Raw genomic sequence first — 115343 nt, 5'->3', positions numbered from 1 at the left:
AACTATACGCAGGATGGATTCACTTAGCTGCTGAATCTCCTGAGGGCGAGGAACTGACAGATATGTTACTTTTCTATAATCAATTGGTAGAATTGCTGAACCTCTGTTATGTATTTACCAAAAAAATCGAATTAAATAGCGCTATTATCAATCAAGAACCATAAATAGGATTTATTTGAATAATGCCTACAAATTGGCCGTCCCGCATTTGCGGCCTGCGGAACGGCTTCCGCTCTTGGCTGTTGCTGTTCCAGCTTTTGGCATATACGGAGAGGCCAGTAACAGAAAACTACCGATCAGCAGGAATACCTTGAATATATAAAACGCTTTCTACTGCTTATAGAGCCGATAATCGAGGATTTGGAGCGGAACAAATTCATTTAAAAAGTAATATATGTTAAGTCTTCTCAAGAATTGAGACACTTTGAGAAGACTAGTTTAGAACAAAAAAGTTAATAAATGTGCAAGAAAGTGGTTTGTATTATAGTTTATTCTTATTTAAATAAACCATTAAGGCTTCTCTATAGTTAGCGCCTACTGGAATTTCAACATTGTTGATGAATACACATTTCCCATTATAGTGACTAATTTTAGCTAAAGGAACGATATATGATTTGTGAATTCTCATAAATTCATAAGGGTTTAATAGAACTTCAATTGATTTCAGTGTTCTTAAAACCAGACCATAATTATTACCAGTCACTATCTTAGCATAGTCTTTTAAACCTTCAATATAATCTATGTCTTTCACTAAAATCTTAATAAATTCATCTCCCTCTTTAATAAAAAAAGAAGGTTCTAATTGTTTTTCCCTATGCTTTACAGTCAGATTTTCAAAACGATGAATGGCTTTTGCAAAACGTTGAAAAGATATAGGCTTTAAGAGGTAATCAATAACCTCAAGGTCGAAACTCGCCACTGCATACTCACTATAAGAAGTTGTCATCACAAACCTCACATTACCTTTTGAAAGATTAACCAATTCAATTCCAGATATTTCAGGCATGGCTATGTCTGTAAAAGCAATATCTATTTGATGTCCCTCCTTTAAATAATTAAAGGCCTCAATCGAATCTGTAAATGTTTTAACCACCTCAAAATTGGCGAACTTAGTTAAATGATGAGTAATCACATCAATAGCCAAATGCTCATCATCAATTATTATGGTTTTGTATAAGTTCATTTAGTTTAAGGTTATTTTAAGTTGTGCGTTATACCTGTTATCTGCATTATTTATTTCAAAGCTAAAATTTTTAGGGTATAACAATTCTAAGCGTTGCCTTAAGTTGCTAAGCCCTTTTCCTTTTCTACTGCTTTCTTGAAAATGTTGTTTTGCAAAAACACTGTTCTCTACACAAAACAAAAGTTCGTTTTTTTCCAATTCCAACTTTATCGTCACATATGCATTCTTGGCATTGGTGTAAAACCCATGTTTAAAAGCATTTTCAACAAGTGCCACTAAAAGGAACGGTGGAATTAACTTATCGCCATTTATATTCCCATTTGTGACTAGCTGAATGGATACATCTTTTCCAAATCTCATTTTTTCAATATCAATATATCCCTTGATAAAATCTAACTCTCTTGTCAAAGGTACTTTACTAAGATGAGTTTCGTCTGTTAAATAGCGCATCATGCTCGATAATTTTAGTACATACTCAGCAGCTTCAGCACTATTTTTTAGGCACAAGCTATACAGGGAATTAAATGCGTTAAACAAAAAATGAGGATGCATCTGGTTTCGCAGTAATTGCTCTTTAGCGTTGTTTAGTTCATGCTCTAATTTTTTGTATTGATTAATGACATCTAGTTTATTTACACCATACAGGAACAAATAAAATAATAATGTCTTTCCCAAGAAATTGGTAATATATTCAAACGTTTGATCAAAAGAATTAAAGTTGTGAATTCTAAAATCTTTTAATAATGCCAATCCTGCAAGCGCAAGGACAAAGAGCGTTATAAATACTACTCTTTGCCAAATGCTGCTCAATTTAGAAACATAATAATATAGTGTTAAACGCAATAGCCGAACCTAAGAAATTTTCTATTGCATCACTGGTTATAAAGAAAAACCAATGATGAGGTAAGGTATGAAGAGCTGTATAAATGAGCTGAATAATTAGGAAGGCTACAAAAACAGAACCCATAAGAAGTTGAATTCTTTTTATCGTACGATTAGAAAGCTGTGCCATATTCTCTAGTATTAAAAATCTGAAATGTAAATATAGAGAAATGAGATTTAGTTAAATCGAGTAAGAGGGAGTGATCATCTATTGTCAACTCATGTTTGTCGATAGCATTTTTAAGCGTGTGCAAATAGAGATAAGTTTGATAGAAAATCAATAAAAATATGAAAACTTACTTTGTTCTATTTGCTTTATGCTTCATTTCATTAGTTGGCTTTGGTCAAAAATTGCAACTTAAAAAAGCATCGCCTTTTACAGCAATAAAATGGGAAAACCAGCAGCCAATTGTACAATTTAATAATGAATGGTACACTTTAGAAAAACTAGATATATATAGTACCAAGGAGCTTTTAGATTTTTGCAAACAGAAATTTGGCGATAAATGGCAAAAGCGCTTTTCGGAAGATTTAATTGAAGTATTAAATGAAATGGGCTCCCCTCCTCAAGAAAATGTAAAGCTTCAACTTTCTAATGCCACACAACAAGAAAATGTAATCGGAACATATACATTGGAAAATAGACAGAAAATTTTAACTTATACTAAAGCCAGTTTAAAGTTGCAAAAAACACTATCTATTCAACAAGCGATTGAAGATATCTCGGAGTTTGAACAACTGCTTGAAGAACAGTCCTCTTATATATACTTAGCAAAGTACAACTATAAAAGGGCTATAAATTCACTTAAAGAGACAGTCGAAAAATCACCCAATGAAATAAATGTCGATTATCTAGTTTACGAATTAGCAAAAATAATGGCAGAAATTGGAGATCGGCATTCGAGCGTGAAGAACGAAGCATTTGAAAAAGACAGATATTCAACATATTCACTGCAATTACCTTTTTCAATAGCTGCATTAAATGGAAAAGCTGTAGCCCTTAAAAGCGTTGAAAAGAAAAGTGTTTATAGCTACTATCATCCCGATTTCCATTTTATAAAATCAATCAATGGTCTACCAGTTCATGTATTGATTGATTCATTAGTATATAAATCTAAAAAAGCACCAGAAGAAGCAAAGTTTAGCAATGGTATTGCTGCAATACAACAACTTGGAAAGCTTTATTTTATAAACAACCTACACCTACCAAGGCATATCGAAATCGTTTTCTCCAATGGCAAAACAGATAGAACTGAATATGTTCAGCTACAAAACCAGCAGTTTCTTTATCAATCGAAACTAGAGCGATATATGCTTTTGAAATCTACAAATATTAAAAAGGGAGACTTTAAAAGTATTCCGACCTTATTGAAAGGGAACATTGGTTTAATATCACTTCCAGAAATGTACAACTTTAACGAAGTATCTGGCTTAGAACAGTTTATAGAAACAACGCTTAATACTTTTCATCATACAAAGGCACTCATTATAGATTTAAGATTTAATCCAGGTGGAAGTAGAGATTTAATTCAAAAGTTTGCTTCATATATTGTTCAAAAATCAAATTCCCCTTGGGTTGCAAATGTTGCTTTTTTACGCACTGATGAGCGAAACGCCATGCATAATTCTATGTCCAAACGTCTTCTTTACCAGTATCTTTCTAGCAACTTCAATAATTTAGATAGAAAATCTATAGCAGCATTTTCTAAAAGTTTCGTAAAAGAAAAAGAATTTGATACAGCTATATTCAGTAATCCCTATTATATGGTTTTAGAAAGCGGGAATAAACAATATACAAAACCGATTTATATTCTGGTAAATGAGCATAGTTTTAGTGCTGCTACCGTTTTTACAAGTGCCTTTAAAGGGTTGCCAAATGTTAAGATAGTTGGCGTTACTACAGATGGTTCCAGCGGAAACTCAAAAACGATGAAATTAAACCACTCAAACATACAGCTTAGACTTTCTACTATGCTATCATTTCAAAGAAATGGAAAAACATTAGACGGGAATGGTACAAGGCCAGATATTTATATTTCAGAAGATGAAGAACAGATTTTAAAAGGAACCGATGTTCAATTGAAAAAATTGATCGAAATAATCAATAATAGATAAAAAACCACCTAGCTGGGAGAAATCTATATCAGTAAGCGAACTCAAATAATTAACTGTTCTAAACTAATCTCCTCTTGCCCCTTTACCAGACTGAGCTTTAAGCAGGAATACAACAATGCTGAAACACGTTAAAACACCTTTCCATACAAAAAACCGCACTTTAAATTGTTCAAAGTGCGGTTGTACAGTTCGTCGGGCTTGAACCCAATTCGTATCCTTTTCGGCCCTGACCGTTCCTGTTTCTCCAGCAGTTCTTATAGATAGCGGAAAACGATCTCCGTGTTTTTGTCCTGGTTATCCAGTTTCCCTTTAATCTTTTCAATTTCCAGCCTGATCTCTATATTGTCGGATAGCATATGGCGCATTATGGTAAAAATGCGGATGATCTGGATGTTTACCTCAATAGCCCTTGTACTGTTTAATACGCTGGAAAGCATCGCTACGCCCTGTTCGGTAAAGGCCGTGACGTTGTATTTCGAGTGGGCCCATGTCTTAAGGTGCCAAATTGGCTCCTTAAGATTTTCGTTCCTCCGTATTCAACTCAAACATGAAATCTTCGGGGAAACGTTCCACATTCCTTTTTACCTGCCGCTTTAGATGTTTGGTTTCCACTCCATATAGTTCAGACAGATCGGAATCCAGCATCACTTTATGTCCTCTTATTATATAAATCTGGTTCATAACCAGTTCATAAGAAATTTTGATCTTTGTTTCCATTATTTTATCGTGTATTTAAAAGCGGTCGGCACATGAGCTGCCGACCGAAATGATTAAATTGAGGCGAATATTTGTCTTAAAGGTGCCATGTCACTGCTTACCTTTTCATCCAGCATTTTTGCATAAAGTTGGGTGGTGCGGATATTAGTATGAACCATCATTTTTGATACGCTTTCAATAGGTACGCCGTTCAGCAGGGTAACTGTAGTGGCAAAAGTGCGCTTGGCGATCCGGTTACCCAGCTTTGCAGTCTAATCGTATCAATCGTTCAGTGATTGAACTTCCTGTAAGTCAGAAGCTTACATCGTTTTCAGTGAGTATACCAACCTGTAAAACTACTCACCGAATCACTCACTTTTTTTATGCGATTCATTGCATATTTTGGGGTTTTCCGGTAAAACAAAAAAGCTTGCAATCGTTTGATTTGCAAGCTTTTACGTAGTTTTGATACTATCTTCTGTGATCCCGCTGGGATTCGAACCCAGGACCACTACATTAAAAGTGTAATGCTCTACCAGCTGAGCTACGGAATCATTTTGTCCCTTTCGAGGCTGCGAAGTTAGGAATTTAATTCAATCTTGCAAAAGCTAAATGCAAAATATTTAATAGAAAGTTAACGCTAACATCATAAAAAGGGATTAAACATTTAGGAATCATCTAGTTAAAAGGGGATAGAAAATTATTTTATGGGGAGATTAATCATCAATTAATAAACCTAATGAAAGAAAATATCATCTATTAAACCAAAAACCTTTTGTAAGACCATAATCTATCTATAAAAACGGCTCGAAAGCGAAGCCATCTCTCCTATATATATATGCTGTATCTTTTTATAAATTTGTGATGGTTGGCAATTAATATTCCTATTAGATGTAAATAAATTCTGGATATTGTTATTTTCATACTTATTTTCACCTCTAAATACAAACTCGCTTTTCTCAAATGAATATTGAAAACATTTACGGTGACGATAAATGGGCTACACTTGGTGGTTTCTCACCAATTATTTCGGTCTTCAGGGCATACCATGCACTCACTCCGGAAATGGAAGACATTATTAACCGCGATACATTTCCTGTGCATTTTGCCAAAAACAAACATATTGCCTCTCCATTAACACGTAACCGTTACATTTTTCTGATTTTAAAAGGCGCAGTACATGGCTACCTTAAAATGGGAAACAAAAAAATTACCACCTGGATTGCCGCTGAAAACGAATTGGCGGGAACCATCAGGAATTTATGGGAGAATGAAGCCTCTGATGAATACATTGAAACAATAGATCAGGTATTTGCGATTGCCATTCCGCACGAGATGTCGAAAATGCTTTACGAAAATTTCCCCATAGCCAATTATATTGGTAGAAAGATGACCCAAATTTATTTCCAGGGGGCATCTGAAAGGGCTTTTATCTGCAGGCTTCCTACAGCCTTAAAACGCTATCAAAGGTTCATGGTTTCCTATCCGTACCTTATTAACCGTGTTCCATTGAAATACATCGCTTCTTTTGTAGGTATGAGGCTGGAAACATTGAGTAGAATCAGGAACAGGACTTAGTTATCTGAGCTAAAAAAGAATTTAATTGTCATTCTGAACGCAGTGAAGAATCTTTCATTTAGGAGTTCCTTCGTACTTACCATTGACAGAAATCCCCTGGGACAGTCGTCATTGCGAGAAGGAACGACGAAGCAATCTATACGGACAAGAATCATTGGTATGAAAGATTGTTTCGTCGGCTGAAAAAGCCTTCTCGCAATGACGACTCAACGAGAAGGAAATAAAGTTTAATCAAACCCATTTTATATAAATAATTAATCTTCAGGTTCACAACAAAAAAAAGCCATTACGCTATCATTTAACGTAATGGCTTTTGTAATTCTGAAATTAATATTATTTACTTTTCAACTCATTTAAAATAGGCTGATCCAGGCTGGTTAATGTATTTTGCTTTGGTTTAAGGAGTTCGAAAACCATCACTTCATTTTTCCCTTTTTTAAGCCATTCTGCTGGCAAATAGATGGTTTGTTGTGGACCAATAGCCCAGTACTTACCTAAATTATGTCCATTAACCCAAACCAGTCCTTTGCCCCATTGGCGCATATCTAAATACGTATCGGCAACTTTTGTTAAGTTAAAAAAACCCGATTTAAGTGCGGCGACAGATTGGCTGTTTACTTTAGCTGGTATTTTTTGGGTATCTATTTTATCAAATGGTAAAGGGTACATTTTCCACGATTTAATCTCCTTCCCATTAAAAGTTACATTTTTGGTAATTCCTTTGTTGTTTTTAAGCAGGTAAGGACCAAAATTAATCCTGCCCATGTTTTCAACCAAAATATCCAGTTGTACATTGCCGGCAGGGAGATTAACAACCAAACTATCCTGGTAAAGTCTCCTGTCTAAAACGCCAACCAGTTTTTTATTGATGTATACCAATCCATAATCGCGCAGCTCGTTAATTTTAATTACGCCTTTACCTCCACCTTTTAAAGTGCTGCTGTACAACACAAAACCATAGGGCTGGTTAAGGGCTTCGAAAGTTAATGGTCTTTCGCTTAATTTTGGCTTAGCGATCAGGCTAAAGATATCAGTAGATTTGGTAAGTGTGATGGCAGGCAAAGCCGCAGCAGGCTTAGCAGCAGGTACAGCAGGAAGTAGGTGATTTGCCGGTAAATTCCTTTCAATCACTTCGCGGAAAAGCATAAATTTCGGTGTCGCATTACCTGCTTCATCTAAAGGCGCATCGTAATCATAACTGCTGATCTGTGGTTCGTAAGCGGTAGAATCGTTGTAGTTTGCACCATTCATAAAACCCCGGGTTGTACCGCCATGAAACATATACATGTTGATGGAAATGCCACCCTTAAGTGCAGTATCTAATTTATTGGCGTATGTTTTTGGATCTACCTCATGGTGTTTTGTACCCCACCAATCGAACCAGGCCGGATACCATTCTGGCACAAAGTAAGGGCCTTTGCCGTTGTTATATTTATTGATCAGTGTTCTGATCTGAGTTGGATTATCGATTCCGTTAACGCCTGGAAGCAAACCCGCCAAATGCCCTCCTTCTAATGCAGGAACCGGATCGCAGGTAGAAAGTACACCATCAAAACCGGCATCTCTAAACATCTGTTCATTAATTTTCAGGTACTCTTTATCGTTTCCGTAAGAACCATATTCGTTTTCTACCTGTACCATTAAAATGTTGCCACCATGGTTAATTTGCAAGGGTGCTAAACGTTTACCAATCTCGGTAATGTATTCCTTATACTCTTTTAAATATTGTGTTTCTTTACTCCTTACCTGCAAACCTTTAATGTTCTGCAACCAATACGGATAACCACCAAATTCCCATTCAGCACATACATACGGACTAGGGCGAAGCAATACCCACAAACCTTCCTCTTTTGCAATGCGCACAAATTCGGTAATGTCATTATTACCAGAAAAATCGAACTGATCTTTCTGGGGCTCGTGCACATTCCAAAATACATAGGTACCAATGGTATTTAAACCCATCGCTTTTGCCATTTTCATTCTATCGCGCCAGGCTTCCCTAGGTATCCGGGGATAATGCATTTCTCCCGAAATGATCTGAAAAGGCTTGCCATCAAGCAGAAAAACAGAATCTGCCAGTTTGAAAGTATGTTTAACTTGTGCAGATGCACCAAAGCTTGCAAAACAAGTAATTAAAATTACTTTAATCCATAGCTGTTTTAAGGTAGGTTTCATTAAAGAGTATTATTATTTTAAAAATCAAAAGCATAGTTTTCCCATATCATCTTATAAAATGCTTTGCAGCACAAACCAAACGTGATTGGATTCAAAAATGAGTGATGTTATAATTTCAAATTAATCAGGTTTAATTGCTGATTACGGTTGTTACAGATTTAGCAGGAATACCTACCTGTTTGGTATCCCTATATTGTTTATAGGGTGATAAATTGTATTGATCTGAAGTAACATAGGTTTGTACAGCACGTTGTTTATTCCCCTTTACCTCTATATCCAGATCAAGATCATTTTCTGTAGGGTTAACCACTACCGTTACGAGCTTTTTGTTTTGCAGATAAGAGGATACATTAACCTGAGGTACATCTGCCCCTATTGTTTTAACCTGAAGGCGTTTACTGCCAGCGCTGATGAAACGGCTATAATTACCAAATGCCCACAACAGTTTACTATCATAAACCTGCCCGTCTGTTTTATTTTTATCGATATAAACCAAACCATCCTTATAATCGCCGGCTGACACGGCCAGCCACCACTGCCATGAAGTTGCGTTGGATATTACCAGGTCATGATGGATTAACCTCGCAATAAAAAGCGCTGTCACCATGCCCAGGTCGCGTTTTTCGCCTTTAAGCACCTCATCACCCAGCACACAATATTCAGACATCCAATATCTTAGACCTTTTATTTGTGCTACTGCTTCAGCCGTTTTTTTACGGACAGCAATAAACTTTTCTTCGGGGCTGGTGGTAAAATAACTATGTCCGGAAATAGATTGATCTATATGAGAAAGGTTGCCTACATAATTGGGCGATGCCGGGTTAAAGAACTGATCTACCTGGTTTCCCTTCTTAGCATTTCCATTATTGTACAAATAATCAAGCTGACCGGCCTCTCCTATCTGTATTTTGGTTTTAAGCTGGTTTTTAACCAAAGCAGTATTAACACCCCTGTACAATTGAGTAAGTTCGGTATTGTTGTACGGACAGCCTTCCTGGTTGTGTTCATTCCATTTCCACTGTGGCTCATTTGCCGGGCTAAGGTAATTTAGTTCAATTCCGGTTGTTTTTTTTATTCCTTTAATCGTCGTAGCCAGGTAATCGGCAAATTGAGGAAGTTTATCAAAATTCAGGTTACAATTTCCATCTGTAGAATAGGCTTTTCCGTTTTTAGTAAACAGTACATGCGGACTATTTACAAAGCCGACAAACTGTTTTACACCGCGGTTTTGTGCTGCTTTTAAAAACCAGATTTGTCCTGGCATTGCGTTCCAGTCATAGGTACCATCAAGCTGCAAAAAAGCGTATTGACGACGCCATTCGTCGCCAATATCGCTTGCCTTACCTTGTGCGGCACTACCGCCACCAATGCTAAAACGCCACATGTTAAGCCCAATACCCAGGGGTTGCCCGGCTTTTGTAGTTTGGGTACTAAAAAGCAAATCGGCCATCTTATCCTTTTTTTCTGCCGGCCATAAACCTGCAAACTGACAAGTCCATGCATCAGAAGCACCAAAACCTTCTATAGTTTGGAATGTAACGGCAGGATCTATTTCTATTTTTAAAATAGTTTCTTGTGCAAGTGTTGTTCCAGCATAAAAAAATGAGGCCAGACAGATCAAAAAATGGTTGAGATTTAGGGATGACTTTAACATGTAAACAATTAATTTCTATTTATTAATAACCCGGGTTTTGCTGCAATTTACCTCCTGATGCTAAAATTTCGGCTCTAGGTATAGGTAACCAATAGTGTTTGGTTTCGAACTTGCGTCCATCTAAAGCAACTTTAGGCGTATAGGTAAAACCAGTAGCGGTTTTGGTGATGATCATTCCGCCTGCAGGTTTGTTTTCGGTTACATCTGCAATTTTCCACCTTCTTACATCATAAAAACGATGTTCTTCGAAAGCAAGCTCTACCCTACGCTCATAACGAACCGCATCGCGCATCTGTGTCTGCGTAAGGCCGGCAGCCAATTCGGGCATATTAACACCTGGCCTTGCCCTTACCATATTGATGGCTTGTCTGGCCGACATTGTCGATCCTGAAGGGACAGCATCAGGTCCGTAAGCTTCGTTTGCCGCTTCAGCATAGTTAAGCAAAATTTCTGCATATCTAAAATAAATCCATGGTTGAAAACCTGCATTGCCCCATGGATTTTGCAATGGATAGGCATCATTCATATATTTTTTAAGGTAATATCCGGTTTTACTGGTATTCCAGTTATCAATTCCATCTTTACTGTCTTTTCCTCCCGGAACAAAAGTTTCTACATTGCGCTCACGGTATGCTGCACCATTATATAAAATAGTTGCTGCAAAACGCGGATCTCGGCCTTTGTAAGGTTGATTGCTATCATAACCAGAGGTAGGATCGGTAATCGATTTTCCGTTGGCCATTTCGTAATCATCTACCAGGTTCTGCATCGGTAAATTTCCGCCCCAGCCGCCATAACCGTTAGGTCCGTTTGCAATTTCCAAATGCGTGTGGTTAGCATTTTTGGTAAACAACCTTGCAAAAATAACTTCATTGGTCTGGTCAATTAAAAACAGGTTTGCATAGCCACCGGTGTATATTCCATATTTATTTAGAGAGATCACCGCCTGAGCTGCTGTAACAGCTGCCTGCCAGGTACCTGCATTATACAATGGACTTGCAGCATACAGGAGCAAGCGCGACTTAAGTGCCAATGCTGCCCCTTTTGTCGCCCTCCCCGCAAACCAGCTGCCGCTATTATCCAAAGGTAAATCTGCCGCGGCCTGATCTAGCTGAGCAGCTACATAATCTATAGATTCTTTTATCGAAGCGCGTTGAAACAATGCCGGATCCTGCAAATCATCTGTCAGGTTAGTTACCTTATCGCCCATTAACACGATACCGCCATAATTCCGGATCAAATCCTGATAGCGGAAAGCCCTGATAAACTTAAGCTCTGCAACCAATTGTTTTTTATGTGTTGCACTCATACTTATTTTACTAAGCACGCCCAAAGCATAATTACACTCTCTAATGCTTTTGTAACTCCTTCCCCAATATACACCGGCACTTCCTAAATTTTCAGGAGCCAGTTGCCCCCTCTGGATTAACCAGGTCGCATCATCATTATTATAAACAGATTCATCTGTAAAAGAGCTCCACATGCTATATTCGAAACCTCTGCCGAAACCCGGAGCAGATCCGTCAGCTTCTTTTTCCTGTAATCTGGTGCCAATATAGCGGTTGGTTACGTAGGCTTCAAGAACAGCCGTATCGGTTTCTATAGCGGTTGTGGAGATCCGGTCTGTTGGTTCTACATTTAAAAATTCTTTTTTACAGCCCGCTATAGTCCCTGAAATAAGGGATAGGCCTAAAAGTGTTATATATAGTGATTTGTTTTTCATGATGATTAAAATTTAATGTTGGCGCCCAGGTTAATAATGCGTTGTTGCGGGTAAAACTGACCGCTACCGCTGGTTCCTTCTGGATCGTAGTCTTTTACTTTAGAAATCGTAAATAAGTTAAAGGCACTGGCATAAACCCTCACTCCTGAAACATTAATGCGTTCTAAGAAACTGGCCTTAATGTTATAGGCAAGCTCTACATTTTTAAGCCTTAAAAATGAGGCATCATTTAACCAGAAGGTATTATTAAACTGTCCACCGCTAATGGCATTAGAAGCGCGGTCGGTAACCCTTGGGTAAGTCCCGTTCGGGTTTGCTGCACTAAACCTGTTATCGGCCCAACTGCTATAAAAGTTACCTACACTACCCGATTCTGGCAAAACATACTGGCTAACCTGGGTTTGCCCTGCTAATACCATCGATAAATCGAAGTTTTTGTAGGAAGCACCAAGTGTAAAGCCGTAAGTAATTTGCGGGATGTTGCTATATGGCGTTCTGGTCTGGTCATCGGCAGTAATTTTACCGTCATTATTGTAATCCAGGTATTTAAGATCACCAACTTTGGCGCCGCTAACATGTGGGTATGCATCTAATTCCTGTTGTGTTCTAAATATACCTATAGCATTATATAACAGGTTAGCATTTAATGGTCTTCCTGTTTGGCGCTGATAATCCAATGTTCCACTGGCTTCATCAATAAAAATTACTTTACTTTTAGCGTAAGTAATGTTGCCCGATGCATTCCATTTAAAGTTTTCGCCATTATGGTTATAACCTAAAGTAGCTTCGAAACCAGCGTTATTTACTTTACCGATATTTTCTGATGGTACCAGCGGATCAGATCCATATGGATTAACGATACCTGAAGAACCTGGCAGTGAGGCATTACGGGTGGTTAAAATATCAGATCTTTTTTGCTGGAAATAAATGGCTTCAATACTAAAGTTTTTAAACACCGTGGCATTAATACCAATATCAAGCTTTTTGGCTACCTCCCAGGTAATGTTTGGATTGGCCAGTTTAACCAGGTTTACACCGGGCTGTATGGTGAGTGCATTGCTTGCATCTCTGGCCACAAAACCGTTACCTACCAGTACATAATTATCAAAATACTGGAAACCGTTTACATTATCATTACCCAATGCACCGTATGAGGCACGGATTTTTAAGTTATCTACAAACTTAACGTTATCGCTGAACCATTTTTCTTTTGACATCACCCATCCCACAGATGCAGAAGGAAAATATCCATATTGTTTGCCCTGAGGAAAAATTGATGATCCATCAACACGCAACTGACCTTCAAAAAGATATTTATCATCATAACTATAAGCCAGGCGACTAATGATGCTTCGGCGGTTATAGTTTGTGCTGTAACCCGAGTTTAGAAAATCGGTAGCGGCAGTACCGCCCTGCGAAAGTTCGGGCAGCGAAGTAGAAAGGAAGTTAAAACGTTGCGCATCGAAGTATTCTAAGTGGTTTTCGCTTTGCTCATAACCCACAAATGCATTAATATCGTGCAGGTTAAAACGACGTGCGTAATTCAACTTGATATTTGATGTAAGCAACGACTCATTTCTATGGCTTTCGGTCAGCGTAGCTTTTTGGTTATTGCCACCTGTAATTACACTGTTATAAGTTTGAGATGTAGGATCGTATTGATATAACAGATAGGGTTTGTTAAAGCTTTTGGTAAATACATTGGATTTATCCGCCGAGAAGAAACCATCAACAGAAAGGCCTTCAACACCAGGAATAATAAAAGTAGCTCTTAAGATACCATTCAAAACCTGTGTTGGCGATTTACTGGTTCCACCTATATCGGTAACCTGCACCGCAGGATTGGAATTTTCTATCCCAGTTGTGGGTAAACCGTTTGGATAATATGCAGCTACAATTGGTTTTGCCCGGTAAATAGACCTGAAAATATCGCCAGCTCCTACCTGAGGGAACAAACGGTTTTCTTGTCTGCCCGATACTGACAAACCAACTTTAAGGTATTTAGAAACATTTGCATCTACATTAGTACGGAAATTGTACTGGTTATATTTAGTTACTCCATTTTTATACAAGCCGTTCTGAGAAACCGTTCCTAGCGACATGTAATACTTTACATCCTGACCACCACCATTGATAGAAAGGCTATGCTGACTCTGTAAAGCTGTTTTTTCTAACGTTTGATCAATCCAGTCGGTATTCGGATATAACAAGGGATCGGAACCGTTACGGAATTTTTCGATCTGATCTGCCGTGTAAGACTGATTAAGTCCGCCTGATGGGTTAGAATCGAAGTTGATTTCGTTCATGATCTGCGCATAGGTTGCGGCATCGGCCATTTTAGGCAATCTCGTCGGCGAGCTAAAACCCTGGTTAAAACTATAATTGATAGTGGGTTTACCTGTTTTACCTTTTTTAGTGGTTACTAAAATAACCCCGTTAGCCGCTCTGTTACCATAGATGGCTGCAGAGGCATCTTTTAATACCGAAACACTTTCAATATCATTGGGATCTAAACGTTCCAGTCCACCAATTTGTCCCGGAATTCCATCTACAACAATGAGCACATTATTACTTCCGGTAGTAGCCAAACCCCTGATCGTGATGTTGGATCCGTCATAACCTGGCTCACCGCTTCTATTGTTAATCACTACGCCAGAAAAACGGCCAGCTAATGAATTGGATAGATTAGGTTGCGGACTTTTCACCAAGTCGGCCCCTTTTACCTGTGATATTGATCCGGTAAGGGTTGCTTTCTTTTGGGTTCCGTAACCAACCACCACTAACTCGTTTAGTGTTTTGGTATCGGAGCCAAGCTGAACATTAATGGTTGTTCTATCGCCAACTATTTGCTCCTGACTGGTGTAGCCCACGTAAGAAAAAACAAGTACATCCGTTGCAGACGCTACACTAATGCTAAATTTACCTTTTGCATCGGTTTGAACCGCTTTTTCAGTTCCCTTAATTTTAACCGCTACTCCCGGAAACGTAGCCCCGGTTTCGTTGGTTACCGTACCCGTTACCACGATCTCACGCGCCAGTTTTATTTTTTCTGCCAATACAGAAAAGGAAGAGGCGGTTACCGGTAAACTAATTGATAAGATTAATAGAAAAGCCAATGCTTTAATTTTAAAGAATTTTAAAGGCGAAAATTCCTTCAGATTTTTTTTTCTCATTTTGGTTTGCACATTAATATTTGGTTAGCAGATCAGATCTATACGTTAGATAACAGGATTCTGTTATTAGATCTTATAGTGATAGAACCGCTTTGTAGGGGACTAAAGTAGTGCTAACAAAACATATAAAAAGGGTACAAACAATCCAAATTTAAGGGGTAAACAGACCGAAATATGGCTCAAATATGGTTTTATCGCATATTTTGAAGAAATGAAGAATAAGTCTCTTATAGTTTACCTTTCTTGCCTGTTGTGTTTAACTGGATGTGATTTGAAAAGGTCTTCCTGAATTTTTTAATATATTGAGATGGATTTATATTGAATAACTTATAAAACTGCTCTCTAAAATATTTTGGATCAGTAATGCCCACCAGGTACGAAGTTTCCTGAATGGTTTTATCGGTATTGATAAAAATTTCGGCCGCTTTCCTCAACCTGATGAAACGGATAAAGCCATTGGCAGACTGACCTGAAATGGATTTTATCTTACGGTATAAATTAGATCTCGACATCCCGAGTAAGGTTGATAAGGTATCAATAGTAAAATCGGGATCAGTAAGGTGTTCTTCTACAATGCGGATACAGTTATCTAAAAACTCTTTATATTCTGCAGAGATTTTGATGTGGTTTGAGTTGAGTGTAATTTCATTATAAAAGTACTTTTGCAGGACATTTTTACTCTTTAATATACTGGCTACCCTTGCTTTTAAAAAATCTTTATCAAAAGGTTTACTGATGTAATCGTCGGCCCCACCTTCTATACCTTTAAGCTTAACCTCTGGTGCTGAAATGGCGGTAAGTAAAATAATTGGAATATGAGAAATGGAAACATCTTCTTTTATTTTACTACAAAGTTCTATGCCCGTTATACCATCCATCATCACATCGCAGATCACGATATCAGGTAACAGCTCTTTGGTCATTTCATAACCTTGTTCTCCATTGGGGGCTTCATAAAGATGATAATCCATTTTAAAAACCTGTTTAAGGTATGCTCTGATCTCTACATTATCATCAATGATAAGCATGCTTTTTGAATCAATGGTGAGCTGGTTAGCGATTACCTGCCCCTCAGCAGCTTCTACAACTTTGTTGGCACTGATCTCATCTTCTATCAACTCTTTAAATAGGGAAGATTCGGTATCAACTAACGCTTCCTGTAAGATAACAGCGTCTTTAAAATGACTTAAGCCCCGTAGTAGAGTAATATTAAAGGTTGTTCCTTTATTTTCCGTACTGGTATAGTTTATATTGCCTCCGTGCATTTCAACAAAAGTTTTAGCCAGATACAAACCAATGCCAAAACCACCTTTGGCTGATTTATTGCCTGGATCCTGATAAAACTTTTCGTACAGTTTTTCTCCAGTCGCATCCATGATGCCGCAGCCTGAATCTTCAACACTAATGATTACATTTTCATGGCTATTATCAACAATCATCTTCACCGTCCCGCCTTCTGGCGTAAACTTTATTGCATTTGAAAGCAGGTTAAAAAACACGATCTCCATTTTTTCCCGATCGGCGTAAAAAGCAATCATCTCTTCGGTACAACTAAAGTCAAGCGTTATATTTTTTGACCTTGCCTGGTGAATGAAGCAAAGGAATACCTCTTTACATAGATTCACCAGATTTACCGGCGCCACCTTCAATTTTCCGCCATAAGTATCTGCTTTTCTAAACAACAATAGCTGATCTACCAAACTTAGCAGTCGCTTTGCATTGCGGTAAACGATATTTAAATCCGTTGTATCAACATTATTATCGTTTTTGCACAAAAGTTCTTTAACCGGATTGATAATCAGGGTAAGCGGTGTGCGGAATTCGTGCGATACATTAGTAAAAAAAGACAGTTTCTTCTCGCTTAGCTCCTTTTCTTTTTCGCTTTCTATATGCGCCAGTTTAATCTGAAATTTCAAGTTAGATTGGTACTCACGATATTTAAGATAAGCGTATACCATACCAAAGAAAGCTAAACCATACAAACAGAAAGCCCACCAGGTACGGTACCAGGGAGGCGTAATAATGAGCTGTAGCGAATTTCCGGTCATATTCCAAATGCCATCGTTATTTGATGCCCTGACCCTTAAAGTATACTTACCGGGATTTAAGTTGGTGTAGGTTATTTTGTGTTCGCTACCACTATAATTCCATTTTTTATCAAAACCCTCAAGAAAATAAGCATACTGGTTTTTCTCCGACAGTGTGTAGTTAAGGGCCACAAAACCGAATGAAAGCACACTCTGATCGTATGGCAGGGTAATACTTTTCGTCATGTAAACAGGCAATTTCAAAGGAGAGTCTTCACCTGGAAGTATCAGTTTATTAAAAATCGAAAAATCAGAAAAGTAAACGGCAGGAGCCTGCTTATTGGACTTAAGTTGTTGTGGATTAAAATATACGATGCCTTTATTGCCTGCCACAAAAATTTCGCCTTTTTCATTTTTACAAATGGCCTCATTGGCATAAACACCGTCCTTTTCATCGTAATTTCTAACTGTTTTAGATACCGGATCGAAAAAGGAAATACCTTGCTCAGTAGTTACCCATAACTTGCCATTGTTATCTTCCACCAGATCGGTAAAAACATTGCTTGCAAAACCATTTTGCTTTGAATATACTTCGAAAGTATTCGTTTTAGCGATGTATTTATTCAGTCCATCGCGGGTGCAGACCCAAATATTCTGACGCGAATCCCTATAAAGGCCAATTACAATGTTATTGCTAATCCCCCCCTTTTTTGAATTATCAATCCTATAATTAGTAAACTTTTTGGTTTTTGGGTTAAATCGGCTCAGACCACTTCCATAGGTGCCTATCCAGATATTGCCTTGTGCATCTTTTAAAAGGCAGTATAAATGGTTATTACTCAACGAGCCTAAGTTCTTCGGGTCATTATAGTAGTGCGTATAAGTTTTGGTTTTATCGTTATAGATTTTTAAGCCGGCGTCAGTAGCCAAATAATATTCGCCATCGTTTACTTCTATCAGATCTCTAAAAACATCTTCATTAAAAAAACTGCCCAATGCAGAACGATGATGGTGATGTATAAACTTCTTCTCCTTTTCGTTATACCGGTCAAATCCATTCTCGCTCATTACCCATAAATCGCCTTTTAAATCAACAGAAAGGTTGATAATATCGTTACTGGATAAACTATTCAAGTCATTACTGTGCGAAAGTCTCGCAAGGGAACGGTTATTTAAATTGTATTTATACAGCCCTTTGTTGGTACCCAACCAAAAATTACCCTCATCGCTAATGATTGATTTGATTTCAGCCTGTCCGAAAGGGATTGATATAAAATTAAATTTGTATTGGTTAAAATCTATCTTGCTAAGTCCATTTTTTCCGCAGATCCAGATCATTCCGGTTTTATCACGATACAAACTCCCATTGGCAAAAAATTCGAGATTATCAATTTTCTCCCATTTATTAAGCTTTGTATTTACCCAAAATACCCCGGCACTACCACCAACCAATAATTTACCGGCGCCTAAGCTTAGAACATTAAATATAGAAGCGTTACCTATTGTCCCACTGGCATAGCTACTGAACATTTCCTTTTTGGGATCAAAACGGAAAAGATCACCTTTCCAATAACACCCAATCCAGATCATGCCCTCACTGTCGATGCTAAGGGTCCAGATGTCGTTTGGATTTTTTTGATTGGCGATTTCCTTTTGCATGTAATTGGTAAACCGCTTCGTTTTTTGATCGAATTTATTAAGTCCATTGCTCCAATTGCCCAGCCATAAATTGCCAGATGAATCTTCAGCAATCGCATTAACCGACTTTCCTTTAATGGCATATGCATTTTTAGGATCGGGCTGATAAACTTTAAAAGTTTTTGATTGGTTGTTGTAAAGGTTAAACCCGTCATCGGTACCTACCCACAATTTATTTGTTTTATCGATCAGTAAAGACCATACTTTGTTATTGCTAAGCGATGTTTTATCGTTTTCTTTATGATAAAAGCGTTCAAATTTCTCGGTAATCGGGTCAAATCTGTTTAGGCCATTCATGGTAGCCACCCAAAAAATGCCATGGCTATCCTCTACCATCGCATTGATGTAGTTGTTGGTTAAAGAGGTGCTATCGCCTGCAATGTTTACATAAATTTTAAAAGAATAACCATCAAATTTACAGAGGCCGTTTTCTGTACCTATCCAAACAAAACCTCTTTTATCTTTTAACGCAAGTGTGGTATTTTTAGATGGAAGACCATCGTTAATACCATATGTTTTAAGCACATAATGTGCCGGAATAGCAGTTTGATTGGTTACCTGTGCATTAATGCCACTAAAAAACAGCATGCATTGCAAAGTAAAACCAAATGCTTTAATCAATTTCATCATTAAAAAAGGCAAACCGATAGGAAGCTGAAAAATCGGTTAGCGGCTGTAAAGATACGATTTGCCAAAGTATAGTTCAATTCCTGCGATGGTTACCCGGCCATCGTCATCATCCAATCCTCACCATGCAATCGTCATCCTGAACTTCCGCCCGGCCAGTCGGAAGGGTATTTCAGGATCTATCTGGCTTGCATTACTTTTTGTCACGCCTGCCCAACCATTCAGACGGGGAGGCACAGATTTGCACGGAGTTAAGAGAACTTATATTTCCAGCTAAGCCCATGCAATCATCACCATGAAACCGTCACCCTGACGACCGTGTTAAATTTTAATCCTTCTTTAAAAATCTGAGTAGTCTGTTGGGTACACAAATTTAGTATCGTTTTTAGAAACATTGTGCTGATACTCTGGCATGGCCGATAATTTTTTCCAATAATCATCAGCCGAGAAAGCCTTCCAATGCGCATCTCTATCGGTTTTATTTTCGAAAGTGGTTAAGTACATCAGGTTGGGCATACGGCTTCCGGCAATAACCTCTCCATAAAATACGGCATTAAAATTTAGTCTTTTAAATAAACCGATCTCATCACCTTTATTGAACATTTGAACTTTATTCTGAAAATATTTCTCTGTTGGAGCTTCGTAGCTTCTTAATTCATACACCCTTTCTTTCATCGGCGATTTTAGATTGGGTAGCATGAAGTGTGGTGCATCTTCAAAAGCTTTTAATATAATAGATTCCAGGCGCTCGAAAGGGGCATCGCTGTAAACTGCATCCAGATAGGTCTTACCATCAACAGCGTATTGTTTATCTTTTGCCAGCTTTTTATCCAATTCCAAAACTCCATTAAGAGATTTTAATGGAATAAATACATAAACCAGCCTTTCGGTAACTTCCGTCTGATTACTAACTATTGGCTTAAACACCCCAACTTTGGCAATTCCATTGCGATGTAATGCAGGTAAATATGCTTTTTGCAAATAATCGTCTACTGTCTTTTCCTGAGCATCGGTTTTCAGGTGGTAAATTTTGATCTGATAGAAATCTATTGAGGCATGAGCAGTAAATGCACAAAATAAAAGGATAAGCAAAAACAGATGAGGTATTTTGATTTTCGGCAACATATTAGGATTGATTGTTAAAATGGAAAATTAATAAAGTTTTCTGGTAAAACTGAAAATATCTTTTTTCAGCTGACCATTTTTATCCTTTTCTTCCAACACTACCCTTAATTTATTTTTAGCCATCAACTGATAACTTAACCGCACGGATTTATCTTTCATTTCAAAAACAGCGAGTTTTCCTTCTAAGTTTACCAATGGGAAGAGTAAGGGTTTCTCTTTGTCTTCCCAGGCTACATTTCCGCGATTAAAATGTCGCATCTTCATCACAGGCAAGCTTTCTTCCAATTCAATGACCACAAATTCGTAAAACAAGGCTTTCCCATCTTTAACACATCTAAAGCTACTCATCATGCTTTCGCCCTTTGGCTCGCTCCAAAATTCTTCCAGATCACCCCAGTCACTTTTTTGTACCCAGGTTCCAGATATAAATGCCAAATCTTTTACTGCAGCTTTCTTTACCTGTGCAAAAGCAGAGACAGAAGAACATAAGAAAGCCAAAATCAAAAAGTTATTTTTCATAGCATAGTTTGTTACAGCTAAAATAACTAATTATGTTCAATTTTCAGTATGTAGTTATTAGTTAACAGTTGGCAATTTGCAACTCGGTTTTCGATTACGAATGAACTAATGACTAATCAATCAATGACCGGTAAGCCAATGACCAATCAACCAAATGACCAGTAAACTGATGACTAATAAACCAACACTACTTTGAAATATTCGGATTTGGAGCCTCAGCATTTAGTAAATGTTTCACAAAGAAATCTCGTTTACGCCTACGTCCATAAACACCACCATCGCTGTGTCCCATGCCTGGAATACTTAAAATATCAAAATTTTTATTGGCTTTGATCAACGCATCAGCAAGTCGATAGGTCGATTCTGGTGGTACATTTTCATCGGCTTCGCCAACAATCAGAAATAAGTTGCCTTGTAATTTACCGGCATTGGTAATATTAGATTGTTCGCCATAATGTGGGCCTACCGGATAGCCCATCCATTGTTCGTTCCACCATTGTTTATCAATGCGATTATCATGACAGCCACAGGCCGAAACGGCAGCTTTATAAAATTCAGGATGAGATAACAATGCACCTGTTGAGCTTTGTCCACCAGCTGAAGTGCCATAAATCCCTACTTTCGAAATGTCCGCATTCGGGTATTTAACCGCCATGGCTTTCATCCATAATATCCGGTCGGGAAATCCCGAATCGGCTATATTTTTCCAACATACATCATGAAAAGCCTTGGAACGGTTGGCCGTGCCCATTCCATCAATCTGCACCACTATGAAACCGAGTTCGGCAATACTCTGCATTTCACTGGCAGGTAGGAAACTTTTAGGCACAAAACTGTCATGAGGACCTGCATAAATATTTTCGATAACCGGGTAAGTTTTGTTCGGATCCATTTTTGAAGGGAAGCAAACAATGCCCCAGATATCGGTTTTACCATCTCTACCTTTGGCCACAAATACTTCGGGCAGCTTAACCCCTGTAGCTAAATAGGCGTCTGTTTTTCCATGTTCTATTTCGCTTACCTTTTTTGTGCTCTCCGTAAGCCTTAATTCACTTACTGGTGGTACATTTACCTGAGAGTAGGTGTCGATGTAATATTTGCGGTCAGGAGAAAAGCTAAGATTATGATTACCTTTTTCGGGCGTCAGGTTTACCAGCCCTTTTCCATCAAAACCAATCCGGTAGTAATGGATAAAATAAGGATCTTCATCAGCATGCATACCATTTGCCCTGAACCATATCTGGCGTTTTACAATATCTACACTATCAATATCCCTAACCACATAATTCCCTTTTGTAATTAACTGCTGCTTGCCTGTTAAGGCGTTTACCAGATAAAGATGTTGCCAGCCATCTTGCTCACTTGTCCATAATATTTCATTTGTTTTAGGCAGGTATCTGGTATAAATGCGACTTTCATAAATGAAGGTTTTGGTTTTCTCGTCGATAATGTTTCTGGTTTTTCCTGTTAAAACGTCTACTTCAATTACCCTGAAACGCTGGTGACCGCGGTCTACCTTTTCATAAGTATAGTATCTGCTGTTATTTCCGCGCCAATGAAGTTCAGGTGCATCAAAGAAATCAATCGGCTCTGCATCTACTTTAATAGCCGTTTTTTTTGCTACGTTAAAAACATAGGGCTGATAAGCGGTAAAGTCATCGCCGGGCTGCGCATATTCTCTTGTTTTCAGTTCGCCACGTGTAGTACCCGGAACAGAACTCAATACATAATACACATTTTTAATTTCTTTCGGATCGATTTTATAGGCAACGATGTTTTTACCATCAGGCGCCCATTCAAAGGCTCCATAAGGTTTATTAGCATTACCATCGGTGCTTAACTGGGTTTCTGTCTTTGTGGCCAAATCGATTACAAATAGGTTGCCCCCGCGGATTAGGATTTCACTTTGGCCATCAGGCGATTTTTTGGATTCGCGAGATCCTTGCCAGCGCGATCTGCGTAGTTGTAAGGGTCGCTTGGCATTGTAACGAAAAATATTGCTATCGTTTGTATTGATTAAACTATAATCGTTCAGGTTTAACTGATACCATTTATCCGAAACTTTTAATTTTGCAGTATTACCCTGATCGGCAAAATACAGCGCCGCAAGATCAATTTTTAACGGATTCTGTTTTTTACCAGTAACTTTTTCTATATTTTGCGCAAGTTTATTGTGGTTAAATGCAATTTGACGTTTACCCGTTGCCGCGTCTACATAATAATATTCCCATGTTTTGTTAGGGAGATTCTTTTTATACCAAAATGCGCTGCCATCTTTTTTCCAGTAAGGAGTAATATCATTATTGGTTGGAATATTACGTAAGGTAGTATCCATTTTTAACGACAATTGGTAAGCGGCTGCTACTTCGGCAGCATCAGGTTTATACGGTTGTAACCTGGCTTGCTGTGCCAGCAGTTGAACAGAAACAAAACTGAGTAGAATAAAGGCTATTGATTTTTTAGCGGTTGCGCAAATGATCATTACAGATTTTTTGTAGTAAATATAGTACTCCTGCTTTGCAGGCATTTTTCAGATTTTAATGGATAACATTCATATTTTAACCGTTTACAATCGGATCTTTCGTTTTCAATTCCTGACGTGCTACACCAACTTTAATCAGATAATAAACCGGGATCCCAATTAAAGTGATGATTAACCCCGGCCAGGTAAATTTGGGTTTAAAAATGATCAGTAGTATGCAAAAGGCAAGTCCCATTAGGATATAGATGATTGGCAACACCGGGTAGCCAAAGGCTTTGTAAGGTCTATTGGCATCAGGGCGTTTTTTACGAAGGATAAAAATCCCGAAAATGGTAAGCATATAGAACATCACCACCACAAATGAGATCATATCCAGCAAGTCGCCATATTTTCCGCTAATGCACCACAAACAGGCAAAAATGCATTGTATCCATAATCCAAATCCAGGAACTGCGTTTTCATTGAGTGTACCCACTTTTTTAAAAAAAAGTCCATCTTTAGCCATGGAATAATATACCCTGGCACCAGCCATAATTAAACCATTATTGCAGCCGAAGGTTGAAACCATAATCATTAAAGCGATAATGAAAGTTCCAGCCGTACCAAAAATATGGTTGGCAGCAGAAACGGCCACACGGTCTTTATCTGCATGGGCAATATCTTGTAATGAAAGCACTCCGGTGTACATTACATTGGTTAGGAGATAGAGTATGGTTACGATAATGGTTCCTAAGGCCAAACTTAAACCAATATTACGTGCAGGGTTTTTAATTTCGCCGGCAATAAAGGTAACGTTGTGCCAGGAATCACTACTGAATATCGAACCTACCATTGCGGCAGCTATGGCACCGAAAGCTGCCAAAGTGGTGTAAGAACCAATACTTCTATCTGCAGATAATGGCCCTAAAGCCCACATATTTTCCCAGTTGGTTTTCCAGATTCCCTTATTCAGAAAGAACAATCCAAAAGCGATCAGACCAAACAAACTTAACAACTTGGCCACCGTAAAGGTAGTTTGAATAACTTTACCGCCATTTACCCCCCTATTGTTGATATAGGTAAGTAAAATAATTACGCCAATAGCCAGGAGCTGTGCCGGCGAGATGGTAAAAAAGCCTAAATCAATAGCAACTAAATCTTCACTTAATGCGGGTATGAGATAAGCGGTAAATTTGGCAAACGCGACACCTACTGCGGCAATAGTTGCCGTCTGAATGACTGTAAAAAAACTCCAGCCATATAGGAAACTGATTAAGGGGTTGTAGGCTTCCTTTAAATAAATATATTGTCCACCTGCTTTTGGGAACATAGCACTTAGTTCACCATAACTCAATGCAGCCGTTAGCGTCATAAAGCCTGTAATCAGCCAAACCACTAATAGCCAGCCCGAGCTTCCTACATTTCGGGTAATATCGGCGCTAACAATAAAAATACCCGATCCAATCATACTTCCGGCTACAAGCATGGTTGCATCCATCAGTTTAAGCGAGGGTTTAAATTGCGTGGTTTCTTTTTCAGTCATATTGTGTTTGCTTGGTGGTTAGAAGGTTGGTTTTGGTTTATCTATTTAGGTTGATCGTAAAAATGCCATGATGTTTTGAAATCGCGGGTTAAGGGCTGATTGATTAAGGTAGCCCTGATCATTTCTATGGGGATTAAATTTTGTTTAATTATGGCATCGTGAAAATCCTTAAAGCTCATTTTGCCACTATCTACCAGTTCTTTTTTGAGTGCAAAAAGCTGAAGACCGCCGGTAAGGTAAGCCACCTGGTATAAAGGGCTATAATCACCCTTGAAAGATCGGCGTACTTCACCTTCTGCATTGGCCCGTTCGTGCCCTACACGGTCGACCAGAAAGTCGACGCACTGCTGAGGGTTCCACCTGCCCAGATGAAAGTTCAGCGAAAACAAAATCCTGGCACAACGGTGCATCCGCCAGAAAAGCATGCCCATTTTTTCCTCTGGTGTTTTGGCAAAACCTTTATCGTAAAGCAAAAGTTCCCAATATAAGGGCCAGCCTTCTACACTAAAAGGAGTTTGAAAAGGATCGCGATAACTTTTATAACGGCTATTCATAAAATACTGATAATGGTGGCCCGGTAAAAGTTCATGCTGCACCGTTCCCCTTGAAAAATAGGGGTTGTTGCCCCGCATACTCATCAACTTATCATCTTCTTCCATCGTATTGGTTGGATAAGAAATGCTGATTTCACGTCCACCGGTAAAAAAAGGATTCACCAACTGCCTTTCGGCCGACATCATGACCATACCCCATGTTTCTTCGGCAAGTGCCGGGATATTGATTAAATCATTGGCTTTGATAAAATTGAGGGCATCATCCTGCAGTTTTACGATCAACTCTGGCTGTTTACCCAATGGCACATAGCTATTTTTGATTTTTTCCTGCGCTTTTTTCCAGTCGTTGCCAAAACCCATAGCAGCTGATGCCTTTAAAAGCTCTTCGTCGCAAAACTTGAATTCTTTTTCGGCAAGTTTGATCAGTTCTTCGGGTGTATAGGGAATAAGCTCGGCATTTAATTGCCTGATGAGTTCTTCTCTTCCAATCGGGTTTCCTTTAATTTCTGGTTTAATTGATTTTACAGTAAGAACAGCTTCCCCATCATCATTAAAAAGTTTAGCATAATTGGCCAAAGCAAGGTCCAACTTTTCGTAAGGTTTAGGCACCCACCAGGTGAAACCCGGCTCGTAATCCATATAAAATTGGTAAAAACCTTTTAAACGCTGTTTCAAACTCATGGAGATGGCTGCTGCCATTTTAAGCTGATCAGGTTTTAAGTTTCCTTTCTTGAAATTTAAACTTAAGGAATCAACTTGTTTCGCAATTGTTTCTATGCCGGAAGCCAACAAAGCACCATCTCTATAGGTGCCTCTCCTTCTTAAATTTTCAAACGCATAAATCGCATCAGCGAAAGGAAAATACTTTGATAGGGCATTATAATCTGACTCTTCTTTAGTTAAAAGCCACACTGATGATTCGATCTGTTTTTTAAGGAGAATATAATCTACCTTGCCATAAATGCTAAAGCTTTCAAATTGGGAAGTTTTTAACTTGCTTAAGTAATCATGATTAAGATCCTGCAGGCGTTTTCTTTGCGCTGGACTTTTAAACGTAGTCATCGGATAGGAATAAGTACTTCCAGCGGAATAAGGATAGTGGAAATCATTAATCGCATCAACATCTCGCTCGTAACCTACTATCATCGTACCCATTTCACTGGTTTGTTCGTATAAACTTTCTTTTGAAGTTTGGGCAGATGCAAAAGGGCCAGAGAACAGACCCAACATAAAAAAAAAGGCAAAAAAACTTAATTTATCAGGCATTTGGTTTGGTTAAAACAGGCAAATAGCATTTACTTCCATTTGAAAAAATGGTTAGCTAAATTATTAGAAAAAAATGTTTGTCTTTGATTAGGCGCCTATATAGCTTACCCTGCTTACATTATTATAAGTATCGATGTATGCTCGTGGTGATTGGCCTATGATACTTTTAAATACCCTGTTAAAATTGGTAATGCTATTAAAACCAGCTTTATAAGCTACACCTGAAATGCAATCGGCTTTTTCTCCTGATATCAGACTTTTGCAGGCATCGTTAATTCTCACCTCGTTTAAAAATGATACGAAGGTATGGCCGGTATGTTTTTTAAAATACCTGCAAAAAGCCTGTGGCGTCATAAACGCAGCATTGGCTACATCTTCTAATGAAATTTGACTATTGTAATTTTCTGTGATAAAATTAATGATCTTACTTAAACGCATACCTTCATTTTCGGTTACGTTAGAAGAATACATATCAGAGCATAACGGCTCGACATTTTCATTTAAATCCTGAAGACTGTTAACCATTTTTAGAAAGTTGAACAAGACATCAACCCCTGCGGCCTGATGCACATTGAGCATTTTGCCTACGATGTTTTTAGTAAATGCAGCCGGAACTTTGAAACCATGCTTGTTTTTAGCTAAAAAAGCACTAGCCAGCTTCATTTCGGGAAGATTAAATAGCGCAGCTAAAATACCGTTTGGATTAAAGTAAATAGAACATGCTTTAATGGTTTTATTGCTATCGATAGCAAAATATTCGGGATTACTTTTAAATAGATGGGGAAGTTTGGCCCCAATTAAAAAAACATCTCCCGGCCTAAAGGCATGCATGTCATTTCCTGCAATTAATGTCCCCTCGCCTTTTTCTATATACGTAATCTGCCATTCATCGTGGCGGTGCAGGTATTGATAAAAATAAGGAGATTCAATTTGTTCCGATATCACACTTTTGTCGTCGGGAACAAGCATGGTGAATGGTAATACTTTCATAATCCAGTTAGTTATGTTTGGTTGCTGATTATGAATTGAATATATAAATATTAACTCAAATAAACCAATAAAATCCAAACAAGGTTAAAATACTGCTATAATTTGATAAAATATGACGGATTTTAACAGCAATTTCGCTGTTAAGCGATTACTACAAACCTAGTTAACAGGAGTATAAGCCATACTTTACAGGAGAAGCGAAGAAGAAACAGGAATCTCAAATGGATATACTGATCGGGATTGCAAATCCCGACTAACATAAACTAGCTGAATGGCTGGTCTGGATTTATAATCTCGGCCTACGCTTTTTGGATTTGTAATCTATAGATAAGAATGAGTATAAGACGGGATTGTAAATCCCGACTAACATAAATTAAATGCTGGTCTGGATTGCAATCCGGACCTAAGTTAAAGTTGGTATAAAAATCCCAGCTAACGTAAATTTTTAATCCCCACAAACAGAAATCATTTAATTAAATTATCGAACCAATGCGTATGGTTCCATTTTTAGGTCAGTAGTTATGCCCGAAACAATCTGGCTAACCAACAAACCTGTTGCAGGTCCTAAACTTAAGCCCATCATTCCATGACCGGTAGCGATGATCAGATTTTCTCTTTTTTTGCATCGGCCAATGTATGGTAAACCATCAGGTGATGAAGGACGGAAACCGTACCAGATATCTTTTTCTAAAGGAACTGCAGGTTTTAAGTCAGGAAAATATGCAGGAACCGATTCAACAATCCCTTTAACCCTTTGCATATTAATACGGGTATTAATTTTATCTAATTCCATGGTACCACCGTATCTGATCTGACCGTTCATTGGGGTGATGGCCACTCTGGCTTCACACAACAATGCAGGGATCGTTACACGCTGCTGGGGTTCGGGCTCCATAAACGAATAGCCCTTTCCTGGCATTAAAGATATTTTAAGATCGGCCATTTTGGCCACTGCAGGCGACCAGGAACCAGCCGCTAAAATATATTCATCTGCTTCCCAGGCCGTATTACCTGTAAAAACTTTCGTAATGCGATTACCTGAAGTTTCAATTCTATCAACTTCTTTGTTACGCTGTATATTAACGCCATTATTTACGAGATATTTGAGCAAGGCATCCATCAATTTTGTTGGGTAAAGATGCGCATCGCAACGATAGTGTACCGCTCCCAAAACATCTAATTTTAAATCTGGCTGTAAAGAGCGACATTCATCGGCAGTAAGTACAGCCATATCCAAACCAAGGGCTATTGCCCTTTCAGCCAAATGTGCTTCCTCTTCCCCTGCTTTTTCCGTTTTATAAAATGCCAGAATACCATTTTTAGTTAACTCAAAATCAAAATCAGGCTCTTTCGCCAAGCCTTCATATAGTTTTTTGCTCAGCAGAGATAAATCGCGTAAGGGCACTGCCGCCTGGCTTACATGTTTTGCCGTGGCGTGTTTCATAAACTTTAAACCCCAACTAACGAGATTTGTATTTAACGAAGGGCGCACATAAAAAGGACTTTTGCTATCGAACATCCAACGGATACCCTGCTGTATCATCCCTGGCGCTGCCAAAGGAACGAAATGGCTTGGTACAATCATGCCTGCATTACCAAATGAGCAGTTGTCGGTGATATCTCCCTTATCCAAAATTGTTACTTCATAGCCCCTTTTTTGCAAATAATATGCTGAAGTTAGACCTACTATTCCACCACCTATAATTAATACTTTCGACATACTTTTAACTTATACTGCTGATATTCTTTTTTTACTCTTTAAATCACCTGAAACCCATATGCATATGGATCATCTTCGGGATCGATTTTAATGGTATTGTAGCCATAAACTTTTGCCCAGCCTTCAACACTCGGTATAATGGCCTTAATTCCGTTCAGGTCTACCACTTCTTCTACTTTACCAATAAACTTACTGCCAATAAAACTTTCATGGATAAAATCCTCTCCTTGTTTTAGTTTCCCTTTGGCAAACCACTGTGCCAAACGGGCAGAAGTACCTGTTCCGCATGGTGAACGATCAATGGCTTTATCACCATAAAAAACCGCATTCCGGGCAGTTGATGTCGGGTCTATGGTTTTTCCTGTCCATAATATATGGCTACAGCCATTTATCGTTGGATCTTGTGGATGCACAAAGCTATAAAGTTCATTAATGCGTTTTCTAATGATCTGGCTCCAGCTAATCAACTGCGAAGCACTATAGTTTTCCAATCCCGGGAAATTCTCCTGCGGATCTACGATGGCATAGAAATTTCCACCGTAGGCCACATCAAAAGTAAGCCTTCCTAAATCAGGGCATTCAACCTCGAGATTTTCAGCAGCCAGATAAGATGCTACATTTCTTAATTTAACCGACTTTACTTTTTTTCCTTCCTGCTTGTATTCAATCAAAACTAATCCGGCAGGTGCCTCCATTCTGATCTGTCCCGGTATTTTCGGTTGGATAAGTCCTTCCTCGATAGCAATGGTAATGGTACCGATGGTACCGTGCCCACACATCGGGAGGCAGCCACTTGTTTCGATAAAAAGTACCGCTACATCATTGGCCGGATCGTGAGGCGGGTAAAGAATGCTACCCGACATCATATCATGTCCACGTGGTTCAAACATCAGTCCCTTTCTGATCCAATCAAATTCTTTCAGAAAATGCTGGCGCTTTTCGCTCATATTCGAGCCAATAAGCTGAGGACCTCCACCTGCAACTAACCTTACCGGATTTCCGCAGGTATGTGCATCTACACAAAAAAAAGTTTTACTCATGAGATTGCGTTAATTTTTGATTGATCATTCTGAAAATACCCAATGGATTACCATCTTTCAATTCATCTGGCAATAATTCCTGCTCCCAATCCTGATAAGCCAAGGGCCTAACAAAGCGATAAATTGCGGTAGAACCAACAGAAGTAAAACGACTGTCGTTAGTAGCCGGGAATGGCCCACCATGTTGCATGGCTGCACACACTTCTACACCTGTAGGCACACCATTCAATATAATTCTTCCAGTTTTATCCGTCAATTTGTTTACTAAATTCTGGTATTGTTTAAGCTCCTGCTTTTCGGCCATTAAGGTAACGGTAAGTTGACCCTCCAGCACTTCAATCGCCTGCTCCAGTTCGGTACTATCCCGGGCAACAACCAATAACGAATATGGACCGAAAATTTCTTCGCGAAGTTTCGGATTTTTAATAAAATCGGTTGCACTCACCTGAGCAACTTTCGCCTCTGATTGATTTTGAAGTTCCGTATTTTTCACCGTTGAAGCCGATAAAAGTACAACTCCGTCTTCATTTACAACTTCTGCAGAAAGTTTACCATAATTATCGGCAATTCCTTCGGTAAGCATTGTTGCTGATGGAATGGTTGAAATGGCCTCTTTTAAAGCGACTTTAAAATTTTCTAATGCAGTCGATTGTATCGCTAGCAATAAACCTGGATTTGTACAAAACTGACCCGCACCCAGGGTAATAGACCCAGCATATTTTTTAGCCAGTTCTTCTGCCTGATTTTCTATCGCTAAGGGCAGAAAAATTACCGGATTAATACTGCCCATTTCGGCAAAAACCGGAATCGGCTGCGCGCGCTGTTGAGCCAAATCAATTAGGGCCATACCGCCTTTAAAAGAACCTGTGAAAGTTACTGCTTTAGTTAAAGGATGCTGAACCAGGCCAGCACCAATGGTATAACCATCATCATACAACAAGGAGAAAACACCTTTTGGCATTCCCGTTTTTTCTGCGGCTTTTATAATGGCACCTCCTACCAAAGCACTGGTTCCGTAATGTGCAGGATGTGCTTTCACTACAACAGGACAACCAGACGCTAGTGCTGATGCGGTATCGCCACCAGCAACAGAAAAAGCAAGCGGAAAGTTGCTTGCACCAAAAACGACCACCGGTCCGATTGGGATTAACATCCGCCTGATATCTGGCCGCGGCAAAGGCTGTCTGTCAGGTAATGCCGTATCAATAATGGCATCAACCCAAGAGCCTTCTGCAACCAAATTAGCGAATAACCTTAATTGTCCTGTGGTTCTGCCCAATTCTCCCTGTAAACGGGCTAAGGGTAAACCACTTTCTGCAGAAGCCCTGTTTACGAGTTCTTCGCCAAGATTAGCAATTTCATCTGCAATAGCATTTAAAAAAGCGGCTTTTAAATCTTTGTTTAAGTTTCTATAGCTTTGGAAAGCCAATGTCGCTGCTGCTAATGCATCATCAACAAGTTTTTCATTAGCTTTAAAAAATTCACCATCAAGCGTTAATCCCGTTGCGGGATTAACAGCTTTAAGGCTTTTTTCATTAACTTCAATATAAGTGCTGGCTACAATATTTTTTCCGTTCATATTTGGTTTTTAAACTATTTGCCCCAACTACCAGCAGGTAATTCCGGACGAACAGCTAATGCATCGTTAATAATTTTCAATACTTTTTCTCTTTCAGCGCCACTTAACGGTAAACGTGGGGCACGAACGGCTTCAGTTCCTAATCCTGTGGCAACTTCTGCTAATTTAATGTATTGTACCAATTTTGCATGAATATCCAACTCAAGTACTGGCAAAAACCAACGGTAAATTTTCAGTGCTTCCGCAATGCGGTTTTCTTTAACCAATCTGAAAATGGCAACGGTTTCTCTTGGGAAAGCATCAACTAGACCTGCAACCCATCCATGCGCACCCATCACAATGCTTTCCATCGCTAATGGATCTACTCCGGTAAAGATTTTAAAACGGTCGCCAAAACGGTTGATTAATCTGGTTACATTAGATACATCTCTTGTTGACTCTTTGATGGCCTGAATGTTATCGTACTTGGTTAAAACCTCAAACATATCTAAGGTCACCTCGATTTTATAATCAACAGGATTGTTGTAAATCATAATTGGTAGGCTTGTGCTTTCAGCAATAGCACCAAAAAAGGCTAAAGTTTCATCCGGAGCAGCATTATAGCGCATTGGCGGCAACAACATTAAACCTTGCGCACCAAGCGATTCTGCTTTTTTAGCAACTTCGATTGCTTTTTTTGTAGTTGATTCTGCAATGTTCAATAAAACCGGAACGCGACCATTTACTACGGTTAAAGTATGTGATAACAAACCAAACTTTTCTTCATCGGTTAATACACTGGCTTCACCAAGCGATCCACCCAATATAATTCCTTCAGCACCTGCTTCTAGTTGCGCTTCGATATTTAAATCGAAAGCTGGAAAATCTAACTCATCGTTTGCTGTAAATTTAGTGGTTACAGCCGGGAAAACCCCAGTCCATTTGATACTCATTGTAATGTTATGTTTTGATAAATATTTTAAAAATTAATCTCGCCATTTTCATAAACCAGGGGTTCATAGGCAAGAATCATTCAATCAGAATCGCTAAGTTGAATCTTTTAAACGATATTCAAAGTTAGGAAATTGCCCTGTAGTGGTATTGTTGTATTTTAACCGATAATGGTCGTAAATACGCCAATCAATCGGACAGATTTGGTCCAAAAAAAGCCTTAAGTAATTGTAAAAGAAATTAGCAACCATAAAAAAAGGCATTCTCCAAAATAAGAATACCTTTAAAATCAACCAGATAGAAAAATCTTCCTACGAATTCTGTTTCACCATAATTTATTTCGTGTTTCTCACCTGAAGGTAATACATAAATTCAATACCCGATTTTGTAAAGAGCACATCCTGCCCTTGGGCCAACGTAACCTGCTGCCAATTTTGAGTAGGAATAATTTTTAGCGTTTTAACACCTTCTTTTTTAAGACTTAGAGGTAGATTGAAACCTTTAACACAGTTGCTATACCGGTAAAAAGCTTTGCCATCTTTAATATAATATTCGAATACCGGAACCTGCACCGTACGTAGATATTGATCAAAAACCTTTGAAAAATTAAAACCAGCTTTTTTAGAAATATAATTTTCAATCTGTGCAGTGTTTACCGTTTGATGATAAAAAGTTTGGTTAAGTCCACGCAAGATGGATCTAAAAAGTGGATCGTTATTTAAACTATGTCTGATGGAATGCAGCATATTGCCTCCTTTCGGATACATATCGCCACTGCCCTGCGCATTCACACCATAGGCAGGAATAATCGGGATATCATTTCTGATGCCTTTTCTAATACCGAAATTGTATTCGTTCCCAGCGTTGGTACCAAAAGTATAGTCTACAAAAAGTGTTTCACTGTAGTTCGTAAATCCTTCGTGTACCCACATATCGGCCAGGTCATTGCTGGTAATATTGTTGCCAAACCATTCATGCCCACTCTCGTGAATGATAATAAAATCCCATTTCAAACCCCAACCGTTTCCAGACATATCTCTACCGCGATAGCCGAACTTATAACCATTGCCATAAGAAACTGCAGATTGATGTTCCATACCTGTATGCGAAGCATCGATCAACTGATAACCATCTTCATAAAAAGGATATGGTCCGAACCAGTATTCCATACTTTTCATCATTTTATGCACCTGATCGGGCATATAGGTTTTCGCTTTTGCATAGTTATAATCAAGTACCCAATAATTTACATCAAGCGCGCCCTTTTCACCTGCGTATTTCTCCTTAAAATTTACATATTTGCCGATGTAAGGAATAATGCAATAGTTACTAATCGGGTTTTTAACATTGTACTGATAAGTCGTAGTGCCATCATGGTTATCTTTTTTAAACACCAGGCGGCCATTACCTATTGCTACCAATGTATCAGGAACGGTCATGGTTAAGGATGCCCCCAGATTAGGTTCGTCGCTTTGATGATCCTTATTTGGGTACCAAACCGAAGCACCTAAACCCTGGCAGGCCACTGTCATCCACGGCCGGGAGAGCGAATCGGTAGTAAAAATAAAACCACCATCCCAAGGCGCTCTTTTGGCCTGATGAACCTTTCCATGGTAAAAAATATTTACGTTGTTTAATGCCGATAATTTTTGTGCCGGGACGTTTATATACCAGACACTGCCAACATGTTCGAATTTTAACTTTGAACCGCCGTTATACAAAACACTATCAATAATTAATGGCTCCTGCAAATCGATCTGCATACGCGTATTGCCGTTATTTTGCTGCACAACTTTATAAACAATTTTATTTGAGCCGATGATGCTCTTATCATTGTAATCAGGCTTAACAGCAAGTTCGTAACGTTGTACATCCCACCAGGTCCGTTCGGCATTTAAGCTTCCCCTTAAGGTATCGGCCAGTGTATAAACCTTCTTTGCTGATTGCGCAAAAAGCAGCATACCAAATGTTGAGAATAGTAGGGTTAAGGAGATTATTTTTTTCATTTTTTTTGCTGGTTATTTTTAATAGCGTATTAATAATTTGAAAGCACTTTCAGCTTTTATAGGTTACGGTTTCCCTGCTATCCCTCTTGCTTCGATTAAGAATGGGGAGCATCCTTTCTGTTATCTGCCTGTTGAGGGCGGGGTTTAATTAACCTGGTTTCTGCAAACATCCGGTTTCCATTCAATGCACCAGTCTACTGTTCCTGGCATTATAGGATTAGCTACAATATCATTAAGCTAAGCATTGCGAAGGTCAATCTTTGTTAGTTGAATACTTATTGAGATTGATAAATCCACAACAAATACCTCCCAGCTCCGTTACCATTGATGCTTAAAAAATGTCGTCGTTGCGAGGAGGAACGACGAAGCCTGCCGGCAACAGGCTGGCAATCTTTCTTGCAAACGCCCCTTTCTATAAAGATTGCTTTGTCGGCCGAAAAAGCCTTCTCGCAATGACGATTTCTTCGGGCGATTTACAATATTAAATCCCACTTTTATTTATATCGATTTTATAAAATAAATTGATACTTAAAATGACGCTTTTTACGATTTATCTCTTAAATCAATAAATAAACATCGCACTAATAAACTCCGCTTCTAACCGATTCTATTTCATCCGTAGTGATGGCCAAATGTTTTCCCAACATCCGGCTTCCATTTTCGGTAACCAGAAAATCGTCTTCTACCCTGATGCCGGTAAAGTTTCTAAACTGCTCCAATTTATCGTAGTTAATAAATTCGGCAAACTGATTAGTGGCCTTCCAGCGATCTATTAGTTCCGGGATGATATAAACACCCGGTTCCACGGTTAATACATACCCCGGTTCCAGCGCCTTGCCCAATCTGAGCGATTTTAATCCGAACTGGGTGCTATTTTTAGTCAGCTCATTTGTATAACCTACGTATTGCTCACCTAAATCTTCCATATCGTGTACGTCTAAGCCCATCATATGCCCTGTGCCGCATTGAAAGAACATGGCATGCGCACCCGCCTGCACGGCATCTTCTATATTACCTTTCATCAGACCAATATCTTTTAAACCTTGTGCCAACATTTTACAAGATGCCAAATGCACATCTAAATACCTCACACCCGGTGCCAGCATATCTTTTCCATGCGTATAAGCATTCAATACAATATTATACACATCCTTTTGCTCGGGAGTAAATTTCTTGCCTACTGGAAAAGTACGGGTAAGATCGCCAGCATAACCTAAAGCAGTTTCCACACCGGAATCGTTTAAAACCAGTTGCCCTTCCTGAAGCTGGTTGCCATGGTAATGGTTATGTAGGATTTCTCCTCGCACAGTCAAAATCACCGGGTAGGCCAAATTACCACCAGAAGCCAAGGCAGCACCTTGGATTTTAGCGGCCAGTTCGCGTTCATACATACCTGGTGTCGCCTGCTGCATCACCATTAAATGAATATCAGCAGATATTGCTGCAGCGCGATCCAACTCTTCTATTTCTTCAACAGCTTTAATCGAGCGTTGTGCAACTACTGCCTTAATAAAGCTGACTGATGCTTTTTCTTTAAGCTGATCGATAGGTAGGTCAAGCCAGTTGGCCAATTTAATTTTATTTTCAGAGCGGTAAGGAGGTAAGAAATGAACTTCACGCTTTTTGTCCAAGTATTGTTTTAAGTAATTGCTCAGTTGATCATAAGGCAGAACTTTGTTCAGACCAGCATCCAGGCTTTTTTCTTCCAGTGTTTTCTGCCTGCCCATCCATACAATATCATCAATTCCCATTTCATCGCCAAAAAGAATTGTATTGTCTTCATCCACATCGATAATAGCACCTAAAGATGGTTCACTGATGCCAAAATAATATAAAAAAGTACTATCCTGTCTGAAATGGTAAGTATTATCTTTATAATTCATCGGGCTTTCATCATTACCCAAAAAGAGTAATATCCCTGAATTCATCTTTGATTTTAATGCTGCTCTTCTCTGGAGGTAAACTTTCTTTTCAAACATATTTTTTTTGTTAAAGCAAATATCCCAAAAGCTAAATTTTATTCACTCATAATTAAACATAATGGCTAAAATACGAGAGATATCTGCAAATTATAAGCTATTGATCAGCGGTAAAAGTCACAATAAATTTCATTTTAACGAAATAGAAATGTAAAATCTGTTTACTAACCTTAACTTATTGATATCACAAAGATAAAATCAAAAATATATCATATATATTTTTGATAATTATATAATTATAAAATTTAACTTAAGTATTTATAAAGTTAAAAACAAATTATACAACAACCTTTCAATCAATAAATAACTGGCTATATATTATTTAATGAATTGATTTACATAAGATATAGATTATATTTATAAACTATTTTAAAAAGTAATACCTATAATATCCTGTTAATCAAAATACAATGAATTTAAATAAGATTTTCTTATTATTTCTTTTCAATAAGAAAATGTTAAATTTTTAACACTCATTAAAACAACGAGTCAGAGACGCTGCTCCATTCTAAAAATCCATAGAGCACTTCGGAACGCACCTGACGGATCTGATCGTCATTCTCGCGCATGCCGGAATCTTAAAGCGCTTGCATTGCGATTATTCATAAGCTTCCCTTTTTCATTGGTATTCATGATCACTTCGTGGTTCCCAATCGAGTTGGGAATAACCTCACTATTCAACGGGTCAGAGACGCTGTTCCATTCTAAAATCCATAGAGCATTTCGGAACGCTACGAACGGATCTGATCGTCATTCTCATGCATACGGAAATCTTAAAGCGCTTGGATTACGATTATTCATAAGCTTTCCTTTTTTCATTGGTATTCATGATCACTTCGTGGTTCCCAAGCTAGTTGGGAATGAAGACCTCACTATTCAACGGTTCAGAGACACTGTTCCATTCCCTAATCCATAGCGCCCTTAGGAACGCCATAGGCAGTTTGATTTTACTTTTGAATAATGATTTCAGTGGTATGATCTTTTGATAGTGAAAATTCATATCCTCCCCTTTTCTCCGTGCCCTTGCTTTTTACTGAATAAACAGCAGTTCCATTAACCTTTGCAGGTTGCGACAACCTCAATAAGGCATTAGGCATATACTCATTTGCTTTTGTAAGTTTTAGGCGAATCTCACCATTAGTGGTATCGTAAACCACTTCATCAATGGTTCCGGCATCAAGACTGATCCAAAGCCCTGCAGGTGCAATATAAACGGATGATTTTGCCGCCGTAGTCAATTTAACATTAATCATATTGCCGGTTTTATTCAGATTGCCACCAAAAGCCAACCAGCCAAATTCAGGATGCTGTAAAATGTAAGTAGCCGTGTTAACCGCATAGCCAAAAAACCCAGATCCATAATCACCAGTAATCCCGTCATTTTTTAGGGTTGATGGATAAGCATGAAATGCCGCAGGCGCAAAACCTTCCCGAGTGATGTTAGATATTCCACCTAATAGGCCGCCATAACCCGCACGTAAAAGATAAAAATCGCCAGGATTTTTACGATAATCCATTAAAACGGGAATGGCGTTGAGCGCCGAACCATAATGATGGATCATCCTTTCTATACGCGAAAGTTTACCACCATAAAGAAAATCCCAATACCTCCGGGCATTACCGTTGTAAGCCCAATGCGGTATCACAGGCATATAAGCCAGAATGGCATCAAGCGTAACATCTGCTTTATCCTGGTAACCAAAATAACTCGACCATACATAAACTTCTTCTTGACCTGTAGAATCCCAGGGCATCTCACTACCAAATGGGTATTGTAAAGATCGCCAGTGATTTGCCCGCTTTTTCATTTCATTTTCTAACCGTGTTGCCTCCAAGGTTAGCCCTTCATTTTTGAGGTCGTTCAAGATAAGATAAAATACCGTACCCTCCATTTGACCGAATTCCGAGTAATAAGGCGCAATATTGACCATGGCCATACCCGTTTCAGCAGCATCAATAAGGTGTTGCTTCCAGCTCTGCTCGTCTAAAAGCCCGCTATAATTACGGGCAAGTCGGTACATTACCCAATGAGCCGCAGCAACATGTGGGTAATTATAAGACCGGCCAAGGTTATCCGCTTCTTTTTTAGGCCATGCAGACCAAACTTTAAAGTTAATGTTCGCATCATAAGTGTCCTTAGGAAGAGAATCTGGCGCATAATAAAATAAACTCTTTTTTACACCATATTTCTGAGGTCCGCTTTTAAGCTGTATCCTCCCAAACATAACGCTATCCACAAATTGTTTTAATTTATCTACTTCTTCTTTTTTAGGGTTCACCAACTGTTTCATCATGGCGCCCAACCACGAACCTGCACCGCCTTCATCGCTCAAACCTGAAATCCAGGCCCGGTTATCTTGAACTACTTGCTGCTGTTTTTCATTATCGTAGGTAATCACGGCAGGGCTTCTTTTAAAAATAGGATCGGGCTGGTTAAACCATTGCTTAGTTGTCAAAAAGGTACCGTAATTCGCAATGACATCGCGCTCGGCATCAATTACTTTATAATTTATGGTTTGCTCCAAACCATCTTCATAAGTAATCGATAATCTGACCCTTCCCCAGGTATTACCCGTTACCATATAACTTTTCCAACCGTTTTTAGTTGAGGCTGATGCGACAATTTTTAATGCATTTTTGGGCTGAACCTGAATAGCTTTGATCTTTTTAGGGTAATTAATAAATAATCTACCATCTACATCTTTAGGCAGCACGTAACCCGGAACGGATATGGCTACCGGTCTATTATTTTCAATCAGTTTGTTTTCAATGTCTTTTGCTGTACCTGAAAGAATAAACTGAAGACCATAACTCTGGCTTTCGCCTGGCTTTAACACGGTTGAAGTTGGCGTATTCCATTGTTCTGCATTCTTCCATTCGTTCTCTGCATAGGCTTTACTATACACCATCCATTCGTAAAAACCTTCAAAAGCAATTCCTCTTGGTGTCCGATCGTCGTTAAGCGGATTGTAAGCTTCAAATGGCGTATGACCTAAAGGAGCAACAAGTAATGAAGGTGCATGTCCGCTTAAGCGGGTAACTTGTAAATAACCGGCATCTTTTCCAATATATGGATCATAAAATACATTCTTGGCATGGGTTTGCTCCAATGTACGCCCTTCTAAAATATTATCAAAGATCATTGGGATGCCAAGCGCACCAATTTCTACATTTTTGTCGCTTTTGTTTTTAAGCTCAAAGCGTAGCACCAGTTTTCCATTAACCATTTCCCAGATGCGTTTTACCTGTAGCGGGATATCAGCCGGAAGTGTTGCCGCTAAATCAGCAGCAGCGAGGATGTTTTTACCTACCACGATACTCTTTACAGGGCTTCGCTTCGCTGCTGTACTGTAGCTTTTCCATGCTTCTTCGCTAGTATAGCGTAATTTTAAATTGATATCACCCAGGTGGTATAAGCCATCAGAACTACGTACTTTTAAACTATCGCTGGGTACAAAATCAAAATCTTTAATCAATTTAGGTTGAAGACTTGCCACAGTTTGAGACGATTTAACGAGTTTTAGATTAAATGCCCCAGCATTATAGGTTGACAAACCATTTCCCAGACCCAAAGTAGATGGTTTTTTACCTAAGGCAATCCATGGCGATTGGGCATGAATCACTTCAACATTTATTAGCATTAAAATTAAGCAAAATATTGCTTTACAGATTGATATAGAGAAGATACTTTTTTTATTTGGTTCGATAATCATAACGACAAAGCGGATTTATGAATGTTAGTTAAACCAAAAATAAAATTTAAAAGGTAAAGTGTGCACGGAAGCTAGAAATAGCGCAAAATTGGTAAAGAATTGGTGTATTTACAAGAAGTTTGGCGTGAAGCGGTAAGCTGCATGACCATACAAATGGTATCAAACCATTTAAGCTTATATTTGTAAGTAATGGGATCTTCTGCAAGTTACCGCTGGCAGGATCTAATAGTAACAATAGCATCTGATTTCGCGCATGTGAGGACCACGACGGCTCAGCGAAGCTAACTTTAACGCGCTTGCATTAAGATCCCGATCAAGTTGGGAATGACGATTCATTGTACAATATCACCTACTTAAAATTCATCTTTCAATCCTGTTAATTTTTATACAACAAATTTTTTCTACCATTTACAGATTTTTAGTAAGATAGGGTCGTTACTGCTGATAACAATTAGGAAATTTACTGGACTTGCTACTTTAAACAAGCGGTTTTGTTCAGGCAAATTTTAAATTGGCTTACATTTTTCTTTCAACCACATAACTTCTTCTTCTGACAACATGTGTTGAAGCTTTTCGAACACCATTTGATTGTATTGATTTAGCCATTCGATCTGATCTGCTGCTAAAAGTGTTTTATTGATAATAGTGGTATCGATAAAACATAAAGTCAAAGTTTCGAAAGTGAGAAAACCGCCAAATTCACTATTTCCTTTAGATACGCATAAGACCAGGTTTTCAATACGCACACCGTGTTTTCCCGGGCGATAAATTCCAGGTTCTATGGAGGTTACCATACCTGTTTTAAAGACTACATCTACATTAGCCGGACTAATATTCTGGGGGCCTTCATGTACATTCAGAAAAAATCCAATACCATGCCCGGTTCCATGACCAAAATTGATAGCATGTTCCCATAAAGGTTTTCTACAGATGGAATCGATTTGATAACCTTTTGTACCTTCTGGAAAAATTAATTTAGAACCTTCTATCAAACCTTTTAGCACTAAAGTGTAATCATCAGCCTGAATTGAGGAACAGTTACCAATGGGCATTACCCTGGTAACATCGGTTGTACCGTACAAATATTGCCCTCCTGAATCTACAAGAAACAAACCATCACCTAAAATATCCTGATTGCTCTCGTTTGTTACACTGTAATGTGGCAATGCACCATTTGCGTTATAACCTGCTATCGTATTAAAACTCAAACCCACAAAAGATTCTTGTTCCGCCCTAAACGAAGCCAATTTTTCTGCTGCAGACCATTCTGTAATCTTTTCATTACCTAAACGATCTTCCATCCATTTAAAGAACCTGGTTAAAGCTATGCCGTCATGCAGCATCGCTTTTCTGATATGATTAATTTCGGTATTGTTCTTTAAACTTTTTAAATGTGTACTCGGGTTAATACCTGAAATTATTTTAGAACTTTTTGGCAAACATTCAAACAAACCGAAACAGGTACGTTTTGGATCGATAAAAATCTGTATATCTTTTGGTAGATTTTTTAGAGCAGTAGCCACTTCGGAGTAAGAATGCAGTGCTACACCCTGCTGATTTAAAGTATGGATATCCGTTTGCGACAGCTTTTGTTTTTCTATAAAGAGTTTCACCTCTTCAGGTGTTATTAAAGCAAAACCTAAAGTGACCGGATTATATTCTACATCCTTGCCCCTTAAATTAAACATCCAGGCAATGTCATCAAGTGACGAAATAAAATGATAATCCGCTTTATTTATTTTTAAAACTTTTCTTACCTCATTAACTTTAGCCGAAATGCTAAGCCCCGCAGCTTCTTCTTCAATTAAAAATGCGTTTTCAGCTGGTAGTCCTACCCTATCCTGCCAGATGGTGCTGATAAAATCAACATGGCGTATATCTATTTTACATTGGGCCAAAGTGTATTGCACCTCATGTGCCAGTGCCACTGTTATGAGTTCGTAATTAAAGCCAACCTTTGCTCCACTTGGAAGCACTTCGGATAGCCAACCGATATACTCCGGCGTATGGGGCACTTTCAGCTTAACCAACCCGTAACCAGTACCCATCAATTGTGATCCAGCCTGTGTAAAGTACCTAGAATCAGTCCACAAACCTGCAAAATCTTGAGTAATAACCAATGTACCGGCTGAACCAGTAAATCCGCAGGCAAACGGAATGGCCTTGTAATGTACCGGTAAATACTCGCTGATGTGTGGATCTGCGGAAGTAATGATATAAGCATCTACTTGTTCGGCAAGCATTAATTGTCGTAAGTCCTGCAATTTTTCGGCAAAAGTCATGTTTGATTTGTTTTAGCGAGCCAAATTTAAATATTACGCTGACATCTCAAAACAAGAATTATTATACCTGCGCTTCGATCATTTCTGAAGAACAGTGATTTGCGAATGATTTGAGTATTGAGCTTCATCCACTTTTGAGAAGCACCAAAATACAACGGAAAATCAAGCATAGCGGTCAATTGAAGGGGCTTTGATCACCTCATATGAATCTGCCATTTGAAAGCACCGTACATTAAAAACCATGGCTGATTCGCGCTCAGCCAATGCGTGAATACCCAATGTAAAACGTTTTTCAAAATGCCTTTTACAAGCCTTTTCATGACAAATTATTTCATAACGCTCTAAATTTTCTACAATCACATCAAGGACATACTTTGGCCATTGATTTTTAATCAGTTCTGGCAACCAGCTAAACTGTTGTCTGTTAATTAAAATACCCATTTTTTCAATAGCCATTGGGGGAATATCATCACCCACAATTTGAGTCCAGGTTCCTTCAACTTCGTTAATAATACCCAAAACCTTGCGTGCAGATAATACCAACCAGGGATCTTTCATACCGGCACGTATCAACTGATATGGTACATCTTCTAAGAGTTCCTGTTCAAAAAGATAATCAAGTTGAATCATAAGCTATTTCAATTGCTTGTAGGCAGGTTATTAAGTCGTATCAGTTTATCGATGGTACCGGCGAAACGTTTCATCGAGATCGGTTTCCCCAAATAACATTCAAAGTCAGCATCTATTTCCCTCACTTCATTTTCAAGATGGGAAGATGCGTAAATTATAAACCTTGCCTTGGAGCGTAGATGCCGAGACAATTCTGTTCCTTTCATTCCATCCATATCAATATCTAAAAAAAGAAAATCGATTTGATCGCTGGCACTAATTGTATTTAATGCTTCAATGGGATTTTTAAAGGTGTTGGATAACTTCAAAAAACGAATGTCTTCAATATATTCGTGAAGTACATCAATGGCGTGCTGTTCATCATCAACAATTGCACAATTGTAATACATAAGCATTTAGATAGGTTACACCAAACTTAACATATCTTAACCCTAATCTATATAGAAAGACAAAAATAGGGTAAAATTACGGTAATAACCCACATACTAATTAGACGTTTTTATAACGTATATATTTAAAAAGGTCTAAACGAGTTATTTAGTGAAACCAGATCGTCGATTTCGATACTTATAGATATACTTCCTCAATATGCTACATACTGCTCTTCAAAACTCCCATCTTCATATAAGTCGATCAAACCATAACCAGGTGCGGTTTCTCTTCTGTTACCCTCCCACCATGCGCCAGATACCGCGCCATTGCAAAGATAGGTCACATTGTTATACACTACTTGATCACGCATGTGCAAATGACCACTTAAACACAATTTAACATTAGGATGCGCGTAAAAAAGATTAATAATTTTAGCAGTATCGGTATGCATATCACCACCCAGCATGGTCCATCTGTTTACAATATTATCTTCTATCATCAATAATGCAGTTAGGATTGGAATGTGCGACATCACCATCACAGGCATCATTTTAGGGGTGTTGTCCAATTCATTTTTTAGCCAGCTGAATTGCTCATCTCCCAATTTGCCAATGTACCAGGTACTGTCGATATCCAAATGAGTACTGTCCAGCACGATGATTTTCCAGCCACTCTTTATCAGGCTATAATAAGGTTTAACCAAGCCCAATTTACCCATTGCATATTTTTTTCCATAAAATACATCGCCTTTGCTATCCTCATTCCACCAGATATCGTGGTTACCCAGACAATAACGTACAGGAACGCTGCATTCGTTTTTTATGGTTTCCTGTACCAGTTTCCATTGATCGTTAATGGCACTAATATTTTCTTTGTTCATATCGAAAACAATATCGCCACCATTTAAAATCAGATCTACTTTTGGCGATTGTGCCTGTAAATGATGCAAACATTTTGCAAATCGTACTGGTGCATTAAATTGGTTTTTCAGGTGTACATCGGTAATGTGTGCTATCCTTAAAACAGGCTTTTTCTCAAGAGGTAACGAAACTTGCGATAATGTTGGTACCAAAAAAAGGCCACCGATATTTTTAATTGCAGATCTTCTTTCCATCAAGTGTTTCTCTATTAATTTAAGTTATATGTTAGGAAAAAGCGGTGCTGTAATAGGTACAGGCACCGCGATATGACATATTAATCTTATTTTAGTTATCTAGCCTTTGCCAATCGACAAGCTTGAATAATTTTATGGAAAATTTGATGATTAGGATAAACACCATTGAAATTTTGTGCACCTGGGCCATATGCGAAAACCGGCACCATGATCCCTGTATGGTCGTTGGTGCTAAACTCACCCCTCACCAATCCTTTTTTAGCATCGCCATCCAAAAGCGTTAATCCACCTGTTTCATGATCTGCAGTTACGATAACCAAAGTTTCCCCATCCTGATCAGCAAAGCGCAGTGCTTCGGCGACGGTTCGGTCGAAATCGTGCAATTCGGTAACCAAATAAGGCAGATCGTTGGTATGACCACCATAATCAATCTGCGCACCTTCGGCCATAATGAAGAAACCGGGTTTGTTTTTCGATAAAATCTGGATGGTATGTGATAAGGATTTTTTAAGCATATCACCGCGGCCCTTTAATACTGACCGGGTGGCCGAATCATCCAACAAAACCAGTTGTTTACCATTGTGCTGTTTTTCAAAATCGGTTAAATTGTTGGTTACCTGAAAACTTTTAGTTTTTAGATCTGCCAAAAGCATGCTGTTTTTGTTCTGCCCGAAAGCTTTGCGGTTAGAACCGACTAAAACTTCAGCCTTGCTGTTTAACAGATCATTTGCGATTGCATCATTGTAAGAACGATCAAGCTGATGCGCATAAAATACGGCTGGTGTAGCATCGGTCAGGTCGCCTACGGTGATGATACCACTTTTAATACCGAAGATGGATAAACTATCAACCAAATTGGTTTTTTTCTGATCATCAGGCCCCATTCCGATATAACGGTTATTGGTTTTATAACCAATGGCCATCGCACTACCTCCCGCAGCCGAATCTGTATTTCCCGCATCAGCAGCAGCGGTTTCAGAAAAGCCAATGTAATGGAACCTGGCCATGTTCAGATCGCCATGATTGGCAATCAAACCGGCGTGGATGGCAGCCAGTCCCATCCCATCGCCAATTAACAAAATGACTTTTTTTGGGGCCTTGTTTTGTCCGTCACTTTTGTAAGTGGGTGTATAAGGTGTATACGGTTTGAGATTGGTATAACTCAATTTATCCTGATGAAGATAAAAATCGCTCAGTTTAGTTGGTTGATCCGTGTTGATCCAATCTGCACCAAGCCTTTCAAGCACTATCCAGGTATTCGGACTATCCTGTGAAGCCCAGAAACGGAAAGGCTTGCCTTTTTGATGCGCCTGTGTGATAATGGCTCTCATCCTGGCTTCATCCGTTTTAGTCGGGTTGCCCTTCCCATTCCATACGGTGTGATTTTTCAAATCATCGCTGATCATCGCCACCCTGGCCAATTGTGCATTGGTATAAATGGTTGACGGCCTGCCATCAAAAGATAATTTCTCATCATAATTTTTAAAATCAGCTGGTGCCGGCACATCGCCACTAATGACTACTTTAATCGCATTGGCATTCTTTTTTACGTCAAATACTTCGGCATAACCTTCCAGTTCTTTTAACAATACGGGGAGCACATGCTGGTAATCTTCCTTTACATCAACCACCAACTGCAGTTTTAGGGCTGCATTGGTGTAAGGATGATTCCCTTTTGCTTTAAAAAACCGGGCTAGCGGATCGAGGTATACTTTTTTAAGTGTAAAATCTGGTTTAATTTCTGAAGCTTCATGTGCGACATACAATTCACCATCTTTTAAAAACACATCGGCCTCAATAGATCCCATTTCGGCATAATATGCTGTAAGAAGCGGAATTTCCTGTTTATAATCATTGTGGCTATGTCCACGGTTTGCATTTAGCTTAACCTGAGCAGAAGCACCTTGCAGCCCCAGCATAAAAGCTAATGCTGCAAAGTTGATCCCTATTTTTTTTACCATCCTGGATTTTGTTTAATTACACCTGCACTGTTATCGATTTCTCTCTGTGGCACTGCCCAAACATCATGCACCTGTGGATTAAAAGTTCTTGCCGGCCAAATGACACTGCCATCATAATCATGTAATGGTTTAGCATAGGTAGCTTGCGCATCGCCCCATCTTACCAAATCGCGGTGACGATCTGCCCATTCTCCGGCAAGCTCATTACGGCGTTCGCGTTTAAGGTCATCCATAGTCATTCCTGTTTTAGCACCTAAACCTGCACGAAGCCTGATTTTATTCAATTCGGTATCGCCTGCTCCTGCACCGCTAACGTTAATTGCAGCTTCTGCTTTAATCAATAATACTTCGGCATAACGCATTAGTGGTACATTTAAGTCAGTTGTTCCGTTATCCCCGTTAGGGTTAACATGCGTTGGAATAGGGTTAGCGTAAGAAAAAGGCTCCATGTATTTTTTAAACTGGTAATTTGAAGTTGCACCACCATCTTTGGTAAAGCTACGTTCGGCACCAAAAAACATAAATTTATCGCCGGGCTTCAAAATAGTCGCTTCACGGCGTTGATCGCCAGCTTCGTAAGAATCGTAAAGTTCTTTGGTTGGCAGGTAATAACCCCATCCATTATAAATACCCCACGCTTTGTTGGTTAACATTACACCAGGCAGCTTGCTTCCCCAGCCCGTTCCGCCACCGCTTGGTGTACAAACCACCGACCAGATATATTCTTTAGACCAATTGTTTGAAGCCTTAAAAACATCGGCAAAACCTGTATTAATTAAATCATGCTGCCCGGAGTTGATAACCATATCTGCATATTTAGCGGCGTTGGCATAATCCTTCTTAAACAGATATACCTTAGATAAGTACGCCCACGCTGCTGTTTTATGTGCCTTACCATAATCAGCAGGTTTCATCGCTGAAAAAAACGGAAGGTTATCTGCAGCTTTTAACAGAAGCGAAATAATATAATCATAATTTTCATTTACATTGCTAGCGCGTGGGATTGGCTGCGATGCATCTGTTTCGGGCTTAACAATTGGAACGCCTGCTTTATCGTTACCATAGTTTGCTGCCAGCTGAAAATAAACCAAACCAGCATTAAAATAAGCGTCACCAATAATCTGTTTCTTTAAACTTTCATCCATATTAATGTTAGGCACATTGTTGATGATATCATTGGCCCGTTTAATAATGGCATAACGCATACTCCACTGCGTTTCGGTATAACCGCCTCCTACATAGGTACGGTTAAAGTTTTTAATGTTATCGGCCTCTGGCTTGTTACGGCCGGTAACCATGTCATCACTGGCATTGATAAACCAGAACATCCCACGACCGTAGAAATCTTCAGCATTGTAAAGTTCATACATTCCACCTTCGGCTTTCAGGGCGTCCTCTTTGGTTTTCCAGAAATTCTGTGCAGAAGGAGAACCTTCTGGTGTAATATCAAGCTGTTTTGTGCATGAAGAGAAAACAGCAAGGGCGGCGAATGCCAAATATTTTAAATTCTTTTTCATTGTTGTTGTGATTATAAATTTACGCTTAAACCAAGGATAAAACTTCTGGCTTGTGGATAACGACCAACATCTACTCCGTTGTTGTCCATTCCGATTTCAGGATCAAAGCCTGAATATTTAGTGATGGTGAAAAGATTGTTTGCCGTAGCATAAATTCTGACACCGCCTGTTTTTAGTTTATTAGCGATCGATTTTGGCAAACTATAACCCAAGGTTACGTTGCGGATACGCAGGTAAGAGCCATCTTCTATATAAAAATCAGAAGCAGCAAAGTTTCCGTTAGCATCACTGGTTGAAATAATCGGTACTTTACCACCTGGATTCTCTGGCGACCAGGCATCTAAAATGCCAACCAATTTGTTATATGAAGGTCCGGAAGCACTATAAGTAGTACGCTTTACAGCATTAAACAACTTGTTGCCCTGTACACCTTGTACAAAAATATTGAAATCGAAGTTTTTATAACTTGCATTGAAACTTAATCCGTAAGAGAAATCAGGATAGGCACTGCCTGCAAAATAACGGTCTTTGCTATCAATTGATCCATCGCCATTAATGTCTACGAATTTAAAATCACCCGCTTTTGCATTCGGCTGGATTTTCTGCCCTTTGGCATTTTTATAGTTATCGGCTTCTGCCTGGCTCTGAAAAATACCATCGGTTTTCAATACAAAATAACTATACAACGGCTGTCCTACCCTATTGGTAAGGGGGGCAACCTCGTTCCTAAAATTAGTAGATACCGTTTGGTTTTCTATACCAGGGATGAGTTCTTCTATCTTGTTGTTTATCTTAGTTAAAGTCGCATTTACCGAGTAGGTGAAGGCTGCATTTTTATCGCTGTTGTAAGTTAGGCCTAACTCAATACCTTTATCTTTCACTATACCGGCATTAATGGTTTGGATGTTTAAGCCAGCCGTTCCAGGCAGCGTTCTGTTTAAGATCATTTTATCAGTTTCTTTAATAAAATAATCAGCCACTACACTCAATCGGTTTAAAACCGTCAGGTCAAGCCCGATGTTGGTTTGTTTAGATTCAGCCCAGGTTAGGTTTCTGTTAGCCAAAACCGTCTGGATATAGCCGTTTTGTAAGGTTGGCGATTGTCCGAAATAACTTTGAGTAGGATTTAATAACGGATTGACTGCTGACGATGAAAGACTGCCCAGGTTTCCTAAAATGCCATAACTGCCTCTTAATTTAAACTCATTTAACCAGCGCATATCTTTCAAGAAATCTTCCTTACTCACTACCCAACCTGCAGAAACTGATCCGTAATTTCTGAATCGGTTTTCTTTGGCCAACATGGATGAACCATCACGGCGACCGATCAACGATAAAAGATACTTTTCGCCATAGTTATAATTTGCCCTGAAAAAAAGTGAAGAAAGTGCTTTTGCATCAAAGTAACTGGATGAAGGTTGAGGAACTGTTGCATTACCCAAATACCGGTATTGTTTCGATTCATCATCAAAACCTGTAGCCGAGGCATATAAGCCACTGCTTTTGGTTTTCTGAAATGTATAACCACCGGTAAATTCTAACTGGTGCTGCGCAAACGATGTTTTATAATTTAAAACCTGTTCTGCTAAGAAGTCTGTTGCTTTATCGCTTCTTTCTACCAAACTATTGCTTAGCACCGGTTTTCCAACCTCTGGCCTTTTTGGTGTAAAGCTTTTAAAGGCAGCGTCTGATTTGGTCACGCTTAAATTCAACCTGAAAGTTAAACCTTTAGCCAATTTAAGGTTAGCATAAGGATTGATCACTAAAACATTTACAGGGTTATTGATATCAATACGCATTAAATCGGCAACCGGGTTAACAATATCCCCGTAATCTCCTGCATATGACCCTGGCAAACCTGCAAAGCTCCCATCTGCATTATAGGGTGTGCCGTTGGTTGGATAATAAATGGCAGACAGTAAGGCGCCTGTATAATCACTGCTTGTATTGGCTCCGTTTCCATTGGTACTGCTGTACGAAAGATTTTCGCCCACTTTTAACCAATCAGTAACTTCGTGTTCGGTATTGATCCTGAAATTGTAACGTTTAGTTTTGGTATTTAAGACGATACCTTCTGCGTTACGGTAATTAAAACTGAGGTAGTAGTTAGACTTTTCGCTCCCACCGTTTATCGCTGCGTTGTAATCCTGTAATTGTCCAATTCTAAAAACCTCATCCATCCAGTTGGTGCGCGTAATCTGGCCGTCAGGATATTTTGCAGGGTCGAAAGCTGGTAGCAGGTTACTGCCACCATTTTTCGCGGCGGTTGCCGCTACCTGCGCACGTTGCTGTGCATTTAAAGGCTCTAACTTTTTCCAGGCACTCTGCTGGCCCAATTTAGCGTCGAAACTGATCTGCATTTTTCCGCTTTTGCCTTTTTTAGTGGTAATTAATACCACACCGCCAGAAGCTCTTGCTCCATAAATAGCTGCAGATGCATCTTTTAGTACCGATATCGATTCGATATCGTTAGGATTAAGCTGTGGTGTACCTGAAAATATCGAGCCATCGATTACATAAAGTACATTCTCACCATTGATACCGCCCGCGCCCCGGATATTGATGCGTGGTGCAGAAGTGGGATCGCCACCCTCATTGGTTACAATCACACCTGGCGATTTTCCGGCCAGTACCTCGCCAACACTGTTTAATGAGCGTGAAGAAAGTTTATCCAGGCCTACAATACTGATTGCCCCGGTTAAGGTCTCTTTTTTCTGCGTACCGTAACCTACAACCACTACATCAGCAAGTGTAGAGCGTTCTTCTTTCAAAACCATATTGATTACCTGCTCTTCGCCTACTTTTGCTTCCCTGGTCTGGTAACCGATCATAGAGAATGATAATACAGCATCTGCATCAACTGCAATGCGATAAGCACCATTTCCATCAGTAATGGTACCACTTTGCGTGCCCAATACTTTTACCGATACACCTGGAAGCGCCAAACCTGTGGTATCTCTTACTACCCCTGTAATAACCCGGTCTGGTTTATTCATTACGGCATTATTTAAAATCACGTATCCGCCTTTTTCCAGCACTTGTAACCCTAAACGATCTAACAGTGATCTTACAGGCTCGGTGGTAAAATCACCGCTTACCGACATATTTTTTTGTTGAAGCTGATCCGGATCGTATACAAAACTGAGTCCGGTACGGGACTCGATTTCTTTGATGATCTCGGTCATTTTACGGCCTTTATTTATGGTAAGGCTAACCTTGGTTTTTTCTAATTTTTGTGCCATACCTGCTGAAGCGAGGATAGAGCTGCAAAAAATGCAGAGAATGGTAAATGTTAAACATGAGTATTTCATGATCTTGTAAAGAGCTGGTGTCCTCTTAACGGAGGTTCTTTTCATTGCTTAATTTGTTTGATTTTTATTTTTGTAAAGCTTTATTTATACTGGCTTTTTTGCCAGGAAGAAGATTGCGGTACCCGGTCTGACCGATAACCGTACATAGTTCTATATCATATCCCTATTTCATCTGTATATATTAAATGTTTTATGATTTTTTGATGCGTTGAACCTAAGGTGATGAAGACTGCAGATAATATCCAGAATCTCTTCCGGCGATTGTTTGCTACTAAAAGAAGCAGTTGTTTTAAGCTTGCCCAAACTTTTATCGCTAAGCAAAATTTTAATGCTGTAAACATACCCGAGCTTAGCAATCACCTGATCAAGGCTTGTTCCATCAAAAGCAAATTCGATAAAAGCAGGTGCTTTGATTTTACGGATAGCTGCACGGCCGGCATTTTTATCATAAGTTAAAGATTCGTCCTTAACCAGCGTACCCAGGTTACCTTTTTGATTGCTGACCGCAACTTTACCCGTAACCACGGCAACCTCAAGCTGTTTACTGTCCTCATAAGATTTAACTTTGAAAGAGGTACCTAAAACTTTAATGTTTAACCCAACACTTGTACGCACGGTGAATGGTCTTTTCTCCTGATGGGATATATCAAAAAATGCTTCCCCCTCTTTTAGTTCAAGCTGACGGCTGTTTGAAGCAAATACTTTAGGGTAGCATAGTTTTGCCGAGGGCCCTAACAATACTACCGAACCATCGGGTAAAGTGATTCTTTTCTGTTGCTTACTTCCGGTAATTATGGTCAGCTGATTTTCAGATGAAACTTTGGTGTTCAGTTTCCAAATCGTGATGCCAATTGTGAGCATAAAAAATGTAGCAGCGGCAACGCTGATAAACGGAAGAAATTTCAATATTCTGCCAGTTTTAGGCTCGTTGCCCATGACAACCTGAAGTTGTGCAAACATTTGAGCGCCTATTCTTGCTTTACGGTAGGGCGGTACTATCCCATTTTTTGTATGGAGTGTAGTATACCATTCTTCAACCTTTTTTTGCTCTTGCGGACTCGCTTGCTGATCGAGATATTTCTGCAGCAATTCCTTTGCCTGTTCTTCTGTCATTTAAATACATGTCAGTTGAAAAGCGGATGGGTACTAACCAAAAATGTTATCTATAAATTAACTTTATGTTAAGCCAATTAGTGCAGCAATTAACAAAATATAGGAAAGACTTTTTTTCAAAAGTTTTAGTGCGGCAGAAATTTGGTTTTTCACCGTTTGCACAGAAACGTTCAGTTCTGCAGCGATTTCTTTGATGGATTTCTCCTGCTTTCTACTCATTGAGAATACCAACTGCATTTTTTCGGGCAGTAGCGCAATGGCATGATCAACTTCTGAATGAAGTTCTTTTAAAATTAGTTTATCATCAGCCGCTGCAGTATTTTGTTCATCCATCAAAGCTTTAAGCGCATTTTGGTGCTGTTCTTTAATGCTACCAGACTTGAAATAATTAATCACTTTATATTTTACAGCACCATATAGATAGGCACAAAGGCTTCCAGACAGCTTAATCGTTTTACGATTTTCCCAAAGTGAAATGAAAATTTCCTGGGTAATATCCTGTGCAAGAGCTTCATCACCCATTTTTTTCAGCGCAGCATCAAAAATAGCTGACCAATATAACCGGTAAATTTCCTTCATAGCCTGATGGCTTCCGCGCTGTAAAGAGGAGAGTAAAGTTTCGCTCAAGGGATGCTGCTTTTTTTCGAAGCAAAGCTACCAGCTCAATATTCCCTTATTATTAACAAATCTTAAAGAGAAAATTTATCCTGAATGAGGCAAAATGTCCAAGGAATTACTTTTACATTATAGCTATTTTGGTTCAGTTGAATTTATATACGCATACCTATAGGTCAAGCATTTAAATTAATGGTACGAGTGAAGGCACCTAAATTGTAGTTAGACATGCTTTCCATAAACAAGTAAAGGAAATTTACTTCCGCTTTCTTTCAGATAAGTACGCATGCCACAACAGCATGGTGGCAATAGTTCGATAAGGTTTAAATTGACTTACTTCGAACAATACTTCTTCTCTACTCACTGTTGCTGACAAGCCTTTTACTTTTTTTAGTGAGTTTACCGCAGCCAGATCTCCAATCGGGAAAACATCCTGATGGTGCAGCATAAAAATCAGATAAATATCTACCGTCCAATCACCGATCCCTTTGATTTTTTTGAGCTGACTTCTAATGGTCAGATCGTCCATTTCCTCCATTTCGCTCAAAGACAATGCTCCGCTAACTATGTTTTCGGCTAAATGACGAACATAAGCTGTTTTTTGCCGACTGAAATAACAATCTCTTAATTCCTGATCGGTGAGTAATAACAATCTTTCAGGCGTAACTTCCTGAATTTTTTCTTTCAATTTAGTCAATGCGGCCAAAGCCGAAGCCAGAGAAACCTGCTGTTCCAGAATAATATGCACCAATGATTCGAAAGTATTTGGCCGCGACCAAAAGGGTGGATGACCGTATTGATCTAAAATTAATTGAAATTCCGGGTGATCACTAGCTAATAAGTAACAAAGTTGATGATAGTTGGCCTGGTCAAGTTTTTCGAACATAAAAATAGATGTCTTCAAAGATAATGAGGTTACTTGAATATTATGAATCGCATAGTGATTTCGCTGGTGAAATACCAGAAGATAGATAAAATATAGTTTGCTTGCCATTTTATGCCATGCCGAATGCAACGAAGTATCATTTACCATAATATAGTCAAATATCCAAATCGATAGCCTGGATATGAAGCTCAAAAATCTATGCTTCGTTCCTGCAGAGAACCCCCTTCTTAGTTTGTAATGACGAAATAAGTCTTGAAAATCTTCCAATACCAGAAATACAACCATTTTAATCCCTTTTTAAGATGAGATGGTTACTTTTGCTGAATGCTCAAGATCGGAATTGCGGAAGACGACCCTAAAATTGCTGAACTTTTGAAATCGGCACTCGAAGAAAACGACTATCAGGTACTTACTGTAGCTAATGGGATTGATGCGCTGGATCTTTTTTTGAGTGGCAGTTTCAACCTCCTGATTATTGACGTGATGATGCCTGGTTTAAATGGCATTCAGCTTTGCAAACACCTTAGAGAAAAAGCGTTGCAAGCGCCAATCCTAATGCTTACGGCCATGGGTACCGTTGATGATAAAGTTACTGGTTTAGAAGCCGGTGCTGATGATTACCTTGTAAAACCCTTTCACCTGAAGGAACTTTTGGCCAGGGTTGCAGCACTTTTGCGCAGACAGCCACCTATTGAAACAAAAAAAGAGCATAAATTATACTTCGAAGACCTTATTCTGGATACCTACAGCAAAGAAGTAAGCCGCGCCGGTAAGCCAATCGAATTAAGCGCCAAAGAATTTATTCTACTTGAACTTTTTATGCGGAACCCCAAACGTTTGCTCTCGCGACAATTTATAGCAGAGCAAGCCTGGGACATCAATTTCGAAACTGGTACCAATGTAATTGACGTTTATGTCAATTTTCTGCGAAAAAAAATCGAAAAAGGTTTTGAACGGAAACTGATCCACACCAAGATTAATATGGGCTATATTTTGAAGTAAATGAAGATAAAAGACCGTATAGCACTATATTTTACCCTAATAAGCACTTCAATGCTCTTCGCAGTGCTCTGTACGGTATATTTTACTTTTATGAAATTTCTGGAGGCCGACTTTTTCGAACGCCTAACCGACCGTACAATGGTTACCGCTAAATTGTACCTCGAAGCCGATGAAATCAGTCGCGATGCACTGAACACAGTACGCCATAAATACCTTCAGAAGTTAAACAGCGAGGTCATTCGTATTTATGACGAAAAGAACAGGGCTACTTTCATCGGCGATACTGCCCAATATTGGACCCCTGCAACCATTGATCAGGTACGCAGAAAAGGTCGTTTAAAATATACGGATGGTCAGCGCCAGGTAGTTGGTATTTATTATAAAGATAATCAGGGCGACTTCGTCATTCTTGCTTCGGCCAACGACCAGGGCTCGCAAAACAAGCTCGACAAACTGTTGAAAATTATGATTTTTATCTTCATCCTGATTTCGATTGTGATATTATTACTAAGCAGATGGGTTGCACAGAAAATGCTGAAACCGCTGCAAAAATTTATGCTCGAAGTAAAACAGGCCGGTGCTCAAAACATGGGATTTAGGGTAGAAGAAAATAACAACAAAGACGAAATTAACCTCATTGCCCAAAGTTTTAACCATTTGATGGAAGAGCTTGAACAGGCTTTCATACTACAGAAAACCTTTGTAGCCAATGCTTCGCATGAACTTAGAACACCAGTTACCAGGATCATGATGAACGCTGAACTTTCGCTGTCAAAAAATAGAGATCAGGCTGCCTACCAAAATGCAATCGCTTCAATGCTTGAGGATGCCGAAAAAATGGAACATACCATCACTGGTTTAGTAGCCCTCGCAAAAATGGACCTTGACCTGATCAATTCGAAATTGTCTCCGATCAAACTTGATGATCTTCTTTCTAAAATCCAAACCGGATGGAAAACGCAAAAAGACCTTGATGTTAAAATTACTTATGAAAAATCCATCGATCCAAAACCCGAAGTACTGGCCAATGACACTTTGATACAGATTGCGCTGAATAATATCATTTCTAATGCTTTTAAATTTTCCAATAATCAAGAAGTAAATATATTTGTTGAATCTATTAAAAATCAATTGTTGATCCATGTCACCGATTATGGACCGGGGATCTCACCTGCAAATCAAGCGGATATTTTTAAGCCTTTTTACACGCGTGCACAAGAGAAGGGCCATAGTGGTGAAGGAATGGGGCTTTACATGGCCAAAAAAATAATCGATCTGCTTAAAGGTGAGATTACCCTTAGCATCCCAGAAAAAGGGGGCTGCATTTTTTCGGTGAAGTTGAGAAAACTTTCGTAATTACTTTTCTTCTTCCATAAAAAGTCGTCCTCTCGACCGAAACGAAGTGGAGCGCCCGCCTGTGCGGAAAGGCCTGCACGTACAGGCGGGGAGAGATCTACCTCGAGACAGATTTCTCGACTACGTTGCGCTCCGCTCGAAATGATAGTATGAGTGAAGAGGTCAACCCCAACTTTAATCCCCTTTTAAGCACAATTTAATCCCCCTTTAATCTGGCATAGATAGTTTTGCTGATATGATAAGGATATTTTCATGGCTCATTCTTTTCTGGGCACTAACAGCCAGTGCAGCCTTCGCACAGCGTGATACCTTGAGCTTAAACTTAAGCCAGGCAGAAAGTCTTTTTTTAAGGAATAATTTCGATTTATTGGCCAGTAATTATGAAATTGATCAGGCAAAAGCAGAAATCATTACGGCAAAACTTTTCGAAAACCCAACGCTAGAATACGAAAACCTTTTTTACAATCACGAAACAAAGAAATTTCTGCAGACCTCATACGCCTATGGCCAATATGCCGGATCTATTTCTCAGCTGTTCAAACTTGCCGGCAAACGAAATAAGAATATCAAACTGGCCCAAACTGGAGTTAAAATGGCCGAATACGAATATTTTGATCTGGTTAGAACACTAAAATTTGAACTCGTTACCACCTTTTACAAAGCCTATTTTGCTGCACAATCGGTTAACGTATATCAGGAACAAATCAGTTCTACCGATCAGTTAGCGAAAGCTTATGACCTTCAATTAAAAATGGGGAATGTTGCAGCAAAAGATGTAATCAGAATTAAATCATTATTGATTAACCTCAAAGCAGAACAGGCTGAATTACTGAATGAACTGGAAGATTACTATAAAGATTTGAAGTTGCTCAGCGGAGTCAACGCTTCCACTTCAATTACTTTAGTTTTAGATAAATCAGTCCTCACCTCCCCCGCTGTAGATAAAATTCCCTATCAGGCATTACTAGATTCAGCAAGGGCCAACCGTGCTGACCTCAAACTAGCCAAAACCAATCTGCTTTACAACGAACGTAATTTAAAGCTTCAAAAAGCAATGGCCATTCCTGACATAGAAGTTGGACTGAGTTACGACCTTAAAGGGAATTATCCAGAAAAATATACCGGTTTAGGCATTAAGATCCCAATTCCCCTTTTCTCCAGAAACCAGGGAGAAATTAAAAAGGCGCAGATTGGCATTACTGCAGCAGGTGTAAATATTAAAAAACAGGAAGCTTTACTGGAAAACGAGGTATTTAACAGCTATAAGACCGCCTTACGTAATGAAAAATTATTTGCAGAGATTGATCCTGCTTTCGGTACCGACTTTAATACACTGGTTTCAAGTCTGATCAAAAATTTCAAGGCAAGGAACATCAGCCTGATCGAATTTTTGGATCTCTACGATGCCTACAAAGAAAACACGCTTCAGCTTAATAAACTTCAATCGGAAAGAATGAGTACTCGCGCTGAACTTAATTATGTAACCGGTTCTAATATTTTTTAAATAAATTTTCATGCAAAATCTCTATAAAAATACGGTAATCATTGCCGCAACCAGTTTATTATTGGCTTGTAGCGAACACAAAACGGCTGCACCAAATGATAAATTTGCCATTACCGATTCTTTGATCAACCGTTTGCTAATTGATACTGTACAGCAGGCAAACAGCAAAACCGAACTGATATTTTCGGCCAAAATTACTGCAAATGAAGAACGCAGGTCAGAACTTTTCCCAATGGTAAGTGGAACAGTAAATCGCGTGGGCGTACGTTTGGGCGATCAGGTTTCGAGCGGACAAACACTGGCTACCCTCACCAGTTCTGAAATGGCGGGTTTTGATAAAGAGGTTATTGCAGCCAATGCCGAACTTAAAAATGCAGAAAGGGCTGTAAAACAAGCCGAGCAACTTTTTCAGAGTGGTTTGTCATCAGCTAAAGAATTGGAAGAAGCCAAAAACGACTATCAGATCAAAAAAGCTGAAGCGAAAAGGGCCAGTTCAGTATTAAAGCTTAATGGTGGAAGCAGTACAGGATTATACGCGATTAAATCGCCGATTAGCGGTTTTGTGATCGAAAAAAATGTTACCCAAAACATGCAGCTGCGTGGTGATAATGATAAAAGCCTTTTTACCATCGCCGATCTCTCTAACGTTTGGGCCATGATCAATATTTACGAGTCGGACATTTCACGTGTTAAAGCAGGAGACGAGGTGAGTTTATCCACCCTATCCTATCCAAATCAAATTTTTAAAGGGAAAATAGAGAAATTATATAACCAGGTTGATCAGGACAGCAAAGTAATGAATGCAAGGGTGGTAATTCCAAATCCTGGCTTCCTGCTCAAGCCGGGCATGCTCGGAACGGTAAAGGTTTCGGCAAATTCTGCCGTTGATCTTCCGGTTTTAAACTCAAGGGCCGTAATTTTCGATGAAAACAAAAATTATGTGCTTGTTTTGGGACAGGATCATAAAGTAAAAATCCAGGAGATCGAAATTGGCCGTAAAACTGCTGACAAAGTCTACGTCAGCAAAGGCGTACAGGCCGGCGACCGCATTATTGCTTCCAAACAGGTTTTCTTGTTCGAGAGCTTGAAAACACAATAGTTTCTTTTCATCATCTTAGATTTTAAAAATGAATAAATTGATAAAAAGCATTATTGGCTTTGCACTGAAGAATAAATATTTCATCTTTTTTGCTACTTTTATCCTAATCCTCGCGGGTTATCTAAGCTTCAAACATACCACGATCGATGCCTTTCCGGATGTAACCAACACCAATATCACCATTATTACCCAATGGCCGGGCCGCAGTGCAGAAGAAGTAGAAAAATTTGTGAGCAGACCATTGGAAATTGCCATGAATCCTACTGAAAAGCGAACCAGTATCCGTTCTTCCTCGCTATTTGGCTTGTCCATTGTAAAAGTAAGTTTCGAAGATGATGTAGATTATGCCGAGGCTCGGGTACAGGTAAATAATCATCTTGACGAAGCCGATCTGCCAGATGGTATTAATCCTGAAGTACAACCACCTTACGGACCGACAGGAGAAATTTTCCGGTATACCCTAACAAGTGATACAAAATCGGTCAGGGAATTAAAAACCTTACAGGATTGGGTTGTACAACGCGAACTCTTATCCGTTTCAGGCATTGCCGATGTGGTGAGCTTTGGTGGAGAGGTTAAAACCTACCAGATTACGGTGGATCCGCAGAAAGCCATTCAATACGGGGTAAGTGCAACTGAACTTTTCGAAGCGGTATCTAAAAGCAATATTAATGTAGGTGGTGATGTAATTGTGCAGAGCGGTCAGGCCTATGTGGTTCGTGGTATCGGCGTGCTCAACAATATAGACGAAATCAAAAATGTAGTTGTTGACAACATCAACGGCACCCCCATTTATGTCAAAACCATTGCTGATGTAGCCGAATCGGCCCTGCCAAGATTGGGTCAGGTTGGCCGCGATAGAGATCCAGATGTAGTAGAGGGCATTATCGTGATGAGAAAAGGCGGCAATCCTTCCGAGGTAATCGCAAGGTTAAAAGAAAAGATCAATACCATCAACAGCACCATTTTGCCCGATGATGTAAAAATCAAACCTTTTTACGATCGCGAAGACCTGGTTAACTACTCCGTACACACGGTAATGGGTAATATGCTCGAAGGGATTTTATTTGTTACGCTGATTGTGTTTCTTTTCATGGCCGATTGGCGCACGACCTTAATCGTTTCGATTATTATCCCATTAGCCTTGCTTTTTGCTTTTATCTGTCTTAAACTAAAGGGTATGCCAGCCAACCTGCTATCCATGGGCGCTATCGATTTCGGGATTATTATAGACGGTGCTGTGGTGATGGTTGAAGGAATTTTTGTCGTGTTAGACGCAAAGGCCCAAAAATTGGGCATGGAAAAGTTCAATAAAATGAGTAAACTCGGTTTTATTAAAAAAGCCAGTCTTGAAAACGGAAAGGGAATTTTATTTGCTAAACTGATCATTATTACTGGTTTGCTACCTATTTTTACATTTGAAAAGGTTGAAGGCAAAATGTTCTCTCCATTGGCCTGGACCTTAAGTTTTGCCTTATTGGGTGCGCTAATTTTAACCTTTACCTTAGTTCCTGCTATGGCCAGCGTGCTCTTGAAAAAAAATGTAAAAGAGAAACATAATATCTTTTTAGAGTGGATTACCAAATCAACCCTCCGATTTTATGATAGCTGTTTTAAAAAAAAGAAACTTGTTTTTAGCATTTCCATTATTGTACTGCTTTTAGGTGCTTTCAGTTTTAAGTTTTTGGGTACCGAATTTCTTCCCAGTTTAGATGAGGGTTCCATTTATGTCCGTGCTACCGGACCTTTAAGTATCTCGTTAGATGAAACCAAAAAACTTTCAAATGAAATGAGAAAGATCTTTTTAAGTTTTGAGGAAGTAAAACAGGTGATGTCGCAAACCGGCCGGCCGAACGATGGAACAGATGCCACCGGTTTTTACAATATGGAATTTCATGTAGATATTTATCCGCGAAAAGAATGGAAACGCAAGCAGAGTAAAGAACAGCTGATTGAACGCATGCAGGAGAAATTAAAGAGCTTTCCTGGCATCAGCCTTAATTTCTCACAACCCATTTCAGACAACGTAGAAGAAGCTGTTTCAGGCGTAAAGGGATCGATAGTGGTGAAATTATTTGGTGAGAACTTTGAATACATTGAACAGGAAGAGGAAAAGATAGAAAGTATTTTAAAAACGGTTGATGGCATTGAAGATTTGGGCATTTTAAGAAATCTCGGTCAGCCCGAACTGCAGATTAACCTTGATCAGAAAAAGATGGCCTTATATGGGGTAAGCACAGCAGATGCTAATGCCGTAATTGAAATGGCTATTGGCGGTAAGGCCGCAACACAGATTTATGAAGGCGAACGCAAATTTGATCTGATTATCCGTTATCCTGAAGATTTTAGGAATGACGAAAGCTCCATTAGTAAATTACGCGTACCTACCCTATCGGGTTCAAATGTTCAATTGGGTGAAATCTCGAGCATTAGCAAGATTACGGGGCCAAGTATGATTTACCGTGATAAACACAAACGTTACGGAGCCATTAAATTCTCAATCCGCGGCCGCGACATGGGGAGTGTAATTGCCGAAGCTCAGCAGAAAGTAAATGCCAAAATCAAATTGCCACAAGGCTATCAGCTGGAGTGGGCTGGCGATTTCGAGAACCAACAAAGGGCTATTGCGAGGTTATCGCAGGCCGTTCCGGTAAGTTTATTATTGATCTTTTTTATCCTTTTTGTGCTCTTTGGAAACATCAAAGATGCGCTATTGGTATTAAACAATGTTCCTTTTGCCATGATTGGCGGGATATTGGCCCTCTTGGCTGCTGGTGTAAATTTTAATATTTCGGCAGGGATCGGTTTTATTGCATTGTTTGGCATCTGTGTGCAGAACGGAGTGATTCTTATTACCCGATTCAAAACCAACATCACAGAACTAAAATACCATCCAAACTGGACTTTTACTGATGCCATGCGCGATGGAATTGCCAGCAGGTTCAGACCAGTATTGATGACAGCTTTAATGGCGGCCATTGGTTTGATGCCTGCAGCACTTTCTACCGGAATCGGTTCAGAAGCTTCAAAACCGTTGGCTATCGTAGTCATTGGCGGGTTGGTTACGAATACTTTATTTAACCTATTTGTTTATCCAATCGTATTTTATTGGTCATACCGCAAAAAGGTAGATAAAATGATGCCAGTACGAATGGATGATGTAAAAATGTAAACTGGATGACGCCATCCATTAGCGATTTGTCATGCAGAGGGATAATTTATTTTATAAAAATCAATGTAAATGACGTAACTAATTACTTATGCCATACAGCCCAGTCTTGCCTCGGCTCACCGCCGCCGAAGGGCTCTTACTTTTTGCATCAAAAAGTAACAAAACCGAGGCACTGCCGAGCTCATTAATGCAAATAAAAACAATAGACAAACATCAATAAAATGCCGGCTGAAAATTTTTCTTTCAAAGCCAGTGGTAGGGCTTGGTCAGTGGAGTCCGAAAAATTAGGCCGGACTTAAGTAGAACGGAGATACAGTGCTAAGGCCGTGTTGGATGGAAATACATATTGCATAAGCAACTAACAATCAAACAATTAATTAATAAAATCAATGGCAGCTATGGCAAATTGCTAAAAGGTATTTTTAAAAGCTAGTTGTTATTAGCTAATGGATTAGCAATACGGTTTAAAACTCTTCTCTACTTTCGTCATAGCAGTTAGGTGAAGGTAATGATGGACTTTCTGTTCGCGCGAGTTCTATTTGGACTTATATTTTGTTTGATAAAATAGTAGCAGACCGAGCTTAGGTTTTATCTTGTAGCCTCCCATGTTCTTCATTTTTTGCTATTTAATTTAAGGATAAATGATTAGATTGCCTCTATCTAATTTAAACTGATCTTAATGAAAAACTCCATCTCTTGCATCATTGTTGATGATGATCCGACCGCAATTCATATTTTGCAAGATCATATTGCAGAAATGCCAAGGTTAAAGGTCAACCGCATATTCACTAAACCAATAGAAGCATTAAGCGAGATTATCACAGAGAGAAGTAAACAGTTAATTTTTTTAGATATCGATATGCCAGCCATGTCTGGCTTACGACTTGCTGATAACCTTAAGCACAAATCACACAACATTATTTTTACCACCTCTTATCCTGAATTTGCACTTGATGCTTTTAAGGTCAGGGCTAAACATTATCTGTTAAAACCTTTTGACATTGAAGATTTCGCAATAGTAGTTAACGAAGTAATTTCAGAGTGTTATGATGCACAGCATCTTGTAAACGAAGATGATGGTGCATTTTTCTTGCGTACAAATGGTGAACGCGGCAGATTGACAAAAGTACTTAAAAAGGATATCATCTACCTTCAGGGATCAAACAACCATGTACACATTTACACGCCAACAAATGATTATTCAGTTTACATGACCATTAAGGAAATGGAAGAAAAACTCCAGCAAAATGAACACTTCTACCGTGTCCATAAGTCATACATCATAAACACCTCCTATGTAAAGGAGATCAATGGACACAAAATCGACCTTGGAAAGTACGAAGTGCTCATGACCCCACAATACAAAGAGGCATTTATGGATCACATTGATAATCAAACCCTTGCATCAAAACGTTTAAGGGGTTGATCGCTGTACACCAGTAAGTGTTGTAATTACTGTTACCGTACTGGTTGTTGGATCAGTTTTTTGAAAGCGGGCATTACCTGCTTTTTCCGAGCGGAAAACAAATGCAGTTTTCCGGGTTGATTTTAGGTCTGTTATTCTTTTCATAAAAGAAAATTAGCCGCCTAAAAACCATCAAAAGAGTACATTACGCAAAGCAATTATTGACTGTTGTGAAACTGAATTTTAACCAAAGAACAAAATGAAGAACTGGCTAAAAAATTATCGCTGGCATATTATTTCATGGGCTACTTTTATTCTATATGAATATCTATTAGTCTCTCTGATTCTCAAAATAAATAGCCCTATAATAAACTATAGTATTCATTACATCATTATCATCACCTTCTTTTACCTACATGCAGAGTTTGTGTTGAAACGGGGTTTGAAAACTCGAAAAGCCGCCTATTTTAGCATCATTATATTGTCTTTGCTGGAAGTTTGCTTATATACATTAGCGTCATACCTTGCGGACCGTTCTCTTTCGAAAGTATTAACCCTTTCTATTGGCAAAATGACAGTAGCAGACTGGAAGCAAATTTCATTAACTATATGGAGAGGTATTTATTTCCTGCTTTTCTCAACAGCCTATTATTTTATTAAAAGCTATATTCATCAGAAACATTTAACTACCAAATTGGAAAAAGAAGCAATTGAAGAAATGTTGAAGCAAAAACAAATAAAACTTGAACTGGCTAATGCTAAAAATGCTTACCTGAAAGCACAAATCAATCCACATTTCTTATTTAACACATTAACTTATATTTATAACAGCACACATAAAAGTGAACCACGTGCTGCAGAAGCGGTAAGATATCTTTCTAAACTCATGCGTTATGCATTGGAATGTGAACACGGACCTGAAATTATGCCGCTTAAAATAGAAATTCGCCAGGTGGAAAATCTTCTTCAGCTCTGTAGAATAAAACAGCCTGACTTGTTTATAGACTTTATTTACGAACAGAAAATCGAATCAATTGAGGTAATTCCGTTACTTTTACTTAGTCTAACCGAAAATATGGTTAAACATGGTAATCTCAGCCAGTCGGAAGATCCTGGAAAGATTATAGTGAAGTTCCATGACGGAATATTTAGTATTCAAACAAGCAATCTGATTAATACAGGATTAAATGATACTGGTTTCCATACCGGCCTTGAAAACATTCGTCATAGATTGCTGCATACCTATGAGGAAAAAGCAAAACTATCCTCGGGTCCTAAAGGCAAATATTTCGAAGTACTAATCACGATCAACCTATCATAACCACCATAATTCTTCTTAAAATTTATTGAATCATGGGATAATCATCATACATTATCAAAGCCAAAAACCGTTAGCTTTGTTCGGATCAACAGTTATTTACTTCGAAACCCCGATAGCTCAGCATTTCGGCATTATGAGAAACAGTTAGGCGAAGATTTAATCTTGCTATAATTTCTTTGGCTTGAGTGATGTTTCGGTGTATATCGTTTATTCCGCGGATTTCAATACCTCCCTGAATCAATTTAAACTTACTGGGTTCAAACTTATCAATAAACTGTTGTAAATCCGGACTAACTTTTACCTGATTGCTTTGCATGATTAATTTAGTTTTATGGCCGCAAATCAACATAATATGTTTTAAGTTATCACTATATCCATATTAAGTTATTAAGAAATGTTCGTCTGGAATTTTTGAAAACTGCCATTGGTTCCACATTGAAACAGCAAGAAGTCCGACTAAGAAGCCAGTTAGTCAGCAAATTTCTACCCATCTGGGAATGTTATAACTTTAGACATAATGATTGATAATATATCACATTTAATTGCACCCTAGTCAGAAAAGCAATACTTTAGCTTAAAAAAGCCAATCAATTAGTTGATAGCAAAAATTTTCCTTAAAATATGATACCCAATACCAAAGTTTTTCTTTCAAGCACGCTTTTCCTGTCACTTTTGTTCAGCTTTTCATCATCAAAGGCACAAATTGTACTCCAGGACAAAAAATTCCACGTAGACACAAGAACATTTTCGAAAACTGATTCTGGCACACTGAAATTGGATATTTATTACAATGGAAAAATAACAGAAACTAAGCCAACGGTACTTTTTATTTTTGGCGGTGGTTTTGTAATGGGCCGCAGAGATAGCAAATTATTTGATCAGTACTTTAATACCTTAATCGCAAACCACTATAAAGTAGTTTCAGTTGATTATCGATTGGGTCTTAAGGGAAAGAAATTTCCTAGTCCATTTAATACTTCAAACTTAAAAGCTGCTATTGATACTGCTACAACAGATGTTTTTGATGCAACGGCTTATCTGATCAGAAATGCAAAAGAGCTCGGGATCGATACGGCCATGATCATCTTATCTGGATCAAGTGCGGGCGCTATTACAGCGCTGCATGCCGACTATAATAAGCGGAATGCCTCCGCATTATCATCCAAATTACCTGGAAATTTTCAATACAAAGGTGTAATCTCTTTTGCCGGGGCAATACTAAGTTATCATGGGGCGCCAAAATATGCCACCCCACCAGCACCAACGATGTTATTTCACGGCACGGCCGATAAACTCGTACCTTACAACAAAGTGAGATTATTAAACAGAGGCTTTTTTGGTTCCAGATATCTCGCTAAAACCTTCAGGAAAAATGGCTACCCATATTATTTTCAGTATGTGCAAGATATGGGTCACGAAATAGCTGGTTCACCAATGATTGAAAACCTACCCGATATCTTATGGTTTATAGACAATTACATCCTAAAGCATAAGCGCTACTTTATGGAAGTAAACTTTAAAGATGAAGACAAAAAACCTACATTTAACATCCCACCTACTTTGATAAAAAGGTAGTATAAATCATATAGTTTCGATCATTTTTCCAATTGAAGCACTGCAACAACAGGCAAATGATCGGAGGCATAACGTTCAGCAATAACCTGGTGTGAAACCACTTTAAATGGACTTCCTGTTTTAAATCCTATATGATCAATTGTTTTCCTTGGATTGATCACAGGAATGGTAAAACCGCAGTCGCTACATGTCCTCGTAAAATTCGAATCAAATATACTGATGGTTTCTAAACCTGGATACGCATTTAAATCACCGGCAAGAATCAGTGGTAAAGTCTCTTTTGCTGTTAATCGGTTAATTTCTTTAGCCTGAAGGATCCGGTTTGCTTCCGAACGTTGTGCATCAAAATGGGTAGATGCGAAACGGACAAAAACCCCTTTAGCAATTTCTACGTTTGCGATAGCCAAAACCCTTTGCTCTGCTTTGACATCGTTATCTTTAGGCAGCCTAAAAGTCTGTTGTACAGATAGCGGGAAGCGTGATAAGATAGCTACACCATAGTCGCCACCATCATGATCAATTGCTTTACCAAAATAAAAATTCATCTTCAGTTTGGATGCCAATAAAACGGCCTGGTTAATACTACCCGATCTTTTGGTATTCACATCTACCTCTTGCAAGGCTACCAGATCTGGTTTTTGTTGTGCTATCACTTGGGCAATGGCATCAACATCGATAACACCTTCTTTCTCTTTTGATGGTGGATTGCAATGGTGAATGTTATAAGACATGACACGCAACACCTTATCAGGATTTAATTCAACTTGTTTGTTGATCCTGGCTGAACAAGCACCCAAAAGACAAACACTTAATATTAAAAAAGAGGGTAATTTCATCTTGATTAAATCCATGAATAAAAGGATATTTATTTAAAGTCCTGATCAGAAATGATTTCTTTTATATTATAAGATTAGTTTTCATTTGCTCCGGCATCCCCGGTTAATATTCGCTCCATCTCAATCATCATCTGTTTTGCCAACCGTTGTTTGGCCTGCAATTTCATTAAATAAGCATCCGCAAATGTTACTTCAAGCTCATCCATAATAAAGGCATATTTTGCCTTAAGTTCTATGAGATCGATTTGAAGCTTTTCTGAAAGATTTTGCATAACACAAAGCTAAAAAAAGCGAAACGAATTTCAGGCTAACTGAATTTATTTTTTAATTTTTTTGCAAAATAAAAAAAAGGCATTTTTTTTAAAACAATCTTTTCGTTCTCTCGTTTATACATTGATTCCGGGGTGGTTTCCGGAAAAGATTTGTTTGGTTAGTTGATTAGGGATCACGCTCATTGTGAATCCCTTTTTTTTTATAAAACTGTTATCAATAGATTGGTCCAAAAAATATTTCTAAATACAATCTTATCAAAATATAATGCAAGAAATCAAATGGGGTATTATTGGATGTGGAGATGTAACTGAAGTTAAAAGCGGACCTGCTTTTAATAAGGTTAAAAACTCTAAATTAGTTGCAGTGATGCGTCGGGATGGTGCCAAAGCTGCTGATTATGCACAACGGCACCAGGTGCCCAAATGGTATGATGACGCCACTCAACTGATTAACGATCCGGAGGTAAACGCTATTTATATTGCTACCCCACCCTTACAGCATGAAACTTATACGATTGAGGCCTTAAAAGCTGGAAAGCCCGTATATGTCGAAAAACCAATGACTTTTGATGCTGCATCTGCTCAACGCATGACAGATGCAGCCCATAAATTTAATGTAAAGCTTTGCGTAGCCCATTACCGCCGGGCCCAACCCATGTTCTTAAAAATTAAAGAACTATTGGCCGAACATCTTATTGGTGATATCCGTTTAGTCCGATTAAAAATGCTCCAGTCGCCCAATACCTCACTTATAGCAAAAACGGCTAACAATTGGCGGATTAACCCGGCCATTTCTGGTGGTGGTTTATTTCATGACCTGGCACCACATCAGTTAGACCTGATGACCTACTATTTTGGTCCTGTAAAAAATGCTACGGGCATGGCTGCCAGGCAACAAAAAGACACTGAAGTAGATGACCTGGTGGTAGGAAATGTCCTCTTTGAAAATGGAGTTGTTTTCAATGGCAACTGGTGTTTCTCTGTAGCGCCACAAGATCAGGCCGATAGTTGCGTCGTTTATGGCTCGCAAGGTCACATCAGTTTCCCGATGTTCGGCAACAAAATTACGGTTACAACCGATAAAAAAACCGAAGAATATGCATTTGAGCCTTTAAAACATGTGCAAAAACCCATGATTGAAAAAGTAGTTGATTACTTTTTAGGTAAAGGACCAAATCCATGCAGCGCTGAAGATGCGTTGATTACGATGAAATTAATGGATGATTTTACCATGAAGTAAAGCGAATACTTCTGATACAATTCGATTGTTTCCGCTTTACAACGCCGATGTCTACTTGTTACACTAATTATCATTATCGGGTATTTGATAACCAGCTATAATAATTTAAACATTTGTTAGCTGCAACACATCCGCAGGGAATTTAATATCAAATCGAGCTAAAGTTTGGAAAGCAAAAGTTTTACCGAAGCCCTTCTTTGATAGTTGGGATCGAAATGGACATACGTAATTTTACCTGAACGATCAATAATATAAGTTGCAGGTACAGGCAGAGTATGCCGGGTATTTCCGTTATTTTCTTCCAAATTTATTCCATAACCTTTGTATTTGGTAAATGTTGCTTCGTCCATAACAAAGTTAACATGGTAGGCTTTCATAATTTTATCATCTTTATCCTGAAGGATAGAAAATCCAGCATTTGTTTTTGTTATGGTTTTAGCAATATTTTCTTTTGTCTCGGGTGTAACGCCGATAATATATGCATCTTTCTCGGTTAACAAGTTTAAAGAATCCTGAAGTTCCTTAATGTGTTTGTTGCAATAAGGGCACCATTGCCCTCGATAAAAAAACAACACCACATTGCGGTGCGCTTTGATTGCATTCTTCAACGTCACTGTTTTGCCGTTTTGATCTACCCCATTAAACAACGGAGCTTTACCTCCCTCTTTTAAACCTTGTTGTGCCTTTGCTTGTACTGTTAAAACAACAGCTATTGCTGTAATTAAGATAGCTCTTTTCATTTCTGTTTTACATTTTTATTCTTAGTCGGACCAAAAGCATTAACCTTACGACAAAAAATCAATTTTTATTTATTTCCTTTTCGATCTTTCCGTTTAATGCTTTTTTAAAGGCATTATCCAGTTTAAAATCATTGTTCCCGAAACTTATAAATACTTTATTAATCAAGATACTTTGCTGTTGATAGGTCCGGCAAACAGTACAACCAACTAAATGAATGTGTAGCTGTAGGTTTTCCACAGCGGTAATTTTTCCAGCAATTTTCTTTTCAGTTAAAAAAGTTGCCTGCTTGCAGTTATTGATTATATTTTTTAATGCACTCATTATTTCATTCCCAGTTTTTTTGAAGACAAGCCCTCAGGTTAAGTTTTGTTCGATGCATGATCACCCAAAAATTAGCATTTGTAAGCTTTAATTCGTTACAGATCAGCTCCGATTCAAGATCGTCCATGTGTTTCATTGAAAACACCGAAAACCATAAACCTGGAAGTTTAGCCAGACAATCATTTAATATAATCCCCAGTTCTTTCATCATAAGCGGATTAAACGCTTCTAAACCAAAAGTCCTTGGATAATTTTTTTCGGTCCAATGCCCTGATTGAGCATCAAAAAAATCATTCAATTCATCTTCTATATGCATTAACTTTAAACCCTTACCTGAACGCTTTCGATAAAAATCGACTATCTTGTTCTTAAGAATAGCAGTTAACCATGTTTTTTCCTTGCTATTGCCCTTAAATTCGTTTAGTTTTTGTAAAGCTGCCAAAAAGGTATCCTGGACTAAATCTTTAGCTATGTTTTCATCCCTCGTTCGCGACATTGCAAAGCCATAAAGGTAATCGGCATATTTTTCTACCCAGCCTAGTGGATACAAATTAGGGCTCTTAACTACATCTTGCTTATCGCTTTCGTGTTGCATGTTCTTGTATTAACTGATATAAATATACTTTTTGTCGTACGAATTGAAATATCCTTACAGATTATTTTACTTTTTTAGCGCCACTCATGTAGCGAGCCCAAAAAAAAATTAAAAAAAAATCGCTTTGTTTTAAAGTAATTCTGAATGTAGAGCGTCTACGGTTAATAACAGACCTAAAAAAATATCGATATGATAGCCGTTTTCAAAACAAATGTAGCTTCAGACAGCGAATTAAACGTAATCAGACCATTGCTAAACAGCCATTTCAAAGAAATTAAATGGAATATTGATTTGTGGGATGCCGATAAAATCCTTCGGGTAGATTCACCAAAAGATTGGACAAAAGAAATCACTGAACTCTTCAACAGCATTGGTTTGCACTGCACCAATCTTGAAATTTTTCATTCAGCGCCTTTTTAATCACGTCATTAAAATCCTGTCATTCAAAAATAAATACGCTTTATTCATCAGTCAGATGGTAACATCTCACTGCACATATCTTTCCTTTTACCTTATACAGTGGTGTTAGGTATTACTATCTGACACTGATAAGCAAATCCAAAATCGATAGTTAATATACAGTTTCACGTGTAATCTAGGTTGAGTTTAATTACTAGTCAGATGACCACATCTGACTGCACAAACATCTTTCCTTTTACCTTTAGCCATTTTCTGGCAGATTATCATTAATTTGCATCATCTACCGCATCAATCCCCATGAAAGAAATTACCGATATTGTAAGGGCATACCAAAAGGCGAATAAAGAAAAGAAAAAAACCGCACTTGCAACGGTTGTTAAGGTTGAAGGTTCTTCTTACCGCAGGCCAGGTGCAAGGATGCTCATTACAGAGGATGGCCAGTTAACAGGAGCCATTAGCGGCGGTTGCCTGGAGGGCGATGCTTTGCGGAAGGCACTTTCTGCAATAGTACAACAAGAAAACAAACTGATTACTTACGATACTACCGACGAAGATGACGCTAAATTTGGTGTACAACTGGGCTGTAATGGTATAGTACATATTCTTTTCGAACCCATCATAGAAAATTATGTGTTAAATCCAATTGCTATTTTAACCGCTTTGCAAAGAAAAAGGGAAAATGCTGTATTAGTAACACTTTTTTCGTTAACAGACAGGCAACAATTAGGCACCGGGATGCTTTTTAAAAATGAACCTGTACTTTCTAGAATTCCAAAATTAATCAGCCATGAAGTAGTCCGGGATGTTCATGAAATTTTTGAAAGTAAAATTTCGGCATTTAAGGTTTATGAGCAAGAGAATAAAAAGATTGATGCCTTTTTGGAACTTATAAAACCGCCCATTTCATTGATAATAGCTGGTGCAGGTAATGATGCCCAGCCTCTGGCCGAAATCGCTTACCTGTTAGGGTGGGAAGTAACCATAATAGACGGAAGGCCAACACATGCCACGCCTCAACGTTTTCCAAATGCAACCAGGATTTTAGTAAGCAAACCGGAAAATGTCTTAGGTCAAATTCAGATAGATGGTCAAACCGCCTTTGTATTGATGACCCATAATTACAATTATGACATCAAATTACTCAAATATCTATTGGATACAAACGCATCATACATTGGTACTTTAGGGCCAAAGAAAAAGTTGCTTAACATGTTAGAAGAATTAAATTTGGCAACACCGATAAATCTCAAACGGATACACGGACCAATTGGGCTGGATATCGGCGCAGAGACTGCAGAAGAAATTGCTATTTCTATCCTCGCAGAAATTAAATCTGTTTTTTCAAACGCTTCTGCTATGTTTTTAAAGGATAAGAAGCAACCGATCCACGTTTACGAATAATCTATAATTACATTGGGAACAGGCATCATCATATTGGCAGGCGGCAATTCCTCACGTTTGGGAAAACCAAAACAGCTTTTGGATTATAAAGGAAAAACACTCCTGCAAACGGTAATCAATGAAGCTTTAGCAACAGATTGCAAACCTATCATTGTTGTGTTAGGCGCCCATGCTCAAGAAATAGCTGCCCAACACCGGCATAATAAGATCAACATTGTTATAAATGAAGGTTGGAAAACCGGAATGGCCTCAAGTATTGTTGCTGGCTTATCAACCATCATCAAAAATAATAGTGAAATAGAAAGTATTATTATCGCTGTGGCTGACCAAGCTTTTATAAAAAAGCGTAACTTTAATAGTTTAATGGAGAAGCAAAAAGAAACGGGCAAAAACATCATCGCCAGTACATACAATGGAACGATAGGAACACCTGTTTTCTTCAGAAAAGAGTATTTTAAAGCGCTTTTATCGCTCAAAGGAGCGGAAGGAGCAAAAAATATATTAAAGGAATATCGTCATGATCTGGAGACTGTGGTTTTTGAACGAGGAGAAATTGACATTGATACAGAAACAGATTATAATCATTTAATTGGCGGGCAATGATAGCAGATTCTTTCGGAAGAGTACACGACTACTTGCGGATATCCCTTACCGATAACTGCAATTTTCGCTGTTTTTATTGCATGCCAGAAGAAGAATACGATTTTACGCCTGCCTCTAGGCTCATGCAAACCGATGAAATCATTAAACTCGCGGAAATATTCGTGGCGAATGGTGTAAAAAAAATCAGGCTAACCGGCGGTGAACCACTGGTAAGGAAAGATGCCACACAAATTATTGCGGCACTGGGTAAACTTCCTGTTGAGCTTGTGATCACTACAAACGGAACCCGCATTGCAGAAATGTTACCTGCATTAAAGGAAGCAGGCATTAAAACCATCAATATCAGCTTAGATACTTTGCAACCTGAAAAGTTTTTTATGATTACAAGACGGGATGTCTTCCACAAGGTACGCAGCAATATCGAACTACTTTTGCAGCATAAGATCAAGGTGAAAATAAATATGGTGGTGATGAAGGGGCTTAACGATAACGAGATCAACGATTTCATCAGCTGGACCAAATACAATCCTATCCAAATCAGGTTTATTGAATTTATGCCTTTTAGCGGAAACAAATGGACAAGTAACCAAATGTTTTCTCTGAATGAAATACTGGCCGTGGTAGAAAAAAAATTTTCAATTTTATCTGTTAAAGGAGAACCGCACGATACGGCCAAAAGTTTTATGATTCCGGGCCATGAAGGTTCGTTTGCCGTTATCAGTACCATGACCCACCCTTTTTGCGATACCTGTAACCGCATGCGCTTAACTGCGGATGGGAAACTAAAAAACTGCCTGTTTTCGGATAGCGAAACCGATCTGCTTAGCGCATTGCGAAAAAAGGAAGATGTGATTCCCTTAATTCAATCGGCTATTTTAGCCAAAAAGGAGGCATTAGGCGGACAGTTATTGAACGATTTCAAAAAAATTGATGCAACTACCATTCAAAACAGAAGTATGATTACCATTGGAGGATAATATTTTCATGATTAGCGTTAAAGAAGCAAAACATCTTATTTCTCAACACATCATCGCATTAAATCCCATTTCAGTTGATTTGGCAAAAGCATCGGGCCATATTCTCGCAGCTAATATTTATGCTAAATATGATATTCCGGCGTTTAAGCAATCATCCATGGATGGTTATGCCTTAAAGTTTGATGATCATAAACAAACGCTTCGCTTGATTGGCGAAATGGCTGCCGGAACAGCAAATAAAATCACCATCCAAAACGGTGAAACCAGTAGAATATTTACAGGCGCTCCATTGCCTACAGGTGCTGATACGGTTGTGATGCAGGAAAAAATTACGAGTATAGATGGAAATATCATTTTAAACGACCCAAACTTAAAACCCGGCTTAAACGTTAGGGATAAAGGTTCTGAAATTAAAGCTGGCGCGTTGGCCATGGAAAAAGGAGATTTTCTTAGTCCTGCAGCTATCGGATTTCTCGCAGGTATCGGTATTAATGAAGTTGGTGTTTACCCTATGCCCAGGATTTCGATAGTTGTAACAGGAAAAGAATTACAACAGCCTGTAAAAGTCCTGGAATTTGGACAGGTGTATGAATCGAATTCCTATTCGCTTTCTGCTGCTTTAAAACATGAGGGAATTGAACAGATCAAAGTTTATAAAGCCGATGATGACCTAGTGATTCTTAAAAAAGTACTAGAAACTGCAATGCAGGATAGCGATGTTGTACTGCTAACCGGAGGGGTAAGTGTAGGTGAATATGATTTTGTAATCGAAGCCGCCTCAAATTGCGGCATCAAACAGATTTTCCATAAGGTTAAACAGAAACCCGGCAAACCTTTGTTCTTTGGCACAAAGGATCAAAAACTGATATTCGGACTCCCTGGAAACCCTTCATCTGTACTTAGTTGCTACTATAATTATGTGTTACCGGCCATCAAAGCCTTATCTCATAAAAGCAATAGTATAATTGAAGTTCAGGCCAGGCTAACACATGCTTATACTAAACCTTTAGGCTTAACACACTTCTTGAAAGGCAAATATGAAAATGGATTAGTTACCCCACTCCAAGCACAGGAATCTTATCGTTTAAGCTCTTTTGCACAGGCCAATTGCCTCATCTGCCTGGATGAAACAAAAGAATACTTTAAAGAAAACGAAATCTTAACCGCATTGATTTTACCCAGCTAAACCATGCAAGAAAGCTTCATACTATTTTACTGTTTACTTTTTATAGTTGCTTTTTTGTACGCGTCAGTTGGACATGGCGGAGCGAGTGGCTATTTAGCGCTCATGGCTATTTTTGCCATTTCACCATCCATAATGAAACCTACCGCACTGCTGCTCAACCTGTTTGTTTCTTCTACTTCGTTTATTCAATTTTACCGTGGTGGTCATTTTAAATGGAAAACCTTTTGGCCTTTTGCACTGGCCTCTATCCCCCTTTCTTTTGTAGGAGGTATGATGGTTATCCAAAGTGCTGTTTATAAAAGAATTTTAGGACTGCTTCTACTGATCCCCGTTATCCGTTTTTTCTTTTTTAAAAATACCGATCCTAAAGATTTCAAATCCTCAAATATCCCCTTATCGCTCACTATTGGAGGCATTATCGGCTTACTTTCAGGTATGATCGGTATCGGGGGTGGAATTATCCTTTCTCCCATCCTATTGCTATTAAAATGGACAGATCAAAAACAGACCGCAGCCATAAGTGCAGCATTTATTTTTGTTAATTCGGTTGCGGGTTTAGGTGGCCAGCTAACAAAGGGGTTCGAATTTAATAACCATATGCTCGCATATGTTGGAGTGGCTTTTGCCGGGGGAATTTGTGGTGCTTACTTTGGTGCTTTAAAATTCCCACAAACCGTTCTAAAAAATGTGCTGGCCTGCGTGCTAGCCTTAGCCGCTTACAAATTACTATTTACACATGCCTAATCTGATCGAAAGTCATTATCGTTCAGATTCGATGGAAATGATTGAGAAAGTAAGTGATTTTCAATCGAAGAAAGATTTATCAAGCCATTTAACTAGTATTTTAAGCAATTTAAATACTTATAAATCCGTTATTTGAATTGAATGACAATTTTCAATCCATCATTTTACATAAAAGTAGCATCTTAAAAGTAAATTAGCAGCATGGAAATTGAAATTATCAGTTTTGGCCAGATTACCGAATTCATCAATAATCAAAAAATTGAAATTGATGGCATTGCTGATACCGATGCCTTTAAAAAATACATCGAAAATCGGTTTCCGGCTTTGAAAGACTTGAAATACAAACTTGCCCTGAACAAGAATATTGTTCAACAAAATACTGAAATTACAAACCAGGCTACAATAGCCATTATGCCGCCTTTTTCTGGTGGTTAAGGAATATGAGTGCAGCGCGATACAACAGACAGATTATCCTGAAAGGATTTGGGGAAGAAGCACAGCAAAGGCTTTTAAGGGCAAAAGTTCTCGTTATTGGTGCTGGTGGCCTGGGCTGTCCGGCATTGCAATACTTAGCTGCTGCCGGCATCGGCCATATTGGTATAGTGGATGATGATACCATTTCATTATCCAATTTACATAGACAGATCCTTTTTACAACGGCTGATATTGGAAAGCTGAAGGTAGAGGTAGCGGCAAAGCGACTACAGGATATGAATCCCCAGATCGGGATTATCCGCCATCCCATCCGTTTGCAGAAAAACAGTATTCTCGATATTTTATCCAGATATGATTACATATTAGACGGGACAGACAATTTTGAATCCAGATACCTGATTAATGATGCCTGTGCTCTATTGAACAAACCGTTGATATTTGCCGCAGTATCAGGTTTCGAAGGCCAGTTAGCTATATTTAATGTTCCTGACCATTTGACTCCCAGTACCAATTACCGAGACCTCTTCCCTATTCCGCCAGATAAAGACGAAGTGCCAAATTGTGCCGACAATGGTGTTATTGGTGTATTACCGGGTGTTTTAGGTACGATGGCTGCTGCAGAAACCATCAAACTGATTGCTAAAATCGGGCTAACTTTGACCAATAAAATATTAAGTTACAATTTACTTACACAAGAACAATATACCATCAACATCACTCATGGCGAAGGTTATACTCTACCTAAAACCGTTGATGAATTTTTAGATATGGATTATCAGGACACGAGCGAAGGACCGCAGGGCTATATAGAAATTGATGCCACTGAACTGGTTAAACTTCAGCAGTTAGAATCGACAATTTTAATCGATGTACGCGAGAGACACGAAGTACCAGTATTGGATAAACAAATATTCACACAGGTACCCATGTCGGAATTTGGAGCCTTTATAGGCAAAGAATTTTTTCAAAAAAATGTGGTGTTAATCTGCCAACATGGCGTCAGAAGCGTAGCTGCAGCAGAAGCCATGCAGGAAAAATATGGTGATACCAAAAAGATTTATAGTTTAAAAGGTGGAATCATCAAATGGAGAGATCATTTTCTCAAATCTTAACATGAGCGAAAAAAAAATAAAAAATATATTTGTTAACGGCCCAATAGCACCCGCTTTTATAGCCGATAGCATTGCCAAACATAGTAGTAAAACAGCCATTGGCGGCCATAGTATTTTTATGGGCCAGGTAAGAAAAGATGAAATTGAGGGCAAATTTGTTGCAGCTATAGATTACACTGCATACGAAGACCTGGCCCTCGAAAAAATGCATCAGATCAGGGAAGATATTTTCGAAAAACATCCTTTAAACTGTATGCATATTTATCATAGCTTAGGCAGGGTTAAAGCAGGCGAAATCTGCCTATTCGTTTTTACTTCATCGGCACATCGTAAACCTGCAATAGCAGCCTGTAGCGAAGTTGTTGACCGCTTAAAAGCAGAATTGCCCATCTGGGGAAAAGAAATATTCGAAGACGAGACTCACCAGTGGAAAGAAAATATTTGACATGGTAAACATCACAAAAAAATCCAACACCTTAAGAATTGCCATTGCTACCGCTACTGTTAAAGTATCCAAACAGGAAACCATTGATGCAGTTGAACAGCGTACAATACCCAAAGGCGACATATTTGAATTTGCTCGAGCCGCAGGTTTATTCGGCGTAAAAAAAACGAGTGATGTGATTCCGGATTGTCACCCGCTTCCCATTGAATATACGGCCATTACTTATGAAATTGTGGGCTTATCCATCATTATTAATGTTGAAGTACATACCATTTATAAAACCGGGGTAGAAGTTGAAGCCATGCATGGTGCATCCGTTACCGCTTTAACCATGTATGATATGTTAAAGCCAATTGATAAAGGTGTGGAGATAGAAAATATCAGGTTATTGAAAAAATCTGGAGGAAAATCAGATCTTAAAAATGCCAAATTCCCTGCAATAAAAGCAGCAGTCATTGTCTGTTCAGATTCTGTTTTCCAAAATAGGGCACAGGATACTGCAGGAAAAGCCATTATTTCTCGATTGGAACAATGGGACATCCTTACGAAGAAATATGAAATCATTCCTGATGAAGTCGACATCATCAGAGACAAAGCAACTGAGATATGTAATAATGGTTACGATTTAATCATCTTTACAGGCGGAACTGGCCTTTCACCACGTGATGTAACACCCGAAGCCATTGCACCCTTAATTGACAGAAATGTTGAAGGCATTATGGAAACAGCCAGGCGTTATGGGCAAGAACGTATGCCCTACGCGATGCTTTCACGCGGTGTGGCCGGTTTTATCGGAAACACATTGGTACTTACGTTCCCAGGCTCTAAAAGTGGTGCAGAAGAAAGTATGGACGCACTTTTTCCACAGGTTTTACATTTATTCAAGGTAGTAAAAGGCGAGAAACATTGACATTAGTGAGTTGAAATTTGTAATCCTGTCTTAAGCGCTGCAATCCTTTTCGCAATAAATTGAATTCTAAACCGGATTTAAAATCCAGAGACTAAAGATCAGGATCACAGATCCTGAACAACATATCCATGGCTGGTGGCTCACCAGCCCACAGTCATTCTGAACGCAGTGAAGAATTTTCCAAAGAAAAAGAATATCATAATCAAATACGGATTAAAATTCAAAGGTCAAAATCACAGATCCTGGCCAGCGCAATCATTAACAATATTAAATTTAAACAACAAAAATCTTTTTGGTGATCAAATTTATGTTCTATTTTTGCGCCATGTCGCCTAAATATAAGATTTTATACTTTTTCCAAAATTCAGATACTACTATCCTGGAAATTCAGCGTCTTGGTCTTCCAGATAATGCAGATGCAGAGTCGACTTTCCACTGGCTTTACTTTGATAAAATTACAGGGTCATTGATTAAATTATGGTTCAGGTCGATGGATTCATCTACGGAAATTGAAGAACGTTATTTTGAACAGGGTTATCTTAAATTTAATAAAACAGAGGCTACTTATATTGAAAAGCACAATTCTTCGCAACAGAAACTCAATAATATGGGCAATAGAACCGTTGGCGAGGAAATAAGTACCTTATTGGAAAATTATCTAAAGTAAGTTAAGCCACCTCCGGCAATTCTGACGCTAAGCCAGCCTTGCTTAAAGGATAACGCGAGGCATGGAAATCCTGCAGTGACTGATGAAAACCAGAATAGAAATCTTCTTTTTGGATACTTTCTAAAAGTTGCCTACAGGCCAGTACATCCGCATCAGAATGGTGAAGTTTCTCTGCAATAAAATTAACTACATCCCAAATACCCTCCATCATAAAAAACCTAAAAACGGATAAGATTGCAGACCATTGAACCTTTTTATTATGCAGTAAGAAAAATCGCGATATCGGACTACACAAACGTTTAAATGCCATATAGTCCTCTTCTGCCCCTGCTAAGTTTAAGATTCCTTCACTGTAAGGAAGATTTACAATTTCTGCAGCAATTTTATCAATACCATGGTTATAAATGCTTCCAGCACAGATTGATGATATTGATATCAATGCTAAATGATCATAAATTCCGGGGTGCATTTTCAGTTTACCATTACGTACGAATACTAATCCGCCTTTTTTGCCAACGCCAGGTTGCATATCAATAGCTGATAAACTTAGAAGCTCAAATTCATGAGCAAAATTAAGCGCCATTACAAATTGTGCGGCGGCCATAAAAGTACTCCGATCAAGAGTTTTGCTGCAGGTAACAGGTTCCTGAATTGAAAAAATAGAAAGTTGCAAAAGTATCTAGTTTGTTTGGTTCTGGTCGACTGTAACGACATGTGCAAAAATAAAAATACCATTCAAAAAAATAACATGGATTTTGGGTAAAAATAATTAGAACAGTAAGTAGCTAGAAATGAGCACAAAATTTTTTAGACCTTTTTGTTCATTATCCTTGAACATTAAGTTTTATCTTGAAAAAAAAATTGGCCAAAAAAAAAGCAGGACTAAATCCTGCTCAAAATCTTTTTGGGGAAGAATTAAACAACTCTTACTTTCACTGCATTAAGGCCTTTTTTGCCTTCTTGAACGTCATATTCAACTGTATCATTTTCTCTGATTTCGTCAATCAGGCCTGATGCATGCACAAAAATCTCAGATCCGTTTTCTTCTTTGATAAAACCAAAGCCTTTTTCTGAGTTAAAAAATTTTACTGTTCCGTTTTTCATTATACTGGATGTTTTAAATTAAAAATCAAAAATAGGATTAAAACCCATAAACCAAAATTACTGACAAATAAAATTGCGATTTATTGGCAAAAAGATTCAAAACCCTAAAAATTACAGCATACATTTATAAGTATGACATAGAAAAAATTGATCTTCCTTACCTAAGAGTTGAGTACCAGTTAATGGGATGCGATCTTAAATTCATGCCATCACTTTCAATGTGATATAAAATAATAGGCTTGCTGAAATCTACAAAACGTTCTACCTGTCTGGAAAGTTTACCCAGAAAATCTATGCTTGATATGCCTTCTTTTAAATGAACATAAATCACACTACCGGTTTTGAATTCGAAGCGTTCTACCACACCGGGCCACTCCGTTTTGATCCTGGTAAGAAAAGCTTTGATTTTGGTTTCTTCTTTTAGATTTTCCATAAGCTTAACAGGTTTTAATATATGCTAATTTAAAAAATTATTCCAAATTAGATTAATTGTAACAGTACCTATACAATTTATATAATGATTGAAATATGCTGAAACATCAAGATTCTCATTCAAGAACAGTACCTTTTTATACACCATTTCTGCGCAGGCGGGAATTTTAATGCCCATGACCAAGAAGTAAAACCCTTTAAATATTAGGATTCCCAGTTAAGCTGGGAATGACGATATCTTCCATCAATTCCATTTATACAAAGGTGTGGCTTTCAATACAATTACCTATCTGAAAGAATACACTAAATTTGAGATGCTAATCAAGATTAGAAATGATAAATACATTAGTAGTAATAATATCTGTCATAACGATTTTTTTTGTGTATCCCTATTTCAGGACTAGACATGGATTAAATTAAAAAAGCCCCTCAATCCTGAGAGGGCTTTTTTATAGTCGTCTATCCCTATAAGTAGGAATTTCAAAACTAATTAATGTGATTTATATTTTCAGGGGTTGAATAAACTGAACAGATTTTTTTTTCGGTTGAGTTCACCATTGTTTTCAGGCTTTACATATCTACTGGTCAACTATTACTCCACACCTTTCGTATGAGTCGGAATCACATATAAAGATTTTGAAGCGGTAATGAAAAGCAGGTTTTTATCTTTTCCACCAAAACAAATATTACCACACCATTCTTCAGGCACATCGATATGGGCAATTTTTTCTCCTGTTGGATTGTAAATATTCACACCTTTTCCTGTTACATAAATATTTCCCTTATTATCTAAAGTCATTCCGTCTGAATGCTGGTTAAGAATAAGTTCTCTATCTGTTAATCTGGCATCAGCTCCAATACGATAACGGTAAGTTTTATTCGCATCCATATCGGCCACATACAAAAATTCACCATCAGGTGTACCTACAATACCATTAGGCTTAATTATATCATCAGCAACTACAATGGCTTCTTTTTTCCCCTTAGGTAGATAATATACCTTTTGGCCCTGAATTTCCGGCGATTTTCTTGTCCAATAATTGCGCTGATAATAAGGATCGGTAAAATATATTCCACCTTTCGCATCCAACCAGATGTCATTCGGACCGTTTACTTTCTTACCTTCATAATCACTGAAGAGCACTTTTATTTTTTTGTTTTTATCAATGGACCAGATTTGGTTATTTTCATCGGCACATACAATTAAGTTGCCCTTTTTATCAAAATAAGTACCATTTGCCCGCCCTGATTTATCCATATACAGGCTCAATTGACCATTAGTATCGTATTTCCAGATTTTATCGTTCGGTTGGTCGGTAAAAAAAACATTTCCCTCTTTATCAACCGAAGCGCCTTCAGTAAACTTGAACTGTGAGGAAATCAATTTCAAACTATCCTGAACAAAAAGGATCTGTTCTGCATTTTGTGCAAAAGAAGTAATGCTTAAAGCGGAAAAGACCAGAGCGAAGAAATATTTTTTCATTTATGCTTGATATTAATGTTAGTGATAAGTTCGAGATTACAAATCCCGAAACCTAGAGTAAATATATCAACTTACGCGCTTACCTTTCAGTAACATATTCAATGCATCGTTTAGCGTTCCTGCCTGTTGTACCTCGCCTTCGTTTACAAAATAAATTTCGTCGGCGTTTTCAATGGTATTTAACCGGTGGGCGATAATGACCAAAGTTGTTTCTTTTGAAAGTTTATTTAAAATACTGCCCAACAGTTGTTCAGTTATAGTATCAATGTTGGCTGTAGCTTCATCAAGAATCAACAATTCAGGATTTCTAAGCACCGCACGCATAAACGCAATCAACTGTTTCTGCCCCAAACTGATACTGTCTGCCCCTGAAGTAATCTGCGTATTCAATCCTTCATCAAATATGGCTAAGAGCGCATTTAGATTCGCTTCTTCAATTATTTTTTCCAATTCAGCATCCTTAACCGTTGCATACTGACTGTTGCCATATAAAATATTTTCTTTTACCGTTCCGGTAAACAAAAATGGTTCTTGCAATATAAAACCGATCTTTTGTGTTCTTTCTGCTGTAGAAAATGACCTGATATCTTTGCCGTTTAACAAAACTGTTCCTTTGGTAGGGTCATATAAACGTGAAATTAGTGAAGCCGTGGTCGTTTTTCCGCCACCGGTTGGCCCAATTAAAGCATATGTTTTACCTCTTTCAAACGTTAAATTGATGTTATGCAAAATTTCTTTACTGTCATCATAAGAAAAGTGAACGTTTTTAAATTCCAGCAACGCATTTGAAGGAACTGGCTCATTTGATGTTATTTGTTTTAAATTACTTTCTAGAGATAAAATCTGCGAAATCCTGTCCCAGCTGGCCATAGCCACTTGAAAACTGGTCCATAGCGCGGCCAACTGCCTCAACGGATTATAAAAATTGGTCGTGTAAGAAATATAACTCACCAATAAACCTAAGGTAAAATTACCCTTAGCAATTAAATGGATACCAAATAGCAAAGTGATTAGTTGCGCGATGCTGGATAATAAACCATAAACAGGTACAAAAATATTATTGGCTAAACCGGCATTGATGGCTGTTTTATAATTTTGGTTATTGGCTTCATTAAAACGTTTCCTAAAATAATCTCTGCGGTTAAAAGCAATGATGACTTTAAAATTGTTCAGGCTTTCCTGTATTTCAGCGCTCATTCCGCCAACGCTTTTTAAATTTTTAGCATTTTTAGCTTTTACCCATGGTGATAAAGCTACAGTGAAAAGCACAATCACCACAGCAGGTGCAAGCGTAGCCGCACCCAACTCAAGGTTAATGGAAAGCAGGAAAATACCGGCACCGATCATGGTTACGATACTGCCGATAAACTGCATTAAGGATTGTGAAAAAAACTGGTTCAGTTTGTCCGTATCATTATTCACCCTCGAAATCAGGTCTCCCACCTTATTCTGGTTAAAAAAAGAAACAGGTAATTCCTGTAATTTATTAAAAATGGAATTCCTTAAGGTGTATAACATGCGCTGACCTACCCCGCCCATTAATCTGGTTTGGATGTAACCGGTTAACATCGCAATCATATACATCACCAATAAGATACCGCCAAAAATCAGTACGCCATGAAATTGTTTGGTACGGATATAGGTATCAACCGTATGGCCTACCAATAACGGTCCTAAAAGCAATAATCCAGAGTTCACTAAAATGGCAATCAGTGCCAGCCAAAGGTTTTTATGCTCGGCAGATATCAGTGTGAGCAGGCCTTTCAGCGCTTGGTAAGTAGATTGCTTTTCCTGCCCTTTGTTAAGCTGGTTAAGATTGTAGTTCATAATTACTGGTGCTCTGTTGTGAATTGTAAATCTGAACATACTCAGGACTGCTCTTTAAAAGTTGCTGATGGGTTCCTTCAGCAATAATTTCGCCTTGCATCAGCAAAATCACTTTATCGTAATGTTCAACGGAAGCTATTTTTTGGGTGACGGAAATTAAAGTTAAACCTGGATAATTTTGCTGGATATTTTCAAGAATCCTTTTCTCGGTATTGGTATCAACCCGGGCCGTAAAATCATCAAGTAACAAGATTTTTGGATTTATTGCTAAAGCCCGGGCGAGCATGATCCTTTGTTTTTGTCCACCAGAAAGGCTATTCCCACGTTCCGATACAATCGTGTTCAGTTGATCGGGCAAAGCATCTACAAAATCCTTTAGTTCAGCCGTAGCAATTGATTTTGCCAGCAATTCATCAGTAACCGTATCGCTAAAGGCAATGTTTTCCCTGATGCTCATGTTAAACATAATGCTATCCTGAAACACGAAGCCGACCTGCTTGTGGAAATCTTCTTGCTTATACTTTTTAATGTCTTCCCCATCAAACAATACAGATCCAGCATCAGCGTCAATCAAACCTGTTAAAACATAAAGCAGTTGAGTTTTACCAGCAGCTGTGGGTCCAATAATAGCTGTTTTCGAGCCAGCCTTGGCAGAAAAAGAAATGGATTTCAAAACTGGTTTCTGACCAAAGCTTAAGCTGATATCTTTAACCTCGACGTCACCTTGTAAGGAGGTGCTTAACGTTCCAGGATGATTAATTTCCGCAGCATTGAGCACGCTATCTATCCTTTGGTAAGATGCGGTAGCCTGTGCAATAACATTGCTCATAAAACCGATCACCAAAATGGGAAATACGATAAGGGAAAGGTAGCTGTTAAAAGCGGCAAACTCTCCCAATGTCATCGAATCGGTAATTACAAAATGACCACCCAATACTAAAATGCATAAACTTGACAAATTGGCTGTAAACACGATAACCGGAATCAAAGCTGCGAACATCCTCAGGATGGATATCCCCAAATCCCTGGCTTTGGAATTTGCATCTAAAAATTTATTGTATTCCAGCATCTGTGAATAGACGATGCGGATTAAAGCTGACCCCATAATGCTTTCGCTAATCACCTTATTGAGCCAATCGATTACTTCCCTGCTCTTTTTAAAAAGTACCTTAACCTTACTCAACACATAGAAAAATGCACCGCCAATAATCGGCACAATGGCAATTACGCAGAGCGCCAGTTTCCAATTGATTGTAAGCAGCAAAATACTCGCCCCAACAATTAAAAAAATAGATGAGCAGATGGAAACGATGGCCTGCGAAACAAACATTTTGATTGAATCAACATCAGCGGTGAGGTTGGTAAGCAGTTTTGAAGGATTGGCCTGAACAATGTAGGCGTGGCTTTGTCGCGAAATCTGATCAGATAACCTGGTTCTTAAATCTTTTGCCACCCGTTCAGAAGCGTAGGTTTGCACGATGCTTTGTAAATAGGTGAAGACAAAAACCAACACAATGGCCAATGAAAACTGAAGCAAAATGGATTGAAGGTTGAAAGTTTTATGGGTATAAGAGTCGATACCGCTGGCAATAATCTTCGGTAAAAGTAAGTTGATACCGTTACTGAGCAGCGCAAATAAGATCAGCATAAAAATTAAGCCTTTATAATTTCCAAGCAAACTGAAAATACCTGGCTTATTGGCTTCTTTGGTTTTTTTCATATCAACGAAGACACCTTAATTTGTAGGTTCCAAATTTAGCCGAATTAATTGATATCGTTTGTAAGAAAGATATTAAAGAAGAAAGATATTTATAAACTAACTAGATTACTCGCTTATAATTTAAACCCGATTTGCCACTAAACATTACTACCTTTGCAATAAAAGCCATTGGAGAAAATGGTTAAACCCAAAAACAAATGATCGAAATAGGAAAATACAACGAGTTAAGAATTTTAAGCAAAACAGAAGCAGGATTAAACTTAACCGACGGCGATAAACTGGTAATTCTGCCATACCAATACGTCCCGAATGGAGTAGAAATTGGTGATAACATTAATGTTTTTGTATTTGTGCAAAAGGATGGTCGCTTAACTGCAACTACTCAAAAAGCATATGCTGAGGTGGGTGATTTTGCCTTTTTAAAGGTAGTTTCTGACGGAGATGATGGGGTTTTTATGGACTTAGGAATCGATAAAGACGTATACGTACCCAAGCGCGAGCAAAAAAGACCGATGCAAAAGGGTTACAAATATGTAGTATACCTATACTTAGATGAAAATAACGATCGCCTTTTGGCTTCATCTAAATTGTATGATTTTGTTGAAGAAGATGGTTTCGATTTTGAAGAGGGCGATGAAGTGAGTTTATTGATTACTGAAGAAACGGATCTTGGTTATAATGCCATTGTCAACAATACCTATATTGGTTTGCTTTACAATAATGAGGTTTTCGACAATATCCAACCTGGCGACATACGTAAAGGCTGGATCAAGAAAATCCGTGTGGAGGGCAAGATTGATTTAACCCTCCAACCTAGCGGTTATGGTCATATCCTCGATTCGAAAGAAATGATATTAAAAGAGCTTAAAAAAAGCGGTGGTGTGATTGAACTGGGCGATAAAAGCTCCCCTGAAGATATTTATCACCGTTTTCAAATCAGTAAAAGTGCGTTCAAAAAAACGATCGGCTCACTATACAAGGAACGCTTGATTAGCCTTTCTGATGATTCGATCAGATTGCTAACAGACGAAGACGCTGACTAATAAGAATTTTATCGGTTGGTGTCACAACAACAGAAACGAGACAACTTAAGCTGGTTGGTGTGACAACGGAAAAAAGAAAATGATCTGTGTTTTCTGTGCCTCCGTGGCGAATATATTTTCCAGATAGATCGCTTGACTAGCTTTTTTTATCGGTTGGTGTCACACTGATCAAAAGGAAAATGTTTCCCATAGTTGGTGTGATGCCCAGACAGTAGTGAAGGATTTAGTTCAAATTAAATTTATCGCTTGTAATCTTAACCATATTCGAAGCCGAAACGATGTTTACAATCATAATCCCTATCACAATAGCCAAAATAACCTGTAATGTAGAGTAAACTTTCGTTCCTGAAACAAAAATTCTTGAATCCCTAATCAAATCATTACCCACTTTAGACTGTATTTTAATCAGTGCAGAGAGCTTAGCCAGCGTTTGATTAACTGCCTTTTTTCCTGTCGATTTGTAAATTGTCCTTCCATCCTTAGCACTGCCTATATTCAACATTTTGGTTTCTAAATGTTGCTGAGCAAGTAATGCCTTTTTAAACTCATTTAAATAACTTTTCTCCTGCTTTACCAAAAAAGTAAGTTCATATTTATTAATTACCGAATCTATTTTCCGGTTATGTCTATTCATTTTTACAAGCAAAGTGGATCCATGCAAAGCATCATTTCCGATCAATATTTCCTGAAGGATGGCATTTTTATAATATAGATTTTCAGCAATGAAATATAAGTCTGTAGCCGGAACAAGTCTATCGTTATACATGGAGATAAACGAATCATTGATTTTCTCTACACTTTTATCCTCTAAAAAACGAATCATCAAAGTGCAGCACATAATACAGAACAGCAAAAAAGCGGTTTTCAACTTATTTTTAAGGCTAAAAGCAAATTTCATATATAATCGGTTAGTTTCTAATTTCGCTTGGCATTATCTTGTTTAATCGTCATCCTGACTCAATAGCTATAGGATTCATTTAGGTCTTTGATAAAGGAAAAATGCTGACCATAAAGTAGCTATTTGACCTTTGAAACAATGAAAACTGCTAATAAAATAAATTCAGCATGACTAGAAACTCTAAAAATAATCCTCCTGTGCCGTTTTCGCGAAAAGCTGTGGCGCAAAGTTAACTAAATATAGCTCTTTTTTTGCCCGGGTTACCGCAGTATACAACCAACGCAAAAAATCAAGGTCGATCATTTCTTCTGTAAGATATCCCTGATCGGCAAAAACTGCATCCCACTGGCCGCCCTGCGCTTTATGACAGGTTACCGCATAAGCAAACTTGATTTGGAGTGCATTATAAAAAGGATCCGCTTTGATCGCCAACATTCTCTGCCGCTTATTGGCAATATGCTCATAATCTTCATTAAGGCCATCAAAAAGCTTTTTATTTTGTTCGTAAGGAAGGTTTGCACTCTCTAAATTCAAAGTATCCAACATTACCTTACAACTGATCTGCCCTGCAGCCGGAAAATCCATAAATTCCAAAATGGCATCAGCAAAACGAAAACCATAACGTTCCTCTTCTCCCCTCACACGAATCACCTTGGCCATGTCGCCATTGGCAATAAAAGCGGTATCCTCGTTATCAGGCAGCCAGAAATAATTATTTCGGACCACCATAATCTGGTCACCACCGGTCAATTCCTCTTCACGATACAACAGCCTTGCTCTAATCTGCTGGTTATACACATTGGCTGATTTATTGGAACGGCAAACCACCAGGGTATTTTCCATACCAAATTTACGGTAAGCATACTCCAGCCCCTCTACCAAACGGGCACCAGCCATATTGTAAATATCGGTGTAGTTTTTTGTTAGAAATTTAGGGAATGGATGTTCTGGATTTTTGGCAATCTGGTTCCGCAGCATCGTGGCATTGGCCAAAATTCCGGATTTTTTGCCTTGACGAACCACTTCCTTTAACTCAACCGATGAAACCGTTAGGGCAAATTTATCTTTTAAGTACTGTTCATTTAATGCCGGGCTATCTAAACTCCCAACAGGAGGTAGCTGTGCCGTATCCCCCACAAAAAGCAGAAAACAGTTTTTGTTATTATATACGAACTCCAGCAGATCGCGTAAGATCGAAGAGCCTGTCTCATTAAATTCATCAGCGATCATCGAAGCTTCATCGATAATAAAAAGTGTATTTTCTGAAAGATTCGGCGCCAACTGAAACTGCATTTCGGGTGATGCGGCAGAACGCTTCCTGTAAATGCGTTTATGTATGGTTAGAGCTTTACGAAATGAATATTGGCTCATCACCTTTGCCGCCCTTCCGGTTGGTGCAAGTAGTTCGCTGCGCAGGTTAAACTGTCTCAAAACCTTTACCAAAGCCGCTACAGAAGTGGTTTTACCCGTACCTGCATAACCTTTCAGCACAAAACAGCGGTACTCATCTTCCTGTTGCAGGAATGCCGACATCTGCTCGCAAAAAAGCATTTGCTCTCTTGTTGGCGTATGTTCGTATGCGGCGGCAATAAGCTGGCTTTTATCGATGATCATCTCTATGGTTAATTTAAACGGTTAATCTGTTAACTGTTAGTGTGCAAGAAATAGTAACTGAGTTTTTAACACAGCCTTATTTAACTAAACCGTATTGAAGCGATATCTCCCAATCTCCCTGAACATTTGGTTTTTTAGCAAAAGTTTGAGTGGGAATTTAGTGAAAAGACGGACGACAGTATCCGATTAGCAATACCGTGCCTTTCGAACAATTTCAATCGCTGTGCCCTATGCTATCTGCTCCTTGCTATTACAAAAGTAAGGTTTCAATACGATGCGCCATTACCATGTTTTGTTTTTTGCTATAGCTAAAGATGGTAAAATGGCCGTCTTGCGAGGCGACCAACCCAATAGACTGAGGTTGATCGTTCACAAACTGGGCAACAGAAAAATGGCGGGTACCGCCAAGCTGTCCGGGATAAAGAATTTTATCTTCTCCTCCAACGATCGGCTCCGAAAACGCAATCTGCTCTACGGTAGGTTTCCCCTTTGCACGTCCTATTTTAGCACCAAAGGCTATGAGGTCAAATTCTTCATTGATGATGGTAGCACCGTCAACCGCGGTTAAGCCTGCCAAATGTTCTACCTCGCGACGCACAGCTCCTTGGGAGAAAATCTCGCTTTGGTTGCCATTCTGTTTAGCCAGATTAGATAAGCCACAGAAAGGAGGTTCTACCAAATACTGTATCGGGTGAATGATGGATTCCTCCCATTTGGTATCGCCCTTAGGTACAATTAACAATGCCCCACCTCTGCCATGCGCACGCATAGAAACTGAAAACTGAATCAGGATATTGATCGGATCGTTCCAGCTGGCCAAAACAGTTAAATCCAGTAAAGCCTGCAAAATAGGCGGACAATCTCTATTGTTACAGCTCCTGTCATCCACAATGCGGATTTGTTCCCCTTTTAGCACCGCTACATTGGTAAATTTGCCAATTCCATAAATTCTACGGTGTTTAATTACGATTAACCCAGGTTCGGAAACATCAACTACAAAACAAAAATTAGGAATATTAAGGGTTGTACCCCAGATATAAAGTTCACCATCCTCTTCCCAAACGCCAAGGTGGATTCCGGAACGTTCAATTCCAGGGGCTATTTTGGTTAAGGTATTTGCATTTAAAGCTAATTTTTTGGCAAAACGTAATGGTTTAGAAGTTTGCGCAGGAGGAAGAAAAGCAATGGATATCCGTGGCGAATGCCCTTCTTCTTTACGTAAACTGCTCCAAAAAGCAACATCAATTATCGCTTCAATTGTTTTTTGATCTGGTTGAGTAGCCAAATCTATCTCACCTTGTGCAATGGCATTTTTATGCAGTTTAACAAAATGTTGTTCTATCGTGGCCGCAATCGTGTTTGCTGCTTTATAGGTAGGCTTATAACTCATGTTCCGAATTTAAGCCGAATATTTCGATTTTTGAATAGCCCAAAGGTTTGATTTTGGTAAAAAAAATCTTTAAGGTTTAACCGCAAAGTGAACAAAGAAGGGATTAATCTAAAGACGCGAAGAACGCAAAGTTTGGTCTTATTTTTCTTTAATTTTTCCAAGGTAAACTCAGAATAGATAAGGTGGTGAAGTTGGGTTAACTGGTTAATTGTTTAAATTGGTTAATGATTTCAAAATTCTAACTATAGAATGCTGAAGACCTTGATTATTCATTATTATTAACTGAACCTAATGATGGTAAATATCTCCCTGAAAACAACTTTTTTATCTTTAATTATTAAAAAACCCTATTTTTGTTTCAATGCGTAACAATAGTCTCTTATTGGTCGACCCAAATTTCAAAGCTGACACATCTGCAAACTGCCATTTATTATTAAAAATAACAAATGATAGCTTTTCTTATGCCGTGGTTAGCCAGGATACAAAAGAGATTAACCTCATTTTTGATAAGCAAGGTTGCAGTGATGTACTAAAAGAACTTAACTCTGCTTTTACAACCGATAGTTACCTTTCTTTAAATTATGGAGCCGTTAAAGCAGCTATCCATACCTCAAACTTTATATTTATCCCCGATGAATGGTTTGAGGGTGAAAATCTGGATGTTTATAGTCAATACCTCGGTTCTGATGCTAAAATCTATATCAAACACAACGAAGAGCTAGGTTTTAATACTGTTTTTTGTTTGAATGAAGATTTAAAAGAAAATCTGCCTAAACAAACGGATCTTTATCCACAATCTGAGCCATTAATGGTTTTATTTGGTCATTTGGCAAACGAGTCTTTACTAATCGATTTTACTGCAGTATCTTTTAATGTACTCTATGTAAAGGATAAGAAGGTCATTTTTCAGAACCACTACGAATCAGAAAATGCGGAGGAATTTAATTATTTCCTATTGCTGATGATTGAGCAATTAGGGCTAAACGATACTATTCCAGTTTATCTACAAGGCATCATTAACGAAGATGACGAGCATTATAATTGTTTACTAAAATATTTCAACCAGCTATATTTCTTCCTTCCAGCCGGAAAACAGAACAGCGAATTATTGGCCGATATGCCTAAACACTATTTCAGTGGTCTCCTTGCTTTAGATTTATGCGGATAATTGGTGGTAAATTAAAGGGCATTCGTTTGCAGCCCCCTGCAAATTTACCCGTACGGCCTACAACGGATATGGCTAAAGAAGCACTTTTCAATATCCTAAATAATAAATATGATTTTGAAAGCTGTGCTGTATTGGATTTGTTTTGTGGTACCGGGAATTTAACATTTGAGTTTGCTTCGCGTGGAGCGGAGTGCATTTTAGCGGTTGATATGGATTATGGCTGCGTGAATTGGGTAAAAAACACCGCTAAACAACATCAATTTAATCAAATCGATGTCCGTAAAGGTGACGTTTTTAAATTATTGAAACAAATGAGCGGAACATATGACCTGATCTTCGCCGATCCTCCTTACAATATGCCTAACATCCCACAAATTCCGGTGATGGTTGAAACGCAAAAATTGCTAAAACCTGGTGGTTTGCTAATTGTAGAACACCAAAGCAACATGAAACTGAACACCCAGCCAGGTTATACCGAAACAAGAAAATACGGAAATTCTTCTTTTAGCTTTTTCGAGTTCAGTTGAATTGTTCATTAGTCATTAGTGATTGGTTGACTGTTTAATTGGTTTACTGAAATATGATTTTTCACAGAATAAATCGCTTAAGACTACACTAACCGCTATCCTAACTACACATTCCAAACCAAACGGGATGATGTCTGCAGGCATGATGCAATTTTTTATGCGTATTTCAAGCTAACCGCTAAACCCTCAGCGCTAAACTATTCCGCTTTCAAATATAAAAATCTATATTTGAATCATGAAGATAGCGCTATTTCCAGGTTCTTTTGATCCGATTACCATTGCGCACGTAAATATACTACAGCGTGCCACTCCACTTTTTGATAAAATTGTAGTGGGTATCGGACTTAATAGTGCTAAACAGAATTTTTTAAGTGCTGAACAGCGTCTCCAGATCTTGCAGACTGTTTTTAAAGATTATGAAAACATCGAAATCCAAACTTACGAAGGTTTGACTGTAGATTTCTGCCGGAAAATAAACGCTACCTACATGGTACGCGGGATCCGTTCGGCTGCTGATTTTGAGTACGAACGGGCTATTGCGCAGATTAATCAAACTATGATGCCAGAGGTAGAAACCATCTTGCTGTTAAGTAAACCCGAATACTCTGCCATCAGCTCGACCATCGTGCGTGATATTTTAAGAAACCACGGCGATGTGAGTCCATTTGTACCCAAAGAAGCATTGGCATTTTTATAACTTTGTCAACCAAAGATTTAATTTAGGTTCATCTTAAATACATATTCTCCTATTTTAAAAGTCTTCAGGACAGGATGTTTTTCTGTATAATTAACACTATTCTTAGCAATCACTCAGAATTAAGATTATCAATCTAGGTAGATTGCTCCATTCGCCTCACAGTATACATTAGCTACCTGAAGAAATGACAACTTTGATACAGGGAACCCATAACTGTTTTATATCCCTCAATTAGACTATCGTTTTATCTGCGTCCTTTTTCTTTGTTTAAATATTATTTTAACTTAACCTGTAACGTTTCTAAAAATCTGTTACCAATTTGGTATATATTAAATGAAAGAAACAGAACACACATTTCTTACCCTGATCAATCAGCACAAAGCGATTATACACAAGATTTCTAAAATGTATATGAATGATGCCGAAGAACAACGTGATCTGTTTCAGGAAATCGTATTACAATTATGGAAAGCCTATCCTTCTTTTAAAGGAAATAGCAAATTTACCACGTGGATGTACCGCGTTTGCCTCAATACAGCAATAATCTATTTCAAGAAAGACATCAGAAAGGTAGACAGAATACCGTTAGATGGAAACATTGATATAATAGATGCAAACGAAAATGAAGGGAAAGAAGAAAAAATAGCTTATTTGTACGCTGCTGTTCGAGAATTAAATGCAATTGAAAAAGCATTAATCTTCCTTTTTCTCGAAAATCAATCACATCGTTCAATTGCTGAAAACCTTGGAATAACCGAGGTTAATGCACGTGTAAAGCTTAAAAGGACAAAAGAAAAATTACAGTTCATCATAAAGAAAAATGGTTATGAATTTTGACGATTTAAAACAAGAATGGAATACAGAAAATCAGGAAGAAAGCAACATTTCTTCCGATATGCTTAAAATAAAACAGGCGCGCACACCTATTGATAAAATTAGGGCCAAAATGAAACATGAATTTTTCTACCAGATGTTTTTTTTGGTATGTATGGCTTTTATCCCCTATGCTTTTGGATTTTCATCTTTAGTTAACAGGGTATTTCTTTTGACCTATTCCATTACCTGTGGTTTTACAGCTTATTATTTCTTCAAGTTTTATATATTTTATAAAAACTCATACGATTTAAGCATAGATACCCGCAAAAATATCCTTTGGTTTTATTACGAAATGAAGCTAAATATAGAGCTGTATAAAGCCTTAACTTACATTGTGGCTTTTATTTCAGTCGGTTTTTTAACCGCTTTTGTATTTATTGAAAAGGCATCTGTATTCTCGCGGATATTAAATAAATTATCTCCGGTTTACATCCTGCTCAATTGCTTTGTAACCATCCTGATTATCGGTGCAATTACCGAATTATGGGCTTGGTTTTATTACGGAAAATACCTAAAACAGGTTAAAAAAGTAGTTGATGAACTGGACTATGAATAATAATCCGTTGGTGTCAGAAAGTTACCTTCTGACTTATAGCGATATTAATCCGTCTAATTTTTATTTTAATCCATTTCAGATAGAAGTATCTGACATCACAATTATAACACAATTAGTAACAAAAAGATACTGACCACGCAGTAGCTACAAGGTAATTTAAAATGCTATCGCTACTTGTAAAATAAGTTCAGTAGGGCGACGATCTATGGGATAGCATTATAGTATCCCACCAGCTCTCAACACATCCATTATAGATGGAAAAGTATTTTTAACGACCGGCGAAATATGATTTTTATCTAACCAAACCGCTTCGTCTATGCCTTCTTCCTTTTGAGGAACCAATTTAGGTTCACCCTTTACCCTCATTTTATACCAATTGGTTTTCTTGATTACCATTTTATTGCCCATCGGATAAACATGATAGGTTTTACAAAGCTTTTCTTCCCGTTTAAAAACCCTGATTCCACATTCCTCTTCCACCTCACGAACAGCGGCTTCTTTCATCTTTTCGCCGTCCTCCAGTTTTCCTTTAGGCAAATCCCATTTTTTGTTCCTGAAAATAAACAGGTAATTGCCATTTGCACTCTCTACCAAACCACCTGCAGCCTTTATTACAGCACAATCTTTCTTCAACTTTTTAAAAGTTTCCTGTGGATTTTTTGTCAAAAATATATAACTCTTTTTAGATCCGTTTTTCAGTTTTTTATAGAAGGTTTCCAGATTGAAATCCTTAAATTCCAACTGTTGAATTTTTTCTTTTTGCTCGGGCAAAAAATCTGATATAAACAAAGTGTTATCGTTGATGTAAATTCTATAATTTTTTGGCATGTAATTAAAGCATATTAATAAATGGAAGCATAAATGGCTTCGTCGCAAAATCAGTCCTCCTCCTTTAGCCCATAAAGGATCTTTTAACTACAGCAATATATATATTTGCTTTCCCTAAAGTAGAAAAATTGTTGAGTTAATATAGGATATAAAAAAAAGGTTACAACAATTAATGTTGTAACCTTATCTAAATTAACGCTCTCAATCAAAGATTGATGCAAGGCTCTCACCCCTTGCTTGCTACAAATATATAACAATTTATTAAAGCGTAGAAAAAAAATAATAATTAATCTAAAATAGTTTTAAGCATCTATAAATCAACCATCTACTTTATAAAAAATAATGAGAAGCCTCTTCTATCAGAACATACATGTGGAAACTACAGTTAATAATTCCATCAGCGATAAAATTTTTTTTATAATTTTAACTTTTTAATCTGCCATGCCCACACCTTCATTATCAGAAACCGATTTGGAAATATACCGAAATGATCTTTCTAATCCAGAAAAATCAACTGATGAACTCTTTAACAGATTAAATGGGTTCTATCAGCGTTTTGCGACTAATGAACAGCTTCTTGCAGATTTCGAATATATTTCGGCACTTAATAGTCTTGAAAGCAGCTACACCTTTAAAAAAGAGCATTTTAATAAAGAAATTGCTGAGCTTAAAAAACAATTTAAACAACTGGATAACCGGATTGTAGCGGCTGAACAAAAACTACGACATGGCATTCCGGAAGACCTATTGGTGATGGATAAAATTATCGCCGAACAGGAATCTATTATTGAAGACCAGGAAAAGCTGAATAGTGCTGAAACGCATATTGTAGAGCAGGTACGTAAAATAGATATTGAACATGGTAAAGCGCTTCAAAAATTAGAAGAGCAACAGAAAAATAGGGGAATCCCGTTTAAAGGCAAGTTTTCGGCCTTCAATGAAAAGATCAGGAATGCTGAAAAAGGGATTACTTTAAAAGTGAGGGGATTTTCGCTCCTTGCGATTATCGGTATTCCTTTAATTATAGATCTATTTTTTGGCTTAATAGGATCTCCTAATTTCTCCAAGAGTTCGAATAATATCATATTCAATCATTATTTTTTCCTGATCAGCCTAATATTGATCGAGTTATTTCTTGCCGATAAAATCCGGAACAGGATTTCACGCATGTTGTCGATAACTTATCTAAAAGATTCGCTGAACACTTTGGATAACCTGTTAACAGAAAACAAAAGACAGCTAGCGAAAGTGGAGTCAGAGCACCATATATCGCTATCCGAATTTGTAAAAAAAAGTGGAGATGCTTTAGGTTATTAACTTTCCTAAAAAAAAGGGATATAGAAATATTGCTATTACTAAATCCCTTTAACCTCTGTTATAATCTGAACTACAATGTAGCCATATCAATCACAAACCTGTAACGTACATCACCTTTTTGCATCCTATCGTAGGCTGTGTGAATATCTTTCATATCAATCAATTCAATTTCCGATACTATGTTATTTGCTGCACAGAAATCCAACATTTCCTGAGTTTCGGCAATACCACCTATGTTGGATCCAGCCAGACTTTTTCTGCCCCCCAATAAACTAAAAGCCGCAATCTCCGCAGGTTTAGGTGGAACACCCACACAGATATGCGTACCATTTATCCTTAATAACGAAAGGTACATGTTAAAATCATGCTCAGCAGATACGGTGTCCAAAATAAAATCGAAGGTACCTTTGGCTGCTTTAACCTGCTCACGATCGGTTGTGACCACAAAATGGTGAGCACCTAATTTTTTTGCATCTTCTTCTTTTTTAGGCGAAGTACTTAATACCGTTACTTCAGCCCCAAAAGCCACTCCAAATTTCACCGCCATATGGCCCAAACCGCCTAAGCCCAAAACAGCCAGTTTATGACCCTTTCCTACTTTCCAGTGTCTTAACGGAGAATAAGTAGTAATACCAGCACATAGAAGTGGTGCTACAGCAGCAAGATTTAATTGATCTGATACATGAAGTACAAACTCTTCTCTTACCACAATCGTATCAGAATAACCACCATAAGTTGGTGTCTTACCATCTCTCGCTAAATTATTATAAGTTTGGGTATTGCCTTCTAAACAATATTGCTCTAAATCTTGCTTACAATTTTCACAAACCTGGCAAGAATCTACCATACATCCTGTTCCGGCAAGATCGCCCACTCTAAATTTCTTCACATGATCTCCAACCTTTACCACCCTGCCTACAATTTCGTGGCCGGGAACCATAGGAAATATCCCCTCAAACCAATCGTTTTTGATCTGGTGCAGATCTGAATGGCAAACCCCGCAGAAAAGTATTTCGAACTGAACATCATGAGGACCCACTTCCCGGCGTTCAAAATTCCAGGGTGCAAGATCCGTTTGGGCATTTTGTGCCGCATATCCTTTTGTTGCTATCATAAAAAGTTAAATTAATTAATGGTAACAAATGTAAACAGCCATTTGTTAAGCGCAATTACATAAATCAAATTAATCATTACAAAATTCAAACAATCAATTACAACATCAATCCCTGCAACTGTGCGTACTGCAGTAGCATAATTGTTTTACCATCCCTTATCTCACCAGATTTCATCATGTCAATTGCCTTTTCGAAAGGTAATTCCAAAACTTCTATATCCTCATTTTCTTCTTGTAACCCTCCTCCATCATGTAATTTCATATCATTTGAATACGCTGCAACAAAAAAGTATAATAGTTCAGTAACTGAGCCTGGTGACATATAGGCTTCGAAAACTTTTTCAACCTTTTCAATCCTGAATCCGGTTTCTTCTTCCGTTTCCCTTCTGATACAATCTTCCGCATTATCCTGATCCAACAATCCTGCGCAGCATTCAATAAGATAACCTGTATCATTTCCATTAATAAATGTCGGTAACCTGAACTGGCGGGTCAGTACGATCTTTTGATTAGCTTTATTATACAATAAAATCGTTGCACCATTTCCCCTGTCATATGCTTCGCGATCCAAAATAGATTTGGCACCGTCAACACCAATCATTTCGAATCTGATTTTTTTGAGTGTATACCAATTATCAGATAAAATTTTAGTGTCAAGAATATTAATATTTTTCATTTTTGATTATTTTTGATCAATTATGATTAAATTTGATCGAATTAAACCATTATAAATGACATTTCAAAAAAGGGCGCATAAAATTCTTGAACTTCTAGAAACATTTGGTGAAGTTAAAATTCGTCAATTTGCCACCGAAATTGGTATTTCTGAAGTTACCGTAAGAAGAGACCTGACCCACATGGCTGCCAACGGGCTACTTTACCGTACACATGGAGGCGCCATGAAAATAAGTGATGTGATCAAGCCAGTTTCATTTGCCAATAAAGCAGAAGTTAATCTAAAAGCAAAAGATGCAATCTGCAAAAGGGCAGCTGAAGACATAACTGAAGGGGATGTGATATTTATCGATTGTGGCAGCACTGCCTTTAGATTATGTCAGTTTATTAAAGATAAAAAGATAAAGGTAATTACCAATTCGCTACCAATAGTAAATGAATTGCAACACAGCGCAGTAACAATAAATCTTATAGGAGGTGAAGTTGATGCAAGTAGACAAGCCATCCATGGAACTATCGCACACGAACATATTGCCAGATACCATGCCGCTAAAGCATTTTTGGGCGTGGATGGCATTACTGCTGAAGGACTGTATGCAGGTAGTGAATACGAGGCTTCTAATACTTTAGCTATGGCAGCACAAACCGATTGCACCTATATGCTTTGTGATGCAAGTAAAATAGGGAAAAATTCATATTTGAAATTTAATGATTTATCAATTGTGAATATTCTAGTGACCAACTATAATGGGCCGGAGGTATATGAATTCGAATCAAAAGGAATAGCCGTATATTCAGTAACCGTTTGATCAGTGAGTAATAACGTCAGCCGGATTGATGAATTAGCACATGTTGAATTGCTTTAAGCAGATCGTAAGTTATTTGTAATGTATTTTCAAAACTAACTATTCTTTATCATGCTGATTTACAGCAAGTGACAAGAAACCACTTTTAGCATCCACCAAAATTTCCAATATTTGTTTTGTGAAAATATCTGAATTAAATCCTGATTCTTAAATTTTTCTTTCCCCAAATATAAAATAATGGGGCTTAATAAACGTTATGACAAACACAAATAAATCTGTAATTTTGAGCCATGTATAATAAAAGTGATATTGAATTAAAAGTAGCGGAATTTTTATTACAGATTAAAGCAATTAAATTACAGCCAAATAATCCTTTTACCTGGGCATCTGGCTGGAAATCTCCAATTTATTGCGACAACAGAATTACCCTTTCCCATCCTCAGGTTAGAACCTACATCAGGCAGAAACTTGCGCAGGCCATACAAGAAGAATTTGGCTCTGTAGATGTTATTGCAGGTGTAGCCACTGCTGGCATCCCTCAAGGCGTTTTAGTAGCTCAAGAACTGGGTTTACCATTTATCTATGTGAGAGCGAAAGCTAAAGAGCATGGTACCGGAAGTTTAATTGAAGGCGAAGTGGTAGAAGGACAACGCGTGGTGGTTATTGAAGATCTAATTTCAACCGGAAAAAGCAGTTTGCAAGCTGTTGAAGCATTAAGAGCAGCCGGATTATCGGTAGCTGGCTTAGCGGCAATTTTCACCTATGGTTTCGAAAAAGCAGATGAAAACTTTGCAGCTGCAAAATGCCGTTACTTAACCTTATCAAACTATGGAGCGTTGATCGATTATGCCGCCGAGCATAGCATTATTGCCAAAAGTGATATGGAATTATTAGGCAAATGGCGCTTAAATCCTTCAGAATGGGGAAAAGGACAGGTTTTGAGTTCAGAGGCTTAAATCCAGAGTAAATAAATTTATACAAATATATAATGACTGTTATCGATAGCACAGTAGAAGTTAATAAACCGGTTGCTGAAGTTTATGCTTTTCTATCCAATATGAATAATCATCAGCAATTGATGCCAGAAAACATTTATAACTGGGAGTCAACCGAAGATGATGCACGGTTTACCATCCAGAATATGGCCAAATTAGCCATTAAAATTTCGAGCCGGGTGGAGAACCAGGAAATAACAGCAATCCCCAGCGAAAAAGCGCCTTTTGATGTAGAATTAAAGTGGACAGTAGCAGACAACGGCAACGGAACGACTACAGCAAGACACATTATTTCAGCTGATTTGAACATGATGATGAAAATGCTGGCATCTGGTCCGCTACAAAAACTGGCTGATCACCAAACTGTAAAACTGAAAGAGATTTTAGGATAAAAGTGATTGCATAAATTAATTGACTACAAATATAAAGACGAATTAAACTTCGTCTTTTTTATTTTCTCTGAAGTTGTCATTTTGAACGCGGTTGAAGCATGCGCGAGATCGATTGCTATCGGATGACAACTGCACTAATGGATCCTGTTAATGGTGGATTTAGAATTCTCGAATACATCGGAGTGTTGGTGACAGATATACAAGAGGCATCATTTCGACCGCAATGGAGAAATCTTTGAACTGTGTTAAAAGATTTTTCCCCGCCTGTACCGGCAGGCCTGTCTGCGCAGGTAAACATTTGCTGCTCTTCAGTCGAAATAGACGGCGATTCTTTAAATCTGTCATTGATAGCCTATTGGAGGAGCTCACATAGGAATTTATACTGTCAATATTTTAGAAAAGCATTTTCTGTTTGCTCCGGTTACAGTAGTTCTGCTATCTCTCCAAGTCCTCTCCCGACGAAAAAGTCAGGATTCGGGCTTTCCGTTCTATCACCTACCCGTTGAAGGCGGGGTTTATTTAACCTGGGCCAGGAGTACTTATGACTTTAGACTCACGATCTAATCTTTGCTAATATGCTCCACTCTATCTATATTTAGGCATTAAGGTTTACAATTCCTTAAATTTCGTTAATTTAAAGCGATTTTTCACACAGTATTATGGGTATAGCGCAACTCGAGGAACAAATTGAAGCAGGAAATCTACAAGCCGTAAAAGAAATTTTGATTGAAAACCCAAAATTGGCAAACGTGGATACTTCACATCAAATTTCGCCACTTTTATTGGCTTGTTATTACAAAAAACTGGAAATAGCTGATCTGATTTCCGAATTTTTGGACCATTTAACCCTATTTGAAGCTTGTGCTGTTGGAAAATTCGACGAGGCTACCCTTTTGATTTTTCAAAATCCTGCCAGTATCAATGAATTTTCTAAAGACGGTTTTACACCCCTGGGTTTAGCCTGCTACTTCGGACATGAGGAATTGGCCCGTTTTCTGGTTTTAAAAGGAGCTGACGTTAATCTGGCATCAAAGAATGGCTTTAATGTATTTCCTATACACTCCGCAGTTGCAGCTAACAATTTCAATATCACCAAAATGCTTTTAAGCGCAGGTGCTTATCCGAATGTTTGTCAGAAAGCAGGCTTGGCTCCTTTACATACAGCTGCTCAACTGGGAAATATTGAATTAATTATTTTATTGTTAGAGCACGGAGCAGAAGTTTCTTTACGGATGGAAGGCGGAAAACGACCGGCTGATTTAGCTGCAGAAAAAGGCTTTAATGAAATTGCAGAAATTTTAAGAGACGATGACTAAACAGTTTTTAGTTTGTAGTTCACAATTTTCAGTTGATTTAAACTGACAAATGAATACTGACAACTGAATACCGCCAACCGAGAACTGTATACCGCCAACTGGGAACTGAGCTATTCCCAAATCCGCGACCGCATTCTTTTCATGTATGTTCTGATATCAAGCACAACAGCGGCTAAAAAGTAGAATAATATTGGAAAACCTACCGCCAGAAATGACGAGTATATAAAAAACAGGCGCACCTTAGCTGTACTCATATTTAGTTTGTTAGCCAAATACGTAGACACACCAAAACTCTGCTGTTCAAAATAAGTTACAATTCTTTGGAACATATTAAGCTTGTTTTAAAATCTTATTATTCTGCACTAAGTAAGGACGCTTAAAAACATGAGCTATTATTTGCTTACAGATTCTAATTTAAGAAATTTAATTGGTTAAATACAATTGTTAATTAACGCCATCATTCCAAAATCAGTTTTTCGAAATCCTGTTTATCTTCGTGTTTTATAAAAAGCGTTTGTTGTTCTTCCAGTCCCGAAAAATTTTTGATCAGTTCTGCCTTAAATTGATGGATATCAACATCACTGTTCAAAATAATGGTTAAGGCATCGGCATTACCCCTTACCTCAATAATCTGATTTGGATATAGCTCTTTTAGTTCGTGTGGAAATTCCATATGATATGAACAGATTATAAAGCATAAAGTTTTACCGACACCTTAAATAGATTACGCCTGTTTTAAAATTTTAATTCCAATACCACAAGACAAACATTTTTTCTGATCACAATATTGCTTTTTTAGCTGCAAAATTCCTTGCGAGGCAAATGCATTCGCCATCTTCACTCCCGCCCCGGTAAATTTATCAGTAATAGCATTTTGTTCAGCGGGCAAATTTTCCAACAACTTTATCGCCCTACTGATAAAATAGGATGTTGCGGTATGTTTTCCATAAGCGAACAAAAACAAGGCCACGGTGTTTAGCAGAATGTTATCTACTGATGTTTTCCCTATCTGGGTGTTTACCGAAGAAGTTACCTTTTTAAAATGATAGTGTGTTTTCCAGTAATCGTTTATCGGTAGATTTTCAAATAGGGTATGTAACTCTGCCACCTCCTTTATTTCCATCACTTTAGAAAAAAGATGATTGGCTTTTGTAATCAATGCAGCAAATTGTGCCAAACGGATGGTTGGAAAATTTTGAGGGCGCATGCGCATAAATTTCCACATCGAAACATTAATGGGCATAATCTTATATTTCTTTTGCAGAAACTGAAATTCTGTTTTCAGCTTTCGCGGATACTCTTCCTCGAAATGATCGTTTAAGAACCCTGCCGCGCCAAAAACCAATGCTTCTATTTGGTGTGGATTGTTTTTGTGCCAGGCATAAATTTGCTGAGGAACGGCTTTGGCAAACAGTTCAAAGGGTAAAGCATTTATTTTAAATCCAAAATTACGCGTTATAAAACGGTAAAAAGTCTCATCCCAGTTCCCATTCAATTCGTTTAAGGTTGCTGTAACCGCATGGGTTTTCTGTTCGAAACGCTCAACTAATGTCCTTGATAAAAAGGAATCTACAATCAATTCATCTACGCTTCCAATTTGGGCAATGCATGGAAAATCAGTTAAGGTGAGGAAAAGGTTTTCGTACTTGCTAATCAGATCATTGGAGATGCGGTTTTTCAGTTCTAAAACAGGAAGAATGGTTCCGTCCATCCTGGTTATTTCGGCATCATGCTGATAAACAACATGCAAAATTACATTTTCATATACAGGATCAACCTGATGGTTGTGTTTTAACCAATCGGAAGATTTTAAATGAATTTCTACATTTCCCGCCCAGATGGTTTCGCCAATTTTAATTTTCGCATGGTTAAAATCCGGCCCGGCATTTCGGTTGAGCAATCCGGTATTGATGATTTCCAGGGTTTCGCCATCGCAGGTCTGCAGTCCGTTATAATCAAACGACCTGAACTGCCATACATAATGAAGAAAGTCTTCTGGAAAATTCATTCTTGAAGATAATGAATTTATTTGGCTATAACTAACTTATAAGTTTAAATTTTGAGCCTCTCTTTCCGCCACCCTGAATTTATTTCAGGGTCTTACAAGTAGAAGATGCTGAAACACCCGTCCGTCCGGGCGGGAGTTCAGCTGACGCTGAAGCGAAGTTGGCCTAATTAAATTAGTTCCGCCTTAACCAAAATCTGCTCCATCTCCTGTTGCAGTTTTAAAGCCTCTTCTCTAGCCCTTTCTGCAAAGTCTTCACCCTGGCTGGCATAAATAATTCCTCTTGAGGAGTTGATCAATAATCCACATTGAGAATTTAAACCATATTTACATACCTCACTTAAATCCCCACCTTGTGCACCAACCCCTGGTACCAACAGAAAGTGGTCTGGTGCGAGTTTACGTACATCGCCAAATGCCGCACCGCGTGTAGCCCCAACTACGTACATCATTTGCTCATCTGTTGCCCAGGTTTGTGAGGTTTTAATTACTTTTTCAAAGAGCTTGTCTCCGTCAATTTCCTGCAATTGAAAATCGGCATGCCCCGCATTTGAGGTTAAAGCCAATAAAATGACCCATTTATCTTTATAGGTTAAAAAAGGCGTTACGGAATCGCTACCCATGTATGGTGCAACAGTAACAGAATCAAAACTCATCTCAGATGATGCTGCATTAAAAAATGTTTCTGCATACATAGCCGAAGTATTGCCAATGTCGCCACGCTTGGCGTCTGCAATAGAAAAAATATCCTGCGGTATGTATTTCCAGGTTTCGGTTAAGGTTTCCCAGCCTTTTTTACCATAACACTCATAAAAAGCAGTATTTGGTTTGTAAGCAACACACAGGTCTTTCGTAGCGTCAATAATCTGTTTGTTAAATTCCAGAATCGGATTTTCATACTTTAATAAGTGTTGTGGTATCTTATCTAGTGAAGAATCTAATCCGACACATAAAAAAGAACGTTTTTTTTGTATCTGCTCAAAAAGTTGTTGCTTGGTCATATATGCGCTTGTTTGCTGCAAATATGAAGATTTTTAAGTTTTCCGAGCGATAAAATAATGCCCACATTAATTATTTTTATAAACATTTTAAACTTTTGCTTGCAGATTACGTTTCAAATACATACAATTGCACCATAATTTCTCAACCGTTTATCTGAATATCCCAGAAAAATTTATCAAGACTTGTTTTTTGTTACCATTTTTTAAAAGCAAATATTGCTTTATATTCAGCTTGTAAACAATTATGAAACAATTTGAGCATTATCCCTAATGAACTCATTTAATGTTTTATAGCCTTAAGAACTTATGCACAATAAAAGCCGGGCTTACGTTAACACAAATATTTTTTAAGCCCGTGCAATTTTATAATAGAAAACATCCGTTATAAACAAATGAAAAATTTCTTGAAACATATATATTTAGAATGTTTAGTAAAACAGAATTAAATGATAAGCTCACAACAGAATTACGTGAGCTGGCAAAAAGCTATGGCATTGAAGGTGCCGACTCCTTAAGAAAAATAGACCTTGTTGAAGTACTTTTACACCAGCAAGAAATTATAAATGCTGCTAAATCTGGTGCAGATCCTTATAGCGAAACCGAACCTGTTGCAACCGCACGTGCACCTAAAACCAAAGCGACAAAAGCACCAAAAGTTGCCGCAGCCGCAACAGTAACTCCAGTGGTAGCCGCTGAAAAACCTGTTACTACAGATGAAAAGCCTATAGCTACTGAAGAAAAGCCGGTTAAAAAAAGAGCGAGATTAACAAAAACCGATTCTGCAGTCCCTGTTGAAAAAAGAAGAGACGCGGTTACGTTATTTGATGAACCTCAGCGTGAAAAGCAGCCCGACAGAATTGTTGAAGCTGAAGAAAGTGTAAAACCTATCTCAGCTTTGATAGAGGAAAGTGCAGAAGTACTTCCGGTAGCTCCAAAACAAAAACAAGAGCCTAAAGAAAAACAGGAAAAACCACAACGTGATGAAAATCGCCAGCAAAAACAACCAGGCGGTGGCAATCACCACAAAAATGAAAACAGTTACTCTAATCTGGATTTCGATAATGTAATTACAAATGAAGGCGTTTTAGAAATTATGCCTGATGGTTATGGTTTCCTGCGCTCGGCAGATTACAACTACTTAACTTCGCCTGATGATATTTATGTATCTCAGTCTCAGATTAAACTTTTTGGATTAAAAACCGGTGATACCGTTAAAGGCAGCATCCGTCCGCCAAAAGAAGGCGAAAAATATTTCCCATTGGTTCGTGTAGAAACCATTAACGGCAGAATCCCTGCTGAGGTTCGCGACCGCGTTCCTTTTGATTATTTGACACCACTTTTCCCAACCGAAAGATTAAACCTATTTACGGATACGAGCAACTATTCTACCCGTATTATGGATTTATTTACACCAATTGGTAAAGGGCAACGTGGTTTAATTGTTGCGCAGCCTAAAACGGGTAAAACCAATTTATTAAAAGAGGTAGCCAATGCAATTGCCAAAAACCACCCTGAAGTTTATTTAATTATCTTATTAATTGATGAGCGTCCGGAAGAGGTTACCGATATGGCACGCAGTGTAAGGGCTGAGGTAATTGCCTCAACTTTTGATGAGCCAGCTGAACGTCATGTTAAAATTGCCAACATTGTTTTAGAGAAATCGAAACGTCTGGTAGAAAGCGGACATGATGTAGTAATCCTTTTAGATTCAATTACCCGTTTAGCCAGAGCATATAATACTACTGCACCAGCCTCAGGTAAAATATTGTCAGGTGGTGTTGATGCCAATGCCCTGCATAAACCTAAACGTTTCTTTGGTGCTGCACGTAACATCGAAAACGGAGGTTCATTAACCATTTTAGCTACTGCATTAACTGATACAGGTTCTAAAATGGATGAGGTAATTTTTGAAGAATTTAAAGGAACGGGTAACATGGAGCTTCAGTTAGACCGTAAATTATCAAACAAACGTATTTTCCCTGCTATCGATATTACGGCATCAAGTACCCGTCGCGATGATTTATTGCACGACAGAGACACATTACAGCGCGTTTGGATTTTACGTAACCACCTTGCTGATATGAACAGCCAGGAAGCCATGGAATTTGTTCAATCGCAAATAAAAGGAACAAAAAGTAACGAAGAGTTCTTAATTTCGATGAACAGCTAAGATAAAGCTTAAAGGTAAAAGGGTGTAAGGCTGAAGGTTTCCAATCTGGATGCCTAAACCTTACACCCTAAACCCTACACCTTATACCTATGAAAAGGCATCTCCCTAATGCGATTACCTGTGCAAACCTTTTATCTGGCTGTATCGGTATCGTTTTTGCATTTAAAGGCCATTTAGAAACTGCAGCTTATCTCGTTATTTTATCCGGGATATTCGATTTTTTTGATGGTATGGTTGCCCGTTTGTTAAATGTAAAGTCGGCCATAGGAAAAGACCTCGATTCTTTGGCAGATATGGTAAGTTTTGGGTTCTTACCCGGGGTAATGATGTTTCATCTATTAAAGGCAAGCGATTATTCATCTGAATATCTTCCCTACCTTGGATTTATCATTACCATTTTTTCAGCACTTAGATTGGCCAAATTCAATAATGATACCAGGCAAACAGAAGATTTTATTGGCCTGAATACACCAATGAATACTTTGTTTATCTGTTCGCTACCTTTTATCGCGCAAGATTATCCACAAATTATTTCATCAAGTATTTTGTTAATAGCCATTACGGCAATCACCAGCTTCTTACTGGTAAGCGAAATAAAAATATTTTCTTTAAAATTTAGTAGTTTAAGCTGGGCGAAAAACAAAATCAAATTTATTTTCCTCATTCTATCGGCTATACTAATTGCCTTTCTACAATTTGCGGCGATACCTTTTGTATTAGTACTGTATATTGCTTTATCTTTTCTTCATTTTAAGGGAGCAAAACCAGATCAGCAGATTTAGTCTTTTACTTCCTTGAATAATTAAAGCTTTTTAACCTCAAGCGGATCGCTTATATTTCGGCAGATCGACAACATGGTTTCTCCAAGCACAGGATGCAGAACCTGAGGGGCAATTTCGGCCAGGGGTTCCATCACAAATTTTCGGTGTTTCATATGCGGATGAGGTACCTGAAGTCTATCCGGAATATTAATGATTTGATCTCCAAAAAGAATAATATCGATATCGATTAAACGCTCCCCCCATTTATCTTTCCTCACCCTGCCCAGTTCCTGCTCTATACTTAAGGCCAGATCTAAAACTGCTAACGCACTTAAATTAGTTTGCAATGCTACTGCCTGATTTAAAAATGCAGGCTGGTCGGTTTTGCCCCATGCAGCCGTTTCGTAAAGCGATGAAACCGCTATTACCTTACCAATTTTATCATTCAATAATTCAATGGCTTTTTCCAGATTTGCCACTCTATCGCCTAAATTTCCACCCAGTAACAAATAAGCCGTACTGTACTCTAAACCTTGATTAAGCATCATGTATTTTTATATCTTTACAGCACAAAATTAAAATTTAAATGAGAGAATTCTTTAAGTATTTATTTGCCTCTATGTTGGGCTTTTTCTTATCGATCATAATCGTATTTATTATCTGCTTCGTAGTGGTCGTGGGACTAATATCATCTATTGATAGCGATAAAACCATTACGGTATCTAACAATTCGGTCCTATTCCTAAATCTGGATCAAGCCATTACAGAGCGTACCCCAAAAAAAACATTTGGCAATCTTCCAATTGTAGGAGGTGACGAAAAAGATGCCATAGGCTTAAACGACTTCTTAAAAGCTTTGCAAAAAGCCAAAACAGACGATAATATTAAATGCATTTACCTGAATGTAAGCAGTCCGAATGCAGGTTTTGCTACGCTACGCGAAGTTAGGAATGCACTGATTGATTTTAAAAAATCTCATAAAAAAATCATTGCCTACAGTGAAGTATATACACAAGGAGCTTATTATCTGGCCTCTGTTGCAGATAAAGTATATCTAAATCCTGAAGGTGCCTTAGAGTTCAAAGGATTTAGCTCGGAACTAACTTTTTTTAAAGGTACATTAGAAAAAGTTGGCGTAGAAATGCAGGTGATCCGGGTAGGAAATTATAAAAGTGCGGTTGAGCCTTTTATTTTAGATAAAATGAGCAATTACAGCCGTAAACAGGTTACGGCTTATGTAGGTGGTTTGTACAATACTTTCTTGAGCGATATTGCGCAAAGCAGAAATATCCAAAAAGATAGTCTGAACAGCATTGCTGATAATTACAAAGTGCAACAACCACAAGATGCGGTAAACTTTAAAATGATTGATGCTTTAAAATATAAAGATCAGATTTTAGAGGAATTAAAAGGATTATCTGGCAGAACCAGGGGAGAAAATATCCGCTCGGTTTCGATTAACGAATATGCCAAAAACAATAGCGATATAGGTGAAGGAAAAGACAAAGTTGCCGTGATTTATGCCAATGGCGAAATTAGCGGTGGTGAGGGTTCTGACAACCAGATCGGATCAGAACGCATTTCCAGGGCAATTAGGAAGGCTCGTTTGGATGATGATATCAAGGCAGTTGTACTTCGCGTAAACTCGCCTGGAGGTAGTGCTTTAGCTTCGGATGTGATCTGGAGAGAGGTTGTTTTAACAAAAAAAGAAAAACCAGTAATCGCATCTTTTGGTGATGTAGCCGCATCTGGTGGATATTATATCGGTTGTGCCGCTGATAGCATTTTTGTACAGCCGAATACCATTACAGGATCCATAGGGGTATTTGGTATTATCCCCAATTTCCAGAACTTAATGACCAATAAACTAGGGATTACATTTGACGGTGTTAAAACGGGTAAATATGCGGATATTATGGCCACTAACCGTCCTATGACTGCAGGCGAGAGGTTTATCATCCAAAATGAATTGAACAGAATTTACAATGGTTTTGTAGGTCGCGTTGCCGATGGCAGAAAGAAAAGTAAAGCCTATATTGATAGCATTGGCGGCGGCCACGTTTGGATTGGAACAGATGCCGTTCAAATTGGATTAGCTGATAGAATCGGAGGTTTTAATGACGCGATTAAGGCTGCGGCCAAAAAAGCCAAACTAAAGAACTATAAAGTGGTAGAATATCCGGATGTAATAGACCCATGGAAATCATTACTGGATGAAGGTACAGACAGAATTAAAACCTATTACACCAAACAAGAATTGGGTGATAACTATATGCTTTACCAACAGATGAAAAAAGTAATAGCAAGCTCAGGGATTCAGGCCAGAATGCCATTTGAAGCAGTGATTAAATAATGTAAGATGGAAAATGGAATAAGGATTGATGGTTCACAGTTAAATAGTTAATAGCCAATAGGCATAATATACCAAGCCATTAACTATGAGCCATCAAACCATGAGCTAAAAAGTTCATTTCCATTTCACCTCTTACCTCATTCTACGATTTTCCATTCAGGATGCAGGGTTAAGTAAGTTTCGTTAACCGCCGTATTTACCGGATGTATCGTTAAGGAAATACTTTTCCCTTTTAAAAATTCGAAACCAATCCCATCTTTTTTTGCATCATATACCACTACGGTATCTTTATTTTCATTTAAATAAGAAGAAAGTTTTTTGATATCCGGGAATTTTAGTTTTGTATCTTCTAAAGTAGCACCCGTAGCCAAACCATCCTGTGTTTTGAATTGATTTGAGGTGATCCTGATCTGCTTCACGTCTTTTACCCGCATGCTGGTATCCCGGTAAGAAGAATAAATGGCAATTTCATTCCTGCGTTTCGCTGTCGAATCGCCACTGTACCAGATCCCCCAGGCTTTTCCCATTGCAGCATCGCCGGCGTCAGGTCGGCCAAGTTTTTCAGCTACCTGTTCCATATTTTCTCCTAAAGAAATTTCGCCAATAGATTTACCAGCCACAATCAGAAACCGGCCATCTACCTCTTGTATTTTAGTTATTTTTTTACTTACCGAATCTGTTCTGCGTTCATCATTTTTATTGGAAGATTGGCATGCCGCCAAACTTATGCTTAATCCCAAAAGGGCAAATTTTACCTTTTCCATGAGTGTAAAACAGCGATTAATAAAATTGTGTTTTAATTTCTTTGCCAGGTAAGATTTGAGGCATTATTTCCTAATTTTGCCCCTTATGGAAAATAAGACCATCGCCCGCACCTTACGCCTCTTATCGCAGCTTATGGAACTGCACGAAGAAAACCCATTCAAGATTAAATCGATTGCAAATGCCTATTTTAAAGTGGATAAACTGCCTTTTGCCTTAAAAGACAAACCGCTGGATGAGCTGGATAAAATTGATGGCATAGGTAAAGGGCTGGCTTCCAAAATCGTAGAACTTCTTCAAACCGGAGCATTACAGGAGCTTAACGAAATACTCGAAAGAACACCTGAAGGCATAGTAGAAATGCTGGCTATAAAAGGCATCGGACCGAAAAAAATATTCATCATTTGGCGTACTTTAGGGATAGAAAGCATAGGCGAATTATATTACGCTTGCAACGAAAACCGCTTAATTGAAGCCAAAGGTTTTGGTTTAAAAACGCAGGAAGAAATTAAAAATGCTATTGAATTTAAATTGGCAGCCAATGGCAGGTTTTTATATGCACAGGTAGAAGGTTTCGCCAAAACATTATTTATACAGCTTGCAAATTGGGCTGGAAAAATTGATAAAGATGTAATCTTAGGCTTCGCAGGTCAATACAGGCGTGCATGTGAGATTGTTGATGAACTCGAAATTGTAATAGGAACGGAAAATAGTGACGTCATTAAACAAAAGTTGCCTGCTTTCGAAGCACTTTCGCTTATTGAAGCGCAGCAAGCTTACATTTGTACAACAGAAGCCGGCCTCAGAATTAAAATCTTTGTAGTAGAAAAATCAGCCTTTTATCTAGAATGGTTTACTTTAACCGGAAATAAGGAACATGCTGAAAAAGTATTAGCTTTAGCAGGTGGCGGACCTTTTGCAAATGAAGAAGAAATTTACAGCAAGGCGGGATTAGCTTTTATCGAGCCCGAGCTTCGTGAAGATTTTAATGAAATTGAACTGGCTAAAGCAAATAAACTCCCAACGCTCATCCAATACAAAGATTTAAAAGGCAGCTTGCATAACCACTCGACCTGGAGCGATGGTGTGCACACGCTGGAACAAATGGCCGTTTACTGTAAAGAAAATTTAAACCTTCAGTATTTGGGTATTTGCGATCACTCTAAAACCGCTGTTTATGCCAAAGGCTTAAACGAACAACGTGTTTTTGGACAACACCAGGAAATTGATGAACTGAATGAAAAACTTGCTCCTTTCAAAATTTTTAAAGGCATTGAAAGTGATATTTTAAATGATGGATCGCTCGATTATCCGGACGAGATCCTTAAAACATTTGATTTTGTAGTAGCTTCTGTGCACAGTAACCTCCGCATGGATGAAGCAAAGGCAACCGCGCGTTTGCTAAAAGCTATTGAAAATCCATATACCACCATTTTAGGGCATCCCACTGGCCGTTTATTATTAAGCAGGGCCGGATACCCGATAGATTATAAAAAAATTATCGATGCCTGTGCGGCAAATAAAGTAGTAATCGAAATTAATGCAAATCCCTTACGCCTGGATTTAGATTGGCGCTGGCATCGCTACGCACTGGAAAAAGGTGTCTTATTATCCGTAAATCCCGATGCCCACCGTACAGAAGGTTTTCATGACATGCATTACGGTATTTTAGTAGGCCGAAAAGGTGGTTTAAGCGCCGATAAATGTTTGAATGCATTCAGTTTGGAGGAGATTGCTGCATACTTTGATGGAAAGGGGTTTGGGTTTAGGGTTTAGGGTTTAGGGTTTAGGGTTTAGGGTGGAACAGAATTCAAGCAAGCCTGTTTAAAATATCATCAAAAAAATCGGTGGAATCTCCTAATCTGTGTAATCATCCCGTCAGGAAAAATCTGTATAATCCCCAAATCTGTGTACTCCCCTGATAAGAAATCTTTTAATATCTTTGCCCCATGATCAGTGAAATTGCCAACCGCATATTTAATCAGGTTATTACAGACTACCACAAGTTTGATGATATTGACCATCCGGTTGAAAACCCTTACGATGCCGAAAGTTTAGAGCATCTTTTTTATATAAAAAACTGGATTGATACTGCTCAATGGCACATGGAAGATGTGGTGCGCAATCCTCAGATTGATCCTGTTGAAGGCTTAAGCTGGAAGAGACGCATTGATGCCCAAAACCAGGTACGTACCGATATGGTAGAGTTTATTGATGGCTATTTCCTAAATCTTTATCAAGGAATTACGGCTCTGCCAGATGCAAAAATCAATACCGAAAGTCCGGCATGGGCAATTGACAGGCTTTCTATCCTAGCATTAAAAATTTACCACATGCAGGAAGAGGCCGAACGCGAAAGTGCATCGGCCGAGCACCGTGCACAATGCCAAACCAAGCTCAATGTATTGTTGTCTCAACGCGATGATCTTTCCACCAGCATTGATGAGTTACTGGCAGATATTGAGGCGGGCAAAAAATACATGAAAGTGTACAAGCAAATGAAAATGTACAACGATCCGAGTTTAAACCCGGTATTGTACAATAGAGCATAGAAAAGCAGAAAGACCAAAGCTGAAAGCGAAGTTCATGTCATCAACCCAAAAAATTATTGCTTTACGTTTTTCGGCAATGGGCGATGTGGCCATGGTCGCATCTGTTTTACAAGAATTTTCGGAACAGAACCCAGCAGCTGAACTCATTATGGTCAGCCGGCCAGCTTTTAAACCATTTTTTGATCATATCCCTAATCTGATCTTTCATCCTATCGAACCAAAAACCCTTCATAAGGGCATAAATGGATTATATAAACTTTATCAGGAACTCCGTAGCTACAAACCAGATGCTATAGCCGATTTACATGATAATTTAAGAAGCAGGGCAATTTCGACTTTTTTTCGCTTAATCGGAACCAAAATTAAACGTATAGATAAGGGAAGGGCGGAAAAAAAGGCATTAACCCGTACCCATAAAAAGGTATTTAAACCGCTTAGAAAAACCGTTGAGCGTTATGCTGATGTTTTCCGTAAATTGGGTTTTAGCATTAAACTCAGTCACCAAATCAGCAAATCAGCACAGACCTTACCCGAAAAAGCCAAAACATTGTTTGGGGATCAAACCACAAAAAAAATCGGCATATCTCCTTTTGCGCAGCACATTTATAAAGTATATGCATTAGACAAAATGGAAGCAGTTATCGCCTCATTAAATCACCTGGGATATGAGCTTTTTATATTCGGTGGTGGTGAAAAGGAACAGCATGTTGCCGAAAACTGGGCTAAAACATATCAAAACACTTATAATTTAATTGGAAACTTTAATTTAACGGAAGAACTTGCCATTATTTCAAACTTAGATTTAATGTTAAGTATGGACTCATCAGGCATGCATATGGCATCACTTGTTGGTGTACCTGTGGTA

Annotated in this window: 97 protein-coding genes, 1 tRNA gene and 1 pseudogene (1 of these 99 running past the window's edge); 40 read left to right on the top strand and 59 right to left on the bottom strand. The window is 38.4% G+C overall.

The window, feature by feature from the left end; genetic code table 11:
* A protein-coding gene (locus PGN18_RS18010) for a hypothetical protein (RefSeq protein ID WP_335320985.1) crosses the window boundary here: on the top strand, window positions 1–164 show its 3' portion. Its footprint begins 133 nt before the window's first position; the window shows 164 of its 297 coding nt (coding positions 134–297); its start codon lies beyond the left edge, outside the window; the stop codon is at window positions 162–164.
* Between the two features lie 317 nt (window positions 165–481).
* Here PGN18_RS18010 and PGN18_RS18005 read toward each other — a convergent pair whose 3' ends face one another.
* Both PGN18_RS18005 and PGN18_RS18000 read right to left on the bottom strand, forming a co-directional pair.
* Window positions 482–1183, bottom strand: a complete 702-nt coding sequence (locus tag PGN18_RS18005; protein WP_335320984.1) for a LytR/AlgR family response regulator transcription factor — start codon at window positions 1181–1183, stop codon at window positions 482–484.
* Window positions 1184–1993 carry a sensor histidine kinase gene (locus PGN18_RS18000; RefSeq protein ID WP_335320983.1) on the bottom strand — a complete coding sequence of 270 codons (810 nt, stop codon included), beginning with the start codon at window positions 1991–1993 and terminating at the stop codon, window positions 1184–1186.
* A 360-nt stretch (window positions 1994–2353) separates the two neighbouring features.
* Here PGN18_RS18000 and PGN18_RS17995 point away from each other — a divergent pair, with 360 nt between their 5' ends.
* Entirely contained in the window at window positions 2354–4180 is a 1827-nt protein-coding gene (locus PGN18_RS17995; protein WP_335320982.1) for a S41 family peptidase, read from the top strand.
* A gap of 254 nt (window positions 4181–4434) precedes the next feature.
* Here PGN18_RS17995 and PGN18_RS17990 read toward each other — a convergent pair whose 3' ends face one another.
* The 4 genes and pseudogenes from PGN18_RS17990 to PGN18_RS17975 all read right to left on the bottom strand — a co-directional run bounded on the left by PGN18_RS17990 (window position 4435) and on the right by PGN18_RS17975 (window position 5430).
* Entirely contained in the window at window positions 4435–4617 is a 183-nt protein-coding gene (locus tag PGN18_RS17990) for a hypothetical protein (protein WP_335320981.1), read from the bottom strand.
* 76 nt (window positions 4618–4693) lie between these two features.
* The gene (locus PGN18_RS17985) at window positions 4694–4897 is read right to left on the bottom strand and encodes an ORF6N domain-containing protein (protein ID WP_335320980.1); all 204 of its coding nucleotides are present in this window, start codon (window positions 4895–4897) and stop codon (window positions 4694–4696) included.
* A gap of 53 nt (window positions 4898–4950) precedes the next feature.
* A pseudogene (locus PGN18_RS17980) lies at window positions 4951–5127 on the bottom strand (site-specific integrase); the annotation flags it as partial.
* 230 nt (window positions 5128–5357) lie between these two features.
* Window positions 5358–5430 (bottom strand) — tRNA-Lys (locus PGN18_RS17975).
* A gap of 409 nt (window positions 5431–5839) precedes the next feature.
* Between PGN18_RS17975 and PGN18_RS17970 the strand changes: the two genes are divergently transcribed.
* The gene (locus tag PGN18_RS17970) at window positions 5840–6454 is read left to right on the top strand and encodes a Crp/Fnr family transcriptional regulator (protein WP_335320979.1); all 615 of its coding nucleotides are present in this window, start codon (window positions 5840–5842) and stop codon (window positions 6452–6454) included.
* 333 nt (window positions 6455–6787) lie between these two features.
* Here PGN18_RS17970 and PGN18_RS17965 read toward each other — a convergent pair whose 3' ends face one another.
* From PGN18_RS17965 to PGN18_RS17830, 28 genes are all read right to left on the bottom strand, one after another.
* Entirely contained in the window at window positions 6788–8629 is a 1842-nt protein-coding gene (locus PGN18_RS17965) for a glycoside hydrolase family 35 protein (protein ID WP_335320978.1), read from the bottom strand.
* A 130-nt stretch (window positions 8630–8759) separates the two neighbouring features.
* Entirely contained in the window at window positions 8760–10283 is a 1524-nt protein-coding gene (locus tag PGN18_RS17960; protein ID WP_335320977.1) for a glycoside hydrolase, read from the bottom strand.
* 22 nt (window positions 10284–10305) lie between these two features.
* Window positions 10306–12006, bottom strand: coding sequence for a RagB/SusD family nutrient uptake outer membrane protein (locus PGN18_RS17955; protein WP_335320976.1), 1701 nt, complete (start codon window positions 12004–12006; stop codon window positions 10306–10308).
* A 5-nt stretch (window positions 12007–12011) separates the two neighbouring features.
* A complete protein-coding gene (locus PGN18_RS17950; protein ID WP_335320975.1) occupies window positions 12012–15179 on the bottom strand; it encodes a SusC/RagA family TonB-linked outer membrane protein in 3168 nt (1055 codons plus the stop codon).
* Between the two features lie 227 nt (window positions 15180–15406).
* Complete coding sequence (locus PGN18_RS17945; RefSeq protein ID WP_335320974.1) at window positions 15407–19534, bottom strand: hybrid sensor histidine kinase/response regulator transcription factor; 4128 nt, start codon at window positions 19532–19534, stop codon at window positions 15407–15409.
* 336 nt (window positions 19535–19870) lie between these two features.
* Entirely contained in the window at window positions 19871–20656 is a 786-nt protein-coding gene (locus PGN18_RS17940) for an NIPSNAP family protein (protein WP_335320973.1), read from the bottom strand.
* Window positions 20657–20683: 27 nt separating this feature from the next.
* Window positions 20684–21175, bottom strand: a complete 492-nt coding sequence (locus PGN18_RS17935) for a DUF6265 family protein (RefSeq protein WP_335320972.1) — start codon at window positions 21173–21175, stop codon at window positions 20684–20686.
* A 187-nt stretch (window positions 21176–21362) separates the two neighbouring features.
* A complete protein-coding gene (locus PGN18_RS17930) occupies window positions 21363–23702 on the bottom strand; it encodes a S9 family peptidase (RefSeq protein WP_335320971.1) in 2340 nt (779 codons plus the stop codon).
* Window positions 23703–23733: 31 nt separating this feature from the next.
* Entirely contained in the window at window positions 23734–25179 is a 1446-nt protein-coding gene (locus PGN18_RS17925) for an APC family permease (RefSeq protein ID WP_335320970.1), read from the bottom strand.
* A gap of 41 nt (window positions 25180–25220) precedes the next feature.
* The gene (locus PGN18_RS17920) at window positions 25221–26999 is read right to left on the bottom strand and encodes a DUF885 family protein (protein ID WP_335320969.1); all 1779 of its coding nucleotides are present in this window, start codon (window positions 26997–26999) and stop codon (window positions 25221–25223) included.
* 87 nt (window positions 27000–27086) lie between these two features.
* The gene (locus PGN18_RS17915; RefSeq protein WP_335320968.1) at window positions 27087–27989 is read right to left on the bottom strand and encodes an AraC family transcriptional regulator; all 903 of its coding nucleotides are present in this window, start codon (window positions 27987–27989) and stop codon (window positions 27087–27089) included.
* A gap of 478 nt (window positions 27990–28467) precedes the next feature.
* The gene (locus PGN18_RS17910; protein ID WP_335320967.1) at window positions 28468–29709 is read right to left on the bottom strand and encodes an NAD(P)/FAD-dependent oxidoreductase; all 1242 of its coding nucleotides are present in this window, start codon (window positions 29707–29709) and stop codon (window positions 28468–28470) included.
* A 38-nt stretch (window positions 29710–29747) separates the two neighbouring features.
* The gene (locus tag PGN18_RS17905; protein WP_335320966.1) at window positions 29748–30749 is read right to left on the bottom strand and encodes a 4-hydroxyproline epimerase; all 1002 of its coding nucleotides are present in this window, start codon (window positions 30747–30749) and stop codon (window positions 29748–29750) included.
* On the bottom strand, window positions 30742–32328 hold the full coding sequence (locus PGN18_RS17900) for an aldehyde dehydrogenase (NADP(+)) (protein WP_335320965.1): 1587 nt from the start codon (window positions 32326–32328) through the stop codon (window positions 30742–30744). Before PGN18_RS17900 ends, PGN18_RS17905 begins: the two co-directional genes overlap by 8 nt.
* A gap of 14 nt (window positions 32329–32342) precedes the next feature.
* Window positions 32343–33260: a dihydrodipicolinate synthase family protein gene (locus PGN18_RS17895; protein ID WP_293782754.1), complete on the bottom strand. Its 918-nt coding sequence runs from the start codon at window positions 33258–33260 to the stop codon at window positions 32343–32345.
* A 333-nt stretch (window positions 33261–33593) separates the two neighbouring features.
* Window positions 33594–35264 (bottom strand): M1 family metallopeptidase, encoded by a 1671-nt coding sequence (locus PGN18_RS17890; RefSeq protein ID WP_335320964.1) that lies wholly within the window; start codon window positions 35262–35264, stop codon window positions 33594–33596.
* A 581-nt stretch (window positions 35265–35845) separates the two neighbouring features.
* Window positions 35846–37243 carry an aminopeptidase P family protein gene (locus PGN18_RS17885; protein WP_335320963.1) on the bottom strand — a complete coding sequence of 466 codons (1398 nt, stop codon included), beginning with the start codon at window positions 37241–37243 and terminating at the stop codon, window positions 35846–35848.
* Between the two features lie 947 nt (window positions 37244–38190).
* Window positions 38191–40884, bottom strand: coding sequence for a DUF5695 domain-containing protein (locus PGN18_RS17880; protein ID WP_335320962.1), 2694 nt, complete (start codon window positions 40882–40884; stop codon window positions 38191–38193).
* 578 nt (window positions 40885–41462) lie between these two features.
* Window positions 41463–43238, bottom strand: a complete 1776-nt coding sequence (locus PGN18_RS17875; RefSeq protein WP_335320961.1) for an aminopeptidase P family protein — start codon at window positions 43236–43238, stop codon at window positions 41463–41465.
* Between the two features lie 162 nt (window positions 43239–43400).
* A complete protein-coding gene (locus PGN18_RS17870) occupies window positions 43401–43868 on the bottom strand; it encodes a hypothetical protein (protein ID WP_335320960.1) in 468 nt (155 codons plus the stop codon).
* 8 nt (window positions 43869–43876) lie between these two features.
* Window positions 43877–44257, bottom strand: a complete 381-nt coding sequence (locus PGN18_RS17865; protein WP_335320959.1) for a LytR/AlgR family response regulator transcription factor — start codon at window positions 44255–44257, stop codon at window positions 43877–43879.
* 194 nt (window positions 44258–44451) lie between these two features.
* On the bottom strand, window positions 44452–45354 hold the full coding sequence (locus PGN18_RS17860; RefSeq protein ID WP_335320958.1) for a metallophosphoesterase family protein: 903 nt from the start codon (window positions 45352–45354) through the stop codon (window positions 44452–44454).
* A gap of 95 nt (window positions 45355–45449) precedes the next feature.
* Window positions 45450–47315, bottom strand: a complete 1866-nt coding sequence (locus tag PGN18_RS17855) for an alkaline phosphatase (protein ID WP_335320957.1) — start codon at window positions 47313–47315, stop codon at window positions 45450–45452.
* On the bottom strand, window positions 47309–48832 hold the full coding sequence (locus PGN18_RS17850) for a RagB/SusD family nutrient uptake outer membrane protein (RefSeq protein ID WP_335320956.1): 1524 nt from the start codon (window positions 48830–48832) through the stop codon (window positions 47309–47311). Before PGN18_RS17850 ends, PGN18_RS17855 begins: the two co-directional genes overlap by 7 nt.
* Before the next feature lie 11 nt (window positions 48833–48843).
* Window positions 48844–52188: a SusC/RagA family TonB-linked outer membrane protein gene (locus PGN18_RS17845; RefSeq protein WP_335320955.1), complete on the bottom strand. Its 3345-nt coding sequence runs from the start codon at window positions 52186–52188 to the stop codon at window positions 48844–48846.
* A gap of 123 nt (window positions 52189–52311) precedes the next feature.
* On the bottom strand, window positions 52312–53256 hold the full coding sequence (locus PGN18_RS17840; protein ID WP_335320954.1) for a FecR family protein: 945 nt from the start codon (window positions 53254–53256) through the stop codon (window positions 52312–52314).
* A gap of 63 nt (window positions 53257–53319) precedes the next feature.
* Window positions 53320–53883, bottom strand: a complete 564-nt coding sequence (locus tag PGN18_RS17835) for an RNA polymerase sigma-70 factor (protein WP_335320953.1) — start codon at window positions 53881–53883, stop codon at window positions 53320–53322.
* 244 nt (window positions 53884–54127) lie between these two features.
* Window positions 54128–54757, bottom strand: a complete 630-nt coding sequence (locus tag PGN18_RS17830) for a DNA-3-methyladenine glycosylase family protein (RefSeq protein WP_335320952.1) — start codon at window positions 54755–54757, stop codon at window positions 54128–54130.
* A 324-nt stretch (window positions 54758–55081) separates the two neighbouring features.
* On the opposite strand from PGN18_RS17830, the gene PGN18_RS17825 reads away from it, so the two are divergent.
* The 6 genes from PGN18_RS17825 (at window position 55082) to PGN18_RS17800 (ending at window position 64316) form a co-directional block, all read left to right on the top strand.
* Entirely contained in the window at window positions 55082–55759 is a 678-nt protein-coding gene (locus PGN18_RS17825; RefSeq protein ID WP_335320951.1) for a response regulator transcription factor, read from the top strand.
* On the top strand, window positions 55760–57115 hold the full coding sequence (locus PGN18_RS17820) for a sensor histidine kinase (protein ID WP_335320950.1): 1356 nt from the start codon (window positions 55760–55762) through the stop codon (window positions 57113–57115). It abuts the gene before it with no gap.
* 235 nt (window positions 57116–57350) lie between these two features.
* Window positions 57351–58619: a TolC family protein gene (locus PGN18_RS17815; RefSeq protein ID WP_335320949.1), complete on the top strand. Its 1269-nt coding sequence runs from the start codon at window positions 57351–57353 to the stop codon at window positions 58617–58619.
* Window positions 58620–58629: 10 nt separating this feature from the next.
* Window positions 58630–59718, top strand: coding sequence for an efflux RND transporter periplasmic adaptor subunit (locus tag PGN18_RS17810; RefSeq protein WP_335320948.1), 1089 nt, complete (start codon window positions 58630–58632; stop codon window positions 59716–59718).
* Window positions 59719–59746: 28 nt separating this feature from the next.
* Window positions 59747–62890, top strand: a complete 3144-nt coding sequence (locus tag PGN18_RS17805; protein ID WP_335320947.1) for an efflux RND transporter permease subunit — start codon at window positions 59747–59749, stop codon at window positions 62888–62890.
* A gap of 679 nt (window positions 62891–63569) precedes the next feature.
* Window positions 63570–64316, top strand: a complete 747-nt coding sequence (locus PGN18_RS17800; protein ID WP_335320946.1) for a LytR/AlgR family response regulator transcription factor — start codon at window positions 63570–63572, stop codon at window positions 64314–64316.
* On the opposite strand, the gene PGN18_RS17795 is transcribed toward PGN18_RS17800, so the two are convergent.
* Complete coding sequence (locus PGN18_RS17795; protein ID WP_335320945.1) at window positions 64305–64460, bottom strand: hypothetical protein; 156 nt, start codon at window positions 64458–64460, stop codon at window positions 64305–64307. The genes PGN18_RS17800 and PGN18_RS17795 overlap by 12 nt on opposite strands.
* A gap of 94 nt (window positions 64461–64554) precedes the next feature.
* Between PGN18_RS17795 and PGN18_RS17790 the strand changes: the two genes are divergently transcribed.
* Window positions 64555–65616 (top strand): sensor histidine kinase, encoded by a 1062-nt coding sequence (locus PGN18_RS17790; RefSeq protein ID WP_335320944.1) that lies wholly within the window; start codon window positions 64555–64557, stop codon window positions 65614–65616.
* Between the two features lie 85 nt (window positions 65617–65701).
* On the opposite strand, the gene PGN18_RS17785 is transcribed toward PGN18_RS17790, so the two are convergent.
* On the bottom strand, window positions 65702–65932 hold the full coding sequence (locus tag PGN18_RS17785) for a hypothetical protein (protein WP_335320943.1): 231 nt from the start codon (window positions 65930–65932) through the stop codon (window positions 65702–65704).
* 305 nt (window positions 65933–66237) lie between these two features.
* Between PGN18_RS17785 and PGN18_RS17780 the strand changes: the two genes are divergently transcribed.
* On the top strand, window positions 66238–67191 hold the full coding sequence (locus PGN18_RS17780) for an alpha/beta hydrolase (RefSeq protein ID WP_335320942.1): 954 nt from the start codon (window positions 66238–66240) through the stop codon (window positions 67189–67191).
* Window positions 67192–67211: 20 nt separating this feature from the next.
* On the opposite strand, the gene PGN18_RS17775 is transcribed toward PGN18_RS17780, so the two are convergent.
* Both PGN18_RS17775 and PGN18_RS17770 read right to left on the bottom strand, forming a co-directional pair.
* A complete protein-coding gene (locus tag PGN18_RS17775) occupies window positions 67212–68027 on the bottom strand; it encodes an endonuclease/exonuclease/phosphatase family protein (RefSeq protein WP_335320941.1) in 816 nt (271 codons plus the stop codon).
* Between the two features lie 74 nt (window positions 68028–68101).
* Window positions 68102–68299 (bottom strand): hypothetical protein, encoded by a 198-nt coding sequence (locus PGN18_RS17770; protein WP_335320940.1) that lies wholly within the window; start codon window positions 68297–68299, stop codon window positions 68102–68104.
* Between the two features lie 265 nt (window positions 68300–68564).
* Between PGN18_RS17770 and PGN18_RS17765 the strand changes: the two genes are divergently transcribed.
* Complete coding sequence (locus PGN18_RS17765) at window positions 68565–69539, top strand: Gfo/Idh/MocA family protein (protein WP_335320939.1); 975 nt, start codon at window positions 68565–68567, stop codon at window positions 69537–69539.
* 158 nt (window positions 69540–69697) lie between these two features.
* Here PGN18_RS17765 and PGN18_RS17760 read toward each other — a convergent pair whose 3' ends face one another.
* From PGN18_RS17760 to PGN18_RS17750, 3 genes are read right to left on the bottom strand one after another with little or no spacing between them, the layout of a single operon-like run.
* A complete protein-coding gene (locus PGN18_RS17760) occupies window positions 69698–70279 on the bottom strand; it encodes a peroxiredoxin family protein (RefSeq protein ID WP_335320938.1) in 582 nt (193 codons plus the stop codon).
* Between the two features lie 58 nt (window positions 70280–70337).
* Window positions 70338–70601: a hypothetical protein gene (locus tag PGN18_RS17755; protein WP_335320937.1), complete on the bottom strand. Its 264-nt coding sequence runs from the start codon at window positions 70599–70601 to the stop codon at window positions 70338–70340.
* A gap of 4 nt (window positions 70602–70605) precedes the next feature.
* Window positions 70606–71196, bottom strand: a complete 591-nt coding sequence (locus PGN18_RS17750) for a sigma-70 family RNA polymerase sigma factor (RefSeq protein WP_335320936.1) — start codon at window positions 71194–71196, stop codon at window positions 70606–70608.
* 189 nt (window positions 71197–71385) lie between these two features.
* On the opposite strand from PGN18_RS17750, the gene PGN18_RS17745 reads away from it, so the two are divergent.
* The 11 genes from PGN18_RS17745 to PGN18_RS17695 all read left to right on the top strand — a co-directional run bounded on the left by PGN18_RS17745 (window position 71386) and on the right by PGN18_RS17695 (window position 80096).
* Window positions 71386–71616, top strand: coding sequence for a hypothetical protein (locus tag PGN18_RS17745; RefSeq protein WP_335320935.1), 231 nt, complete (start codon window positions 71386–71388; stop codon window positions 71614–71616).
* A 297-nt stretch (window positions 71617–71913) separates the two neighbouring features.
* Complete coding sequence (locus tag PGN18_RS17740; protein WP_335320934.1) at window positions 71914–73017, top strand: XdhC family protein; 1104 nt, start codon at window positions 71914–71916, stop codon at window positions 73015–73017.
* 12 nt (window positions 73018–73029) lie between these two features.
* Entirely contained in the window at window positions 73030–73620 is a 591-nt protein-coding gene (locus PGN18_RS17735; RefSeq protein ID WP_335320933.1) for a nucleotidyltransferase family protein, read from the top strand.
* Window positions 73617–74597: a GTP 3',8-cyclase MoaA gene (moaA, locus tag PGN18_RS17730; RefSeq protein ID WP_335320932.1), complete on the top strand. Its 981-nt coding sequence runs from the start codon at window positions 73617–73619 to the stop codon at window positions 74595–74597. Before PGN18_RS17735 ends, moaA begins: the two co-directional genes overlap by 4 nt.
* Window positions 74598–74604: 7 nt before the next feature.
* Window positions 74605–75783 carry a molybdopterin molybdotransferase MoeA gene (locus tag PGN18_RS17725; protein ID WP_335320931.1) on the top strand — a complete coding sequence of 393 codons (1179 nt, stop codon included), beginning with the start codon at window positions 74605–74607 and terminating at the stop codon, window positions 75781–75783.
* Window positions 75784–75786: 3 nt separating this feature from the next.
* The gene (locus PGN18_RS17720; protein WP_335320930.1) at window positions 75787–76527 is read left to right on the top strand and encodes a sulfite exporter TauE/SafE family protein; all 741 of its coding nucleotides are present in this window, start codon (window positions 75787–75789) and stop codon (window positions 76525–76527) included.
* A gap of 201 nt (window positions 76528–76728) precedes the next feature.
* Window positions 76729–76962 carry a MoaD/ThiS family protein gene (locus PGN18_RS17715; RefSeq protein ID WP_335320929.1) on the top strand — a complete coding sequence of 78 codons (234 nt, stop codon included), beginning with the start codon at window positions 76729–76731 and terminating at the stop codon, window positions 76960–76962.
* Between the two features lie 5 nt (window positions 76963–76967).
* Window positions 76968–78074 (top strand): ThiF family adenylyltransferase, encoded by a 1107-nt coding sequence (locus tag PGN18_RS17710; protein ID WP_335320928.1) that lies wholly within the window; start codon window positions 76968–76970, stop codon window positions 78072–78074.
* Window position 78075: 1 nt separating this feature from the next.
* Window positions 78076–78519, top strand: a complete 444-nt coding sequence (locus PGN18_RS17705; protein WP_335320927.1) for a molybdenum cofactor biosynthesis protein MoaE — start codon at window positions 78076–78078, stop codon at window positions 78517–78519.
* A 1-nt stretch (window position 78520) separates the two neighbouring features.
* Entirely contained in the window at window positions 78521–79429 is a 909-nt protein-coding gene (gene moaCB, locus PGN18_RS17700) for a bifunctional molybdenum cofactor biosynthesis protein MoaC/MoaB (RefSeq protein ID WP_335320926.1), read from the top strand.
* A 325-nt stretch (window positions 79430–79754) separates the two neighbouring features.
* Window positions 79755–80096 (top strand): hypothetical protein, encoded by a 342-nt coding sequence (locus PGN18_RS17695; RefSeq protein WP_335320925.1) that lies wholly within the window; start codon window positions 79755–79757, stop codon window positions 80094–80096.
* Between the two features lies 1 nt (window position 80097).
* Here the strand turns inward: PGN18_RS17695 and PGN18_RS17690 are convergent, their stop codons facing one another.
* From PGN18_RS17690 to PGN18_RS17665, 6 genes are all read right to left on the bottom strand, one after another.
* The gene (locus PGN18_RS17690) at window positions 80098–80769 is read right to left on the bottom strand and encodes a hypothetical protein (protein ID WP_335320924.1); all 672 of its coding nucleotides are present in this window, start codon (window positions 80767–80769) and stop codon (window positions 80098–80100) included.
* Window positions 80770–81011: 242 nt separating this feature from the next.
* Window positions 81012–81200, bottom strand: coding sequence for a cold-shock protein (locus PGN18_RS17685; protein ID WP_205059171.1), 189 nt, complete (start codon window positions 81198–81200; stop codon window positions 81012–81014).
* A 157-nt stretch (window positions 81201–81357) separates the two neighbouring features.
* On the bottom strand, window positions 81358–81633 hold the full coding sequence (locus PGN18_RS17680) for a hypothetical protein (RefSeq protein WP_335320923.1): 276 nt from the start codon (window positions 81631–81633) through the stop codon (window positions 81358–81360).
* A 591-nt stretch (window positions 81634–82224) separates the two neighbouring features.
* Window positions 82225–83115 carry an SMP-30/gluconolactonase/LRE family protein gene (locus tag PGN18_RS17675; RefSeq protein WP_335320922.1) on the bottom strand — a complete coding sequence of 297 codons (891 nt, stop codon included), beginning with the start codon at window positions 83113–83115 and terminating at the stop codon, window positions 82225–82227.
* Between the two features lie 66 nt (window positions 83116–83181).
* Window positions 83182–84942 carry an ABC transporter ATP-binding protein gene (locus PGN18_RS17670; RefSeq protein WP_335320921.1) on the bottom strand — a complete coding sequence of 587 codons (1761 nt, stop codon included), beginning with the start codon at window positions 84940–84942 and terminating at the stop codon, window positions 83182–83184.
* Window positions 84926–86662, bottom strand: coding sequence for an ABC transporter ATP-binding protein (locus tag PGN18_RS17665; protein WP_335320920.1), 1737 nt, complete (start codon window positions 86660–86662; stop codon window positions 84926–84928). Before PGN18_RS17665 ends, PGN18_RS17670 begins: the two co-directional genes overlap by 17 nt.
* Before the next feature lie 197 nt (window positions 86663–86859).
* On the opposite strand from PGN18_RS17665, the gene PGN18_RS17660 reads away from it, so the two are divergent.
* A complete protein-coding gene (locus tag PGN18_RS17660) occupies window positions 86860–87705 on the top strand; it encodes a CvfB family protein (protein ID WP_335320919.1) in 846 nt (281 codons plus the stop codon).
* Window positions 87706–87928: 223 nt separating this feature from the next.
* On the opposite strand, the gene PGN18_RS17655 is transcribed toward PGN18_RS17660, so the two are convergent.
* The 3 genes from PGN18_RS17655 to PGN18_RS17645 form a co-directional block, all read right to left on the bottom strand.
* Complete coding sequence (locus PGN18_RS17655) at window positions 87929–88603, bottom strand: MCP four helix bundle domain-containing protein (RefSeq protein ID WP_335320918.1); 675 nt, start codon at window positions 88601–88603, stop codon at window positions 87929–87931.
* 180 nt (window positions 88604–88783) lie between these two features.
* Complete coding sequence (locus tag PGN18_RS17650; RefSeq protein ID WP_335320917.1) at window positions 88784–90217, bottom strand: ATP-dependent DNA helicase; 1434 nt, start codon at window positions 90215–90217, stop codon at window positions 88784–88786.
* Window positions 90218–90467: 250 nt separating this feature from the next.
* Window positions 90468–91607, bottom strand: coding sequence for a putative sensor domain DACNV-containing protein (locus tag PGN18_RS17645; RefSeq protein ID WP_335320916.1), 1140 nt, complete (start codon window positions 91605–91607; stop codon window positions 90468–90470).
* A gap of 361 nt (window positions 91608–91968) precedes the next feature.
* Between PGN18_RS17645 and PGN18_RS17640 the strand changes: the two genes are divergently transcribed.
* The 5 genes from PGN18_RS17640 (at window position 91969) to PGN18_RS17620 (ending at window position 95431) form a co-directional block, all read left to right on the top strand.
* Window positions 91969–92775 carry a DUF3822 family protein gene (locus tag PGN18_RS17640; protein ID WP_335320915.1) on the top strand — a complete coding sequence of 269 codons (807 nt, stop codon included), beginning with the start codon at window positions 91969–91971 and terminating at the stop codon, window positions 92773–92775.
* Entirely contained in the window at window positions 92766–93302 is a 537-nt protein-coding gene (locus tag PGN18_RS17635; protein ID WP_335320914.1) for an RsmD family RNA methyltransferase, read from the top strand. The genes PGN18_RS17640 and PGN18_RS17635 overlap by 10 nt, the downstream gene beginning before the upstream one ends.
* Window positions 93303–93537: 235 nt before the next feature.
* A complete protein-coding gene (coaD, locus tag PGN18_RS17630; RefSeq protein WP_335320913.1) occupies window positions 93538–93999 on the top strand; it encodes a pantetheine-phosphate adenylyltransferase in 462 nt (153 codons plus the stop codon).
* Window positions 94000–94332: 333 nt separating this feature from the next.
* Window positions 94333–94836 carry an RNA polymerase sigma factor gene (locus PGN18_RS17625; protein WP_335320912.1) on the top strand — a complete coding sequence of 168 codons (504 nt, stop codon included), beginning with the start codon at window positions 94333–94335 and terminating at the stop codon, window positions 94834–94836.
* A complete protein-coding gene (locus PGN18_RS17620) occupies window positions 94826–95431 on the top strand; it encodes a hypothetical protein (protein ID WP_335320911.1) in 606 nt (201 codons plus the stop codon). The genes PGN18_RS17625 and PGN18_RS17620 overlap by 11 nt, the downstream gene beginning before the upstream one ends.
* A 216-nt stretch (window positions 95432–95647) precedes the next feature.
* On the opposite strand, the gene PGN18_RS17615 is transcribed toward PGN18_RS17620, so the two are convergent.
* Entirely contained in the window at window positions 95648–96259 is a 612-nt protein-coding gene (locus PGN18_RS17615) for an NUDIX hydrolase (RefSeq protein ID WP_335320910.1), read from the bottom strand.
* Between the two features lie 441 nt (window positions 96260–96700).
* Between PGN18_RS17615 and PGN18_RS17610 the strand changes: the two genes are divergently transcribed.
* The gene (locus PGN18_RS17610; protein WP_335320909.1) at window positions 96701–97576 is read left to right on the top strand and encodes a hypothetical protein; all 876 of its coding nucleotides are present in this window, start codon (window positions 96701–96703) and stop codon (window positions 97574–97576) included.
* A 70-nt stretch (window positions 97577–97646) separates the two neighbouring features.
* On the opposite strand, the gene PGN18_RS17605 is transcribed toward PGN18_RS17610, so the two are convergent.
* Window positions 97647–98690, bottom strand: a complete 1044-nt coding sequence (locus PGN18_RS17605) for an NAD(P)-dependent alcohol dehydrogenase (RefSeq protein WP_335320908.1) — start codon at window positions 98688–98690, stop codon at window positions 97647–97649.
* A 97-nt stretch (window positions 98691–98787) separates the two neighbouring features.
* Window positions 98788–99366 carry a GDP-mannose pyrophosphatase NudK gene (gene nudK, locus PGN18_RS17600; RefSeq protein WP_335320907.1) on the bottom strand — a complete coding sequence of 193 codons (579 nt, stop codon included), beginning with the start codon at window positions 99364–99366 and terminating at the stop codon, window positions 98788–98790.
* 55 nt (window positions 99367–99421) lie between these two features.
* Between nudK and PGN18_RS17595 the strand changes: the two genes are divergently transcribed.
* The 4 genes from PGN18_RS17595 to PGN18_RS17580 all read left to right on the top strand — a co-directional run bounded on the left by PGN18_RS17595 (window position 99422) and on the right by PGN18_RS17580 (window position 102874).
* Window positions 99422–100174 carry a DeoR/GlpR family DNA-binding transcription regulator gene (locus PGN18_RS17595; RefSeq protein ID WP_335320906.1) on the top strand — a complete coding sequence of 251 codons (753 nt, stop codon included), beginning with the start codon at window positions 99422–99424 and terminating at the stop codon, window positions 100172–100174.
* A 287-nt stretch (window positions 100175–100461) separates the two neighbouring features.
* A complete protein-coding gene (gene pyrE / locus PGN18_RS17590; protein ID WP_335320905.1) occupies window positions 100462–101127 on the top strand; it encodes an orotate phosphoribosyltransferase in 666 nt (221 codons plus the stop codon).
* Window positions 101128–101159: 32 nt separating this feature from the next.
* Window positions 101160–101558: an SRPBCC family protein gene (locus PGN18_RS17585; protein WP_335320904.1), complete on the top strand. Its 399-nt coding sequence runs from the start codon at window positions 101160–101162 to the stop codon at window positions 101556–101558.
* 659 nt (window positions 101559–102217) lie between these two features.
* Window positions 102218–102874, top strand: coding sequence for an ankyrin repeat domain-containing protein (locus PGN18_RS17580; protein WP_335320903.1), 657 nt, complete (start codon window positions 102218–102220; stop codon window positions 102872–102874).
* A gap of 110 nt (window positions 102875–102984) precedes the next feature.
* Here PGN18_RS17580 and PGN18_RS17575 read toward each other — a convergent pair whose 3' ends face one another.
* The 4 genes from PGN18_RS17575 to pyrF form a co-directional block, all read right to left on the bottom strand.
* Window positions 102985–103203, bottom strand: a complete 219-nt coding sequence (locus PGN18_RS17575) for a PspC domain-containing protein (protein WP_335320902.1) — start codon at window positions 103201–103203, stop codon at window positions 102985–102987.
* Between the two features lie 128 nt (window positions 103204–103331).
* Window positions 103332–103547 carry a hypothetical protein gene (locus PGN18_RS17570; RefSeq protein ID WP_335320901.1) on the bottom strand — a complete coding sequence of 72 codons (216 nt, stop codon included), beginning with the start codon at window positions 103545–103547 and terminating at the stop codon, window positions 103332–103334.
* Window positions 103548–103598: 51 nt separating this feature from the next.
* Window positions 103599–104882 (bottom strand): DUF2851 family protein, encoded by a 1284-nt coding sequence (locus PGN18_RS17565; protein WP_335320900.1) that lies wholly within the window; start codon window positions 104880–104882, stop codon window positions 103599–103601.
* A 167-nt stretch (window positions 104883–105049) separates the two neighbouring features.
* Window positions 105050–105880, bottom strand: a complete 831-nt coding sequence (gene pyrF, locus PGN18_RS17560; RefSeq protein ID WP_335320899.1) for an orotidine-5'-phosphate decarboxylase — start codon at window positions 105878–105880, stop codon at window positions 105050–105052.
* Window positions 105881–106304: 424 nt separating this feature from the next.
* Between pyrF and rho the strand changes: the two genes are divergently transcribed.
* Both rho and pssA read left to right on the top strand, forming a co-directional pair.
* Window positions 106305–108050: a transcription termination factor Rho gene (rho, locus tag PGN18_RS17555; RefSeq protein WP_335320898.1), complete on the top strand. Its 1746-nt coding sequence runs from the start codon at window positions 106305–106307 to the stop codon at window positions 108048–108050.
* Between the two features lie 89 nt (window positions 108051–108139).
* Window positions 108140–108832 (top strand): CDP-diacylglycerol--serine O-phosphatidyltransferase, encoded by a 693-nt coding sequence (pssA, locus tag PGN18_RS17550; protein WP_335320897.1) that lies wholly within the window; start codon window positions 108140–108142, stop codon window positions 108830–108832.
* A gap of 20 nt (window positions 108833–108852) precedes the next feature.
* Here pssA and folK read toward each other — a convergent pair whose 3' ends face one another.
* Window positions 108853–109359 carry a 2-amino-4-hydroxy-6-hydroxymethyldihydropteridine diphosphokinase gene (gene folK, locus PGN18_RS17545; protein ID WP_335320896.1) on the bottom strand — a complete coding sequence of 169 codons (507 nt, stop codon included), beginning with the start codon at window positions 109357–109359 and terminating at the stop codon, window positions 108853–108855.
* Between the two features lie 38 nt (window positions 109360–109397).
* Here folK and sppA point away from each other — a divergent pair, with 38 nt between their 5' ends.
* Window positions 109398–111164: a signal peptide peptidase SppA gene (gene sppA / locus PGN18_RS17540; protein WP_335320895.1), complete on the top strand. Its 1767-nt coding sequence runs from the start codon at window positions 109398–109400 to the stop codon at window positions 111162–111164.
* A 137-nt stretch (window positions 111165–111301) separates the two neighbouring features.
* Here sppA and PGN18_RS17535 read toward each other — a convergent pair whose 3' ends face one another.
* On the bottom strand, window positions 111302–111928 hold the full coding sequence (locus PGN18_RS17535; protein WP_335320894.1) for a hypothetical protein: 627 nt from the start codon (window positions 111926–111928) through the stop codon (window positions 111302–111304).
* Window positions 111929–112013: 85 nt separating this feature from the next.
* On the opposite strand from PGN18_RS17535, the gene PGN18_RS17530 reads away from it, so the two are divergent.
* The 3 genes from PGN18_RS17530 to PGN18_RS17520 form a co-directional block, all read left to right on the top strand.
* Window positions 112014–113702 (top strand): helix-hairpin-helix domain-containing protein, encoded by a 1689-nt coding sequence (locus PGN18_RS17530; RefSeq protein WP_335320893.1) that lies wholly within the window; start codon window positions 112014–112016, stop codon window positions 113700–113702.
* Between the two features lie 173 nt (window positions 113703–113875).
* The gene (locus tag PGN18_RS17525) at window positions 113876–114478 is read left to right on the top strand and encodes a DUF4254 domain-containing protein (RefSeq protein ID WP_335320892.1); all 603 of its coding nucleotides are present in this window, start codon (window positions 113876–113878) and stop codon (window positions 114476–114478) included.
* Window positions 114479–114512: 34 nt separating this feature from the next.
* Window positions 114513–115343, top strand: an 831-nt coding sequence (locus tag PGN18_RS17520; protein ID WP_335320891.1) for a glycosyltransferase family 9 protein, incomplete at its 3' end; no start/stop codon positions are given.

It is taken from the genome of Pedobacter terrae, assembly GCF_036946585.1.
GTDB classification, from domain to species: Bacteria; Bacteroidota; Bacteroidia; order Sphingobacteriales; family Sphingobacteriaceae; genus Pedobacter; species Pedobacter terrae_C.
Note: the sequence above shows the minus strand (reverse complement) of the source record. Positions and strands in the feature narration are given on the sequence as shown.

Excerpts from the sequence above, each read along its gene's own strand:
- PGN18_RS18005 (WP_335320984.1), bottom strand. The coding sequence starts at position 1,183 with ATGAACTTATACAAAACCATAATAATTGATGATGAGCATTTGGCTATT.
- PGN18_RS17995 (WP_335320982.1), top strand. The coding sequence starts at position 2,354 with ATGAAAACTTACTTTGTTCTATTTGCTTTATGCTTCATTTCATTAGTT.
- PGN18_RS17990 (WP_335320981.1), bottom strand. The coding sequence starts at position 4,617 with ATGCTTTCCAGCGTATTAAACAGTACAAGGGCTATTGAGGTAAACATC.
- PGN18_RS17985 (WP_335320980.1), bottom strand. The coding sequence starts at position 4,897 with ATGGAAACAAAGATCAAAATTTCTTATGAACTGGTTATGAACCAGATT.
- PGN18_RS17970 (WP_335320979.1), top strand. The coding sequence starts at position 5,840 with ATGAATATTGAAAACATTTACGGTGACGATAAATGGGCTACACTTGGT.
- PGN18_RS17965 (WP_335320978.1), bottom strand. The coding sequence starts at position 8,629 with ATGAAACCTACCTTAAAACAGCTATGGATTAAAGTAATTTTAATTACT.
- PGN18_RS17960 (WP_335320977.1), bottom strand. The coding sequence starts at position 10,283 with ATGTTAAAGTCATCCCTAAATCTCAACCATTTTTTGATCTGTCTGGCC.
- PGN18_RS17955 (WP_335320976.1), bottom strand. The coding sequence starts at position 12,006 with ATGAAAAACAAATCACTATATATAACACTTTTAGGCCTATCCCTTATT.
- PGN18_RS17950 (WP_335320975.1), bottom strand. The coding sequence starts at position 15,179 with ATGAGAAAAAAAAATCTGAAGGAATTTTCGCCTTTAAAATTCTTTAAA.
- PGN18_RS17945 (WP_335320974.1), bottom strand. The coding sequence starts at position 19,534 with ATGATGAAATTGATTAAAGCATTTGGTTTTACTTTGCAATGCATGCTG.
- PGN18_RS17940 (WP_335320973.1), bottom strand. The coding sequence starts at position 20,656 with ATGTTGCCGAAAATCAAAATACCTCATCTGTTTTTGCTTATCCTTTTA.
- PGN18_RS17935 (WP_335320972.1), bottom strand. The coding sequence starts at position 21,175 with ATGAAAAATAACTTTTTGATTTTGGCTTTCTTATGTTCTTCTGTCTCT.
- PGN18_RS17930 (WP_335320971.1), bottom strand. The coding sequence starts at position 23,702 with ATGCCTGCAAAGCAGGAGTACTATATTTACTACAAAAAATCTGTAATG.
- PGN18_RS17925 (WP_335320970.1), bottom strand. The coding sequence starts at position 25,179 with ATGACTGAAAAAGAAACCACGCAATTTAAACCCTCGCTTAAACTGATG.
- PGN18_RS17920 (WP_335320969.1), bottom strand. The coding sequence starts at position 26,999 with ATGCCTGATAAATTAAGTTTTTTTGCCTTTTTTTTTATGTTGGGTCTG.
- PGN18_RS17915 (WP_335320968.1), bottom strand. The coding sequence starts at position 27,989 with ATGAAAGTATTACCATTCACCATGCTTGTTCCCGACGACAAAAGTGTG.
- PGN18_RS17910 (WP_335320967.1), bottom strand. The coding sequence starts at position 29,709 with ATGTCGAAAGTATTAATTATAGGTGGTGGAATAGTAGGTCTAACTTCA.
- PGN18_RS17905 (WP_335320966.1), bottom strand. The coding sequence starts at position 30,749 with ATGAGTAAAACTTTTTTTTGTGTAGATGCACATACCTGCGGAAATCCG.
- PGN18_RS17900 (WP_335320965.1), bottom strand. The coding sequence starts at position 32,328 with ATGAACGGAAAAAATATTGTAGCCAGCACTTATATTGAAGTTAATGAA.
- PGN18_RS17895 (WP_293782754.1), bottom strand. The coding sequence starts at position 33,260 with ATGAGTATCAAATGGACTGGGGTTTTCCCGGCTGTAACCACTAAATTT.
- PGN18_RS17890 (WP_335320964.1), bottom strand. The coding sequence starts at position 35,264 with ATGAAAAAAATAATCTCCTTAACCCTACTATTCTCAACATTTGGTATG.
- PGN18_RS17885 (WP_335320963.1), bottom strand. The coding sequence starts at position 37,243 with ATGTTTGAAAAGAAAGTTTACCTCCAGAGAAGAGCAGCATTAAAATCA.
- PGN18_RS17880 (WP_335320962.1), bottom strand. The coding sequence starts at position 40,884 with ATGCTAATAAATGTTGAAGTGATTCATGCCCAATCGCCATGGATTGCC.
- PGN18_RS17875 (WP_335320961.1), bottom strand. The coding sequence starts at position 43,238 with ATGACTTTTGCCGAAAAATTGCAGGACTTACGACAATTAATGCTTGCC.
- PGN18_RS17870 (WP_335320960.1), bottom strand. The coding sequence starts at position 43,868 with ATGATTCAACTTGATTATCTTTTTGAACAGGAACTCTTAGAAGATGTA.
- PGN18_RS17865 (WP_335320959.1), bottom strand. The coding sequence starts at position 44,257 with ATGTATTACAATTGTGCAATTGTTGATGATGAACAGCACGCCATTGAT.
- PGN18_RS17860 (WP_335320958.1), bottom strand. The coding sequence starts at position 45,354 with ATGGAAAGAAGATCTGCAATTAAAAATATCGGTGGCCTTTTTTTGGTA.
- PGN18_RS17855 (WP_335320957.1), bottom strand. The coding sequence starts at position 47,315 with ATGGTAAAAAAAATAGGGATCAACTTTGCAGCATTAGCTTTTATGCTG.
- PGN18_RS17850 (WP_335320956.1), bottom strand. The coding sequence starts at position 48,832 with ATGAAAAAGAATTTAAAATATTTGGCATTCGCCGCCCTTGCTGTTTTC.
- PGN18_RS17845 (WP_335320955.1), bottom strand. The coding sequence starts at position 52,188 with ATGAAAAGAACCTCCGTTAAGAGGACACCAGCTCTTTACAAGATCATG.
- PGN18_RS17840 (WP_335320954.1), bottom strand. The coding sequence starts at position 53,256 with ATGACAGAAGAACAGGCAAAGGAATTGCTGCAGAAATATCTCGATCAG.
- PGN18_RS17830 (WP_335320952.1), bottom strand. The coding sequence starts at position 54,757 with ATGTTCGAAAAACTTGACCAGGCCAACTATCATCAACTTTGTTACTTA.
- PGN18_RS17825 (WP_335320951.1), top strand. The coding sequence starts at position 55,082 with ATGCTCAAGATCGGAATTGCGGAAGACGACCCTAAAATTGCTGAACTT.
- PGN18_RS17820 (WP_335320950.1), top strand. The coding sequence starts at position 55,760 with ATGAAGATAAAAGACCGTATAGCACTATATTTTACCCTAATAAGCACT.
- PGN18_RS17815 (WP_335320949.1), top strand. The coding sequence starts at position 57,351 with ATGATAAGGATATTTTCATGGCTCATTCTTTTCTGGGCACTAACAGCC.
- PGN18_RS17810 (WP_335320948.1), top strand. The coding sequence starts at position 58,630 with ATGCAAAATCTCTATAAAAATACGGTAATCATTGCCGCAACCAGTTTA.
- PGN18_RS17805 (WP_335320947.1), top strand. The coding sequence starts at position 59,747 with ATGAATAAATTGATAAAAAGCATTATTGGCTTTGCACTGAAGAATAAA.
- PGN18_RS17800 (WP_335320946.1), top strand. The coding sequence starts at position 63,570 with ATGAAAAACTCCATCTCTTGCATCATTGTTGATGATGATCCGACCGCA.
- PGN18_RS17795 (WP_335320945.1), bottom strand. The coding sequence starts at position 64,460 with ATGAAAAGAATAACAGACCTAAAATCAACCCGGAAAACTGCATTTGTT.
- PGN18_RS17790 (WP_335320944.1), top strand. The coding sequence starts at position 64,555 with ATGAAGAACTGGCTAAAAAATTATCGCTGGCATATTATTTCATGGGCT.
- PGN18_RS17785 (WP_335320943.1), bottom strand. The coding sequence starts at position 65,932 with ATGCAAAGCAATCAGGTAAAAGTTAGTCCGGATTTACAACAGTTTATT.
- PGN18_RS17780 (WP_335320942.1), top strand. The coding sequence starts at position 66,238 with ATGATACCCAATACCAAAGTTTTTCTTTCAAGCACGCTTTTCCTGTCA.
- PGN18_RS17775 (WP_335320941.1), bottom strand. The coding sequence starts at position 68,027 with ATGAAATTACCCTCTTTTTTAATATTAAGTGTTTGTCTTTTGGGTGCT.
- PGN18_RS17770 (WP_335320940.1), bottom strand. The coding sequence starts at position 68,299 with ATGCAAAATCTTTCAGAAAAGCTTCAAATCGATCTCATAGAACTTAAG.
- PGN18_RS17765 (WP_335320939.1), top strand. The coding sequence starts at position 68,565 with ATGCAAGAAATCAAATGGGGTATTATTGGATGTGGAGATGTAACTGAA.
- PGN18_RS17760 (WP_335320938.1), bottom strand. The coding sequence starts at position 70,279 with ATGAAAAGAGCTATCTTAATTACAGCAATAGCTGTTGTTTTAACAGTA.
- PGN18_RS17755 (WP_335320937.1), bottom strand. The coding sequence starts at position 70,601 with ATGAGTGCATTAAAAAATATAATCAATAACTGCAAGCAGGCAACTTTT.
- PGN18_RS17750 (WP_335320936.1), bottom strand. The coding sequence starts at position 71,196 with ATGCAACACGAAAGCGATAAGCAAGATGTAGTTAAGAGCCCTAATTTG.
- PGN18_RS17745 (WP_335320935.1), top strand. The coding sequence starts at position 71,386 with ATGATAGCCGTTTTCAAAACAAATGTAGCTTCAGACAGCGAATTAAAC.
- PGN18_RS17740 (WP_335320934.1), top strand. The coding sequence starts at position 71,914 with ATGAAAGAAATTACCGATATTGTAAGGGCATACCAAAAGGCGAATAAA.
- moaA (WP_335320932.1), top strand. The coding sequence starts at position 73,617 with ATGATAGCAGATTCTTTCGGAAGAGTACACGACTACTTGCGGATATCC.
- PGN18_RS17725 (WP_335320931.1), top strand. The coding sequence starts at position 74,605 with ATGATTAGCGTTAAAGAAGCAAAACATCTTATTTCTCAACACATCATC.
- PGN18_RS17720 (WP_335320930.1), top strand. The coding sequence starts at position 75,787 with ATGCAAGAAAGCTTCATACTATTTTACTGTTTACTTTTTATAGTTGCT.
- PGN18_RS17715 (WP_335320929.1), top strand. The coding sequence starts at position 76,729 with ATGGAAATTGAAATTATCAGTTTTGGCCAGATTACCGAATTCATCAAT.
- PGN18_RS17710 (WP_335320928.1), top strand. The coding sequence starts at position 76,968 with ATGAGTGCAGCGCGATACAACAGACAGATTATCCTGAAAGGATTTGGG.
- PGN18_RS17705 (WP_335320927.1), top strand. The coding sequence starts at position 78,076 with ATGAGCGAAAAAAAAATAAAAAATATATTTGTTAACGGCCCAATAGCA.
- moaCB (WP_335320926.1), top strand. The coding sequence starts at position 78,521 with ATGGTAAACATCACAAAAAAATCCAACACCTTAAGAATTGCCATTGCT.
- PGN18_RS17695 (WP_335320925.1), top strand. The coding sequence starts at position 79,755 with ATGTCGCCTAAATATAAGATTTTATACTTTTTCCAAAATTCAGATACT.
- PGN18_RS17685 (WP_205059171.1), bottom strand. The coding sequence starts at position 81,200 with ATGAAAAACGGAACAGTAAAATTTTTTAACTCAGAAAAAGGCTTTGGT.
- PGN18_RS17680 (WP_335320923.1), bottom strand. The coding sequence starts at position 81,633 with ATGGAAAATCTAAAAGAAGAAACCAAAATCAAAGCTTTTCTTACCAGG.
- PGN18_RS17675 (WP_335320922.1), bottom strand. The coding sequence starts at position 83,115 with ATGAAAAAATATTTCTTCGCTCTGGTCTTTTCCGCTTTAAGCATTACT.
- PGN18_RS17670 (WP_335320921.1), bottom strand. The coding sequence starts at position 84,942 with ATGAACTACAATCTTAACCAGCTTAACAAAGGGCAGGAAAAGCAATCT.
- PGN18_RS17665 (WP_335320920.1), bottom strand. The coding sequence starts at position 86,662 with ATGAAAAAAACCAAAGAAGCCAATAAGCCAGGTATTTTCAGTTTGCTT.
- PGN18_RS17660 (WP_335320919.1), top strand. The coding sequence starts at position 86,860 with ATGATCGAAATAGGAAAATACAACGAGTTAAGAATTTTAAGCAAAACA.
- PGN18_RS17655 (WP_335320918.1), bottom strand. The coding sequence starts at position 88,603 with ATGAAATTTGCTTTTAGCCTTAAAAATAAGTTGAAAACCGCTTTTTTG.
- PGN18_RS17650 (WP_335320917.1), bottom strand. The coding sequence starts at position 90,217 with ATGATCATCGATAAAAGCCAGCTTATTGCCGCCGCATACGAACATACG.
- PGN18_RS17645 (WP_335320916.1), bottom strand. The coding sequence starts at position 91,607 with ATGAGTTATAAGCCTACCTATAAAGCAGCAAACACGATTGCGGCCACG.
- PGN18_RS17640 (WP_335320915.1), top strand. The coding sequence starts at position 91,969 with ATGCGTAACAATAGTCTCTTATTGGTCGACCCAAATTTCAAAGCTGAC.
- PGN18_RS17635 (WP_335320914.1), top strand. The coding sequence starts at position 92,766 with ATGCGGATAATTGGTGGTAAATTAAAGGGCATTCGTTTGCAGCCCCCT.
- coaD (WP_335320913.1), top strand. The coding sequence starts at position 93,538 with ATGAAGATAGCGCTATTTCCAGGTTCTTTTGATCCGATTACCATTGCG.
- PGN18_RS17625 (WP_335320912.1), top strand. The coding sequence starts at position 94,333 with ATGAAAGAAACAGAACACACATTTCTTACCCTGATCAATCAGCACAAA.
- PGN18_RS17620 (WP_335320911.1), top strand. The coding sequence starts at position 94,826 with ATGAATTTTGACGATTTAAAACAAGAATGGAATACAGAAAATCAGGAA.
- PGN18_RS17615 (WP_335320910.1), bottom strand. The coding sequence starts at position 96,259 with ATGCCAAAAAATTATAGAATTTACATCAACGATAACACTTTGTTTATA.
- PGN18_RS17610 (WP_335320909.1), top strand. The coding sequence starts at position 96,701 with ATGCCCACACCTTCATTATCAGAAACCGATTTGGAAATATACCGAAAT.
- PGN18_RS17605 (WP_335320908.1), bottom strand. The coding sequence starts at position 98,690 with ATGATAGCAACAAAAGGATATGCGGCACAAAATGCCCAAACGGATCTT.
- nudK (WP_335320907.1), bottom strand. The coding sequence starts at position 99,366 with ATGAAAAATATTAATATTCTTGACACTAAAATTTTATCTGATAATTGG.
- PGN18_RS17595 (WP_335320906.1), top strand. The coding sequence starts at position 99,422 with ATGACATTTCAAAAAAGGGCGCATAAAATTCTTGAACTTCTAGAAACA.
- pyrE (WP_335320905.1), top strand. The coding sequence starts at position 100,462 with ATGTATAATAAAAGTGATATTGAATTAAAAGTAGCGGAATTTTTATTA.
- PGN18_RS17585 (WP_335320904.1), top strand. The coding sequence starts at position 101,160 with ATGACTGTTATCGATAGCACAGTAGAAGTTAATAAACCGGTTGCTGAA.
- PGN18_RS17580 (WP_335320903.1), top strand. The coding sequence starts at position 102,218 with ATGGGTATAGCGCAACTCGAGGAACAAATTGAAGCAGGAAATCTACAA.
- PGN18_RS17575 (WP_335320902.1), bottom strand. The coding sequence starts at position 103,203 with ATGTTCCAAAGAATTGTAACTTATTTTGAACAGCAGAGTTTTGGTGTG.
- PGN18_RS17570 (WP_335320901.1), bottom strand. The coding sequence starts at position 103,547 with ATGGAATTTCCACACGAACTAAAAGAGCTATATCCAAATCAGATTATT.
- PGN18_RS17565 (WP_335320900.1), bottom strand. The coding sequence starts at position 104,882 with ATGAATTTTCCAGAAGACTTTCTTCATTATGTATGGCAGTTCAGGTCG.
- pyrF (WP_335320899.1), bottom strand. The coding sequence starts at position 105,880 with ATGACCAAGCAACAACTTTTTGAGCAGATACAAAAAAAACGTTCTTTT.
- rho (WP_335320898.1), top strand. The coding sequence starts at position 106,305 with ATGTTTAGTAAAACAGAATTAAATGATAAGCTCACAACAGAATTACGT.
- pssA (WP_335320897.1), top strand. The coding sequence starts at position 108,140 with ATGAAAAGGCATCTCCCTAATGCGATTACCTGTGCAAACCTTTTATCT.
- folK (WP_335320896.1), bottom strand. The coding sequence starts at position 109,359 with ATGATGCTTAATCAAGGTTTAGAGTACAGTACGGCTTATTTGTTACTG.
- sppA (WP_335320895.1), top strand. The coding sequence starts at position 109,398 with ATGAGAGAATTCTTTAAGTATTTATTTGCCTCTATGTTGGGCTTTTTC.
- PGN18_RS17535 (WP_335320894.1), bottom strand. The coding sequence starts at position 111,928 with ATGGAAAAGGTAAAATTTGCCCTTTTGGGATTAAGCATAAGTTTGGCG.
- PGN18_RS17530 (WP_335320893.1), top strand. The coding sequence starts at position 112,014 with ATGGAAAATAAGACCATCGCCCGCACCTTACGCCTCTTATCGCAGCTT.
- PGN18_RS17525 (WP_335320892.1), top strand. The coding sequence starts at position 113,876 with ATGATCAGTGAAATTGCCAACCGCATATTTAATCAGGTTATTACAGAC.